We start from the raw sequence: 111,567 nt of genomic DNA on the forward strand, positions 1-111,567 counted from the left end.
GGCCGGCCCCCCCGTACCCGACAATCGCAACCCGCATAGTGCTCCTCCGAAGTTGTGCAGTACGTTCCGGTGGGTGACGATCAGCTACTCGATGACCGAGTGCGGCTCGTCACGCAGGCACACTGATTAGTGGCCGAGCAGGCGATAGCCCTATATGTGCAGGTATCGCAGTTGGACTGCGCAGGGCCTTCCCCCCGTCCGCCCCGGTTGAGGACGAGGGAGCGGCGACCCCCCCTAAGGCGCATGGTCACTCCGAAGTCAATCAAAATCTGTGGACCTGACCATGCACGTACGCACCGGCGCCTGTCGACCCTTTACGACATTGCTTTCTTTTTGGTCGTATTGATCGCGGCCTCATCCTGTTCGCATGAGGCCGATGGGAATCGGCATGCGGCCGTTCATCCCACAGATGGCGATCGCGCCATTCCATGCTCGCCGAAAACCATATTATAGCTGCCAATAAATAAATTCGGACAGGTCAACACTTCTTCGGAACGCCGCCAAGGAGACCCCGTCGGAGAGCGACCCGATCCGGACTGAGTCGACGCTCGGATCGGGAGGCGCGGGAGCCGGTGCCGTCGTCCAGAGGGTGAGCCGGTCGCGGATGTGGCGCAGCGCGAGTGGTCAGCGACCACTCGACTTCCCGGTGAACGTCGGAAGCGGAGACGGCACAGCGTCCGGACACTCTCGAAGCCCACATCGCGGGCCGGCCTGCCTCGGCGCTGGTAATGACATTTATGGCCAGAAAGGATTGAATGTCGTGATCACAGCGGGGGCGGAACCAACGGGGCTGGTGACCGGATGTGGAGCGGATGAGCACGGATGGGCACAAGGCTCACGGCCGGCTGGTTTCTCCGGTGCTTGTCGGGCGCGACGGAGAGCTGGAGCGGCTGGTCACCGCGGTGACCGTGCCGCCTTCGGTGATCGTGGTCGAGGGTGAGGCGTCTGGGTCGTCGTCAACCAGCGGACCATAGCCAACGGCCTGACATACGCCACCAGAGTGGAACCGGACGCGTGGGTCAGCCAGATCATCCCCATCCGTGAGGCCGGTGCGGCCGGATTGGCGATCTTCCCGTCGAAGGGCGGCTCCTGCGCCCTGCCGATCGGCGTCTACCAGGAGATCAACACCGGCGATCCCAAGCCCATCAGCATCCCGAACGTCTCCCTGTCGAACAAGGAGGGACTGCGGCTGCGCACCCGGCTCGCGAGCGAGGCGGTCAGCGTCCGGGTGACCGGCACACCGCAGACGCCCTACACCTACGTCCTCAAGCCGTACGCCGAGGGCAGCGTGCCGAAGTCCCTGCACTACACCTTCACCGGCAAGCAACTCGTCCAGGTCGACCTGGACGTCCACGCCTCCCAGCCGACCAGCTTCAACAGCTACCACACGGTCTACAAGCAGGACGACGCCACGACCACGACGACGGCCACCTCGCTCTGGGCGCATACCGCCTTCGTCGGACCGACCAGCCGGACCGAATGGGTCGGCCCCGTCGATCCCACGGTCATCCGCTCGCACGGCATGTCCTCCGCCAACCTCGACCTGACGGCCTACTACGACACCCGGTGGCGCATCGAGGTGTTCGACCGGCCCGGCCGTACCCGGCAGCAGTGGTTCACCGCCGGCCTGACGCCGGGCGCCATGACGGCGGCGGAGAAGGTCTACGCGCTCGCCGACAAGAACGCGCCGCCCCTCACCACACGGGGCGTGGACCTGACGTGCACGATCTGCGTGCAGGGTGACACCCTCTGGGCGGAGTTCGCCCCGGCGGGCACGCCCGACAAGCATCCGTTCAGCAGCGGATTCTGGAAGAACAACGCTCTTCTCACCCCGGACTACGACCTGCGTCTCTACCGAGACGGAACGGAGATCCCCCGCATCGCGCGGCCCTACCTGGACAACCTCCCCGCGTTCACCCTGCCCGAGGGCTCCGGCACCTACCGGCTGACCGCGAAGAACACCCAGCACGACACCGAGTGGACGTTCCGCGCTCCGCCGGCCAAGGAACACGTGCTGCCGGGATCGTTCTGCAAGTACTGGATCATCGAGGGAGTCACCGAGCAGTGCCGGCCCACGCCCGTCGTCTTCGCCGGCTACGACCTGGGCGACGGCCTGGCGATGGACAACACCGTCCGCTCCGGCCGATCCCACAGGTTCACCGTCGAGGCCTACCACTCGCCGTCCGCGGCGAAGATGCCGAAGATCGCCGGGCTCAGGCTGTGGATGAGCACCGACGACGGCGCCAGGTGGACGCCCGTCTCGGTCAAGCGCGACCGTGACGGCGCCTACACCGCCGACACCCGCTACCCGTCCCTGCGCGACACCTTGGGCGCGGTCAGCCTGAAGGTCGAGGCCTGGGACGCCGACGGCAACCGCCTCAAGCAGACCAGCACCCGCCTGTTCAACCTGCGCTGAGCGGAGGGGACCACCCACTGAGAGACCGCTGCCGCGTCGCGACACTCATGTCACCGACGCGGCAGCGGTCTCTCGACGAGATCTTGGATCTCCTCGGATGTCGGATCCACTCCGCCGTAACCAGATGATCCTGATCTTGCATGACGCGTCCAGGCGATCAACCGGACGTATGTTTCCGAGGTTGCGAGCCGCGGCGACTCCCACGGTCAGGGTGACCGGCGGGACGGCCGTGTCTCGGCGACCCCGGCGGGCCTCCTCGACGCTGAGAACCGAAGGCATCCGGCCGCCAGGCCTTTCCGCCCCGCCGGGAAAGGGCCGCGGGGCGAGGACCGACCGGCATGATGCGCCTTCACGTCACGGACGCCGACCGCGGTCACCCAGCGGGAGACCGCGGGCCTCGTTCCCCACGCGCCGCCGTTTCAGGTTGATTCGAGAATGTCCTCGGGGCGTACGAGTCCATGCGTGACGTAGGCCGTGGTGATCTCGGCGGCGACGGTGTGCGGGGTGGGGATGCCCACCTCCTCCTCGACCGTGCCGATCGTCGCGGGGTCCAGTTCCAGGCCCAGTGCGTCGTAGCAGGCCAGTGCCACTTCGCGGAGGGCGGGACCGCCGTGGACCTGCACGACGGAGCTGACCAGCCAGGAGCGCCCCCGGATCCGTTGGGCGATACCGGCGATCTTGACTCGGCCCCGGGCGTTGACGCTGTGGTCACCCGGGCAGTACTCCCGGGGCACGGGACCGACGCGGGCATCCAGGCCGAGGGAGGCCAGGGCGGCGCGCAGCGCCTCCGCGACCGCGGTGAAGCGGTGGTGCGGGGACACGACGCCGTCCGGGTCGACGCCGTAGTGATCGAGGACCAGGCTGCCCTGGTGCAGGGGGGCGGCCGATCCGCCGACCGGGCGGACGTGGGCGGCGAAGCCGTGCGCCATGGCCGCCGCGGCGGCGAGTTCGAACCGGGGGTTCCTCGTGTCACGACGGCTGAAGGCGACGACCGGCCGTAACCGACGGATATGGAGGATGGGGAATGTCCGCTCTTCTCGCGAGAACTCCCGCAGGAGACCTGCGACGTGCTGAAACGGGTCTCCTGCCGAGGGATCGGGGGGCACGGGGATCAAGGTGTCTCGATCAGGGCGCGTAGTTCCGTGAGGAAGGCGGCGCCCGTCGCGCCGTCGACCGCTCGGTGATCACAGGTGAGCGTGAAGTCGGCCTGAAGGACCCACCCCGCCACGCCGTCACGGCGGACGTACCGTTCCGTGGTCGCACCGATCGCGAGAATCGCCACCTGCGGCACGTTGAGTATCGCGGTGAACCGGTCGATGCCCTGCATACCGAGGTTGGAGATCGTGAAGGTGCCCCCGGTCACATCGGCCCTGCCGAGCCGGCCCGCCCGCGCCCGGGAGACGAGATCACGGCGGGCGGCCCTGATCTCCGGCAGCGCGAGTCGGTCGGCGCCCTGGACGACGGGAACCATGAGGCCCGCGTCGGTCGCGACCGCCACCCCGATATTGACCTGGTCGACCTGCGTGACGGCCAGGTCGTCGTACCACGCGTTGAGCTGCGGGTGTGCCACCAGTGCTCTCGCGCAGCACTCGATCAGCCTGTCGGTCACGGTCGCTTCCGCGTCGCGCCGCTTCACCGTGAGCGCGGCCGACATGTCCACGGTGATCGTCAGAGTGAAGGCCGGCGCCTCCCACGCCTTGATCATCTTACGCGCCCCGGCCCGCCTGATACCGGTCAGCGGCACCGCGTCGCGTACGGCGGGGCTGCTCCCGTCCACGGTCATCGTCCTAGTCCGTCTCGATGACGGCGATGACCGAGCGGACGTCCACGGTCTCTCCCTCAGCCACAAGGATCTCGGTGAGGACACCGGTCGCTGGAGACTCCACGGTCTCCTCGACCTTCTCGGCCTCCACGTCGGCGAGTGGTTCGTCTTCGACGACCCGCTCGCCGACCTTCTTGAGCCAGCAGGAGATCGTGCCCTCGCTCATACCCATTCCCCATTGCGGGAGTAGGACTTCAACCCTCATTTTCCTGTTTCCTTCCTTGTGTAGTCGATTGTCGTCACGCCGGTTTGAGACCGGTCACCCGCCGGAGCGCGGCGGTGATGCCATCGCGTGTGGGGTACATCTGCTGCTCAAGGCTCGGGCTGAACGGGATCTGCATGTCCGGCGCGGTGAGCCGCACGATGGGTGCCTTGAGCGCGTCGAACACCTCCTCCGCGACGAGGGCCGATATCTCGGCCGCGGCCCCGCACGTACGGTGTGCCGGTTCGACCACGACGAGCCGCCCGGTCTTCGCGACCGAGGTGAGGATCGCGGTCGTGTCCAGGGGAACGAGCGTGCGCGGGTCGATGACCTCGACCGACACGCCTTCCTCCGCGAGGCGGTCGGCGGCTGCGCACGCGTCGGGCACGGAACCGGAGATCGCGACGAGGGTGACGTCGGTCCCCTTCCTGGCCGTCCGCGCGACTCCCAGGGGGATCCGGAAGGCCTCGTCGCTGACCTCGCCCTTCAGCCCCCACAGCTTCACGGCCTCGAATGCCAGCACCGGGTCATCGGAATCGATGGCGGCGCGGAGCAGCCCCTTGGCGTCCTCGGGTGACGCGGGGGCGATGATCTTCAGCCCGGGTACGTTCATGAACATCGGGTACGGCCGGTCCGAGTGATGCGCGCCCGTGTTGAGGCCGTAGAACATCGCCGAGCGGAAGACGACGGGCATGGACGCCTGGCCGCCGAACATGTAGCGGTTCTTCGCGACCTGGTTGACGAACTGGTCCATCGCCATGTAAAGGAAGCTCGAATAGGAGAGGTCGACGATGGGACGGAGCCCTGTCATCGCGGCACCGGCCGCGATGCCCACGATCCCCTCCTCGGAGATCGGGGTGTTCCTGATGCGGTTACGGCCGAACAACTGCAGGAAGTCGCCTTCGCTGCTTCGCGACTTTCCGCCGCCCGTCGTGCCGTAGACGTTGGCCTCGACGTCCTCCCCCATGATGACGACGCGCTCATCGGCCTCCATCGCCTCGCGCTGCGCGGCGCCGATGGCTCCGAGGTAGCTCATGACGCTCATACGGCGGTCACCTCATCGGTGTACAGGTCCTCGAATGCGACGGACGGCTCGGGGTAGGGACTTTCGTTCGCGAACTCGACCGCACGATCGACCTCGTCCATGACTTCCGCGTCGAGCGCCTTGAGGTGTTCGTCGGTGACTCCACGATCGCGGAGCCTCGCGGCGAGGTAATCCAGCGGATCACGGCGGAGCCACTCACCGACCTGCTCCTTGTCGCGGTAGTTGTCGATGCGCAGGCCCTCGGAGTGCTCGTTGAAGCGGTAGGTCATGACCTCCACCAGGCTCGGGCCCTCGCCCGACCTGGCGCGGTCGGCCGCGGTCTTCACGGCGTCGTACACCGCGAGCACGTCCTGACCGTCGTCGACACGGACGCCGGGGATGCCGAACCCGGCCGCGCGCTCGAAGATGTCGCCGGAGGTCACGGTGTGCGCCGGCGTGCTGAGCGCGTACTGGTTGTTCTCACACAGGAAGATGACCGGCAGTTTCCAGACGCCCGCCATGTTCATGGCCTCGTAGAGGACTCCCTGGTTGGCGGCGCCGTCGCCGAAGAACGCGAGTGAGACCCGCGGGCGGCCAAGGATCTTCGACGCGAACGCGGAGCCGGCCGCGATCGGAATGGAGGATCCCACGATGCCGGACTCGCCCAGGCTGCCGACCGAGAAATCGGCCAGGTGCAGCGACCCACCCTTGCCCCGGCACACTCCGGTGGCCTTGCCCACGAGCTCGGCCATCAGCGGGCCGAGAGAGGAGCCCTTGCCAATGGGATGGCCGTGGCTGCGATGGTTCCCCGTCATGTAGTCGTCGTCATCGAGCGCCATGCAGGCGCCGACGACCTGAGCCTCCTGGCCGATGCTGGTGTGCACGGCTCCAGGAATCAGGCCGCGTTTGACCATCTTCGCCGCGCGCTCCTCGAAGCGCCGGATGCGCGTCATCCGCCGCTGCATCTCCAGCAGCGTGGACGTTGATATGTCGGTGCGCACAGAACCTCCCTTGCATAAATATTCAATACCGAATTACTATTCTAAATAATACCGTCACAGGGCCAGGTGGCTCCTTTCGGGTTCTGCGCCGGTTCTTCCGGTCAGCTGTCGGCGACGAGCGCCTGCGCGGTCTCCAGGTCGGTGACGATGACGTCGACCCATCCCCCGCGAAGGGCTCCGCGGATGGCCTCGAACTTGCGCGCGCCACCGGCGATGCCCACGCGTCGCGGTGTCTTCAACAGCGCCTCGACGCCGATGCCCACGACCAGGTCGTTGAACTCGGTGTCGATCGGCCGGCCGTCGGCGTCGAAGAAACGCATCGCCACGTCGCCCACCGCGCCGAGTTCGCGCAACGTCCGCATCTGCGCCTCGGACACGGCGTTGCCGGAGACCTGGAGCAGTGGCGACGGCGTGACACTGCCGATGCCGACGAGAACATCGGTGAGACGTTCCCAGCTCTGCGCCGTCTCGACGACGTTCGGGTCCTGGAAAAGGGCCTCGCGCGCGGACGGCGTCGCGACGATGCCGGGCGTGGGCAGGAACATGGGGGTACCGCCCACGATGCGGGCCAGCCGGAACGTGAGCTCCGTCGCCTTGAGCTGCGCCTCCGGCTGTCCCACCCCGCCCATGATCTGCACGATGGATTCAGCACGGCGCTGCTTGAGGGGCACCATCGAGTCGACGGTCGCCAGCAGGGTCTCCGACCATGAGGAGAACCCGACGCGCGCGCCGTTCGCGAGCGTCGTCTCAAGGTAGGTCGCCGCCGCCGCTCCCAGTGCCCACATGGTGGAGCGTTCGTCGCCACTGCTCTCGACGACGAGTGCCTGTCGCAGCCCGTACCTCCGTACGAGCTGCTCCTCCAGTTCCGGGTGGACGCCCTCGGGCGGCAACACGACCGTGCGGACGATCCCCATCTCCACCGCCTGCTTGAGCCATCGCGACACACGCGACTGGGAGATGTGCAACTGCTCGGCGATCGCCGGCTGGGTCATGTTCTGCTCGTGATACATCCGCGCGACCTGCACGATCATGGCTACCGAGTCGCGACTCTCATTGCCCGTTCTCCCGATCACGCGGCTTCTCCTTTCTGAACCATCGATGTCACCGATCGCTCCGGTCTGCGGTGGCACATGTTCACTGGGTGGCGTACGCCATGACGCGGTCGGCGGTCGCCTCCGCCGCCTCCATGATCCCCTTATTCCGTCCTTGGGCAAGAACCATGATCCGGTGCGCGAGACCGAGCACCTCTTCCAGGTCCGAGGAGACCACGATGATCGCCTTGCCCTGCTGTGCGAGTTCGGAGATGACCTCGTAGATCGACGCGCGTGCGCCGACATCGATGCCCCGGGTCGGCTCGTCGAGAATGATGACCTTCGGATCCGACGAGAGCCACTTGGAAAGAACGACTTTCTGCTGGTTACCGCCGGACAGGGTCGCCACCGGGTCACCGATGTCGCCCTTGATGCCGAATCGCGCAGCGGCCTTCCTGGCGAATCTGGTGACGCCTGATGGGGTGACGAAGCCGTACCGCGTTATGGCGGCGAGATTCGGCAGCGCGATGTTGTCCTCGATGGTGTCGGAGAGGATGACGCCCTGTCGTTTGCGGTCTTCTGGAATGAGGACGACCCCCACCGCCTTGGCCGCGATCGGATCGTTCGGAGGGAGCGGCACACCGTCGACCTTGATCTCGCCGCAGCGGAGTGGTTCCAGGGAGGCGATGGACCGCACCAGTTCGGTGCGTCCGGCGCCGACGATGCCCGCGATGCCGAGGACCTCTCCGGCGCGCACGGTGAGTGAGATGTCATCGAAGCGGCCTGCCCGGTCGGAGATGCCCTCGACCGACAGCACGACCTCATCGCGCGGAGCGTCGAACTCCGGAAAGAGCCGGTCGACGCTGCGCCCGACCATCTCCCGCACCAGCGTGTCAGGGGAGATCCCCCCGCTGTCGTGCTCCGCGACCTTCTCCCCGTCGCGGAGCACGACGACGCGGTCCGCTATCTGCGCGATCTCCGCGAGACGGTGACTGACGTAGATGAACGAGACACCCTGCGTCCTGAGCGAGCGAACGCACTCCAGCAGCGCGGTCGTCTCCGTCTCGCCGAGGGCGGCGGTCGGCTCGTCGAGGATGAGCAGCGAGGCGTCGAGCATGAGCGCCTTGGCGATCTCCACCTGCTGCTGGCCCGCGACGCTCAACTCCCGGACGGGCTGATTCACCCGGCCGGTGAACCCGACCTTGCGCAGCTGCTCCTGCGCCTGCCGGAGCATCGTCTTCCCGCTGAGGAAACCGGCGCGGGTGGGCCATCGGCCGACCGCGACGTTCTCGGCCACGGTCAGGTCGGGGAGCAGCCGCATCTCCTGATGAATCATGCCGATGCCCCGCGTGATCGAGTCACGTGGCGTCGCGGGTGAGTACGGTCGGCCTTGCCATGTCATGGTGCCCGTGGAGGGCTGGATCGCACCGGCGATGATACCGGACAGGGTGGATTTTCCGGCGCCGTTCTCACCAAGAAGGGCGATCACCTCACCCGGCCGCACCTCAAGATCGATTCCGCGCAGTGCGACGGTGCCCGGATACGACTTCGAGATTCCGCGAACCGTCAGTATCGGGCTCGGAGCGGGCTCGTTCATCACGGATGGTTCGCAATGTACTGGTCGACGTTCTCCCCGGTCGTCAAGATGCCCTTCTGCAGCTGCTCGGCGGGCACCTGCTCCTTCTTGATCAGCTTCAGCGTCGACTGGACGGCGAGCTTGCCCATGAGCGTCGTCTGCTGGGTGACGGTCGCGGCGAGCAGGCCGCTCTTCACCGCCTCAAGGCCCGAGGGATCTCCGTCGAATCCGACGACGAGCATGTCCTTGGACCCCGCGTTGCGCGCGGCCTGGGCCGCGCCGAGCGCGAGCCCATCGGCCCGCCCGAAGATGATGTCGATGTTCGGGTGTGCCTGGAGGAGGTCAGTGGTGATCTGGTAGCCCTCGTCCTGAAGCCATGCCTTGGAAGCCTGGCGTGCGACTTCCTTGATCTCGCTGCCCTCGATGCCCTTCTTGAACCCCTGGTCACGCGCCTCCTCGGGGGTGGTGCCGAGCTGGCCCTGGATGATCGCGAGGTTGCCCTTGTCGCCGGCGTTCTTCACGACCCACTCGCCGAGTTCCTGCGCGGCGGCGACGCTGTCGGTGGCGATGAACGTGTCGCCGGGGGCGTCCTTGGGGTTGCGGTCGACCGTGACGACCGGGATCTCGGCCGACTTCGCGGCGCGTACCGGAACCGTCGCCGCGGCGGCGCCCGCCGGGATGTAGATGAGCCCGTCGACCCCCCGGGTGATGAAGTCCTGGACCTGGCTGACCTGGTCGTCGGCGTCGTTCTTGGCGTCCGCGACCAGGACCTTCACGTTCTCGCGCTTGGCCTCGTCCTCGACCCACTTGCGGATCGCCACGTAGAAGGGGGACTGCTGGTTGGGCATCGCGAGACCGATCGTGATCTCGCCCTCGTCGGCACCGGTGCTCGACGCGCACGCGCCGAGCGTCGTGGACAGTACGGCCGCGGTCAGCAGTCCGACGAACATCTTTGCCGGCCGGCGTGTTTTGTACATTCGGGGGGTTCCTTTCCCGGTGATTCCTATGGGAACGTTCCAGATCTCTTGCCGTCCGGCGGTCATGCGCTTCTCTCCTTGCGGCGCCGGAGAACGTCGGTGAACACGGCGGCGGCGATCACGACGCCGATGATGACCTGCTGGAGAAACGGCGACACGCCAAGGAGGTTGAGTCCGTTGTGCATGACGCCGACGATGAGCACGCCGACGAGCGTGCCGGTGATCCGGCCGACCCCGCCCGCGAGACTGGCGCCTCCGATGACGACCGCGGCGATGACGTCGAGTTCGAGCCCTTCTCCCGCACTGGGCTGGGAGGAGTCGAGACGGCTGGCGAGCACGATGGCCGCGAGTCCGGCCGCGAGTCCGGCCACGACGTACACCCAGGTCGTCACGGCCTGGACCTTGATGCCGGCCAGGCGGGCGACTTCCGGGCTGCCGCCGACCGCGTAGACCGCACGACCGCTTGACCGATATTTAAGGACGGCCCACCCGATGACGTAGAGCACGATCAGCGCCATCAACGTGATCGAGAGGAAGCCGCCGTACCTGGTCGATGCCAGTGAGTAGAACCACTCGGGGTAGCCGGTGATCTGACGTCCGTCCGTGGTCATGTTGGCCAGACCTCGGGCGACCGACATCATGGCGAGCGTCGCGATGAACGGCGGCAGCTTCGTCACTGTGACCGCGAGGCCGTTTACCAGCCCGGCGAGGCCGCCGACCGCCACACAGGCGATCATCGCGATCCACAGTGGCATCCCGCCGTCGTGGGAGAGCCAGCCGAGGACCATCACCGACAGGGCGAACACCGAACCGACCGACAGGTCGATGCCGCCCGTGATGATGACGGCGGTGGCGCCCAGCGCGAGGATCCCGAGTACGGTCACCTGGTCGAGGATGTTGATCAGGTTGATGGGCTTGGCGAAGTTGGGCGCGAAGATCGCCATAATGACGACGAGCACCACCAGGCCCAGGAACGGGCCGCCCACTCCGTCGAGGATCCACGCTACGCCTTTGACCGCGCCGCGCCGTGACCGCCGGCCTTCATCGGCGCGGGGGCCGGCGCTCGCGGGATTCTGGGTCATGGCCACTTCTGGCTCCAATGGGGCTTACGGATGTTCGGATGGTCCATGTCAGTCCATCGACATTCCGCCGTCGACGTTGATCGTCTGGCCGGTTATGTAGGCCGCGGCGTCGGAGGCGAGGAAGAGCAGGAGGTTGGCCACATCGGCCTCGGTGGCGGGTCGCTGCAGCGGTATGTCGCGGATCCACTCCGCCACGAGCTCGCCGGGCCGGTAGTCCCCGAGCTTGGACCCCCAGGCACCATCCAGGTAGCCCCACATATCGGTCATCACGATGCCGGGGCAGTACGCGTTCACCCGGATGTTGTCCTTGGCGAGTTCCTTGGCGAGGGACTGCGTCATGCCGACGACCCCGAACTTGCTGGCCGCGTAGTGCGGGGTGAAGACGAACCCCTCCCTCGCCTGAGCGCTCGCGGCGTTGAGGATCACACCGCCGCCACTCTCGCGCAGCAGCGACACGGCCTCTCGCGCCACGATGAAATGGCCGACCGTGTTGACGTCGAGGACGCGCTTGAACTCCTCCGTCGTCAGGTCGGTGAGCCGTTCGACGCTGATCACGCCCGCGTTGTTGATGAGGACGTCGATGCGCCCCCACTCCTCGGCCGCCACCGCGACGGCCGCCTTGACGGCCGCGTCGTCGGTGACGTCGGCCGTACAGGCGCGCGTGTCGAGCCCGTCGGCACGGAGCCGCTTCGCCGTCTCGTGTACCTCGTCATCGCGGTCGACCAGCAGTACCGCGGCTCCCGCCGCCGCGAAGGAACGGGAGATCGTGCATCCCATGCCCCGGGCGGCGCCTGTCACCAGCACCTTCTTGCCGGCGAAGTGCCCGGCGAAGATGTTCGATGCCTGTTCGTTCATTTATCGCTCTGCTTTCTGGGGGTACCGGGCTGGAATCGGGAGCGTTCGATCGCCGATCGCCACGTCTGATGGCGGGCGTCGGCGTCGGGCCTCTCGATCAGGGGGTCGAACGGCGAGCGGTCCCGGGGGAGGCGAAGGCACTCGTCCGGCGTCCACAGCCCGCAGCCGACGCCGGCCAGATGGGCGGCACCGGTGGCGGAGAGCTCGGCGATGTTGCTGCGTACCACGCGCCGCTGGCTCAGATCGGCCTGCACCTGCATGAGCCAGTCGTTCTGACTGGGTCCGCCGTCGGCGAGCACCGTGTCGATCGGTGAGCCGAGACGTTCCTCGACCGCGGAGAACAGGTCCTCGGTCTGCAACGCCACCGACTCGAACGCCGCGCGGGCCAGATGGCCTGGGCCGGTGCCCAGCCCGAAGCCGCTGACCAGTCCCACCGCCGATTCGTCCCACCAGGGCGCGCCCAGACCGGCGAAGGCCGGTACGAGGTCGACGCCCTGGGTATCGGGAACGGACTGCGCGAGCGCACTGAGCTGCGCCGGGTCGACTCCGAGGATCTTCGCGAGCCACAGCAGCGTGGCGCCGGTCGACAGGATCGTCCCCTCGAAGGCGAAGGCCGGAGCGGGGTCGGCCCACGCGATGGTGGTGACCAGACCGTCCAGGACGCGGGCGCCGGACAGGCCACCGCTGACATCGGCGAGGCCCATGATCGAGCTGCCACTGCCGTATGTCGCCTTCACCTGGCCGGGAGCGCGCACCCCGTGGGCGTACAGGGCGGCGTGCGAGTCACCGAGGATTCCATGGATGCTCGTGCCCCGGGGAACGCCGGGGATGTCGATGAGCGCGGCCGTCGCCTCGGCCGACGCGGAGATGCGCGGCAGGCAGACGGGCGGGATGCGGAACACTTCGAGCAGCTCGCCGTCCCAGGTCAGCGTCTCCAGGTTGAGCAGCTGGGTACGGCTGGCGTTGCCGATCTCGATGCGGTGCTCGCCGGTCAGTGTCCAGGTCAGCCAGGAGTCGATCGTGCCGAGCGCGATCTCGCCCCGGCGGGCCGCCTCGCGGTCGGGATCGACCTGGTCCAGCAGCCATTCGTACTTGAGCGCGGAGAACATGGGGTCGAGCGGAAGGCCCGTCTTCGCGCGGATCTTGGCCGCCCAGCCGGACTCCTCCAGTGGTCGTACCCGATCCGCGGTGCGCCGGTCCTGCCATCCGAGGACCGGGCCGAGGGGCTCGCCCGTCCTACGGCTCCAGATGACGGCGGACTCGCGCTGGTTCGACAGACCGATACCGACGAGTTCGACATCCACCGAGTCCAGGACGGTCACCAGCGCCGCGACAACGCTCTCGCGAATCTCGTTCGCGTCCTGCTCCACCCAGCCCGGAGCGGGGTCGGCCCGGCCGATTCCGACCGAGGACCTGCCGAGGACTCTGCCGTCGGCGCCCACCACGACCGCCTTGCTGGAACTCGTCCCCTGATCGATGGCGGCGACCGCGGGGACACCCCTGGGCATGCTGGCGTCAGCCACGATGATCTCTCCTGCCGAATGTCACACGAACTGCGCGAAAGCAGCGAACGATCGTGTCGTCGCCGCACCACACAGGCTATTTGCATAAATATTCGATAATGAATGGCTGGTCAGTAGATGGTGGCAGCGGGCGGATGAGTGTGTCAACAGTCACGCGTTCAAAGAATTCACTCGCGGAATACGGTGCGGTGAGGGGAATCGACCGGTCAGCGCACGCCCTTGACCTGCTGGCTTCGCCGACAGCCGGACGACACGAGGATCGCGGTCCGCGAGGGCACCGGCAGGCTCGACGACCGCGGACAGGACGGATCGATGCGATGTCTTCCATACACCTCGATCACCTTCCGGCTCTAAGGTGATCAGAACCGGCGGTGCCTGGAGACAAGGGAGAAAACGCCATGACGTGGCTCGTCACGGGGGCGACAGGCATGCTCGGGTGCGAGGTGGTCGCGCTGGCGCGCGGGCGAGGGCACGATGTCGCCGCGCGAATCCGCCGGGACCTGGACGTCTCCCATCGGGACCAGGTCGAGTCGGCCTTCCAGACACTCGCCCCGCGGGTCGTGGTCAACTGTGCCGCCTGGACGGCGGTGGACGACGCCGAGGAACGGGAGCGAGAGGCCTACCGGGTCAACGGCGACGGCCCCCGGCTGCTCGCCGAGGCCTGCGCGCGGCACGGCGCCCGGCTGGTCCATGTCTCCACCGACTACGTCTTCTCCGGTGGCGCGGGCGCCCCTTACCGCGAGGACGACCCGGCCGAGCCGCGGACCGCGTACGGGCGGACCAAGCTGGCCGGGGAGAAGGCGGTTCTCGACGCACTGCCTTCCGCCGCCGTCGTCCGGACGGCATGGCTGTACGGCGCCCACGGATCGAACTTCGTGAGCACCATGCTCCGTCTCATGGCGGAACGGGAGACCGTCGAGGTGGTCGACGACCAGTTCGGGCAGCCGACCTGGGCCGCGGACCTCGCGGACCGGCTGGTCACGCTCGGCGAGCTCGGCTCCGCCGCGGGCGTGTTCCACGCCACCAACTCCGGGAAGGCCAGCTGGTTCGAGCTCGCCCAGGAGATCTTCCGGCTGTCCGGCACCGATCCCGGGCGGGTGCGCCGGACGACCTCCGAGGCCTTCGTCCGGCCGGCGAAGCGACCGGCTTTCAGTGTGCTGGGCCACGCGCGGTGGCGGGAGCTTGGCCTGGAGCCGCTCCGCCCCTGGCGGGACGCGCTGCGCACGGCCCATCCCGAGATGGCGAAGCCCTTCCGCTGAGAAGGTGCGCGCCCGCTCACCGGTGGCGGGCCGCGACAGGCCGACGGGTTCCTACCCGCGGGTCTGCGAGGCGTAGAAGGCCAGGCACTCCTCATAGGAGGGCAGCAGACCGCCCGCGCGCGCCTCGGCGAGGGTGGGCGCCGCGGCGTCCTTGGGCGACAGGAGCGGCTCGATGTCCCCCGGCCAGGTGATGCCCAGTTCGGGATCGAGTGGATGGATGCCACGCTCCCTGGTCGGGTTGTAGCCCTCCGAACACAGGTAGATCACGGTCGCGTCGTCCGTCAGCGCGAGCAGGCCGTGCCCCAGTCCTTCGGACAGGAACACCCCCCGGTGGTGCTCGTCGTCCAGGCGCACCATCTCCCACTGGCCGAACCCCGGTGAGCCGACGCGGATGTCCACGATCACGTCCAGCATCGCCCCTCGCACGCACTTGACGTACTTCGCCTGGCCCGGTGGCACGTCGGCGACGTGAATCCCGCGCAGGGTGCCCCGGCGCGAAACGGAGCAGTTGGCCTGGGAGAGCCGCAGCCGCCGTCCGGTGACCGCGTGGAACTCCTCCTCGCGGAACCATTCGTGGAGACCTCCCCGATCGTCGACGTGGATTTTCGGGTCGTCAATCCATGCGCCTTCGATTTTCAGTGGCTGCATTTCGGCTGCTCCTGATCCCGGCCGTTTACCGGACCGCGTAGAACGTGCTGTGGCTTTTCCCAGCACGATCCGATGCCATCGGCAGACGGCCTAATTCGAGTGTCCGCCGGCGGTCGTGATACCAAAGTCGACGCGGCTCATACTTTAGCCGGAGAACAGGCTCCGTATCGGCGACTTCGGTTGACACGAGAAATGCCGGCGACCGATTCCGGCCACCGCGATCGGCCTTAATCTCGAATCGTGCGTAAATCCTTACAGCTCATCGGGTTCATCATGATCCTCGAAGGCCTCAGCGGGACCATCGACCAGATCGCCGTCCAGCCTGTCCTCGGCGTGGTGCTCAACTTCTTCAACCGCGTCGTCGTCAACAACGTGGCCTTCCTCGAAGGCTACGAGATCTACGCGAACCTGATCCTGGCGGTCCTCGGGATTGTCGTGACCGTCGCTGCGGAAAGGGCTCCGGCATCGTAACCGGCCACACTCCGCACCTTCCCTGTTCCCTGCCCGGATATCAGCAGAGGCCGTGCCTGAACTGTCATGACCATTACCCACCTGTCCGAGGAGCCGGAAATGAAGAACCGGTACCGGACAATGGGGATCGCCGACGAGCAGGTGTCCGTCCTGGTCGCCGACCCGGCCCGCTCGCGCGGAGCGCGGCCGGATCACGGACCGGTCCATCAGGACCCTGCGAATGAGCGGTCTCTTCGCCGCCGACGAGGCGGGTGTCACCGTCGAGGTGTGACAGACCGGCATCTGTCGGGGGGCCTCCCGGATCTCCTAGGGTGACGACATGGCCGAGATCTCCGTTTCGGACGGATCATGGATGTTCGACAGTGAAATCCTCAGGATCGTGCCAGGTGGGGACAGCGACGTCCACGAGCTGCGCAAGACGCTCGGTGAGCTGAGGATCCCCCTCGCGGCGATCTCCGGAGCGTCGTTCGAGCCGTCGCGCAAGGGCGGCAACCTGCAGCTCCGCCTGCGACCCGGAGCCGATCCACTGACCGATGTGGTCGCCGGGCGGCTGTCGGGATCCGTCGACCCGTACCGGCTGGCCGTTCCCAAGGGGCGCACCGGGGCCGCCGAGTACTTCGCCGACGAGGTGCGCACCCAGCTGATGCTGGAGCAGGTGCCGAGCGGTCCCTGCGAGTCGTTCCTGCTGCCCGGCCCCGCCGTACCGGTGTCGGCCTCGGCGGGCGACGGCACGGTGAGCTTCGACGGTGAGCGGATTCGCCTGGAGTGGAGCGTGTTCGCCAAGTCGGTCAAGGAGGAGGCGGGGCCGCAGACGTTCCCGCTGCGGGATGTGGAGGGTGTGGAGTGGGCCCCGCAGACCGGCGTCGGCTACGGCCGCCTCCGCTTCCGTCTCAGGGGCGCCGCCCCCGCCGTGGCACCGGAGAAGGATCTGCACTGCCTGTCCTGGGGCGTGCAGCGGTACGGCGGCTCGACCGTCCTGGTCGCCGCCGCCGTGCTGGCCCGGCTGTCACCCCGTGCCGAGGAGCCGCCCACGCTGCCGCCGACCCCGCCGGACGATCGGCGGCAGCGCCTGGAGGCGTTGGAGGATCACGACCTTCTGGTACGCCGCCTGACCGAACTCGGCGATCTGCACCGCTCCGGTGTGCTCACCGACGAGGAGTTCAGCTCGGCCAAGCGGTCGCTGCTGCGCCGGATGGAGCTCTAACCGGGGATGGATGAATTCGCCGTGCCGCCCGCCTCCCGGCGCAGCGTGCGCGACTGGCTCGTGGACATCGGCCTGTTCCTCTTCGCGGCGGCCTTCGGAATCATGACGGCCGCCGAGCGCATCCAGATGCCCACCCAGGACGTGTCGCCCTGGGTGTTCCAGCTCGACCAGGTGATCGGCGTGCTGGGCTGTGCCGCGCTGTGGCTGCGACGCCGCCATCCGGTCGAGCTGGCCCTGGCCCTCGTCGTCCTGTCGGCCTTCTCCGAGCTGGTCGGGGGCGCCATGCTGGTGGCGCTGTTCACGGTGGCGGTGCACCGGGCGGCACGGACCACGTTCGCCGTCTTCACATTGAGCCTGCTCGCCGCGCTGGTCTACGCCGTGCTCAGGCAGGAGGTCGGCACGTCGCGCGAGCTGCTGTTCCTGCTGGGGGTCACGACCCAGGGCTCCGCCATCGGCTGGGGCCTTTTCGTGCACCACCGGCGCCGGCTCCTGCTGTCGCTGCGGGAGAGCGCCGCCAGAACCGAGGCCGAGGCCCAGCAGCGCGCCCGCGAGGCGATCGCCAGGGAGATCCACGACGTCCTCGGGCACCGGTTGTCCCTGCTGAGCGTGCACGCGGGCGCGCTGGAGTTCCGGCCGGACGCCCCCCCGGAGGACATCGCCCGCGCGGCCAAGGTGATCAGGCAGAGCGCCCATCAGGCGCTGCAGGACCTGCGGGAGGCCATCGGCGTGTTGCGGGCCCCGGTCGGCGAGCTGTCGCAGCCGTCCCTGGCCGACATCGAGGAACTCGCCGCCGAGTCCCGGCGGGCCGGGATGCGGGTGCACCTCACTCAGGAGGTGCCCGGGAGCGTTCCCAGCCGGAGCGCCGGCACCGCCTACCGGGTCGTCCAGGAGGCCCTCACCAACGCCCGCAAGCACGCCCCCGGGGCACAGGTGTGGGTGCGCGCGACGGGGACGCCCGGCCAGTGGCTCTCGATCGAGGTGCGCAACTCCGCACCCGCCGCCTCTCCCCCGGCGCCCGGCGAGGGCTCCGGGCAGGGGCTGGTCGGGCTGGCCGAACGGGTCGCCCTGATCGGCGGGCGGCTGGAGCACGGGCCCGGCGACGAGGGTGGCTGGTGCCTGTCGGCCTGGCTACCCTGGCCGGTATGACCTCCCAGCAGCCGCGGCAGGTCGGCGTGCTCATCGTCGACGACGACCCCCTGGTACGCGCCGGGCTGGTGATGATGCTGGGCGGCGCGCCCGATCTCAGCATCGTCGCGGAGGCGGGCGACGGGAGCGAGGCGCTCTCGATGGCCGCCCGGCATCGCCCCGACGTCGTCCTGATGGACATCCGGATGCCCGTCATGGACGGGCTGACCGCGACCAGGGAGCTCCGCTCCCGCCCCGGCGCCCCGGAGGTCATCGTGATGACCACCTTCGACGCCGACGACCACGTCCTGCGCGCGCTGCGCGCGGGAGCGGCCGGCTACCTGCTCAAGGACACCCCGCCCGCGGAGATCGTGGCCGCGGTGCGCCAGGTCACCCTGGGCAACCCGGTGCTCTCCCCCGTCGTGACGCGGCGCCTCATCGCCCGGGTCGCCGACGACGGCGAGAACGAGCGCCGCACCCGGGCGCGGGAGCGGCTGGCCCGGCTGGCCGACCGGGAGCGCGAGGTGGCCATCGCGGTCGGGCAGGGCAGGTCCAACGCCGAGATCGGCGCCATGCTCCACCTCAGCCTGGCCACGGTGAAGACGCACGTGTCCAGCGTCCTCACCAAGTTCGACCTCAACAACCGGGTCCAGATCGCGCTGCTCGTCCACGACGCGGGCCTGCTCGACGACCCGCGGTGACTCAGCCGGCGGCGCGCTTGGACTTCCACCAGGAGGGGTTGTCGGCGTACCAGCGGACGGTCTCCGCCAGGCCGTCCTCGAACGCGGTCAGCGGCCGGTAGCCGAGAGCGCGCAGCTTCGCGTCGTCGAGCGAGTAGCGGCGGTCGTGCCCCTTGCGGTCGGTCACCCGCTCGACCATGGTCCAGTCGGCCTCCAGCGCGTCCAGCAGCCGCTGGGTGAGTTCCAGGTTGGTCAGCTCGGCGGTGCCGGCGATGTGGTAGACCTCGCCGGGTTCGCCCTGTTCGGCGACCAGGCGGATGCCCCGGCAGTGGTCGTCGACGTGGATCCAGTCGCGGATGTTGCCGCCGTCGCCGTACAGCGGAACCCTCCTGCCCTCCAGCAGGTTGGTGACGAAGAGCGGGATGACCTTCTCCGGGAACTGGTACGGCCCGTAGTTGTTGCCGCACCGGGTGATCGATACCGGCAGCCCGTGCGTGATCGCGTAGGCACGGGCGATCATGTCGCCGCCCGCCTTGGCCGCCGCGTACGGCGAGCGCGGGCGGAGGGGGGCGTCCTCGTCCCAGGAGCCCGTCTCGATCGACCCGTACACCTCGTCCGTCGAGACCTGGACGACCCTCGGCGTACCCGCGTCCAGGCAGGCCTGCATCAGCGTCTGGGTGCCGAGCACGTTGGTGCGGACGAACTCGCCGGCCCCCTCGATCGACCGGTCGACGTGTGACTCGGCCGCGAAGTTGATCACGACGTCATGGCCGGGGACCACCCGGCTGAGCAGTTCGGCGTCGCAGATGTCGCCCTGGACGAGGTCGTGCGGCGCCCCCTCCAGGTTGGCCAGGTCCGCGGCGTACGTGAGCCGGTCGAGCACGGTGATCCGGGCGTCCCGGGTGGTGCGCACGAAATGGGACCCGATGAACCCGGCACCGCCGGTGACGAGGATTCTCATGGGCGAGACACACCTTTCTGTCTGGGTAGGGCGCAGGCGGTACGCGCTACCGGGCCAGACACCATTCCAGCACTGCCATGGCGCTGTGGAGCTTGTTACACGCCTGTTCGAAGGCGGTTCTCCCGCAGCCGCCGCCAGCACCGGCTCGGACCCGTGCTCCCCGAGGTGTGAAAATCGACGGTCGGCGGCAGGGTGCCGAGCACCAGTTCCGCTGGATCGCGGTCGGCGAGGTCCCAGCGCACCTGCCAGGCCCTGTCGGTCATCGTCGGCGCGGTGAATTCAAGGGAAAGCAATTCAGCCGGGCTCAGCTCGGCATAATCCATGGCCACTCCTTTGCCCCGGGCACGCGGAAAGAGAGACGAAAGAATCGGATTTGCTGTCCCGCTGGCGGGACAGCACCGCTCAGCCGAGCGACTGGGCGATTTCCATGAGGTACTGGCCGTATTCCGAATTCTTCATCCCGGCGCCGAGCCGGTGACAGGCGTCCGCGTCGATGTATCCCATGCGCACCGCGATCTCCTCCAGGCAGGCCACCCGTACGCCCTGACGTTTCTCGATGACCTGCACGTACTGGCTCGCGGCCAGAATCGAGTCGTGCGTGCCGGCGTCGAGCCAGGTGAAACCCCGCCCGAGCCGGACCAGGTGGGCCCGCCCCTGCTTCAGGTACGTCTGGTTGACGTCCGTGATCTCCAACTCACCGCGCGGCGAGGGCGCCGGATCCCGGGCGATCTCCACGACGTCGTTGTCGTAGAAGTAGAGCCCGGTGATCGCGTCGTTCGAGCGCGGACGGAGCGGCTTCTCCTCGATCGACACCAGCGCACCGCTGCCGTCGACCTCTCCGATGCCGTACCGCTCCGGGTCCGACACCGGGTATCCGAACATCGTGCAACCGTTCAACCTGGTACGACAGGCCCGCAGGATCCGCGGGAAGCCCGCGCCGTGGAAGACGTTGTCGCCCAGGATGAGCGCCGTCTGGTCGTTGCCGATGTAGTCCGCGCCGATGATGAACGCCTCGGCGATTCCTCGCGGTTCCGCCTGCTCGGCGTAGGAGATGTCGAGCCCCAGATGCGACCCGTCGCCCAGCAGGTTGCGCAGCGCGGGAAGGCTCTCCGGCGTTGAGATCACCAGAATGTCCCGCATGCCGGCCAGCATGAGCACGGAAAGCGGGTAATAAACCATTGGCTTGTCATAGATGGCCAGCAGCTGCTTGGACGTAGCCAATGTCAGGGGGTACATACGCGTACCGCTACCGCCGGCTAGAACGATTCCCTTCATCACCCGTCCTCTCCTCGATTTCGGGATGAATGCAGCGCAAGAGTAATCAGAGTTTCGCCCGCCGGCCAAGCACCCGGCCCAGTCGTATCCCTTCCCAGAAAATAGCGATGCCTTTTATCGTGTTGACGGGTTCACTGTCAACCACATCGTTCCGGAAATCCGCGGACCGGCGGCGACAGCCGCATCCGATTCACACAAGGGATTTCCCGCAAGAGATGAGAAGACGTCACGAACCCGCTCCGCGCGCTCGTCCGACTCGGACCCGATGTGCTCATACACCACCTCCGTGGACGCAACCGCCGGAGGAGTCAAGCGGTCAGGCAGAAAACAAGAGTGCGACAAGGCCAGCGGGTCTATGCGGGCGCCGGGGTCGGATGGGGGCATGGCCAGGTTTCTGGCAGGTCTCCAGCGCCGGGATATCCACAAGCTAATTTCAAGCTAATAGCAAGATCGACGGAGCAGGGTGGTGGCGCACGTCGGCCTGCTGGAGCTGTATAAAACCGCACCCGACGTCTCATCCGTCCGCGCACTCGAAGGGGAGCACATCACTTCCTCTGACCGACCTGGTCGAAGCCGTCACATCCACTCCGGAAAAGAGCATCTGAGCCCTATCCGCCCATCGGTTGATCCGGTTGCCGACCGACTCGGGAAGGCACCGCGTCGCCCCGGATGTCGCAGCCCGGGGCGACCCGACCGGGCCCGGCCCCCTACAGAAGACGTCGCGCGGGACCACGCGGGCCGGTGCCCTGTGCTGCTCGCGATGATGAACCGAACATGAAGGAAGACGTATGCCTGTCCTCAGCCCCGTATGTATGTCCCGCGATCGGGGAGTTCTCTCCGCGGGGAGGGGCGCCGCCCACCCCCCGGACCCGGCGGTGCGGACCGCCCGCCGCGCCAACGGTACGGCAGCCGCGGCGGTGGCGATGCTCGCCGTCTGCCTGCTCTCGGCGTGCGCGTCCGGCGGCTCCGCGGCACCGTCTTCCCCTCTGGGTGGGCACTGGCTGGTGAAACCGCTGCCGCAGCGGACGGCGGGCCTTCGCCTCGACGCCATGTGGCCGTCCGCCACGCGGGAGGAACTGCTGTCCAACCGACCCTCCATCGGCGGTGCTCCCGTCTACGACGCGGTGGATGCCCGCTACGAGGAGACCGAGAAGGCCAAGGGCCGCAAATGGACCAGGCTCCTCACATTCACCGGATATGACGCAAGGGTCGTCACCGACCAGTGGCGACCGGCCGTGGACGACATCCTCAGCACCTTTCAGGCGGTCGGCACACCGGGCGAAGACTTCGAGATCCCCACGGGTCCGTTCGGCGGCTACGCCCGCTGTACCGAAACCCTGCTCCTGGACTCCGCATCGGGCATGTGTGTCTGGGCCGACGACGGCACGGTCGGAATCGTGTACGGCCCGAACTTCAACGCCGCCGAACTCAGGGATCTCCTCCCCGCCTTCCGCGCCGACGTCGAACGCTGAGCGTCGGTGAGGACAGGCTCGCCGACCGGCGGAGTCGCGTGGTGGCCTGTGGATGTAGGACACCGGACGGCGGTGCCCCGCCGAGCACCTCGGCGGGGCACCATTTTTTGCCACTCGCCGAGCAGGCCATACCAGTTCAGCCGCCGGCGGTCCTCAGCCTGCGATCGGTCGGCAGCCCTGGCGTCGAGCACATCCCGCTGACGATGCCCGAGATCCGTCGTTTGCCGGCCGCGCTCGTTCTTGCCCGGCCCCGCGAGATCGAGCACGTCCTGGCCTGGTCCAGATTCCGGCAAGCCCACCAAACCCGCACTCTGATCATCACTACCGCCAACGAGGTGACCCGCTACCACGCGATCTACCAAGAAGTATCGGTTCCCCGCGGCTACGGTGTTGACCACGCCCTGCCCGGCGACCTTGAGGTCGTAGTCCCACAGGGCGCCGCTTTGGTTGTGGACCCGGTAGTGGCCGCTCAACGTGACCTTGCCTGCCGGACAGCTGACCTCAATTGGTGAAGGCGACGCTGATCGCGTGGCTGTCCTCGTGCATGTGGTAGCCGCTGATCCTGGCATCGGTGACGGTGAAGTGCAGGGCGAAGTCGTTGGTGAACGCCTTGCCGGTGGACAGCACGCCGAAGCGGCTGCGTCCGGTCACCACGGCGTGGTCACCGTCGAGGATGGTGGCGTTGACGGTGAACTCGTCGGCCGGGGTGAGCTCCGTGCCGAGCAGGGTGAAGAACTCGGCGATCTCGTCCCTGGTGGAGCGGGTCCCGGTCCAGGGAACGTTCGGCGCGCCGGGGACGGAGAAGTCCACGCGGTCGGCGAACAGGTCGAGGAGGCCGGGCAGGTCCCCGCTGCCGAAGCGGGCGAAGAAGGCGTCGACGATCTCGCGGGTGGTCTCGGGCGTCACGGTCATGTCTCTGTGCCGATCTCTCGTGTCTCTGGGGGTGGAAGGCAGGTCGGCCGGAGGCTCAGAGGTCTCCGGTCCATGTGTGATCAGCCGGATTCCGGTGGTGCGAATCCCGGCGGGCCCGGGTTTCACGCCGATGCCAGGGCCGGAATGGAGCACATCTCCAACTGAACAGTTGGAGTTTGGCATGTGCGCCGCCAAATGTCCAACTCTCTGGTTGGAATCTTGTAGGCTGCCTCCATGGCCTGGGACACCGCCAAGACCAAGCAGCTCCTCCTCGACGCCGCCGTCCAGGAGTTCGCCGAGCACGGCCCCCAAGGCGCGCGGGTCGACCGCGTCGCCGCACGGGCCGGGGCGAACAAGGAGCGCATCTACCAGTACTTCGGCAACAAGGAACGGTTGTTCGCCGCGGTGCTCGAGGCCGAGTTGGCCAAGGTGGCCGCCGCCGTGCCGCTCAGCGCCGATCAGGGTGCCGACCTCGGCGAGTACGCGGGACGGGTCTTCGACTACCACTGCGCCCACCCGCACTTCCTGCGCCTGCTGGCCTGGGAAGGGCTGCAGGACGGCCAGGTCCCGGTGGCGGCCGAGGACGAACGCACCACCCACTACGCCGACAAGGTCGCAGCCTTGGCCAGGGCCCAGGCGTCCGGGGCGATCGGCGACGACCTCGATCCCGCGTACCTGTCCTACGCCGTGTTCGCACTGACCACCTGGTGGTTCTCGGCTCCCCAGATCGTGCGCATGCTCATGGCCGGGGTCGCCGATGACAGCACCCGGTCGAGGCGCGAGGCGCTGGTCCACATGGTCCGCCGCCTGGCCGGCTGACCGCCGAGTCGAGGACGGTGTGGCCTTTGACCCGGCCTCACTCAGGACGGTGCCAGTACGCCAAGACGACGAGCGTCACGGGCTCCGGCTCTCCATGGCCTCGAACCTGAAACAGCCGCTGCCGCTGGTCTTCCAGCCGGGCTGATCCAAACGCTGGTCGGGGGCCCGGACCTGGTTCACAACCTCATCGAGTCGCCCGGACTCGGCCACGTCTCGTTCACCGGCACTGCCCAGGCAGGTGCCGAGGTCGCCGCGGCGGCGGGCAAGCGGCTCCTTTCAATCGCGGCCGAGGTCGGAGGTGGGGTCGTCGGCGTCGTTCACCGGTCGGCGGATCTCAGCCGCGCCACCCTGTTAACCGCCTTTTCCGCCATGGCGGCGGCTGGGCAATCCTGCAGCGCCACTTACGCGGTCTTTGTGGAAGAGGTAGTGCTCGAGGAGTTCGTACAGCACCTGAGAACGGCCGTGCGTCAGATGAAAGTCGGGACTCCCCAACGAGCATCGACGCTCGTCGGCCCGCTAATCAATGTGAACGCCCTCGAAAGAGCGGAATCTGCGATTCGAGCAGCGGTCGCCCGTGGCGCGAAACTCTTGGAAGGCGGATTCCTGCCCGCGTCCAGAAGGACCGGCCATCACCTCAGTCCGACCCTTTTACTGTGGTCAGACACCATCACGCCGCCGTCCCAGCCGTACGCGCCCGTTCTCCGTGTAATACCGATACGCCAGGTCGGCTCGATCCCATGGCCGGACGGCCTTCTTGGGGTCTCCTGGTGGGCGGCGGAGCATGTATCCTTCGGCACCGACGCAAGATCCGTCTGGTTGAACGACGCCCCCGCCTTCGACCCCCGCCTCCCCTTCGGCAACCCGCGCACTCCGGGGGAAGAACTTGGCCGGGAGGCGTTTCTCCGGGCGTCGTCCACCCAGGCCGTCTGGTCGGAACAAACCTCGGTGCCCAGTACCGACGAAGAGAATCCGCCTTCATGAAGACGACCGCGAAGAAGGCAACTCTTACCTCGTGAAAGGCGATCGTGAAGAATAGGCTCGCAGTTCTCCGGGTGCCGAACTTCCGCCGGTTCTTCGCCGCGCAGGGCGCCTCGATCGTGGGGGACGAGATCATCATCACCGCGCTCGCCTTCGCGGTGCTCGCCCTGTCGGATTCCCCTGCCGCCCTTGGCCTGGTGCTGGCCGCCCGAACCGTCCCGATGATCGTATTCATGCTGGTCGGCGGGGTGCTGGGCGACCGACTGCCCCGCAACGTCGTCATGATGACCTCGGACCTTGTGCGTTTCGCGAGCCAGGCCGTCATGGCGATCCTGCTCGTCTGGGGAGTCGCTGAGATCTGGCATCTCGTCCTCCTCCAGGTCGTCCACGGCCTGGCCTCAGCGGCGTTCGCCCCTGCCATCGCGGGAATGGTCCGCGACACGGTTGAGCCGGAACGGCTTCAGGAGGCGAACGCCCTGCTGAGCCTGCTGAAATCCACCGCCAAAATCGCCGGACCGGCGCTCGGCGGCCTGTTGGTCCTGATCTTCAGCCCGGGATGGGCCATCGCCCTGGACTCCGTGACGTTCCTCGTGAGCGCCTTGTTTCTGTGGCGGATCCGGCTTCCGGTGATGAGATCCCGCTTCCGAGCCGGGAACATCTGGAGCGACGTCGTCGCAGGTTGGCAGAGCTTCTGGGCCGTTTCGTGGATCTGGTCGATCGTCTGCGTGGTCTCCGTCATCAATATGCTGCAGGCGGCGTTCAATGTCCTCGGGCCCGTCATTTCCCAGAATGTTCTCGGCGGCTCCGTCGCCTGGGGAATCATTCTGAGCGCCTTCGGCGGCGGCTCGGTGATCGGCGGCTTCGTCTCGATGATGTGGCGTCCGCAATTCCCGTTGCGTACGGCGCTTCTGTGCCTGGCCCTGTTCCCGCTGCCCGTTCTCGCGCTCGGCGCCTTCCCGTCCACAGCGGCCATCGCCGCTGCCGCCGCAGTTGCAGGTATCGGCCTCATGGTCTTCAACACTCTGTGGGACACCACCATCCAGACCCGTGTCGACGCCACCATGTTGTCGCGGATCAGCTCCTACGAATGGACGGGCTCCATGGGGTTCCGCTCCCTAGGCCTGGGCCTGGTGGGCTGGCTCGCTGCATCCCAGGGCACCGAGGTCGTCGCGCTGGCCTCAGGCCTGGGTCAACTCCTGCTTATCGGTACGCTTTTCCTCTCCGCACAGATCAGAACCATGCCGAGAACGCAGCCCGTACTCACGGAGTAACGAGCCTCCCCTAGCAGGGGGTTTGCCACCTGACTGACCCACGACGGGCCGTACTCGTCGCGCCGGTTCAGGGGGCGGTACGGGTGCGGCGGGCGAGTTCCCTCTGGTCGGCCAGTGCGACGCCGAGCCGTTCGGGGCAGCCGCGTTGGAGGAAGTGCTTGGCGCCGGCCTTGGTCTCCTGGGTGGTGAGGGGGCGGTAGCGCCTCGCTATCCAGCGGCCGAGGACGGTGTCGTGGTCGATGTACCAGCCGGGGAAGGTCTGACGCAGTACGGCGAGCGGGTCCTGTTTCGGGGGGTTCATCGCGGGGACTCCTGTCTGGATGACGCGGGCGGGCCGGGTGGGCGGCCCGCCCGCGTCACGCACCGCGTCTCACCCTCACGCGGTACGTCTTCGACGGCACGGCAGCCCTGGATCGGGACCGCCGTGCCCGTTCAGAAGTGGCCGATAGTGGCCGAGCCGGAGGTGAGTGCCCAGCGGTGCAGCAGCGCGGTCGTCTCGGCCTCGCGCATCTGGGCCTTCAGTCCCTCGACAGTCCGGTCGCACAGGAGCACCGGCTCGGGGGTGGGCCAAGTGGCGAAGGCGTGGAACAGACGGCTGCCGGTGCCGTACAACACGGACCAGCCTGGCCAGGTGATCTCCAGCATCGCGGCCTCGGCACGGGCCTCGTGGTCCCAGGTGTACTGCGGGACCTGGGCGACGGCCTGGCCGTCGCGGTGACGCCCCCGGGCGGCGGCCAGGCAGCGGCGGATCATGAGACCACCCGCCCGGCCTGCTCCCGCTCCGGCGTCTCCTGCTCCCGCTCCTCCGAGGCAGGAGCCTCCCGCGGCTCCTGTTCGCGGGCTGCCTGCTCCTCCGCCTCGCGGGCGAAGGTCTCCTGCCGGTCGGTCTCGGCGCGCAATGCCTCCAGGGTGTCGCCGTCGACGGTTCGTTCGGCCCCGGCGTGGGTGGCCACCTTGGAGAAGGGCCGCTCCCGGCTGGCCCACAGCCGCCCGGCATCGCTGAGGATCAACCGCCAGCCGGGAATCGTCGTCTTGGGAATCGTCGTCTTGGGAATCGTCGTCTTGGGGCTGGTGGGCTCCAGGTGGGTGGAACTACCATCTCTCACTGGTTGGACCTCGATCCGATCAAGGGCCCGTCCGGTCGTTTCCAGCGGTGGGCGGGCCTGCTTCATGAAGCGGGGAAGGATCTGGAGGGGTTCGCCGTACCGGCCTGGTGGCCGGTACGAAGACGGGGTGACCGCCGAGCGGTTCGGTGCGCAGGTGGTTCTTCGCCCGAGGCGGGGCGTGGGGTGGCGCCCACATCCGAGCCGGGACACTCTGGTGGGAGCGGACCCCGACGCCGGACGCGGACGACAGGGCACCCGCCGAGACGACGACGCCGGTACGGACGGCTCGACGGCCGGGCTCCGCTCGGGTATCGCTGGAATCCCCTCGGCCGGGGCCGACCCGGAACGCCGCTGAACGGACACCGGCGCGACCATCTCGGCGGCTCGCTGAGCGGGGATCATCCCGGCCGGGGCCGCTGGGGCGGGCGGCTCGAAGCACGGCAGGGAACGGTCTCCGGTACGACAGACCCGCAGCCGGACGTCCAGCAGGTCGCCGGAGGGCTGGACGTACTCGTGATCGGCGGGCCGATCGGGGCAGCCGTGCGCGTAGGGGGCGTGCCCGCAGGTGGCACAGCCCATCGGCATCGGCGGCACCTCAGCGAAGCAGCCGCAGCCGCCGACGAACGGGGGGTGGTCTGCACCGTCCCGCAGATCGGATCGTTCGTCAGCCCGGCGAGGACACCCACTGAGAAGAAGGACTGAGTCCGTCACGACTTTCTTGGACAGGTGGAACCGTTGCACAGAAGGGTCCGCAAGTGTCATGTCATCCTCACCCTGAGTTAACAAACCGGGCCGCAGGCAACCAGCGATGGCGGCGGTGTCACACGAGCACCCCCGCCCGACCATCACTCTTAGTAGTTAAATGACTCCTTGCAGTGTGGCGTGCAAGTTACATGATCACAAGCGCCTTGTATAAATTTGCTCGGCGTACGACCACACTGATCAGGCATGCTTGTCGGCATGGCTTCTGCGAGTCCCACCGTTCGACACCGTCGCCTCGGCCGTGAGCTGCGAAGACTCCGCGAGAAGGCGAACCTCACTCTGGAAGAGGTGGCCACTCCGCTTCACTGGTCCACGGCCAAGCTAAGCCGCATCGAGAACGCCCGGACCATGCCCAGCGGCACGGACGTTGCCGACCTCTGCGATCTATACGCCGTGGACCCGCCAACGAAGGCCGGGCTGATCCAACTCGGTCAGGAGGCCTGTCAACGTGGCTGGTGGACCGCCTACAGTGATGTGTTCGCCGGAGCCTACGTCGGCCTGGAATCCGAGGCGACCACCATCCACACCTGGGAGCCACTCTTGGTGCCGGGCATCCTCCAGAACGAGGAGTACGCCCGTGAGATCATCCACGCTGTACACCCAGAACTCGCCAGCACTGAGCTGGACCGGCGCGTGGATGCCCGGATGGCTAGGAAGATCAACCTTCTCGGCGCACGCGCGCCAAGGCTGCACGCTCTCATCGACGTCTGTGCCTTGCGCCGCCCCGTAGGGTCACCTGGTGTTATGGCCCGCCAACTCGATGACATTCTTCAACTCGCAGACCGGCCCAATATTGCGATTCAGGTCCTACCACTCCAGGTCGGGGCACACCCGGGCCTTGAGGGTGCTTTCTCTCTGCTGTCATTCGACGATGAAGATCTGGACGCAGGCTACATCGGGTGTCTGGGAGGAGAGATCTATGTGGAGGCGCCGGACCAAGTGCGAAATCTTAAACTGTCGTTTGAACGTCTTGCCCGCGTTTGCCTGCCCCCCGAGGAGTCCGCAGCGGTCATCGCTGCGGTGAGGAGTGACCATGATCTCCCCTGATCTATCTGCTGCCGAGTTCCACAAGTCCAGCCGTAGCGGTGGTGGCGACAACTGCGTGGAGGTAGCCATGAACCTTCCGGGCCTCGTCGCCGTCCGCGACAGCAAGGACCCATCCGGCCCCGCGCTCACCTTCTCCCCCACAGCCTGGAACAACTTCCTGACCGGCATCCGCAGCGAAGAAGTCTGACCCGGCCAGGAGTGCCGCACGACCGGAACCGTCCGGAAGGCCGTCTGGCCGTGCGGCCACACAAGCCCTCCTCGTGATCGTGTGCCAGGAAACAACGCAGCAGCCAGGACCTTCGTCCCCGCAACTCATGGGTGCCCTGAACTCGAAACCAAGACGAATTCAAACCGAACCCAAGAGAGATTCAAACGGCCGAGACGACGATCATGCGTATGAACCTTGGGAAAAGCCTGTTGCGGATCGCCATGGGGATGGCCCTCACGCTACCGCTCGTCGCCTCAACTCCCGCCTCTGCCGCCTCCACGGAGGCCGCCCCCTACACCCGGATCACCATAAACAAGATCATCGCATGGCGAACGCTGTCGAACAACGGCGACGTGATCTTCGTCAAGATCTCCGGCCCCGGGATAATGCCGCTTCTCGACATGACCTACCGTGTCTGGCCGGCGGCAGGTGGTAGCCGGTTCACGGCTTCGGGTAGGTGCGACAGTTTCGACGGGACTCCGTGCCCACCGGGTACCCGCGACGAGTCGGGCACGTTGACCTCCACTCCGTACAAGCCGGTGTTCACCGCCAAAGGCGGCGTGGCCACCATCAACATCCGCCGCGACAACGAATACGCCTCCGATGACGACCTCTTCATCCAATCCTTCCATCTCAATCCGCTGACCCAGGAGAGCCGCTACACCCTGCGGCCGAACGCCGGCAGGACCGACACCTCCGACTACCAGGTCGACATGACGCTGACACCTAGCTCGTCGCCGTTCTGACCCACCCGAAAACCTCAGCCTCCGCACGAGGGAATCCCACCGTTCGAAGGAGCGACGGCAACAACACGAAGAGCGCACGCCGCCCCTCATCCATCACCATCTGCCGGGCGCTGATCCCCCGCTGCCGATATCGAGGCGCCGCCCGGCGCCCGGTGCCCCGGTACGGCCCCCTCGACATGTATCCAGGTAAGGCAGCTCAGGGATATGGACATCCCACTCAAGGCGGGACAGTGCCCCATCTTCGGCGCAGATCGCCGCAGCAGCGGCGTTCGGGGCGACGGTGATCTCCAGCAGCCTTCCATCCTGATGGGAGATGAGCAGCGCCGTTCGGTTGAATGCCACGGTGGCGACGAGGTCGGAGGTGAGTTCGATCCTGGAGCCGATCTGCCGGTGCCCGTGCCACTCCCACAGCGTGATGTCCTTGTCGGAGATGGAGGCGAACATGCCGCCCTGCGGGTAGGGCACGAGGGCGGAGACGGCCATCGTGTGCGCGACCTGCGGCGGGGCGAGTTGCTCGCGCAGTTCCCCGGTCCAGAACGTCACACGACCGGACGCGTCACCGGTTGCGGCCACGTTCCGCGACAGGATCACCTCTCCCTGAGCGCGGGCGTCGGCCCGGTACGGCGACACCTTCCCGGTGACGAGGTCCAGCAGTGCTCCCTCGGTTCCAGGCAACCGGCGCATATCGGTGAGGAAGGATCCCTCGCGGGCCAGCAATCGCCGTCCGTCGGGTAGGAAGGTCACGCCCGCGGCGTCCATCCCGATGCTCCTGAGCCACGTCCGGCTCCCGACGTCCCACAGTTCGAGTTCGTCGACGTCGTCCTGGCTGCCGGAGAAGGAGCTCACCGCCACGGTCCTTCCGTCGGGGGAGAAGACCAGATCGCGTACTCCATCCGCCGACCGACGCCTCACTGTGAAGCCGCCTGTGCGGGCTCTCGTCGCAACATCCCAAAACGTCACCGCGGCCGATTGGGCGTGGATGAGCGCCAGCGTGCGTCCGTCGGGGCTGAACACCGGCGAGTACGGCCCCGCCTCGGGAAGAGCTGGATCTTTGGGTTCCGCCCCCGGAAGAGGCAGGTCATCCGGCTGGATCGCGGCGCCGAGGGGTTTCCGGGTGGCGACGTCCCAGATCTTGACCTCCCAGCCCTCCTGCTTGCCGGTCGCCACGGCCAGGAAGCGGCCGTCGGGGCTGAAGCGCCGCTCGTCGCTTCCCGGGGCGAACGTGCCGAGCGTGGTGGTGTGCGCTGAGAGATCGTACGTCTGCACCGTCCCGAACGGGTCCGCCACTCGGAGGAGGCGCCCGTCGTGGGAGATCCGATGAAGCGGAACCAGTATCCCCGGGGGGAGCGAGAGGCTCGCCAACAGCATGCCGTCGGACATGCCCTTGCGTATGCTCCACAGGTTCACCCGATCCTCGCTGTCCGTCCCGGTGAGGAAACGGCCGTCGCCGCTGAACTCCAGCCGTTCGGCGGGCGCGTACATGGGTGCCTCTGTCGCCTCCTTGCCGGTCGAGGTGTCGAACAGCAGGACACCGTCCTCTCGGGCGGAGACGGCGAGCAGCCGGCCATCCGGGCTGAACGCGCCGGTGGTGGCATTGGGCGGCAACCAGGGTGCGTCGACGCGTTCGCCACGTACAAGGTCCCACAGCTCAAGGCGACGGGCAGACCACGAACCACCGGTGGCCGCGGCGTCCGAGCCGGATGTCTCCTCCGCGATCAGGTCCCGAGCCCGGGGAGGGATCACCAGCGCGAGCCGGTCGTCCGGACTGATGTGAACGACCTCTTCGGACAGTACCCGGGTGTGCCTCTCGACGTCCCACGTCTCCGTGGCGCCCAGTCGCGAGATGGTCAGGAAACGGCCACTGGGGCTGAACCATATGTCGGGCTGGTCCGGATCCTGCCAGGAGATGAGGGGGGAGCCGCCCGGCGCCGGGCCGTGGACCGGCCACAGCCACACCCCGGAGAGGTCCGCCACCGCCACGGTGCGCGTTCCGGGTCTGAACGCGAGAGCCAGGACCTCCCGCTCCCAGCGCACGCCGGCGACCTGCTTCTTCCGGGCGAGGTCGTGGACGCGAAGGGTGCCCGGCTCGCCCGTCCGGCCGGGAGTGTAGGACGCCAGTTCGGCTCCGTCGGAGCTGAGCGTGTACAGCGACCCTGCGGTGCCGTGTGGGTCGGTGAAGGCGTCGACCATCGGGCTCGCCATCGAGTCGACCAGCTCTCCCCTGGCCTCGGAGACAGGGGAGATCCGCCACGCCGCGGCGCTCAGCCGGCGGGCCAGCCCCGGATCGGTCAGGCGCAGGGTTGCGGCGCGTTGCGCCACCAGCCGGGCCGTCGTCTCCTCCAGCCGTTCCCGGGCGAGGTCGGCCTGCCGTACGGCGTCCACCGACGCGGCCACGGAAATGATCAGCAGCACGGCCAGGGCGGCCACGATGCCGGACCGCAGGCGCGAGGCACGCCGGGCACGGGCCGCGCTCACCCGGAGGAAGTCGTTCTCCAGGGGCGTGAGATCGTCGCGGTGTTCCGACTCGGCGAGCAGTTTCTCGGCGACGGTCAGGCGCACGCCCCGATACAGGGCGCCGACGTCGTGGCCGTGCTCGGCCCAGGACGCGGCCGCCTGGGACAGCTGCCGGTGCGCGCGCAGACGATCGCGACCCTCGTCGACCCAGCCCCGCAGCCGTGGCCACGCCCCGATGAGGGCCTCGTGGGCCACCTCCACGGTGTCCTGATGAAGCGTCAACAGCCGGGCGCCGACCAGTAGCTCGATGACGAGTCCCGTGTCGACGTCTCCCAGAGGATCCAGTTCCGCGCGGGAGACCGGACGGCGGGTGTCCTCGGCCTGCTCTCCAGGGTTGATCAGCCGGAGCAAAACGCGCCTGGCGATTCTGGCCTGGGCCGGGGAGAGGCGCCCGTACAGCTCCTCGGCGGTGTGACTGGTCGCCCCCTGCACCCTGCCCACGCTCTCGTAGGCATCGAGCGTCAGCATCTTGCCCCGACGACGCCGCCAGGTCTCACGCAGCGCGTGCGACATCAGCGGCAGCGCGCCGGGCTCGTCGGCGACGTCAGCGATGATCGCCGCAGTCAGCGCGCGTTCGACCGTGAGGCCGTCGGCCATGGCCGGCCGCACGATCGCCTCCCGCAACTCGTCCCTGGTCATGGCCCCGACCAGCAGGCTGGCGTCGCGCAGGGATTCGGCGAGCTCGCGGTGCTCGCTGCAGCGCCCGTAGAAATCGGCCCGGACGGCTATGATCACCCGCACTGTGCTCGCCGGACGTCGTGCACCGACGAGCATGTCCACGAACTCCGCACGCTCGCGCCGGTCGCGGCAGAGCGCGAACACCTCCTCGAACTGGTCCACCACCACTACCGGTGATCCGTCGGCGGACTCGTCGACGCGCAGCCGGTCGGCGTGACGCATCGGATGGTCGCCCGGGGTGATGACCACTACCTCCGGCGGTGAGAACGACGACGCCCGCAGGGCCGGCACGACCCCGGCCCGCAGCAAGGAGGACTTGCCGCTGCCGGACGGCCCGAAAACCGCCACGAAGCGGCGCAGTTCCAGCAGGTCCACTACTTCCCGAACCAACCGTTCGCGCCCGAAGAAACGGGCCGCGTCCTCGGCATCGTAGGAGGCCAGGCCCAGGTAGGACGGCACAGCCCCATCGTCGTCTCGCATTTCACGCGCCAGTTCCGCGGTCACGTCGCGCCAGCGGGTTTCCCATTCCGCCAGGTCGCCACCGCACGCCTCCACGTAGGCGAGGACGATCTGCAGCGAGGGCAGGCGTTCGCCGGCGGCCGCTTGGGACAGGGTGGTGACCGAATAACCCACGCGCCGCGCCATGTCCCGGTAGGTGATGCCACCGGCCTCCTGGCGAAGTTTCCGTAGTGCGTAGGCGAAACCCGGGACAGGTCCCTCCGCGGGATCCAGCGGTCTTTCGCGACGACCCACTGTTCAGGCGCTCCACCCACTGGACGACAAAGGTCGCTAGAGAAATTGAAACTACATAATCGTCCGCACCGGCGCGACTTTCTCGACCGATTTCCCGCAGGGGTGACATCTGGCCGGCCTGCCCGGGACGCGACGTCCGAGGGGCAAGCCGACGGGCACACGCACGGGTACGCGGGCACCGCGTCTTGACGTAGACGGTACCCACCGGGTCCACCTGCCGCTGGTCGGCGAGGTCGTCGATCGCACCCTCGATCTGTTTGTTTGGGGCTCTGAACAGGGCTGCCGAACAAACAGGCGCCGCATAACTTCGGGCTTCGAAGGCCGTCGGACGACAGCGAGTGCGATACAGGCCCGCGTTTCGCCCGATGGCGCATCGGCCGGCAGCAGAGTGCCGCCGGCGAGACCAGAGGAAGGACGGCAAGCATGAACATGCGTCAAAAAGCAGGACTGGCCCTGGCCGCGAGTACCGCGGTCATGACCTTGGCCACTACGGCGCCGGCCCATGCGGCCCCCGTGACGCGCTCCGCGCACGTCATGGTCGTGCAGACGGCATCGGAGAACCTCGCTCCCACGCTGGGAGCGGTCACTCCGGCGACCGTGGCAGCGGCGAAGAAGTTCTCATGCAGCCGGGTGAAGGGCTGGAAGCAGCGGCTGGCCTGCCACGCCGTGATGAAGGCAGGCGGCGCGTGGGTGTGGGCGAAGCTGGAGAAGGAGGCGAAGAAGGGATGGGCCAGCTACTCCGCGGCGTTCAACTCGCTCCCCAGGATCTTCAGGTCCTTGCTGTGGAACCACAAGAGGTACTTCTACTGCCTCCTCTCGCCCTGGTGCTGACAAGGTTCCCCAGGCTCAACGGCCCCCGGATCCGCACAGCAAGCCGTTTCCCCGTGCCGTCCGCCGAGACGGCACGGGCCCCGGTGACCGCGCCCGCGGATCGCTGTCCCACGTTTCGAACACCGTTCTCGTAGAGAGCCGACACCAGGAGACAGTCCCCATGCTCGGCACACTGAAAATCTCCACTGCCGTCGTCGTCGCCTCGGCGGCCCTCGCCCTGGCGCCTGCGGGCGCGGCCAACGCGGCACCGGCGACGACCGCCGGTACGGGGCCGGCGTCCGCGTCGGCCGGCACCGCTCCGTCCTGCGTCAAGCGCCAGTTGGTCATTCGTCAGGGAGTCAGGCTGACGAACAAGTGCGGCAGGACGATGAGGGTGAAGGTGCTCGTCAAGCGAGGCAAGGACAGCTGGTGCTTCACCATGAAGAACAATCAGCGGAGATTCTGGGCGTTCGTCCCGCAAGCCGCGTTCGCGAAGTACGAAAGAACCGTCACCTGCTGAAAGCGGCTCCCGCCGGGCGCGTGCCCGGCGGGAGCGCTACCCGTCGGTAGACGAGCGGCTCCGGCCCATCACCTGCCCCAACCCTCGAACTCCCGGTCGAACCTATTCCCAATGTATCGAACGCGTGATCCAAAACTTCTGGACCAGGGCTCCGATCGAGGTTACGATCTTGCTGTTCGCCGGCCGTGTCGATCGGCCGGCTCTTCACGCTGACGGGGCGCGAAGGCGCCCCATGACTGGACGGGAGATCGCCCTTGAGGCATGCACTGATCGCGTTGGGTATCGGCTTGAGCGTGTTGGGTTCCACCGTCGTCGCCGGGCCGGCACAGGCAGCGAGTGTGCTGGTGGTCCCGCTGGCTCCCACGGTGCCGACGGCTCAGCAGGTCGCGAGCTTCTGGCTCGCCGACGGGGCCGCCAACCTGAAGAACGCCACGCCGTACGCCGTGCAGGCCGTGGTCACCGGAGAACGCCTGTCCACGGACATCGTCCCGGACGGCCTCCCGTTTTCCATCCCGCCAGTGGAGGGGGCGGTCTCGCCGGAGGCGACCTCGGGCAAGGTGTTCTTCATCGGCAGCGACCTCCAGCCGCACTGGTGCACCGGCACATCCGTGCAGTCGAAATACCGGAACCTCGTCGCGACGGCAGGTCACTGCCTGTTGGACGTCGAGGCCCCGGCCGGCGCGCTCGCCAAGTGGGTCTTCGTCCCCGACTACTCCGAGGGCGCGACCCCGTTCGGCCTGTACGTCGGGAAGCAGGGCCTCGTTCACTATGACTTCGACGACATCCGGGACTACGACCGCGACCTCGCCTTCGTCACCGTGTACAACGGCGTCTTCCTCTCCTCTCCGGACGTACTGACCGATACCGGGAAACTGGCCGAGAACGTCGGCGGCCAGGGGGTCACGTTCAACCAGCCGCTCGCGCCCACGGTCGACGTCTTCGGCTACCCCGCCGGCCCCAACCCCGACAGCAGTCAGCCCTACACGGGCGAGAGCCTCGAACGGTCGACCGGATCGACGTTCACGATGAAGGTCACGGGCCTCCCCGCGGACCGGCCCATCGGGGTGGACTCCCCGTTCACCGGTGAAGGCTCACTCGGCTCCTCGTGGCTGACCCAGTACACGGACGACACCCGCACCGGCTATCTCAACGGCATCACGATCAGCGTTTCCGACACCGATGGCGACAACCGGTACGACACCGGCGTCTCGCCGTACTTCGACCGTGAGTTGCTCACGGTCTACCAGAAGGCCGCCAACCTCTGGACCGGCACCATCCGCTCCGTCGTTTAGCCGGCTCCCGTTCCCACCGCGTCCGCCCAGAGGGGCGGGCGCGGTGTCACGGTCCAACGGGGTGCACAAGGACGTTCTGTGATCTTTGGTGGCCGATCCCGAGATCGCAGGAGATTCGCTACGGGGGGTCGTAGCTTCTTCCCGGCCGGATGCGCGGGTGGACGACGCCGCTCCCGCCGTACGCGCCCGGAATCAGATGGGTTCCAGTACGAACATGAGGTGCTCGTGCTCGCCGTGCCGGACCGTCTCGACGCGCCGGAAGCCGCACCTCTCCAGCAGTCGCACCGAGCCGGTGTTCCCGCTGAAGGGGTCGGCGTAGAGCGGGCGGATCGGCTCCTCCTGTCGTAGGTAGAGCGTCAGCGCCCGGGTGCCGACGCCCCGGCCCCAGAACCGCCGGCCGAACACGTATCCGATGAAGCGCTTCTCCTCCTCCCACCAGGACACGATGTTGCCGGCCACCTCGCCGTCCACGGTGACCGTCCGCACCATGGCCGTGGAATCCCCGAGGACTCTCGTGGCCCAGTGGGTCATGAAGCGTTCCCGCTCCCGAGGGACGAACTTCGACCGCCGGACCGTCTCGGGATCGTGCTCATGCTCGAAGAACAGCTCCAGATCGGCCTCTTCGACATCCCTCAACCGCACATCGTCGCTCATGCCGAGCGACTGTGGCACAGCGGTACGACAATTCCGGCGCACAGCCCCGCACCGCCGAAAGTCAGGGGCCCGGGACGTCGTCGTCCCGGGCCCCCTGACCCGGTGACGGCGGTCAGTCGTGCGCCACCACGGGGGTCGCGACCTCGGGCGTCGCGGACCGTGCCGTCTCCCGTCCGGGTTTGATGACCATGCCGATCACGAAGGTGATCAGGCAGCAGACCCCCATCAGGGCGAACACCTTGAAGTAGGCCGCCTCGGTTCCGAACGTCGTCCCGGGCACGGTGGAGGAGGCGAGCAGCACGGCCCCGACCGAGGTGGCGACGCCCTGGAACGCGGTGCGGGTGACGACGTTGACGCCGGTCGCCTCGCTGGTGTTCTCGGCGGGGACCGCCTCGACCACCAGGTTGGGCAGCGCGGTGTAGACGAATGCCGTCGAGATGCCGAGGACGAGAGTGCTCGCGACCAGGCCGACGACGCTCTTGTGCAGCACCGCGAGCATCACGACGCCCGCCACACCAACGGCCGCGCCGATCATCAGTGAGAGCCGGGCCCCCGCGGCCGCCGAGACGCGCCCACTGACCGGGGTGAGCACGAAGCCGATGATGGAGGTACAGAAGGCCAGCATCCCCGCGACGCTCGGGCTCAGCCCGAGACCCACCGGTGCCGCCTCCGGCGTCTGCATCATCAGCGGGAAGAGGAATCCGCTGATACCGAGCGGGCCGAGCGCGAGGACCGCGGTGGCGAGCATCGTCAGCGCCAGCTTGTGCTGGAAGAACAGCCGGATATTGATCATGGGGTCCTCGACCCGCAGCTCCCACCACGCCCAGACCACCAGGATCACCAGCCCGACGAGGATGAACCCAATCGTCCTGGCGTCTCCCCAGCTCCAGCTACGGGACTGGGTGACCCCGAACAGCACCAGCGCGATGGCGGGGGCGAAGAGGACACCACCCACATAGTCGATCTTCTGTACTCGCGCGATGACGGTCGAGGGTCGCAGGATCAGACAGGCCGCGGCGGCGACGAGCGCCAGGGCTGCGGCGAAGACGAAGATGAGGTGCCAGTCCGCCAGGTCGAGCAGCAGGCCGGAGACGAGGTTGCCCGACGCTCCGGCGATGAGCGCCGCACCCGCGATGACCGCGACCGCGACCGGTACCCGCTTGGCCGGCAGCATCTCGCGGGCGAGGCCGAAGCAGAGCGGCAGAATCGCCCCGGCGGCTCCCTGGATCGCCCGGCCGACGATCACCCCGCTCAGCGTGCCGGTGGAGAGGCTGATCAGCGAGCCCACCGCCGAGAGCAGCAGCACGATGACCAGGAGCTTCCGCCGTCCGTAGACGTCACCGAGACGGCCGCACAGCGCGGCGGACGCGGCCGCGACGAGGAGGAACGCCGTCACGCTCCAGCTGACGTCCGCGGCGTTGCTCTGGAACGCCGTGATGAACCGGGGCAGGGCGTTGTAGACCATGGTCGTCTCGAAGGCGCTGACGATCTCGGCGATGAGCAGCACCGCGATGACGACCGGAATCGACCGGGGCGGTGGGCTGACGGCTGACAGGCCGGAGGGTGATGACATTCTTATCTCTCCTCGCATCCGGGAGCACTGCGGTGGGGGGTGGGGAGTACGGGAATGACGACGGCCGGAAACGTTGACCTGCGAGCCGCCGTTCTGGCCGCAGGTGGGTGGCGACGGCCGTGGGAAGGGGGCCTGAGACGGTCGTCCGTACCGTCGCGGAGAGCGGTGGTCGGATCTGCGGGCCCGCGGTGAGTCCGGCGGGTATGGCGGTTCCGGCCCTGGCCGGCTCTAGCCGGCGCTCGGCCGGAAGTAGGGCAGGTGCAGTCCGGGGCTCACCTCGTGGAAGTCGACCTCGACCGGCATCCCGGCAGTGATCTCCTCGGGTGCGATTCCGATCAGGTCCGTGACCATCTGGTAGCCCTCGTCCAGGTCGACGATGGCGGGCGCGTAGGGCGGGGTGAAGGCGGCGGTGACTGGCCGGTGCACGACCGTCCAACTGTAGAGGGTGCCGCGACCCGAGCTCTCCTCCCAGCCGAGGTCGGTGTCCAGGCACTCGCGGCAGACCTCGACCGGCGGGAAGTTGATCGACCGGCAGGCCGCGCAGCGCTGGAAGGTCAGCGTTCCCTCCGCACAGCGGTTCCAGAACGGGGCGCTCAGCTCGGTGGGCTCGGCGTGCGGCAACTCGCCGTGCTGGGGAGCCAGGGGTGTGCTCATGACGACGCCTCCGTGCCGAGCAGAACGACCGAGTTGAACAGGGCTCCGGCGCCGGCGCCGCTGCACAGCGCCACCTCGGCGCCGGGTACCTGCAGCGGTCCCGCCTCGCCGCGGAGCTGCTGGACGCCGCGGATGACGCGCTGGAACATCTGCGGTGACCCGCCCGCGTGGCTGAACGACATCGTTCCTCCGTCCGTGGTGACCGGGTGGCTGCCGGTGACGGCGATGTGCCCGTCCTCGACGAACGGACCGCCCTCGCCCGGCTCGCAGAAGCCGAACGCCTCCAGCTGGCGGATGATCTCAAACGAGAACGGGTCGTACAGTTCGAGGACGTCGACGTCGGAACGTTCCAGGCCGGCGTGCCGGAACGCCCGGTCCGCCGCCCGCCCGCCGATCCGGCCGTTGACCGGACCGCCACGGCGGCCGGCCAGGTCCCAGCTGGGCGGGAACTGGTAGGCGGGGCCGTAGTAGTCCGCGCCGCCGCCCAGCACGTGGACGGGCTTGGCCGGGAGGTCGGCCATCCGGTCGGCGGCGACCAGGACCAGCGCGCACCCGCCCTCGGAGGTCATCGAGCAGTCCAGCAGGTGGAACGGGTCGGCGATCATCCGGGAGGCGAGGATGTCCTCGGGCTTGAACGGGCCACGTCCGAAGTACACCGCCTCGGGGTTCTGGTGCCCGTTGTTGCGGATGGTCGCGGCGACCGTGGCCAGCTGCTCGGGGGTCGTCCCGTAGGTCGTCATGTGCCGCCGGGCGATCAGGGCGAACTCCGCAGCGGTGAAGAGCCCCCAGGGCGCCACGAACTCGTTCTCCGGCCGGGTCCACGGCGCGGTCGCGTCCCGGTCGACGTACACCCCGGCCGCGGCCGCGACGATGAGGACGACGTCGGCCTGACCTCCCTTGATCGCGTTGGCCGCCTCGACGACGGCGTCGAGGCCGAATCCCCGCCCCTGCCAGGCGGGGCCGAGTCGCAGGTCGTAGATGAGCGCGGAGGAGTCTCCCTCCGTGATCACCCCGTCGACGTCGGCGAGCGTGAGCCCGGCGTCGCGCAGGGCGCCCAGGGCGGCCGACGCGATCAGCTTCCGGGTCGTCCAGTTCTCCAGGCGTCGCGCCTGCGGGGTGTTGTACACCCCGGCGATCACCGCGCGACCGGCGCTCACCGGCTCGCCCTCTGCGGCAGGGTTCCGACTCGCTGTCTCACACGCATGTACAACCACCTCAGGAAGTGATCCGCACCACAAGACTCTGGGTCTATTAGATTCACCGTTTCTCACTACGTCAATAGGTGGGGCTGTGAGAACTTCACACGATCTCGCACCGATAGTCCGATACCTCCCCCTAGAAAACCTGACAGAACAGGCATATCGCAAGTAAGATCAACTTAGGTAAGCCTAATTTATTTCGCGACGAGCGGTTCCAAAGTGCAGGGTTGACAGGACTAAAGGTCCGAGTTGTACTGGTCGCAATTCGCCACGGACCACGGAGGCCCTGTGAGCATCTCCATGCTTCTCTCCATGGCGGCGTCCGCGTTCGCGGACCGCGTCGCCCTTGGGCGCAGAGCGGACGGCATCACCTTCTCCGGCCTTGAGCGGGACGCGAACGCCGGGGCCACCCTGCTTCGGGAGGACGCCGCGGGTTCGGTCGCCTTCATCGGCCAGAACTCACCGCTGCTGCCTACCCTGCTGTTCGCCAGTGCCGCCGCCGGACTCCCGCTGGCCCCGCTGAACTATCGGCTGCCTCGCGACGTGCTGCGCGGCCTGCTCGACCGGCTGGACGCACCGGTGGTCGTCGCGGACTCCCGGTACGCCGAGATCGCCAGGAGCACCGGCCACCGCGTCATCGCCGCCGAGGAGTGGCTGTCCGCCGCCAGGCGGACCGAGCCGGTGCCCGGTCCCGAGGCCGATCCCGGCTCCGCCGCGGTCCTGCTCTTCACCAGCGGCACCACCGCCGATCCCAAGTGCGTCGTGCTGCGCCACTCCCACCTGCTCTCCTATGTCCTGGGCACCGTGGAGTTCGCGTCGACCCAGGAGCGCGATTGCGCCCTGGTCAGCGTCCCGCCGTACCACGTGGCCGGGATCGGCTCGGCCCTGACCAACGTCTACGCGGGCCGCAGGATGGTCTACCTGCCGGACTTCGACCCCGCCCGCTGGCTGGAGCTCGTGCGCTCGGAGGGGGTGACCGGCGCGATGGTCGTGCCCACCATGCTGGCGCGCGTCGTCGAGCACCTCGGCGGAGCGGACGCGGACTGCCCGGCGCTCGCCTCGCTCGCCTACGGGGGCGCGCGCATGCCGCTACCGGTGCTCGAACAGGCCCTGCGCGCCTTCCCGGAGACCGGATTCGCCAACGCCTACGGTCTGACCGAGACCAGTTCCACCATCGCCGTACTCGGACCCGAGGATCACCGCAAGGCGATCGAGTCCGACGACCCGGTCGTCCGGGACAGGCTCGGCTCGGCCGGCCAGGTCGTGCCCGGCATCGAGACCCAGATCCGGGCGGACGACGGATCGGTCCTGGTCCCGGGGGTGACCGGTGAGCTGTGGGTCCGCGGCGAGCAGGTGTCCGGGGAGTACCGGGGAGCGGGCTCGGTGCTGGACGCCGACGGCTGGTTCCCCACCCGCGACCTCGCCCGCCTCGACGAGGACGGTTACCTGTTCCTGAGCGGCCGCAACGACGACACCGTCATCCGGGGCGGGGAGAACATCGCGCCCGCGGAGGTGGAGGACGCGCTGCTGACCCACCCGGCGGTGGCGGAGGCCGCGGTCGTCGGGGTACCCGACGACGAGTGGGGTCAGCGGCTCGTCGCGGTCGTCGTCCGGCGCGAGGACGCCAAAGCCGATGCCGCGGAGCTGCGCGCGCACGTCCGCGGTCTGCTGCGTGGTTCCCGGACACCCGACGAGGTCGTCTTCCGCGACGAGCTTCCCTACACACCGACGGGAAAGATCATTCGCCGCCATCTCGTCGCCTGGCTCAGCCCTCCCGTGGAGGGCTGAGCCGGTGCCCGTACGACGAGGTCGATCCCCGAACCCGCGGACACCCATTCAACGAAGGAGTCGATCATGAGTACCGAGGCCGTCGGCCTCCGCGCCGGACTGCGCCTGAAGAGCCAGGTGTGTGCCACCGAGGTCATCGTCGTCCGGCCGGGAACGCGCCCGCTGTCGCTCTGCTGCGGCGGAGTCCCGATGCTCGGACGTGACGCGTCCGGCGCGGCGGAGACGACACCGGTCGCCGAGCGAATGCGCGGGTCACTGCTCGGCAAGCGCTACACCCACCCCGGCGACGACGCCGTCGAGGTGCTGGTGACCGTAGGCGGTGCGGGCTCGCTGTCGGACGGCGAGACCGACCTCGTCCTCAAAGAGGCCAAGCCGCTCCCGGCCAGCGACTGATGGGGGCTACGGACGGCGCCATCCTCCTCATCCGTGTCGCGGTCGGAGTGATCTTCATCGTGCACGGTCTCAACCATGCCTTCGGCGGCGGGAAGCTCGCCGGAACGGCCCGCTGGTTCGCCGGCCTGGGCATGCGCCATCCCAAGCTGCAGGCCGTCATGTCGGTCGCGGTGGAGGTCGCGGCGGGCGCGGCGCTCGCGCTCGGACTGCTGACGCCGGTGGCGGCGGGCGCGCTGGTCGGTGTCGCGGTCGTCGCCGGGCTCACCGCCCACGCCCGCAACGGCTTCTTCGTGTTCAAGGACGGCTACGAGTACGTACTGCTGCTCGCGGTGACCTGCCTCGCGGTCGCCCTCGCCGGTCCGGGCGGAGCCTCGCTCGACGCGGTGCTGGGAATCGACGCCCTCGCCGGCGGATGGGTCGGGCTGGCGGTCGCCCTTCTCGTCGGCGTGGGTGGCGCGGCCGTCCTGCTCCTCGCGACGTGGCGGCCGGTACGGGAACGGGCCTGAGCCCTCGACCGCCCCGCCCGCGCCTCTCGATCGATCCCGGCTCGTTCCCGAAAGCTCGTACCCGGAAAAAGGGTCCGGGCCGTGTCCCCTCATCCGTCCTGCCAGGCAGGACCAGCCAACGGAGGTTGAAATGAACAAGGACGATCTGATCCTGATCAGTGTCGACGACCACATCGCCGAGCCCGCGGACATGTTCCACGCCCATGTCCCCCAGCGGTACAAGGACCAGGCCCCCAAGGTGATCCTTGAGGACGACGGGGTCCAGCAGTGGTACTACGGCGACCTGCGCGGCCGGAACATGGGCCTCAACGCGGTGGCCGGCAAGCCGCGCGAGATGTACAACATCGACGCCAGCAGCTACGACGAGATGCGGCCGGGCTGCTTCAACGTCGACGAGCGGGTCCGGGACATGAACGCGGGCGGCCAGCTCGCGGGCCTGAACTTCCCGAACTGGACCGGGTTCTCCGGGCAGGTGCTCAACCAGGGCCCGGACCGCGACCTCAACCTGATCATGATCAAGGCGTACAACGACTGGCACGTCGACGAGTGGTGCGGCGCCCACCCCGGCCGGTTCATCCCGTGCGGCATCCTGCCGCTGTTCGACGTGGAGGAGGCGGCCAAGGAGATCAGGCGGTTGGCCGACAAGGGCTGCCACGCCGTCACGTTCTCGGAGAACCCCGAGGCGCTGAACATGCCCAGCATCCACACCGACTACTGGTACCCGCTGTTCAAGGCGGCCTCGGACAACAACACGGTGCTCTGCTGCCACGTCGGTTCGTCCTCGCGGATGCCGATGATCTCCTCCGACGCGCCGCCGAGCGTGGCGATGTCCATCTCGTCGATGATGAGCACGTACACCCTGCTTGAGCTGATCTGGGCAGAGTTCTGGGGCAAGTTCCCCAACCTGAAGTTCTCCCTCACCGAGGGTGACATCGGCTGGATCCCCTACTTCCTCTGGCGCTCCGAGCACGTGCTCAACCGCCACTCCGGCTGGACCAACGCCACCTTCCCCGAGGGCTACACCGGCCCGACCGACGTGTTCAAGAAGCACCTCTACACCTGCTTCATCACCGACAAGGTCGGCCCCCAGCTGATCGACCACTTCAACGAGAACCACGTGTTCTGGGAGTCGGACTACCCGCACTCGGACAGCAACTGGCCCTTCGCGCCCGAGGACGTCATCGAGACGATGGGCCACCTGCCCGACTCGGTGATCAACAAGATCACCCATGAGAACGCGATGAAGGCCTACTCCTTCGACCCCTTCAAGCACATCCCCCGTGAGCAGGCGACCGCCGGATACCTCCGGTCGCAGGCCACCGATGTCGACGTGGTCACCCATGTCGGCCGCGAGGCCAGCCAGCGCGACCGCGACGCCTGGGCCCGGATGACCCGGTTCGGCCAGGCCCGCACCCGCCAGGACGCCTGACCTCCACTGATCGGCCGCCCGCCCGCCTCCTCCCGCGGGCGGGCGCCGTATCCCCCCGACTTCACCACGCGAGGTAGAGATGACGCAGCGCACCCCCTACGCCGGACTCAGGATCCTGGAGATCTCGGCGGGCATCGCCGCCTCCTACTGCGGAAAGATGTTCGCCGACGCCGGCGCCGAGGTGGTCAAGATCGAGCCACCGGAAGGTGATCCGATGCGCCGGTGGAGCGTTTCGGGCTTCCAGCCCGCCGCCGACGGTGAGAGCGGCGCGCTGTTCGGCTTCCTCAACGCGGGCAAGAAGTCCGTGGTGTCCGGTGCCGCGGAACTGTTCTCCGACGTCGATCTCGTCGTCACCGACGGGGCGGCGGGCTGGGACGTCGACGCGTTACGCGGGCTGCTGCCCCCCGGCTCCGCGACGGTGGTCGTCTCGATCACCCCCTTCGGCCTCGACGGGCCCTACGCCGAGGCCGGTCTGCCGGTCAACGAGTTCGTACTGCAGGCGATGTGCGGGTCCATCGGCGGCCGAGGCTGGCCCGGCGAGATGCCGCTGCAGGCCGGCGGGCGGATCGGTGAGTGGGTGGCCGGCTCCTACGGAGCCGTCGCCGCCGCCGCCGCGCTGCGCCGAAGCAGGCGGACCGGACAGGGCGACGTCGTCGACGTGTCGACGTTCGAGGCCATGGTCATCACGATGGGCGGCCTGTCCGCGGTCGCGGCCGGCCTTCCCGAGGGAGGCCAGGGCCTGCCGCCGAGGAACCTCGAACTGCCCTCGATCGTCCCCACCGCCGACGGCCTGGTCGGGTTCTGCACCATCACCGCCCAGCAGTTCGCCGACTTCCTGGTGCTGATCGACCGGGCCGACCTGGTCGAGGACGCCGACCTGGCCTCCTTCGCCGGCCGCCTGCGGCGGCGGGAGGAGTTCGCCGAGATGGTGGCGAACTGGGCGGCCACCCGCACCACGGCCGAGATCGTGGAGTTCGCCTCCGCGCTGCGCATCCCCGTCGCGCCCATCGGCACCCCGACCACGATCACCGAGATCGACCACTTCCGCGAGCGCGGCGTCTTCGTCAAGAACGCGAGCGGCAGCCTGCAGCCACGGGTTCCCTACCGCAGCGGCGCGTTCGACACCGTCGGCCCCGGCGAGGTGCCGGCCCCCGGCGCGCACGACGGCCGGCTGAGCTGGTCGGCCCGGGACCGCGTCCCGGCGGCCGAGGGCACGGCCGACGCGTCGGCCCGTCCGCTCGCGGGACTGCGGATCGTGGACTTCACCGCCTTCTGGGCCGGTCCTTCGGCCACCCAGACCCTCGCCGCGCTGGGTGCCGAGGTCATCAAGGTCGAGGGGCTGCGCCGCCCCGACGGGATGCGTTTCTCCGGCGGCCGTCCCCCGACCGTCGACCAGTGGTGGGAGTGGGGCCTGTTCTTCCTCTGCAACAACAGCGACAAGCTCGACCTCACCCTGGAGCTGAGCCTGCCCCAGGCCCGTGAGGTGGCGTTGCGCCTGATCTCCACCGCCGACATGGTCATCGAGAACTTCTCCCCCCGGGTGATGGGCAACCTCGGGCTGGAGTGGGACGCGGTCAAAGCGGCCAACCCGCGCGCCACGATGATCCGGATGCCCGCCTTCGGCCTCGACGGGCCGTGGCGCGACCGGGTGGGCTTCGCCCAGACGATGGAGCAGGCCAGCGGCATGGCGTGGATGACCGGCGCGGCCGACGGTCCGCCGCTGATCCCCCGCGGCGTGTGCGACCCGCTCGCCGGCCTGCACGCCGCGTTCGCCTCGATCGCCGCGTTCGAGGTCCGCGACGCCACCGGGGCGGGCATGCAGGTCGAGTCGACGATGGTCGAGGCGGCGCTCAACGTCGCGGCCGAGGCACTGCTGGAGGCGAGCGCCAACGGCCGGGAGCTGCGACGCGACGGCAACCGCGGCCCGGGGGCCGGCCCGCAGGGGGTCTACCGCTGCGCCGGGGACGACGAGTGGGTGGCCCTGGCCGTACTCGGCGACGACGCGTGGCCCGCGCTCGCCCGGCTCCTCGGCCGGGAGGACCTGGCCGACCGCGCCGACCTCGCCCACGAGCCGGGCCGCCAGGCGGCGGGCGACGAGCTGGACGAGGCGATCGGCTCGTGGAGCGCGCGCGTCGACGTGGGCGACGCGGTGGACCGGCTCCGGGCGGCCGGGGTCGCCGCCGCGCGGGTGAGTCCCGCCGCCGACCTGCTGACCGACGCGCAGCTCACCGCCCGCGGGTTCTGGGAGCCGTCGGCACATCCGACGACCGGGGAGTTCCTGACCGCCGGGCTGCCGTTCCGCCTCGCCAGTGTCACCGAGCCGTGGTTCCACACCCCGGCGCCCCTGCTGGGCCAGCACAACGAGGAGATCCTCACCGGCATCCTCGGGATGAGCGAGGACGAGATCCGGGTCCTGACCGAGGAGAAGGTGATCGGTACCCGGCCGGCGGGCCTGTGAGCGGGACGACCGACACGACGTCCGTCCCGCACGGGCGGCGGCCCTCGGTGCGCACGCTGCGGATGCACTCCTTCACCAGCGAGTTCAACCGGCTCACCGCGCTCGCCTCGGCCGCCGGGATCGACCCCGCCGATGTGGTGCTCCCCGCCGAGGGCATCGTACGGGCCGATGACGGGGTGCGGTTGCACTACCTGGAGTGGCCCGGCCCGGCCACCGAACCGTTGCTGCTGTTCCTGCACGGCGGCGGGTTGCACGCGCACTCCTTCGACGCTGTCGGGCTGCTGCTGCGGCGGCTCGGGCGCTGCGTCGCGCTCGACCTGCGCGGGCACGGGGAGAGTGACTGGGCGGGGCCGGGCGGTTACGGCACCGACGCCATCGCCGCGGACCTCGACACGGTGACCGCGAGCTTCGGTGCCCGGCGGGTCGTCCTGGTCGGGCACTCGATGGGCGGCATGGCGGCTCTGGTCTGGGCCGCCCGGCGCCCGGCGGTGCTGGCCGGGCTGGTCGTGGTCGACGTCGGCCCCGACATCGACGCCGCGGCGGGCCGATCCGTCAACGAGCTGATCTCCCGGCGCCCGTTCTTCGCCGACCTCGACGAGGCCGATGCCTTCCTCTCCGGCGTACTGCCGCGTACCCGGGAGGCCGCCACGTCCGGGGTGGCGCAGAACCTGACCTGGACCGATGACGGCCTGCTCACCTGGAAGCACGACACGACGCAGTTCCAGCCGCGGATGGGGCGAATCGCCTCTCCGGACGAGTTACGACAGGCCGCCGCGCGGATCAGCTGCCCCACCCTGGTGCTGCGCGGCGAGCGCAGCCGGGTGTTCGGCGACGAAGGGGCGGCGGAACTCGCCGCGCTCATCCCCGGAGCCCGCTGGGAACGGGTTCCCGACGCCGGGCACACCATCCAGACCAGCAACCCCCGCGGCCTCGCCGACGCGGTGACCCGTTTCCTACGCGATCAAGATGATGAAGGAGCCGAGTGATGGCGATCAGTCTGTGCATTCCGCCGCGGCAGGGGGAGCTGTGCGCGCCCGTCCGGTTCGACCTGACCGGCGAGCACACCTTCCTCGAACTGACCTCGCGGCACCGCGTGACGAAGGTCGAGCAGGACGAGGTGAAGGGCACCGTCGCGGTCTGGGTCGACATCACCGATCCCGAGACCTCCCGGCCCGTCCACGTCCGGTTCAGCGTGCTCCCGCTGGGCGACGAGATCTCCCCGCGCAGCCGGCTGCTCGGAGAGATCGAGCGTGACGGCGAACGGCTCGGTGTCTACGGGACGTACCTGGGGGTGGTCTCGGAGGAGAACTGACCGTCCGCCGCACCGGGCCACCGGCCGTCTCGACGAGGCCGGTGGCCGTGGCATGCCGATGGACCCGCCGTCATGTCCGCCGCGTCACTGGTCGGGCAGGTCCTCCGGTGGCGCGTCCTGCTGGCGCAGGCGGCGCCGGAGCAGGCCCTTCGGGCGGGTGACCCTCAGCTCCGGATGGTCGGGGTCGTAGTCGGCGATGCGGTCGCGCAGCTGGCGCACGTTGCCGTACTCGAAGTGGGCGGCGCGCAGCAGGTAGTCGCCGATCGCGGTCCCGTACTGGACACGCTCCTCCTCGTCGAGGCCGAGCTCGTGGCTGCGCCTCTTGCCCCAGACGAGGTCCTTGATCTGCTCCTCCAGCTGCTCCAGCCGGTCATCGAGGATCTTGACGAGCTCGTAGGGCTCGGTGAACCTGCCGAGGTAGACCCGGAGCAGCGCGGGGTTCTTCAGCATCACCGGCTCGTCGACCGGCGGGCTGGAGACCCACTGCCGGAGCACCTCCTCACCGCGCTCCGTGGTCTGGTACAGGGTGCTCCGCCTGACCCTGCCGATCGTCACCTCGCGCTCGGTCACCAGCCCCAGGTCCCCCAGTCTCCGCAGCTCCCGGCGGATGTGGCTGATGGCGGGGGACCAGTAGAACCAGCGCAGCGTGTAGTCGCACCGGACCTTGATCTCGGCGGCGGACAGCTCCTCGTCGAGGACCGACAGAACGCCCAGAACCATGTAGGCGGTGGCGGGGAGCGGTGCACCGACCTCTACCTCGGGCTCGTCGTCCACAGGCTCAAGTCTAGTGGCGGGCGCGGCCCCGACGGCACGTCCGGCCCCGTCCTCCGGACTCTGCGGGGCGCGGTTCCCGGGAGGCGTTCACCTCAGCCACTCGCCCCGTCGACGATTTCACGGCCGGCGGGACCGGGTGGGAACGTGACCGGGCCCCGTCGGTCCTGAGCACGTCGGGCCGAGCCGCTCGCGTACGGTGGCAAGGTGCACGGGCTCCCGGGCGCGCACCCGCCGATCGACGTCCCCCAGCCCTGACTTTCGGCAGGTCGTCAGGGGCGAAACGCGTTTCCGAGCCCGCCGCGAAGTACGATCGATCAATGACCGAAATGACCGAAACCACGCCCGGCTGGCTCTCTCCCGAAGAGCTGGAGTCGACCCGCGCACGAATGCCGATCCTCTACGTCGACGCCGTGCCGGTGCGAGTCGACGAGGCCGGAGTGGTCACGCATGTCGGCCTGCTGCTGCGCATCGGCGCGGACGGGACGGTCAGCCGCGCCCTCGTCTCCGGCCGGGTGCTGCACCACGAGCGGGTCCGCGACGCGCTCATCCGCCATCTGGAGAAGGACCTCGGCCCGACCGCGCTGCCCAACATCCCCGCCTCTCCGCAGCCGTTCACCATCGCCGAGTACTTCCCGACGCAGGGCGTCACGCCCTATCACGACCCCCGGCAGCACGCGGTCTCCCTCGCCTACGTCGTCCCGGTCGCGGGTGACTGCCGCCCCCGGCAGGACGCCCTCGACCTTGTCTGGTTCACTCCCGAGGAGGCCTCGTCACCGCTGGTGCAACAGGAGATGCTCGGCGGTCAGGGCACCCTGCTGAAGCAGGCCCTCGCCTATGTCGGCTGCCTCTCCTGACCTTCCGACGGCGGAGATCCCCGTCAGCGCGAGGAGAGCGGGCTGCTGTGCACCTCCCTGTATTCGGAGAGGCTCAGCGGGTTCGGCTGGCCAGGAAGCGGCGCCATTCCGGACGGGTTCGCGCGAGTGCTCGCAGCGAGGCCGGAACCCGGGGCCTGGGGTCGTTGCGGTCCAGGCGCAGTTCGGTGAGCGCGGTCAGCTCACCCAGCCACTCCGGCAGCTCGGCCAGCCGGTTTCTTCGCAGTTCGAGGTTGGTCAGGGAGATGAGGGCCCGCATCGTCTCGGGAAGGGCGGTCAGCTTGTTCAGACCCAGGTTGAGGGACCTGAGGGCGGTGAGCCTGCCGATCGACTCCGGCAGCTCGGTCAGCCCGGTGTTCCACAGGCTGAGAGAGGTGAGGGCGGTGAGGTTCCCGATCGACTCCGGCAGGCCGGTCAGTGGAACGGATTGCATATCGAGACGCTCCAGAGCGGTCAGCTCGCCCAGCCACGGAGAGAGGTCGGCGGGCCGGCTGTATGCCAGGTCCAACCATGTGAGGGCGGTGAGGCGGGCCATCGACGCCGGGAAACAGGCCGGCCCGGCGTACCACATGTGGAGCCTGGCGAGCCGGGTGAGGTCGCCGATCCACTCGGGCACCTCCTCCAGGTCATGGAGGTTGCTCAGGCGGAGTTCCGTGAGGCCGGTGAGCTCCCGCATCGAGTCGGGGAGGCGTTGCAGTTGAGTCACCGAGACATCGAGGCGGCTCAGTCCGGTCAGCTCGCCGATCCACTCGGGCAGGGCGGTCAGCTCACGGTTGCCCGCGAGGTCGAGATCGGTCAGCACGGGCAGGTCGGTCAGGAACCGGGGAAGCTCGGTCAACCAGTTGGATCTCAGGCGCAGCACCCGCAGACCGGGAAGCTCGGCCACCTTCTCGGGCACCTGGGCCAACCCGAGACCCGACAGGTCCAACGTGTCAGATCCCTCGCGCAGGTACGTGTTCATCCGCCGCCGAGCGGTCCGAAGCACGGAATCCACCGCTGCCACCCTGATTCTCTCCTTGCCGTCAACAAGATGTGATCGGCGATCACGGTAACGACGAGGACTTGCGACCCGGTTGTGGATCATTGAACTTGTTTCGTCCTCGGGGTGCGGGGCCGCTGGTCACAGCATGATCGCGAGTTGGGGTTCGTCCTCGGAAGGAAGAGCCCCATCAGTGAGGGGGCGACCGTACTCGACCTGTCCTGGCAGCACATCGACGTGATACCCGAGTCGGTGAACGACGACCTGACCCGTATCTCAGCGGGGCGCCACGGTGGGGCATGAGCACCACGCCCTGGGACCCTTTCAAGATCATTCAACCGTGCCGCCGACGTCCGTGGTCGGTACACCTGGGGACCTTAGATACTCGCCCTGCTGACGACCTCCTCCGTCGTCAGAGGAGCCCTGGGGTGGTGGGTCAGGCAGAGCGGCACCCGGGTCTTGGTGAAAGCGGCCCCCTCGGCGGCCAGGTAGAACTGACCGGCCGTCAACCGGGAGACGTCGTCGATCCGGCCGCCCTTGGCGCGGGCCACCTCCTTGGCCGCCTCGATCTGGGCGGGGGCGTTGAGCAGGCCGAAGAACTGAGTCGCCGCGTTTCCCGGGATCATGTTGTGCAGCCCCTTGGGAGCCTGGGTGGCGAACACCAGGCCGAGGCCGTACTTGCGCGCCTGGGCGGCCAGCATCAGCGTGCTCTGCGTGCAGGCGGTCATCGCACCGGACGGCGCGAAGGTCTGCGCCTCGTCCATCACGAACAGGCCGCCCAACGGGCGGTCACCGGCGGGATGCCTCCTGATCCAGGCGAACAGCGCCATCTGCAACTGGTTGACGAAGCTCTGGCGCTGCTCGTCCGAGGGCAGGCCGACAAAGCTGATCACCGAGATCCGGGCCCGTTTTCCCGGCGGTGGGGTGAGCAGGACACCGGGGTCCGCGGGAGTTCCGGTACCGGCGAACAGCGGATCGTTGACCATCGCCGCCTTCAGGGTCTGCGCCAGGTCGGCGGCGATCTGCTCGGCCTTGTCGAGCCCGCTCACCCCGTCCGGCAGGTCGGCCAGCAGCCCGATGAGACCCGGCAGCCCCTGTCCACCCGCGCGCCCGTAGTGCGCGACGGCCTCCCTGAGCACGGCCTGCCCGCGCTGGGCCTTGACCAGCTTGGAGTCGAGTTTGGCTCGCGGCACGAGCGAGGCGACGGCGGCGTCCACCGCCGAGCCGAACTCGTCGGGGTCCGCGGCGAGGCCCGTGAAGTCGGGCAGCGGCTGGAAGCTGAGCGGCCGTCCGGCTACCCGGCGGGGCGTCCAGATGACGACATCGGTGGCGGCCAGGTAGTCGGCGGCCTTCTCCCCATCGCCAGGTCCCCACCCCGACGGCGGCTCCGGCCAGCCGTCCCCGAGCCGGGCCAGGTCGTTGTTCGGGTCGAGCACGATCGCCGAGACTCCCTGGAGCGCGCACTCCTCGACCAGGCGGCGAATGAGGACCGTCTTCCCCGACCCGGTTCCAGCGAAGATCACGGCGTGCTTCCGCAGCGCCTCCAGTTCGATCCCGACAGGTCGCCCACCGGGAACGGTGTCGCCAAGGGCGATGTACGGCGTGATCGCTTTGGTGTCCACGGGGTCGGCGGCCGGCGGCTCGGCAGGTTCGGTGCCGATGTCACCAAGGGCCTCGCGCAACAGCGCGACCTCGCCCGCCGGTCGCCGCGCGGCGAGCCAGGCCCGCAGGTTCGGCGGGTTCTCCGCGTACAGCTCCCGCAGCGCGGCCAGGACGCTGAGATCCTCCTCGCTCACCGCGAGCACCCTGCCACCCGCACGCTCGAACGCGGTGACGGCCTCGACCGTTCGGGGTCCCTTCGCCCAGGGGGCCGTACGCAGGACGAACAGCTTCCGCCTGGGGACCTCGGTGTTCAGTCCGGCCGCCACCGAGGCGGTCCGCAGGCGACTCAACGCGGCGATCGCATTCGTGGCGGCGATGGCGCGGAACGCCCAGTGCGCCTCGTCCTCGGTCTCCTCGTCCAGGGTGTGCCGCAGCCGGGCGTGCAGTGGAGGCTTCCTACCGGGTGGCGGGTCGACGCTGAACTCACGTCCCGCCTCGCCGAGCCCGTCGATCCAGGCCGACAACCCCGCCGCCAGCAGGGCGGGCATCACGGCGTCCTCGACGGTGGCGTCCAGGGCGTCGGTCACGTGCGCCTTCTGCCGGAGTTCGGTGAAGCGGGAGTCGATGGCGCTGAGGCGGTCGTCGGGGGCGGATGCCCGACGCGAATCGGCAGTCTGGCCGAGGCGCTCCAGTTCTCGTACCTCTCCATCGACCAGGCATGCCTCGATGTGCGCGTCGATCCTCATCAGGAGCTGTCGCGGGGTGAACTCATCGGCATCGCCGAACACGGTCTCCCGTACCGGCCAGGTCGAGTAGGGCGGCTCGAAGCCGAGTTCGGCGAACCGGGTGGCGAACCGCTTCTCGACCAGGGCGCGAGCGGCCTCGGCGTCGGGGAGCGGTTGCAGGCCGGGCATCGGCCGGAACCGGTCGCGCGCGGTGTCGGTGGCGAACTTCTCGATGAGGGTCCAGGTGTGCTGCAGGCAGGAGACGACCGTCAGGGTCCTGCGGGTGACCTCGCGCAGCGCCATCAGGCCACCGGCCACCTGGTCGACCACGATCAGGTCACGCCAGTCGTGCACAGCCGTACCCTCATCGGGGACCGGAGACTGCGCCACGAGCACATCGATCTGGTCGACGGCGACGACGGACGGCCCGGTCAGCGCCAGGAGTCGGGAGAGATCCTTGACGATCTCCTGTGGCGTCTTCGGGAACTGCCGGATTCCCCAGGCCGCGCGCTCGCCCGGCTCCTCCTCGGGCAGCGCGGAGAGAAACCCGTCGCCGATATCCTGCATGCCGTGGTCGGCACTGGCGTAGAGCACGAGCGCGCGCAGGCTGTCCTTGGCCCCCTTACCGACCTGGGCATCGAACGTGCGTAAACCGGCCGCGAAGGCGTCGAGCCCCTCGCGCGTCACCAGCCGATTCCCGATCACCTCGCGCTGCGCCCAGCGCGGCACGTCGGCCAGTTCCGCCAGCCGCCGGAGCAGGATCTTGGCCTGGCTCTCCCCCTCGCTGCCGTCCCGCAGCAGGCCGTCGAGCATCGAGATCAGCGTGCTCTCCCAGAAGGTCCGCGCGTCCAGCAGGCTGACCAGGAAGAAGTAGCCGTTCTCCCGCTGGATCCTTTCCCTGGTCCAGCCGAGCAGGTGGGTCTTGCCCGAGCCTCGCTGACCGCGCAGGACCAGACCGATCGGGCTGGTGGCGCCCCCGGCGGCCACGTCGGCGAGCCCGCTGAGAATGCCGCGTTCCACGTTCGGGTTCAGGCCCTCCACGTGGAAGGGTGAGGGGCTCCACACGTCTTCCGGGCCCTCGGCCCAGTTGAACCTGAGTGCCTGAAGGACTTTCAGTTCGCGGCTGTTCATCGTGCCTCGATCGAGATCAGATGCTTGTCCTGGTCGCCGATGGTCACCGCCGCCGCCCTGGCCTCGGGGGTGAGGGTCTTCTGGTTGTTCGCGGGCATGATGCTCACGCCCGGCAGGTGGATCATCCCCTTGAGCGCACCGTCCACCTCGGCTCTGGTGAACTCGCCGAGCAGCGGTCGCAGCCGCGCCAGGCTGACCGGGACGCCGGGCTCGGCGGCCAGCTCGGTGTAGGCGGCGCGGATGCGCGCGGTGACATCCCCGGCCCCGACCGGATCGCCTTTGATGGGAAAGATGTCGGCCGGGCTCTGGCCGGTCCGCGCCAGGAAACCACGCAGCCAGAACAGCAGGGCACGGTTCATCGCACCGGCCGCGCCACTGGGCACGGGAATGCCGGACTGGATCTCCTCGGCCATCCTGGCCCAGCCCTGGTCGGTCAGAAGATGGACGAACGCCCGGCCTGCCTTCCGGCTCTCAACGAGCTTGAGCTCGTTCAGTTTCAGGCGTGATTTCCCGTCAAGGGTCAGGCCGTAACGTTTCTTGAGGTCGGGGTTGGAGATCTCATTCACCTCGACCATCAACACCACCAGCGCCGCTGTCTCGGAGAGCGTGAGTTCTGTTCCCGGCATATCCCTGTCCTTCGCGTGTGCGGTGGGTTTGCAGAAATCGCTTCAGCTCGCGAAGCACGGCCGGCATGTCGGCCATGACGCGCTCATTGGTGAAGCGCAGGACCGCGTAACCGTCTTCGCCAAGCCGCGCGTCCCGCGCCAGGTCGTCGGCGAGCCTGTCCGGGCGGCGATGTTCCGGACCGTCGAGCTCGACGACACAGCGCTCGTCCGGCCAGAGCAGGTCCACCCGGATGGGGTTGACCAGCGGGTGCGGCTGGTAGGTCTGGTTCCAGGCCCGCCCCGCGGCCCACCCGTGAGAGCCGAGTGCCCGCTCCAGCGCGGACTCCACTGGGCTGAACGGATGCGGAAGCCCCGCCGTGGCCGAGGAACCGGAGACGTGTCGCAGTGGCGCGGGCCCTACGGTCACCGTCTGGATCCGGTCGACGGTGACCAGCGCGGCGCCGGTGAGCCAGACGCCGAGCCCACCGCGCTGGACAAGCCACTCACCGGCCGCCACCAGCGTCTCCTCCTCGGCGGCGGAGAGCCCCTCCGGCACCTGGACCAGGATCGACGTACGGGGACGACCGAGACTCGCGGCGAACGCCAGGGCCAGCCCGGCGGCGCGCACCTCGGCCGTACCCGGACGGCCACCGGATGCCGCACCCGTCAGGGACCGCGCGGCGAGATCCGCCAGGAAAGGGGCAAGGTGCCGGTGACCAGACGCTGCCCGCCTCGCGAGTTCACGTACGGCGGGCACGGCCGCGCCCCCCGGGCCGTCGATCCCCTCGGCACCGGGAAGCCAGGCCGGGAAAAGATCGACGACGTTTCTTTCCAGCTCATGAAGTACGTCGGCGACCGTTTCCACGACGGTCCGCCTCCCGTTTGCGAGGTAACCGAATATCGCGGGGAAATCCTCGGGCAACGCGCCGGTCCGCGACATGAGCACTGCGCAACTCATCCCGCGCGCCCACACGACACGGCACATCGGCAACTCGGCCCACGACTGTGCCATGCCGTTTTCCTTTGGGGGGCGGATGGTACGACCTAGCAGAGGCTAGGGGAGCACACGAGGCGGCGTATGCGTTTTCGGCAAATCCTCAACTGCCCCTGAAGTCATACAAACCACGACAGGCGTGGATTCCAGCCGAGCGAAATCCGAGCCGTTCAGAGCACGGCTCGGGACCGAGCCCCTTTTCGCCACCGGATTCGGCGGGCAGCCGGCCGACACCTCCGCGTCCACTGCGACCTGACTTGTCCCATCTCAGAGCTCAGCCTCGACCCGCACCTGTCGCCCGCCCGCGATGGGCAGGCCCGTGAACCATGCGGGTCGTGCGACCATGGCAGTGAAGGTGACGGCGGAACGAGGAAGGCGCTCGCCATGCCGTGCGACTCATGTGCCGGCGCTCCGCCCGGACTGCTGCCCACTGCCCCGGCCGCGGTCTTCGGAGCGATCGTCGACCTCCGCACTATCGGTGGCTACTTCGAGATCGAGACAGCCGAGGCCGAGGCCGGATGGCGACCGTTCAGCGATCTGTGGACGGATCCGGGCATCCTGGAGGCGAGAATCCACGACATGGCCGGACGGCTGGGCACCGCCGAGCACCGGGTGGCCGCCTCGATCCTGTTCCAGGGCCTGGCCGCCCGCCTGTGGTCACCGTCCATCGGTGCCGTGGTCGCGCACGACCTGCTCATCGACCTGGCCCCCGGGCACCTGTACTGGCGACCGGCCCCCGGTCCGCTGCCGCTGCGAGCCACCCGGCTGTCCGGCTGGGACATCCGCGATCCCGCGCGGATCGCCGGACCGGTCTACCGCGGCATCATGACCGAGATGCTGGAACCACTCGCGGAGGCGGTCCGGCGGATCGTGAAGATCGCACCGGGGCTGTTGTGGGGCAATGCGGCCTCCGCACTGGTCGGAACCATCGGCGCCTTCACCTGCCGACGGCCCGATCTCACCGCGAAGGCCGTGCGGCTGGGCCGCGAACTGCTGGACCGGGATCTCCTGCGCGGCACGGGCGAACTGACCGAACCCGTACCCGGCCGTCCCTCCTTCGTCCGTCGCAGCTGCTGCCTGTACTACCGCCTGCCCGGCGGCGGCATGTGCGGTGACTGCGCCCTGCCACCGGCCCGCCGATCACAAACCCGCCGCCCTGTCTGACGCTCTTCACTTCACACTTTTCCAGTCCAGTTCGCCTTTTTGGACGGAGGGGCGCCAGCCTCGGATGGGACGGCCGGTTTCCAGGGATTTCGCCGTTGCCCTGAGCAGTGCCAGGTAGGAGGGCCAGACGACGTCGCCCTCGGTGGTCAGCCCCTCCTCGTTGAAGTATTCGCCGGTCTTGCCGGTCCGGGGGTCGATGAAGAGGTTGCCCCCGTCGTGCGCGGCGGCGAACGGGATCAGGTGGCCGTCCCACCAGACGAAGGCCAGTTCCGCCGGGCTGTCGAGGACGATGCCGCACAACATCTTCCAGTCCGAGTGGATGTACTTGGCGGACATGAGCTCGTAGAACGGCGCGGGGCCGAACCCCCAGGACCCTCCACCGTTGTGCCGGAGCAGTGAGGCGCGCAGGTCGTCGGGGAAGCGGGCGCCCATGGCCGCCTCCACCTTCGCGATGTCCCTCAGTCGGGCCGGGGGCTGGAGGCGCTTGTAGGTGGCGGGGGCTCGGCGGGCCAGCCAGCGTTCGATGCGCCCCCAGACGGCGTTGACCTGGGCGGTGACCTTCGGGCCCGGCACGCGCACGGTCGGGGAGCGACGGGCGGGGACGCAACCGGTGTCGCGGGCCTGCTGGGGGGTGAGCCGCTCCGGCGTCGGCTGGACGGTGGGCGTCGGGGTCGGCGACGGACGGGGGACGCCGGCGCAACCGGTGGGCGGTGAGGTCTGCTGCTCCTCAGACCAGCGCAACTCGCAGCCGGAGGTGACGACCGGGTACCAGTCGCGCAGCGACGCGCGGCCCTCCAGCGAGGTGGCCAGTGCCTCCAGCAGGGCGAGATGGGACGGCCAGCCCATGGGTCCGTCGTAGCGGAGGTTCTCGTCCCATGCCGACTCACCGACGCGGCCGGTCCTGGGTTCGACGAACAGCTCCTCGCCACGGCTCGTGTCGCCGATCGTCAGTAGGCTGCCGTGCCATTTCCCGTGCTCGGGATCGGCTGCTTCGAGATCCCCCTCCATCACGAGGTCGCGGCACTTTCCCCAGGTGGCGGAGTCCATCTCGGACAGCCCGAGGAGACCGTAGGACGGGGGGAGTTGGAAGCCGTCACCGAGGTTGCCCTCGGCGCCGTCGTGACGAAGGTACGAGACGTACAGATCATCGGGTAGTGCGCGCCGCTGAGAGTCCTCCCAGCGGGCCAGATCCTGCGGCGCCACGGGGAACTTGAGCTTGCGCAGAGTGGCCGAGGCGTGCGCGCCCAGCCAGCGTTCGATCCGGTCCCATGCCTGGTTGACCCGGGCCGCGATCACCGGATCCGGCGCTCTCGGGGAGTAGGTGGGAGTCGGCTCATCGGTGGAGATCATCTCGGGCTCGGCCATCTCGTCGCCGCCGGACCCGTCGCTCAACTCGATGGGCGGGCAGTCGATGGCGCGGGCCTGGTCCGGGGTGAGTACCCGGGCCCGAAGCCGCGCTTCGAACTCGGGGTCGCCGCAGGACAGCGAGACCGAATTACCCAACCAGGAGGAGGTGCATATGACCGTCTTCCCAACCTCGGGTGCGCTCGCCGTCACCCCGCCCAGAAAAAGCATGACAACAAGAGCCAGCCTTATACCGCGGGACACCCGAAATTTGATCACCTTCCGAACCTTATCGATCATCATATGTCGCTTACCGATATCCCGATATTCATCGGCGGATATACCCGGTGCGAGAACCGCCAGCCGGGTGGAGTCGGCGGCACAGTGTCCGCGAACCAACCGTTCCGATCGCGCGTCTCATTGGATGAACGAGGGGGGCACATGCGCGTCAGATTCATTGTCGCCACATTCGCGGTCGTGATGGTCGCCGTCGCCGGAACGCAGCCGGCACGCGCACGAACGCCGGGGATACCGGGGATGAGCACGACCGGCTCCATTGGGCCGGGGCCATGGGTCAAACTCGCCGGCACGTCGGGCAAACTCCACGACATCGCGAAGGCGCCGGTCCGGCTGGCCTCCTACTCACTCACCTTCGATGCCGGCCAGGGGCACCACGGCTACCTTCGCGAGGGTGACAGGTTCGTCAAGACGCCCTATCGCGAGGCGCTGGTGTCTCCCGGGGAGAGATGGGTGGCCGGAATCCCGGACTACCGGCTGTGGATCGCGACAGAACGGATCGACCTGATCGACCGCAGGTCCGGCCGCAGGCACACGATCTCCATGCCCGCGCCCGTGACCTCGCCCGAGTGGTCTTCGGACGGTCGCACACTCCTGCTCACCGCCTACAGGACGCACCCCGACGACAGCCTCACGATAATCGGCTTCATCACGATGAACGTGGCCGACCGCATTCCCCACCTGGTGAGAACGGGTCCTCGGCACCGCGTGGCCGACTGGGACATCGGCCGTAAGTTCCGCTTCTATTTCGCCGGCGACGCGAGCCGGGTGCTGGCCGTGCGTGACGATCTGGACGTCGCACCGAGCAGGCGCCGTATCGTCGTCTACGGCCTGGACGGGAGACAGCGCAGGGTCTACACCGGAATTGGAATTCTCGACGAGTGGCACGCCGTGACCCCCTTCTCCCCCTCGGGACGGCTGTTCGCCACCTTCGAGAAGAGGACCGGAAACAGCGGGCAGGTCAGTATCGTCGAGGCGTCCAGCGGGAAAATCGTTCACCGGATCGGCCACCGGCCAAGCGTTTTCGCCGGCTGGTACGACGACAGGCACGTGATCCTGATGCGGAAGCGCGGCAAAACCCAGACCTACCAGCGGGTCGACCTCTCCGGCGCCGTCGAGGTCGATCTGATAGAGGAGAAACTGATTCCCGGCCCCGCCGAGTACAAGCCGTATCTCAGCCGGGTCGATTTCGTCCGCCGCCGCTGAGGGAACATCCTCATCGCCTCCGGCCCGAGATCCCGGGGGACCTGGCCGGAGCCGATGGAGGCGGTCAGCTACGTCCGACAACGCCGAGGATACCGGGCTTGCCGAAGTCGACGGTGATCTTCTCTCCGTACTCGTTGTACTCGGAACGCCACGCCTCGACCGGGACGATCCCCGGCTCCAGCAGATCCATTCCGTTCAGCAGTTCGGCCAGCTGTTTCGGACCGCGCGAGGTGAGAGCCCCCGCGCTGGTCGAGCGGTAGACCTGCTGCCCGGCCTCGTGCACCTCGGCGCTGACCTCGGCCTCGAAGGCGTGCGTGATGATCAGATAGCTACCCGGGGCGAGCCGTTCCCGGATCGCGGTGATGATGTGGGTGACCAGCGCGTCGTCGGGAATGAAGTGCAGCATCGAGATCAGCAGCACGGCGACGGGCTGGGTGAAGTCGATGGCGTTCTCGATCTGCGGGTTCGTCAGGAGCTTCTCGGGCTCCCGCATGTCGCCTTCGACAACGGAGGTGAGGTGGTTGTCCTCCAGCAGCGCACGGCCGTGCGCCAGGACGATGGGGTCGTTGTCGACGTAGACGACCCGGGTGTCGGGTGCGACGCGATGGGCGACCTGATGCACGTTGTCCTGCGTCGGCAGCCCCGACCCGATGTCGAGGAACTGCCGCACGCCCTGACGCACGAGCAACTCGACGACCCGCGAAAGGAAGGCCCGGTTCGCCCGAGTTATCTCTCGGATGTCGGGCACCACCCGCATGAACTGTTCCGCGGCCGCCCGGTCGGAGGCGAAGTTGTCCTTGCCTCCGAGGTAGTAGTCGTACATTCGAGCGACGCTCGGGGTGTTCGGGTCGATGCCCGTCGGAACAGCCTCTTGCTCGGTCATGCCCTCACCCTTCCTTGTCTCCGGAAAGGATATGGGAAATCCATAAGATCGTGGATCTTTGCCGACAAACCATGTGCGACCACTTACCGGGGCGAGCGCGGCCCCCGTGCCCCGGAGTCCGGGGGCCTACCTGTTCCGATGCAGCGAATTGGAGCTGTTCTCGGTGCTCCGGTAGCTCTGGTGACCGGGCACCCAGGTCCAGGTCTCCGTGCGGTCACCGTTCCTGACCGTCAGCGTGCCCGAGGGCTCGTAGTCCTCCGACAGAGGGGACCAGGGCGGTAGGGGGTCAGGGTCGGCGTACGCGACCGGCGCGGCGAGCGCCACCGTCGAGACGGCGAGAACGGCGGTGATGAGATAACGGAAAATGGACATCTGCTCCCCCGAAAGGTGTAAACGGTACGTTGGTGATGTTGCCTGATAAAAGGCAAAGAGAACCACGCCGATGATCAAGACTCTGGCCGATTCGCATTCGGCGGGATCGCCCCGGCCCTCGACAGGGGGAGCCGTACGTCAGCCGGCCGTCGCCTCGGGGGAGCCGATCGAGCGGATGACGGCGTCGGGGATGATGAGGTCGGCGCGGGAGCGGGTGGTGGCGACGAGGTCGGCGTTGCGCTGGTCGGTGCCCAGCACCCAGGCGACGGCGTCGTCACGGTCCTTGCCGAAGTGCTCATGGCGGGAGACGAGGCGGCGCACCCGCTCCTCGGGGCCGAGGTCGCAGTACCAGACCTCGTGGAGACACGGTCGCACGCGCGACCAGTCGCCCTCCTCGAGCAGCAGGTAGTTTCCCTCGGTGACAACGAGCCTGGCGGCGCGCGGGACCGGAATGCTGCCGGCGACCGGCTGCTCCAGGTCGCGCTCGAAGGCGGGCGCGTAGACCACCTCGTCCTCGTCCTCGCGCAGGCGGCGGAGGAGTGCCGCGTAGCCGGCGGCGTCGAAGGTGTCGGGCGCCCCCTTGCGGTCGCGGCGTCCGAGCCTGTCGAGTTCGACGTCGGCGAGGTGGAAGCCGTCCATCGGCACGTACGCCACCCACTCCCGCGCCGGCTGTCCCTCGGGAGGCGTCGGGCGCAGCGTCGCGACCAGGTGCTCGGCGAGGGTGGTCTTGCCGGCCCCCGGACCGCCGGCGATGCCCAGCAGCGCGCGGTGCCCCTCCCGTACCAGGGAGCGGGCCCGAGCGGCGAGGTCGTCGAGGGAGGTCACCTCCCCGAACCTAGCCGAGCCGCCCCCCGTCCTCCAGCGAAGGACCGCCGGCTTTTCCATGAACCTTCGGGCCAGGCGACCGACCGCGCCCGGCGAGCGTCGAGGCGCGGCGTCCGTCCGCTCAGCCGGCCCCGGTGTAGCTCAGTTCCTGGCTCTGGTACTCCTTGTCGTCGGTGCTGGTGGCGAGCACCCGCTTCACCTTGCCTTTGAAGTCGACCACCAACGCCTCGTAGCCCGAGCTCTGTTTCCGCCAGGCCACGATGTGCCGGTCGTCGTACCAGCCGAGGACCCGATCGGTCGCGAACGGGATCCGAACCTCCAGCTTCGCGTCGGCGGCGGTGGACTGGAGGCAGATCTCCGCGGTCCCCCCGCAGTACGTGATCATCAGCGTGCCGGACGGGCTGACATGGTCCCCCTCGACCTGGACCGCATCACTCACGTCCGGAAGGTTCTGCAGTACGGTGCCCCGCAGGTCGTAGAAGCGGATGTGATCGCTGCCCTCGGTGGCCGCCCAGGTGCCGACCGCCCTGCTGTCACTCCGCCAGAAGTAGCCCCAGACCCCGGCGTCCTTATCCTTCACCCGGACGATCGAGGCCTTCTTCGTGGCGATGTCGATGATCGCGTAACCGTAGACGCGCGAAGTGCTCTCGCCCTTGACCGGCCCGTACAGGGTGACCAGTCCCTTGGTGCCGTCCGGCGACCAATGCGGGTAGAGCGCGATGCTCGGACTCTTGGCGGTCTTTGTCTCGCTCTTCGCCCCGGTCTTGCGGTCGATGATCGAGACGACCTCGTAGTCGTCCGAGCTGTAGTACTGGTTCACGGCGAGGGTGTGGGTGCCCGAGGGGTTCAGCCTGTGGTAGGCGTGCGCTTCGTCCCTGGCGAACTCGTCGGTACCGGCCTTGCGGGTGTAGTCGTAGCGCTTGTCTCCCTTCCACACGTTGTAGGAGGTGAGCTTGACCGGGTCCTTGTCGCTCTCGTGGATCGTGATGGAGCTGCCCGGCAGCTTGATTTTCCGGTCCGCGGGCGGGATCGAGGAGACGGTCTGGGGGAGAGTGGCTTGGGGAGCGGTGGTGGGAGTGGTGGCCGCCCGCGAGCCGGTGCCCGTTCCGGTGCCGGTTCCGTTCCGGACCACCACTGTGATCGTTACCGCGACGAGCGTGAGCGCGAGTCCGGCGCCGAACACGAGCCAGACCCGGCGCACCCGCCTTTTCCGGCCGGGGGGCGGCTGCGCTCCCGGCCCTGCCGGGAAGTTCGCTCCCTGAGGCACGGCCCCGTACGGCGGTGGGTATCCGCCCGGCCCGGCCTGGTGAGCCGGATACCCACTCGGTCCGGTTTGATGTGATGAATACCTTACTGACCCATTTTGCTGCGGCGGATATCCGCCCGGACTGGTCCAATGCGCCGCGTACCCGTCCGGCCCGGCCCGGTGGGGTGCGGGGCTTTCCGGACCGGTCCGGTACGGCGCCCCGGTCTGTGGTCCACCCGGGTAGGGGTGGTACTCGGGACCGGACTGCTGGACCGCGGCGGCCACGCCCTCGGCGAGCACGCCCGGAGCCGAGGCGAGAGACGACGCGCCCGGACCGGCGTGGCCCAGCAGGCGCATCAGCGCCTCACCCGCCGTCGGACGCAGGCTCTCGTCCTTGGCCAGACACCGCCCCACCAGGTCACGCAGCGCCGGATCGGCGATCCCCGACAGATCCGGCTCGGCGTTGAGAATCCGATTGAAGATCGCGGGCAGGCTGTCGGTGCCGAACGGCGGCTGCCCGGTGGCCGCGAAGACCATCGTGCACCCCCAGGCGAACATGTCGGCGGACGGACCCGCCGCCCGCCCCGCGAGCTGCTCGGGAGTCATGTAGGCCGGCGTGCCCACCGCCGTCGCGGTCAGCGACGAGGTGCCGTCCAGCGCCTTGGCGATGCCGAAGTCGATCACCCGGGGGCCGTCGGCGGCCAGCAGCACGTTGGCCGGCTTGAAGTCACGATGCACGATCTCGGCCTGATGGATCGCCACCAGCGCGGTCACCGTACCGATCGCCAGCCGGTGCAGGGACGCGCCCTCACGGGGGCCCTCGGCGCCGACGACATGGTTGAGCGTCGGCCCCTCGATGTACTCACTGACGATGTAGGGCCGCTGCTCGTCCACCCCGGTCTCGATCACCGCGGCGGTGCAGAACGGCGCCACCCGCCGGGCCGCGTCGACCTCACGCACGAAACGCTCCAGCACCTCCCTGTTCTGGGCCAGGTCACCACGGAGCAGCTTGACCGCGACCTGAGCCCCGGTGGGGGCGACACCCAGATACACCGTCCCCTGACCCCCCTCGCCCAGGCGCTTGGTGAGCCGGTACTCCCGCACCTTTTCGGGGTCCCCGGGCCGCAGGGGCGCAAGGTCCGGCATGACGACATCCTCCTTCACGTCACGAGCACCCACGTGAGACCTCATGCGGGCTCGGCGCCAAAGAATCAGGATCACAGGGCACACTTGTGCCTCACTTGGAAGCCGGCAAAACACCTGGTCACCGGGGGATGCCGGTCGGCAGGGCACAGACCGTAGGGCTACCGGACCGCCTCCTGGGCGGACACCGTTGGGCGGACACCGTTGGGCGGACGCCCTCCCTTCTCAGGCACACCCTGAATTGGTACCTGAGATTCATGTTTGTTACGGTTCTAGCGTGCGATTGACGAAGTTCACGGATCTGGCACTCCGGGTGACCATGCGACTGGCGGTCGCCGAACCCGGCGCGGTCCTCACCACCAGACAGGTGGCCGACGCCATGGCCATCCCCTACACCCACACGGCCAAGGCCATCGCGCGCCTGCAACATCTGGGCGTGGTGGACGCCCGCCGGGGGCGCGGCGGCGGGCTGGAGTTGACCGGCTTCGGCCGTAAGGCCTCGCTGGGATGGCTGGTCCGCGAGCTGGAGGGCGAGGAGGAGGTGGTCGCCTGCGAGGGCGACACGCCGTGTCCGCTGCGGGCGGCCTGCCGCCTGCGCGGCGCACTGCGCGAGGCCCAGCGGGCCTTCCACGCGGCGCTCGACCCGCTCACCGTGGACGATCTGGTCGGCTCGCCGACCGGACCCGTGCTGATCGCTCTCTCCTGACCACCTCCTCCCCGACCCCTTTCGTCAATACGCACTTTAATACGAAGATCATTTACCAATTTGGAGAAGACATGCTCTCTGTCGAATCGGCGACGACGGTCCGGGCCACCCTGCCCGCCGTCCATCAGGCCCTGGAGGAGATCACCGGGCGGTTCTACACGATGATGTTCGCCGACAACCCGGACCTGCTGAAGAACCTCTTCAACCGGGGCAACCAGGCCAGCGGGACGCAGCGCCAGGCCCTGGCCGGGTCGATCGCCGCCTTCGCCACCCTGCTGCTCGACCGGCCGGACGAGCGGCCCGACGCGATGCTCGCCCGCATCGCGCACAAGCACGCCTCGGTCGGGATCACCCCCGACCAGTACCAGATCGTGCACAAGTACCTCCTCGCCGCCATCGTCGACGTGCTCGGCGACGCCGTCACCCCCGAGGTCGCGGCGGCCTGGGACGAGGTCTACTGGTTGATGGCCAACGCGCTGATCGCGCTGGAGGCGCGGCTGCTGCCCGAGCCCGGCGATCCCTGGCTGCGCGCCACGGTTCTGGAGCGGCGGCGCCAGACGCCGGACACCGTCTCCTTCACCCTCGCCCCGTCGATCCCGCTCGCCTTCACCCCAGGGCAGTACGTCAGCGTCGGGGTCACCCTGCCCGACGGGGCACGGCAGATCCGGCAGTACAGCCTGTCGTGCGCCCCCGAGCGCGGTGACTGGCGGATCACCGTCAGGTGGGCCCGCGGGTCAGGACCCGACGGCGAGGTCTCCGGATGGCTGCACGCCAACGTCCAGGCCGGGGACGAGCTCACCGTCTCGGCGCCGTACGGCGACCTGACCCTGGCCCCGGGTGACGCCCCGCTGTTGCTCGCCTCCGCCGGGATCGGGATCACCCCCATGCTGTCGATGCTCGACCACCTCGCGGCCACCGGCTCCACCCGCCAGGTGATCGTCGTCCACGCCGACCGGAGCCCCGCCGACCACGCCCACCGCGAGGAGCTCGTCCGGCTGGTCGCCGAGTTGCCCGGCGCGACCCTGCACCGCTGGTACGAGGAGGCGGGCGCGTGCTCCTGCGACCCCGCGCCCCGTATCGGGTACGCCGACCTCAACGTGATCGACCTGCCCGACGGTCTCGTCGCCTACCTGTGCGGCCCGCTGCCGTTCATGCGCGACGTGCGCGCGGACCTGCTCCGCCGCCGGGTGCCCGCCCGCGACGTCCACTACGAGGTCTTCGGCCCCGACCTCTGGCTCGGTCAGAACTGAGCACGCTCCCGGCCGACGGGGACGCTCGGCGCCGGCGGTCGACAGGGCACGCCGGCGCGGCGGCCACCGGGACACGGCGGATCGAATTCGCGGCCTTTTCTACCGCTGCCTTTCCAGGCGCCGTCGTCTCATATATCGACAACAGAATCGGGGCTCAAAGTTGGCATCGACTTAAAAATGTCTTGGCATCCTCCGGTCCAGCCAGAAGGGTAAGGAATCGGCGTCAGCGACCCCGTTCGGCATAGGCCATATTCGGCGTCCAGGGATTGACACAAAGGCAGCGCCGGGTGAGATGATGCGTCTCGCCGCTCCGGCCGGAGCAGCGGATATTCCCTCCGGCAGCCCTGACGAACAAAACTCCCCGCACGATCCGAAGCCGACCGGCCGGAGTCCGCCCAGGACACCGCCGACGGTTTCCGGCTAATCGGCACGGCTTCATATCGAGTGTTCGTCGCGAAAAATCCCGTACCGCACGACCGTAGAGAAAAGGCCCGGCAGGATGACCACGCCCCCTGTTTTCACACCGGACTTCTTCCAGGATCCCTATCCCACCTACAGCTGGCTCAGAGAGAACCATCCCGTTTTCCGGACGACCGTTCCGTTCACCGATGTCGGCGTGTGGCTGGTCAGCAGATACGAGGATGTCCGGGCGGGTTTCGCGGACGCCCGCCTCAGCAGCGACTACCGAAACGCGTCCCCCGCCTTCACCGAAGCCTCGCTGGCCTTCGGCTCGGGGACGGTCGCGGAACGCTCCATGGTCAATCTGGACCCACCGGATCACACGAGGCTGCGGAAGCCGGCGACCGCGGCCTTCACCGGCCGGAGAGTCGCCCAGTGGGAAACGGCCATCGAGAAGATGACGGACGCCCTTCTGGACGCCGTGCCGACGGGCGAGCCCGTGGACGTCATGAACCACCTCGCCACTCCGCTCTCGGTCGGGCTGATCTGCGACGTCGTGGGTGCCCCGCCCGGCGACCGCGCGCGGCTGCGGGAATGGGGAGACCTGATGTTCACGGCCGACCCGGCCGAGCGTCACCTGGCGCACGGCGCCATCGAGTCCATGCTCACGTATACCGGCGACCTCATTCTGCAGAAGAAAGACGACCTGGGCACCGACCTGCTGTCCGATCTGATACGAGCGAGCCAGGCCCCCGGGGCGCTCGACGAGGACGAGCTTCTCACCACAGTGTTCGGAATCATCGTGGCCGGATACGAAACGTCCATACGCCTGGTCGGAAGCACCTTCCTGGCCCTGCTGGACCACCCGGAACAGCATTCACTGCTACGTCGGGATCCCGCGCTCATCGATTCCGCGATCGAGGAGGTGCTCAGGTACGACGGTCCCACCGCGTCGCCCATGTGGCGTTTTCCCACCACCGACGTGGAGATCGCGGGGGTCACGATACCGGCGCGTGAGCCGATCCTGCTGCTGGTCGGATCGGCGCACCGGGACCCTGCCCACTATCCGGCTCCCGACAGTTTCGACATATCGCGGGAGGACAAGCGCCACCTGGCGTTCGGGCACGGAATTCATCGCTGCGTGGGAGCCCAGCTGGCACGCCTGGAGGCGAAAATCATCATCGGCAGGACACTGGACCGGTTTTCCAGGATGTCGCTGGCCGTCCCCCGGGACGATGTCGTGTTCGCGCCGTCTTTGATCATGCGTGGCCCGGCACACCTGCCGCTGGTCTTTGGGAACTGATCACCCACGCGAGAAGGCGGACGTGCGCGACCTGGCCCCGGACCCCCGCCTGGAGAAGGTGGAGGTGCTCACCTGCTTCATGATGGGCCACGACTTCTGGCCGCGAGAGCGGTGCGTGGCCTCGCTGCGCCGGCTGCGCGAGGCGTTCCCCAACGCCCGCAGGTTCCTGCTCGGCGACACGGCGCGGACCACCGGCATCCCCGACCGGGACAAGCCCGTGTTCACCCTGGCCTTCGAGACGGCCCACGACCTGATGGGCGTCTACCTGCCCACGCTCGCCGAGTGGGAGGGCGTGTTCGAAGAGAGCGGCTGGAAGTTCCTGAACGCCCGCGTCGTGCGGGTCCCCGCCGACTCCGTCGTCTACGAACTGGCCTGACCGGGCCGAGATCCGGCCTTTCCAACGAATGTTGAGGAGCTTTAATGATCCGATCCGTGGTTATCGTAGGCGGTGGTACGGCCGGATGGATGACGGCCAGCTACCTGATGGCGGCGTTCGGCGACCGGATCGACGTGACCCTGGTGGAATCACCCCAGGTGAAGCGGATCGGCGTCGGCGAGGCCACCTTCAGCACCGTGCGGCACTTCTTCGACTACCTCGGGCTTGACGAAGCCGACTGGCTGCCGAAATGCGCCGGAGGCTACAAGCTCGGCATCCGCTTCGAGAACTGGAGCGGAGCGGGCGAGTACTTCTACCACCCGTTCGAGCGGCTGCGCGTGGTGGACGGATTCTCCATCGCCGACTGGTGGCTCGAACTGGGCGACCGCAGCAGGCCGTTCGACCGCTCCTGCTTCATCACCTCGGCGCTCTGCGAGGCCAAGCGCTCACCACGAATGCGGGACGGGTCGCTCTTCGCCTCCGAGCTGGACGGCCCGCTGGGCCGCTCCACCCTGGCCGAGCAGCGGGCCCAGTTCCCCTACGCCTATCACTTCGACGCCGACGAGGTCGCCAGATACCTGGCCGACTTCTCCGTCAAGCGCGGTGTCCGCCACATCCTGGACAACGTGCAGCACGTCGCCCAGGACGAGCGCGGCTGGATCAGCCACGTGCACACCGCGGCCCACGGTGAGATCGCCGGTGACCTCTTCATCGACTGCACCGGTTTCCGCGGCATGCTGATCAACCAGACGCTCGGCGCCGAGTTCCAGTCGTTCGAGGACGTGCTGCCCAACAACCGCGCGGTCGCGCTCCGGGTGCCGCGCGAAGAGGCCACCGACATGAGCCCGTACACCACGGCGACCGCGATGAGCGCGGGCTGGATGTGGACCATCCCGCTGTTTCGCCGCAACGGCACCGGCTACGTCTACTCCGACCAGTTCATCAGCCCGGAGGAGGCCGAGCGGGAGCTGCGCCAGGCCGCCGCGCCCGGCCAGGAGGACCTCCAGGCCAACCACATCCGGATGCGCATCGGCCGCAACCGGGACTCATGGGTCAAGAACTGCGTGGCGATCGGGCTCTCCAGCGCGTTCGTCGAGCCGCTGGAGTCCACCGGCATCTTCTTCATCCAGCACGGCATCGAGCAACTCGTCAAGCACTTCCCCGACGAGCGGTGGGACAGCGACCAGATCACGGCGTACAACACCCGGGTCGCGAACGCCGTGGACGGGGTGAAGGAGTTCCTGGTCCTGCACTACAAGTCCGCGCAGCGCGACGACACGCCGTACTGGAAGGAGGCGAAGACCCGCGCGATGCCGGCCGGGCTGCGGGAGAAACTCGATCTCGCCCGGTCACGCCTGCTGGACGAGGAGACCATCTACCCCTACTTCCACGGATTCGAGAGCTACTCCTGGAACGCGATGAACCTCGGCCTGGGCCACCTGCCCCGCACGGCGCCGCCGGCCCTGAAACACCTCGACCCGAGCAACGCCCTGGCCGAGTTCGCCCGGATCAGGTCCGAGGCCGAGGAGATGGTCGCCGCGCTGCCCAGCTGTTACGAGTACCTGGCCGGTATCAATGGCTGACCGGCGGCACCTCGCGGCGCCGGACGCCTTCCGCGGCTTCATGAGCTCCTACTTCACCGGTGTCACGATCATCACGTCCATCGACGGCGATGAGCGGCCGCACGGGCTGACCTGCAACTCGCTCACCAGCGTGACGCTCGACCCGCCGACGCTACTGGTCTGCCTGGACATCCGGAGCGGGACGCTGGCCGCGGTCAGCAGCCGGGGAGAGTTCACGGTGAACCTGCTCGACGACGGCGCCCAGAGCACGGCGGAACTCTTCGCCTCGCCGAAATCCGACCGCTTCGACCAGGTCGCCTGGCGGCGGACGGCGCTCACCGGGCTGCCCTGGCTGGTCGAGGACGCCTTCGCGGTGGCGGAGTGCCAGGTGGCCGAGACGTTGGTCGTGGGCGACCACGCGGTGCTCTTCGGCCGGGTCGTGAACGTGCAGGCCGGTCCTGGAAATCCGCTGCTGTACGGCATGGGGGCGTTCTCGGGCGGGAGGTCGCGGCCGGTGCCGGCCTCCTGACCCGACCGATGGGCACGACCCCGAAGGGAGTTCGGTCTCGTCGTCTTCATGTTCCTGCTCGGCTGTGAACTGCGGACCGACGGGATCGAGCGCCCGCGTATTCATCCCGGCGGGCAGGTTCAGGGCGGCGTGAAGGTGGCGCGCAGGCCGGCGAGGGTGAACTCGGTGGCCTGGCGTCCGGCTTCCAGCATCTCCTCGGGGGAGGCTCCGTGCCGCATGCTGACGAAGGCGGCGAGCTTGGCCCCGCCGATCACCGCCCCCACGGCCGCCGACGCCTCGGTCAGGTTCAGCTCGTCGGGGCACGCCCGGTGCAGGGCCTCGGCGAGCTCCTGCTGACTGTCGAAGAGGAGCAGCAGGCCGCGCGCCCTGAGCGAGGGGACGTTCAGGATGAGGTGGTTGATGGGCGCTATCTCACGGGCGAGCTGGTCGTCGACGGCGAGCGCGGCGAACCCCGAGGTGATGGCGCGGCTCAGCAGGTCGACCGCCCGGTCTCCGGGACCGTGCTCGTCGATCACCCGCAGGGCGCGGTCGACGCCGTCTCGCGAGTTGTGGAAGACCACGTCCTCCTTGCTGGCGAAGTAGCTGAAGAAGGTGCGGGTCGAGACGTCGGCCGCTGCGGCGATCTCCGAGACGGTCGTCTGCTCGTAGCCCTTCTCGACGAAGAGCTCGATCGCCGCGGCGATGAGAGCGTGCCGGGTGCGCAGCTTCTTACGCTCACGCAGTCCCAGAACCTCACTCATGTGGAAATCTTACTGCATAGCACAATACTCTGCACCTATTGTAACTTTGCATTTGATGTAGTTTTCTGGGTGGAGACCAGCTGCATCTCTGCATAGGAGCGACGATGACAGAGTCCCACGCGGAGGCGATCACCTTTCCCTTCGGACGCCCCGACCCCTTCACCCCACCCGAGCGTCTGGCCGCACTGCGCGAGGAGCGGCCCGTCACCCGGATGACCTACCCCGACGGCCGGGTGGGCTGGCTGGCGACCTCCTACCCCGCGGTGCGGGCGATCCTGGCCGACCCCCGGTTCAGCTCCCGGCGTGAGCTGCTGAACGTCCCGGTGCCCTTCCCGCTGATGCAGGAGATGCGCCGCCCGGCCGACCCCGGCATGTTCATCCGGATGGACCCGCCCGACCACACCCGCTACCGGAGGCTGCTCACCGCGCAGTTCACCGTGCGGCGGATGAAGCAGCTGGAGCCCAGGATCCACGAGATCGCCGAGGAGCGGCTGGACGCGATGGAGAAGGCCGGGCCTGTTCAGGACCTGGTCAGGGAGTTCGCGCTGCCCATTCCCTCACTGGTGATCTGCGAGCTGCTCGGTGTCCCGTACTCCGACCGTGCGGAGTTCCAGCAGGCCACCGCGGTGCTGCTGAACCTGGAGTCCACCGTCGAGGACATTCGCGCGGCGTTCGCCCGCGTCGCCGCGTTCTTCGCCCGGCTCATCGAGCTCAAGCGGGCCGAGCCGGCCGACGACCTGCTCAGCGGGCTCATCACCGGCGGTGAGCTGACCGACGAGGAGCTGGGCAACATCGGCTTCCTGCTGCTCGCCGCCGGGCACGAGACGACCGCCAACATGCTCGGGCTCGGCACGTTCGCCCTGCTACAGCACCCCGACCAGCTCGCCGCGCTGCGCGCCGACCCCTCGCTGATCGACAACGCGGTCGAGGAGTTGCTGCGCTATCTCAGCATCATCCACATCGGCCCGATCCGCGCCGCCCTGGAGGACGTCGAGGTGGACGGGGAGCTCATCAGGGCTGGTGAGGTGGTGACCCTCTCGGTCCAGGCCGCCAACCGCGATCCCGCGCGCTTCACCGACCCCGACCGTCTGGACATCACCAACCCCGCGAGTGGGCATCTGACATTCGGGCACGGGTTGCACCAGTGCCTCGGCCAGCAGCTCGCCCGCGTGGAGATGCGCACCGCGTTTCCCATGCTGTTCGATCGGTTCCCCGATCTACGACTCGCCATACCGGCGCAGGAGGTCCGCATGCGCGACACCATGTCCATCTACGGCGTACGGGAACTGCCGGTCAGATGGTAGAGAACGCACTGAAGGTGACCACGGACACGGCGCGGTGCATCGGAGCGGGCATGTGCGTGCTCACCGCGCCGAAGGTGTTCGACCAGAGCGAGGATGACGGCACCGTCGTGCTCCTCGACGAGTCACCGCCGCCCGAGTCGCACGCCGACGTCCGCCGGGCCGAGCGGCTCTGCCCTTCGGGCGCCATCTCGGTGCGGGAGGATCCCGGCACCGCCTGACATACGGGGGTGCCGGGGTCCCGTACGGCAGGGAACGCGGGATTCCGGCACTTCCCGAGGTATCGCGGTCACCGGCGCGAGCGGGCGACGGCCAGCACGGCGGTGAGGATGGCCTGCGCGTTGGCGGGTACCGGGACGTTCTGGACGAGGACCGTCGGCGTGGCGCTCACCCCGCGCTCGATGGCCGTCTCCGTCACGTGGGCGGCCCAGTCGAGGTAGACGCCCTCGCGCACGCATCCGCCGAACCCCGGATCGGTGATCCCCGCGAGACGGCCGGCCTCGACCAGCTCGTCGTCGGTGAGCCCCGGGCCTCCCTCCGGGGGCTGGTCGGCGAAGAGCGCGTGGGCGTACTCGACGAACCTCCCCCGGTCCGAGGCACACCCCGACGAGGCGGACGCCCGGGAGGAGTAGCGGTCGGTGGACAGCTCGTCCAGGAAGCCCATGGGGTGGTAGACGAGGCTGACCGCTCCGTCCGCCACCAGCCTCACCAGCACCGGTCCCGCCGCCTCCTCGAACGCTTTGCAGAACGGGCAGAGGAAGTCGATGTAGGCGTCCACGATGACCGGACCCGCGCCCACGGCGATACCGTCTCCCGCCGTGGAGGCGGCGGCGGGCACTCGGGCCGGCCGTGTGGGCCGATGCGGTCGAGCTGTCATGTGTTCCTCCCCGCGACGCGGAAGAGGGTCGCGGACCCCGCGGGTCCAACCCCTTTCGTGGCCTACCCCGTGACAGACCGTCGGAGCCTATGAACCACCAAAATTCGGACAAATCCCCCTCTCTTAGGCTCGTGGGCCCGGAGCGCGGCGGAAGGAGAAGGGCTGGCTCTCGCGGCCGGGGATCACGAACCAGCACTCGCCGGTGCCCTCGCTGTCGAGCAGCTGGACGAACGTCTCGACGACCGCCGAGACCTCCAGGATCGGGAAGCCGAGTTGCTGGAGCGTCTCCCTGCCCTCGCCGAGGATCGCGGTGTCGGCGAACGAGGGGCAGAGCCCCTGCACCCTGATCCCCCGGGGCTGGAGATCCTGGCCGAGCGAGCGGACCAGCCCGACGACGGCGTGCTTGTTGGCGGCGTAGATGGGATCCGAGGGGATGCCGACGATGCCCGCCATGCTGGCGGTCGCCACGATCGTGCCGCCGCCCGCCGCCAGCAGCGCCGGGATCGCGGCGTGCGCCCCGAAGACGACGCCGTCGAGGTTGACCCCCATCGCCAGGCGGTAGCGCCGGATGTCGAAGTCCTCGCCCAGCCCGCAGCCCGAGGTGATGCCCGCGTTGAGGAAGGCGAGGTCGAGCCTGCCGTACCGCTCGACCGCGGTCGCCACCGCCGCCTCGTTGTCCTCCAGCCGGGACACGTCGCAGTGGACGTAGGCCGCGTCCAGCTCGTCGGCGAGCTTCTGGCCCGCGGCGTCGTCGATGTCGGCGAGGACGAGGCGGGCCCCGCCCTCGGCCAGCCGCCGGGCCACGCCCGCGCCGATGCCGTTGCCGCCGCCGGTGACCAGGGCGACCCTGCCCTCCAGCCGGTCACTGCGGACCACGTTGAACGCCTCCGCCGGGCTCTCGGCCTCCAGCCCGCCGAACAGCCCGCCACCGCCTCCGGCGAACCAGCCGCCCGTACCCGTCTGCTCCGTGGTCAAAGTGGCAGCCCTCCGGTCGCGGCGTTGGTCGAACCCGTGCTCTGGTACGCCGCGATCGTACGCTCGGCGATGCGCATCTGGTGGATCTCGTCGGCGCCGTCCGCGAAGCGGGCCCAGCGGGCGTGCTGGAGCATGTTGGCCAGCGGGGTGTCGGTCGAATAGCCGAGCGCGCCGTGCACCTGGATCGCCCGGTCGACGATCCGGTTGAGGCTGTTGGCCACGAAGTGCTTCGCCATCGAGACCTCGGTGCGGAAGTCCTCACCCTTGTCGATCTTCGAGGCGGCGTGCAGGACCATCAGCTTGCACTGGTAGAGCTCCATCGCCGAGTCGGCGATCAGCCACTGGATGCCCTGCTTCTCGGCCAGCAGCGATCCGTGGCTGTAGCGGTTGAGCGCGCGGTCGACCATCATGTCCAGCGCCGTCTCGGCCTGGGAGATCCAGCGCATGCAGTGCGCCAGCCGCGCCGGGCCCAGGCGGTACTGGCCGAGCCGGTGGCCGTTGCCGCGCCCGCCGAGGATCTGGCTGTCGTGCACCCGCAGGTCGGTGATGACGATCTCGCTGTGCCCGGTGGAGCCGTGCATCGTCTCCACCTCGCGGACGTCGTTCCACCCCTCCTGCGGAAGGTCGACGAGGAAGGCCGTGTTGCCGCCGCGCGAGCCCTCGGGCACGTCGAGCTCGGTCTTGGCGATGAGGATGGCGAAGCTCGACCGGCGGGCGTTGGAGATGAACCACTTGTGGCCGTTGATGACCCACTCGTCGCCGTCCTTGACGGCGTGGGTGCGGATGAGCGTGGGGTCGGAGCCGGCCACCTCCGGCTCGGTCATCGCGAAGCATGACATCTGGTGGCCCTTGAGCAGTGGTTTGAGGTACTTCTCCTTCTGCTCGTCGGTCGCCCAGTGCAGCAGCGTGTGCATGTTGCCCTCGTCGGGCGCCGCGCAGTTGAGGACCCAGGGCCCGAGCCGGGTCTTGGCGGCCTCGGACTGCACCATGGCGAGTTCGACGTGGCCGAGGCCCATGCCGCCCCACTCCCTGGGCATGTGCGGCAACCACAGTCCCTCGGCCCGTGCCTTCTCGCGCAGCTCGAAGATGACCCGGATGTACTCGTCGCGGGTGGTCGCCTTCTCCTCGTCGTCGAAGCCGCTGACGGCCGGGATGACGGTCTCCTGGACGAAGGCCCGTACCCGGCGACGGATCTCCTCGTGCTCGGGGGCGAGGGTGAAATCAATGGCCATGGGGTCCTCCCCTTACCTTCTGGCCGACAGGTCAGAAGGGAATGCCTTCTATCCTTGCCGTGTGCCGCCATCTTTGAGGCGACTGCTTGATGATTTCAGACAGATGCATTATTACCTTAACGATCGACAGATCCACCGGCAAGACAGGAGCGCGCATGCCCCCGAACCCGGAAGCGACCGGCAGGCGCCTGGTGGCGGCGGCCGAGCGGCTGTTCGCCGAGCGGGGGATCGACGGCGTGTCACTCCGCGAGATCAACAATGCCGCCGGGCAGCGCAACTCGACGGCCCTCCAGTACCACTTCGGGGATCGGGCGGGACTGCTGAACGCGGTGCTCGCCAAACACCACCCCGAGATCGAGGCCCGCCGTCACCAGCTGCTCGACGAGTACGAGTCCAGGGGGAGCCTTCCGGAGGCCGAGGCCCGCCGTACCCTCGCCGCCGCGCTGGTGCGGCCGATGGCCGCCAAGCTGGCCGACCCCGACGGCGGCCGGTCCTATCTGCAGATCATGGAGCAGCTCGTCCACCGCGGCGACCTGCGGAGTGTGCGGGCCGATCCGCATCAGAGCATCAACCGGTGGCGCGAGCTGGTCGCCCCGCTGCTCTCCGAGGTCGCGCTGCGCCGGCTGCACCAGCGTTTCATGGCCATCCGGGTGACCTACGTGGAGCTCGCCCGCCGCGCCGCGGGACCCGAGGGCAAGGACGACCGGCTCTTCACCAGCCACCTGATCGACGTCGTGTCGGCCGTGCTGGCCACCGAGGTCTCCGCGGAGACCGCCCGCCTGCTGGGAGAGCGCGACAGGCTGCGGGACGAGGCACCGTGAAGGCGAACGGTGACCGTCAGGCGCCCGCCTGAGCCGCCTGGAAGGCGCCGCCCGCCGAGTAGGTGACCAGCGTGGTCAGCACCTCCTTGACCGACTCGCGCCTGCGCACGTCACAGAGGATGATCGGGGCCACCCCGTCCAGCCCCAGCGCCCTCCGTATCTTGATCGGGTCATGCCGCCGCGCGCCGTCGAAGCAGTTGACCGCCACCACGAACGGGAGCCCGCGCTGCTCGAAGTAGTCCACCGCGGGGAAGCAGTCCTGCAGCCGGCGGGTGTCGGCGAGCACGACCGCGCCGAGCGCGCCGACGGAGAGCTCGTCCCACATGAACCAGAACCTGTCCTGGCCCGGGGTGCCGAACAGGTAGAGCCAGAGCCCGTCGCGAATGGTGATCCGGCCGAAGTCCAGCGCCACCGTCGTGGTGATCTTCGATTCCACGCCCGCGAGGTCGTCCACGCCGACACCGCGCTCGCTCAGCAGCTCCTCGGTGTGCAGGGGCCTGATCTCGCTGACCGTACCGACCATGGTCGTCTTGCCGACCCCGAAACCGCCGGCAACAAGGATCTTGATGGCCATCGCCGGGCTGTCGGCCGGGCTCATGCCCGGCTCAGAGGCCGCGTATTCCATGCAGCACTTCCCTGTAGATGCGTTCGTCGATCGTCTTCCCCATCGGCCGGGGCTTGTCGATGGTGACCAGGCCCTCGCGGCGCAGTTCGCTGAGGAGTACGCGAGTGATGTTGAGCGGCAGCTTGAGGTGCGCCGCCACGTCCGCCACGGGGGTCGGCCGGCGGCAGACCGACAGTACGTCGAGATGCTCGGGCATCAACCCGAGCGGCTCGAAGGGCATGTCGACGGTCGTGACGATGGCCACCAGGTCGAAGCTCTCCCCGATCGGGCGCGCCCGACCGCCGGTCACCCCGAAGAGCCTGACCAAGGGCCCGGGATCCTCTCCCGTCACGATCTCGCACCGTTCCAGGCGGGCGCCGGGGCAGCTCCCCTCGGCTGGGAGGACAGGTGTTCGCCGACGCGCTTGACCAGCAGCGCCATCTCGTAGGTCACCATGCCGAGTTCGGCGTCGCCCGCGGCCAGCACGGCCAGCCGGGCTCCCTGCCCCGCCGCGGTGACGAACAGGAAGCCTCCCTCCATCTCGATGATGGTCTGCCGCACCCCCCCGAGGCCGAAGTGCCGCCCGGTGCCCAGCGCGAGGCTGTGACTCCCGGCGGAGATGGCGGACAGGTGCTCGGCGTCCTCCCGGGTCAGCTCCCGGGAGCCGCCCATCGCCAGGCCGTCGGCGGACAGCACGATCGCGTGCCGGATACCGGGGACCCGCTGGGTCAGGTCGTCGAGAAGCCAGCTCAGTTCAGATCTGGGGTCAGGCATCGGAGTGGCCATCCTTTCGCTTCCACACGTCCTGGTCCTGCCCGGCCTGGCTGCGACCCTGCTGCCAGCCCTGTTGCATGGACGACATGAGGTTTGAGAGCTCCTCGGGAGTACGCGCGGGAACGTCGCGCCGCTCTGGTGAGCGTGTCTGGCGGAGCTGGGGGGCCAGGTTGGCCTGCCGCACCCGTACCGGCAACCCGTCCAGGTCGTCGTCGATGTCCGGTACGGACACCGCCCGCCGCACGGGCATCGAGGGGGCCGGGGTCTCCCGCCGCTGCTGTGGCGCGGGGAACCATCCCGGCGAGGGCTCGGGAGTGCGCGCCACCGGCAGGTCCTGCGAACTGTAGAACGCCCCGGGCAGCACCTCCGGTGCCGAGGTCAGCGCCCGCACCGGCCCGCCCGGGTGGGCGTCCACCCGGCGTACCTGGGGGGCGGCCTCGGTGGTCAGTGCCTCGCAGGTGGCGAGAAGGCTCTGCGGCAGCAGCACGATCGCGGTGGTGCCGTCGTACGGCGAGGGCCGCAGCACGACCTTGATCCCGTGCCGGGCCGCGAGCCTGGCCACGACGAACAGGCCGAGCCTGTCGCTGTCGGCCAGGTCGAACTCCGGCGGGTCGGCGAGCTTGGCGTTGAGCTCGTCGAGGGTGGCCTGGTTCAGCCCCAGTCCCCGGTCCTCGACCTCCAGCGCGAAGCCGTTGGCCGCCACCATGCTCCGTACGTGGACCACCGTGTTCGGCGGTGAGAAGACCGTGGCGTTCTCCACCAGCTCGGCGATCAGGTGGATCACGTCGGTGACCGCGGCGCCCACCAGCAGCGGCGCCTGCGGCATGGGCAGGACCGTGACGCGGGTGTAGTCCTCGACCTCGAGCACGGCGCTGCGCACCACGTCGAAGATCGGCACCGGGTCGCGCCATCTGCGGGCGGGGGTCGCCTCGGACAGGATGATCAGGTTCTCCGCGTGCCGTCGCATGCGGGTGGTCAGGTGGTCGAGCCTGAAGAGATCCTCCAGGGTCTCCGGCTCCTCGACGCGGCGCTCCATCGTGTCCAGGAGCGTGAGCTGGCGGTGGAGCAGCGCCTGGTTGCGCCAGGCGAGGTTCAGGAAGACCTGGCTGACGCCCTTGCGGAGTGTGGCCTGGCCGACCGCGGCCTCCACCGCGGTGCGCTGCACCGCGGAGAACGCGTGCACGACCCGGTCGACCTCGGCGGTGTTGGCGCGATCCAATTCGGGGGCCTCGGTCGCCGGGTCCACGTCCTCGCCCTTGCGCAGCCGCTCGACCAGCTGCGGCAACCGCTCTTCCGCCAGTTCCACGGCCGAGGCCTGGAGTCGCTTCAGCTCATCGATCAGGGAGCGGCCGAACCGGTAGGAGAACACGATCGAGACGACGATCGCGAGCAGGCCCAGGCCCAGGACCAGCCCGATGCGCAGGAAGGCCGAACCCTTGAGCTCGCTGCCCTTGATCGTGGCGCGGGTCAGTTCCTCCTGGGTGTGCTGGTTGACCGTGCTCAGCACCGTCCCGGAGTCCCGCTTCCACTCGGCGGCGTCCAGCGGCGGCTTCCCCTTGAGGTCCCATGCGAAGATCTTGTTCTCGGCGGCCAGCAGCCGCTGGTGGGCGGCGTCCCCGGCGACCTGCTGGTAGCGCGCCCGCAGTTCGGGACCCATGTCCCGCTCCGCGTTGGTCAGGAAGTTCTTTCGGCTGGTCATCGCCGCGACGAAGGCCACCTGCTCGGCGTGCGTCATACTGCCGCGCTTCAGCACGGGTGCGAGTACGGCCTGCTCCCTGCCCAGGTACTCGGCGGTGGTGCTGTAGGCGCTCATGCCGCGGATGATCCGGAAGGACGACACGTCGGCGAGCTCCGTCGAGTCACCGAACTGCTTGTTGGCGGCACTGATGAAGGCGTTGTAGGCGTCGGTCACCTGGATCGCGCTCATCGAGCCGTTGTCGGCGGAGGCGCGCACCAGAACGAGCCCGTCCATGGCCGACTTCAGGGCCCGCATGTCGGTCGGGGCGTTCTCCGGTTCGTAGCCCTCGGCGGACGAGATCGCCTGGCGTACCAGATCCACTGTGCGGTTGGTGGCTCGCCGCTGTTCGGAGAGCGGCTTGTGCTGTGCGGTGGCCCCGGCCGCGTCGGCGGAGAGCTGGCGTTCACGCTGGATCTCGACGATCATCTCCCGGATCGGCGCTCCGGTCACCTGCCAGCGGTTCTGCGTCTGGGAGATGCCGGCGATCTGTGAGACCGCCGTGTAGGCGATGACCGACCAAAGGGCGATCAGCGAGAGCACAGGAATGACGAGGATCCTAAGGATCTTCGAGCGGATCGGAGGGGGGGAACTCATTCGTCTTGTCCAATCCGCGGTTCCTGCGCATGGCCGACAGCCGCCGGGTTCGGAGAGCCCCGCGGTCGCACGCCGCGACTGGTGCGTGTGTGATTCGAAACACTATGCCCATGGGACATATGTGGCTTCAAGCTGCAGAGCGAAGATTGAATCTCAATGTTCGCGACAGGTCACGAGACTTCGCACCTGCGCGGACCCGGGCTCCAGACGATCACGCAGCTCAGCACGGGTGTGGTCGCGCGAAACCGGCGTCTCCGCCGCCATTGATCGAGAGCATTCCGTTACCGCCCGCCGACGCCCGAGCAGCCGGTGGCAGGGCATCGCCCCTGACGCCCGGTCACCGAGCACGACGTCGGTGGAAACCCGAAAATCAGACGGCCGGATCCCGCGTACCGAGGTGCCCGACGCCCTGCGTGCCGTCGTGGGGGGTGGCCGGCGGAACGCCCTCACGCGCCGCCTCGGAGCGGGCTCGGCGGGCGGCCAGGTCGACCACGATGCCCGTGGTGCCGGTGGCGGTGAGCGCCGCCGCGAAGAGGATCAGCTGGTTAAGGATCTTGAGGAAGACCAGCATCCCGACGGCTCCGGCGACCACCTGGTAGGCGGGGTTGCCCACCGTCATCTCCAGATAGAACTGCCCCAGGGACTTGAGAGCCTCCAGGCCGGCGACGATGAGCAGCGCGGGCCCGAGGACCCGGCGCGGCGGCAGTCTCAGCCGAGGCGGGCCGCAGAGCAGGGCGACCGCCAGCAGGGTGTTGACGGCCAGGCCGAGCACGAACGCGGCGGCCGACAGCAGCCACCGCGACAGTGTGTCGTCGACGCCCACCGTGTGCGCGAACATCCAGTTCAGCACCGTCTCCGCGACGAAGGCCACCGCGAGCGAGGCCGACAGCAGCAACCCGAGACCCGCCATCACTCCCAGGTCGATGATCTGGCGCAGTACGAGACGGCCCGGATACTCCTCAATCCGCCAGGTGGCCCTGATCGCCGAACGCAGGGCGTCCATCCAGAACAGGCCGGTGATGGGCAGGCCGACGAAGGCGATCGCGCCGGCCGTGCCCCTGGCGTCCTGCAGCGCCTGCACGTCCAGCCGGGGGAAGTTCTCCGAGAGGTAGCCCTGCACCGTGCGCACCACCTCCGGGTCGTCGAGGACCTGGCCGATGATGGCGAACCCGAGCAGCCCCAGCGCGAACACGGCGAAGAACGAGTAGTAGGTGAGCGCCGCCGACAGCCGTCCGGCGTCCACCTCGTCGTAACGCACCCCGGCACGCACCAGATGGTCCAGCCAGCCGTGACGGTGGCGGGCACGCGTCCACGTCTCGGAGATCCGCGCGGTGAAGCCCGTGACCGTCATGCCACGGCCTCTACCCCCGGCCCGCCCGTCTAGCCCCCTTTCGATCATGTCATCTCCGGGCTCACCTCCCGGATCCTCCTTCCGGAGAGCCGGTCCCGAGAGCGATTCTCCGCTCAGCCGTCGCAGGCCCTGCGGGCGAGGATCGAGTGGATCTCGAAGGAGGGCGCGCTGAACCCCGGAGCGGACATGACCTCGCGGACCTCCCGGAGTTGCCGTGCGGTCATTCCCGCCTCCACCAGGCGCTCCTCCAGGTGGTGACTGTTGCTGATCAGCAGGCCGAGCCCGGCGGAGCCGCGTTCCCACACCTCGGTCCAGCGCACCGGGTCGACATCGACCAGGCCCGCCTCGGCCATCTCCCGAGCGGCGGAACCGCCCCAGGTCGGATCGCTGCCCGCGGCGCCCAGCACCCGGGTCATCGCGGCGATGTAGGTCCCGTACAGCTCTCCCTCCCGCCCGCCGGGGGTGGGCGGCGCCACCCAGCGGGTGATGTCGATCTCGTCGATCTGCAGCCAGCCGCCGGGCCGCAGCGCGGCGCGCAGGCGCCGCAAGACCTGGCTGCGCCGGGGCAGGTGGCTGAGCACGAGCCGGGCGTGGATCAGGTCGAACGCGTCCACCGGCAGCGGGTCGGCGACGACGTCGTGGCGGGCGACGGTCAGCCCCGGTCTGGACGGGATCAGGCCGGGTTTGATGTCGGTCGCCAGCACCCGCCCGCCGGGCGCCACCCGCTCGGCCAGCCAGAGCGCCACGCTGCCCCCGCCGGCCCCGACCTCCAGGCAGTTCCAGCCGGCTCCGACGCCGGTCAGCGCGAGGCGCTCGAAGGTCAGCGGGTCAAGGAGCTGGGCGAGGTAGCGGTGCTGGTCGGACGAGTGATCCCCGTCGTTGTCGAACACGTAGTCAGACGCGGCCGCGGAATTCTGCCCGGTCATGTGAAACCTTCCAGGGAGGGGAGCTCGACCGCATCGTAAGCGGCGCACCACGGAAAGTGACAGGCTTTCGGCCAGACCTGGCCATCATCACAGGGAAATGTATCTCCGACGTTCCACCGCGCCCGGACAAAGAACTTGTGTTCGGTGGGTGAACATGGTGCACCACGAGATCGAGGGCCCAGCCGCCGCGCGGCCCGTCGGGCTGCCCGACGCGGCGCACCTGGCGAACGTCGAGCGACCGAAGGCGGTCTCGGAACACCTTCTGGAGCACCTCCTCGGGGAGTGACCCGGCGAAATACGGTGAGGTACACCGGTGACGCCATACACGAGGGGGCACCATGGCGACCGTCGCCGAGCAGTTCATCGAGGTTCTCCGCCAGGCCGGGGTGGAACGAATCTACGGGGTGGTGGGCGACAGCCTGAACCCCGTGGTCGACGCGGTCAGGAAGTCCGGCCGCATCGAGTGGGTCCACGTACGCAACGAGGAGGCCGGGGCGTTCGCCGCCGCGGCCGAGGCACAGGTCACCGGGCGCCTGGCGGCCTGCGCGGGGAGCTGCGGCCCCGGCAACACCCACCTGATCCAGGGGCTCTACGACGCCCACCGCAGCGGTGCCCCGGTGCTCGCGCTGGCCTCGCACATCCCCTCCACCCAGATCGGCACCGGCTTCTTCCAGGAGACCCACCCGGGGCGCCTCTTCGTGGAGTGCAGCCACTTCTGCGAGATGATCAGCACACCGGAGCAGATGCCCCGGGTGCTGCGTACCGCCGTCCAGCAGGCGATCGGCCTCGGCGGTGTCTCGGTGCTGGTGCTCCCCGGTGACGTGGCGAGCATGTCCACCGCCCGCGCCACCGGTGAGCACGACTTCCTGACCCGGACCGGCACGGTCGTGCCACCCGCCGACCAGGTAACCGAGCTGGCCGAGGCGCTGAACCACGCCGAGAAGGTGATGCTGTTCTGCGGCGCCGGGACGCGCCACGCCCGTGAGGAGGTCATGGGGCTGGCCGGGCGCACCCTGGCACCGGTCGGGCACGCGCTGCGCGGCAAGGAGTGGATCCAGTACGACAACCCCTACGACGTGGGGATGAGCGGGCTGCTCGGCTACGGCGCCTGCTACGACGCGATGCGCGAGGCGGACCTGGTGGTACTGGCGGGGACCGACTTCCCCTACGACGACTTCCTGCCGGGGGCGCGCACGGTCCAGATCGACCACGACCCGGCGCGGCTGGGCCGCAGGACCCCGCTGGAGCTGGCCGTGCACGGCGATGTCGGCGCGACGATCCGCGCGGTGCTGCCGCACGTCACGCAGAAGACGGACCGCCGCCAGCTCGACAGGATGCTGGCCAGGCATCTGAAGGCACTGGAGAACGTCGTGGAGGCCTATACGCACGACATCGAGCACCACCGCCCGATCCATCCCGAGTACGTCGCGAACCTGGTCGACGAACTCGCCGCCGACGACGCGGTGTTCACGGTGGACACCGGGATGTGCAACGTCTGGGCCGCCCGCTATCTCAGTCCGAACGGCCGTCGCCGCATCATCGGCTCGTTCGTGCACGGGAGCATGGCCAACGCGCTCCCGCACGCCATCGGCGCCCAGTTCACCGATCGCGGGCGGCAGGTCGTCTCGCTGTCAGGGGACGGCGGGCTCGGCATGCTCCTCGGGGAGCTGCTCACGGTCCGGCTGCACGACCTGCCGGTGAAGACCGTGGTGTTCAACAACTCCTCGCTCGGCATGGTGAAGCTGGAGATGCTGGTGGACGGGCTTCTCGACTTCGGCACCGACCACGCTCCCGTCGACTACGCGGCGATCGCCGCCGCGGCCGGCATCGGGTCGTTGCGGGTGGAGGACCCCGCGGACGTACGGGAGGCCCTGGCAAGCGCCTTCGCGACCCCCGGGCCCTTCCTGCTGGACGTGGTCACCGACCCCGATGTGCTGGCCATGCCGCCGCGCATCACCACGGGGCAGGTGAAGGGATTCGCCCTGGCCGCGGGCAAGATCGTGCTCACCGGCGGGGTCGGGCGCATGGTCGACATGGCGAAGGCGAATCTGCGGAGCATCCCGCGCCCCTGAGCCGGACGGCGCCTACCCTGTGGACCGAGCGGCACCCGAGCCGGCCCGTGTCGACTCCGCTCAGGGGGCGTCCCCCGGCCGGGCGGCGAGGACCCGGCCCAGGAGGTCCGTGAGGTTCCCGCGCTCGTCGGCCCCCAGGCAGGAGAACCACTCCTGCTCCCTGCGCGTCTGCTCGGCGAAGATCTCACGGACCGCCGCCTCGCCCGCCGGGGTGAGGCCGACCACCACGGCCCGCCTGTCCTCGGGCAGCGGGCGGCGCTCGACCAGGCCGTCCCGCTCAAGGGTGTTGACGGCGTTGGTCACCGCGGAACGGGAGGTGGCCGAGATCTCCGCGAGCCTGGCGGGCTGGGTGGGGCCGAGCAGCCAGAGTTTGAACATCAGGCGGAAGCCGGGAAGGGTCCAGCCGCGCGGGCGGTGGATCCGCGTCTCCAGGTCCGTGACGAGCAGGGAGGCCAGCTGGAGCAGGTTGTAGGCCAGCGCGAAGGCCTCGGCGTCGGCCGGGGGCGACATGGCCGCCAGGCGCTCACGCGCGTAGGCGGCGTACCTGAGGTCTGCTCTGTCCATCGGCCAAGTCTTGCGTAACGAGAGGTCCGTCGTGAATATTGTTATGGCCGTAACAATTTGCGGGAGGCAGCTGTGCGGGTGGTCATCGCCGGAGGTGGCATCGGCGGGCTGACGACGGCGCTCAGCCTGCACGCCGCCGGCTTCGAGGACGTGGTCGTGTGCGAGGCAGCCGGGGAGATCCGCCCGCTGGGCGTGGGTATCAACCTGCTGCCGCACGCCGTGCGCGAGCTCACCGAGCTCGGCCTCGCGGAGCGGCTGGCCGAGATCGGGGTGGCCACCGGGGAGCTGGCCTACTTCAACCGGTACGGCACGCCGATCTGGTCGGAGCCCAGGGGCCTGGACGCGGGATACGGCTGGCCGCAGTACTCGATCCACCGCGGACGCCTGCAGCTGCTCCTGCTGGAGGCCGTGACCGAGCGCCTCGGCGCGCAGGCCGTGCGGACCGGCAGCCGCGTCGTCCCCACCGGCCCGCGCCCCGGCGCGGACGGCCTGCGGATCGAGGCGGACGACCTGCTGGTCGGAGCGGACGGCATCCATTCGGCGGTCCGGGCGCACCTGTTCCCCGGCGAGGGACCGCCGCCCTGGAACGGGCTGGTCCTGTGGCGCGGCACGACGTACGGCGAGCCGTTCCTGACCGGGCGATCCATGATCATGGCCGGGGACGGCACGCGGAAGTTCGTGGCCTACCCGATCGAGACGGGTGAGCGGACACTGATCAACTGGATCGCCGAACGCCCGCTGGACGGCGAGGCCCCGGCCCGGGGCGACTGGAACCGCCCGGCGGACCCGCAAAGGATCGTCGAGCACTTCGCGGACTGGCGGTTCGACTGGCTGGACGTGCCCGGGATCATCTCCGGTGCCGAGGCGGCGTACGAGTACCCGATGGTCGACCGCGACCCGCTGCCGTACTGGACGTCGGGCAACGTGACCCTGCTGGGCGACGCCGCCCACGCCATGTACCCGATCGGCTCCAACGGCGCCTCCCAGGCGATCATCGATGCCCGGGTGCTCGCCCACTCCCTCGCGCACGGCGACCTCGCCGCCTACGAGGCGGCCCGCCGCCCGGTGACCACCGCGCTGCAGCTGTCCAACCGGCAGATGGGCCCCGAGGTGGTGATGAAGCTCGCCCACGAGCGTGCCCCGGACGGCTTCGACGACATCGAGCGGGTCGTCCCCCTCGCCGAGCGGACCGAGATCGCCGCGTCGTACAAGCGCACGGCGGGTTTCGACCCGGTGTCGCTGAACGAGCGCCCGTCCTGGAGTGTGACGCGGTGAACCTCGAACCGCTCGCTGTGTTTCACGTGGAACTCGACCCGATCCTCGACCTCGGCGACTCCCAGTGGGGCAGGCGCCGAGTGATCAACATCGTGGGCGGGTCGTTCGAGGGGCCGCGCCTCTCCGGGACCGTGCTGCCCGGCGGCGCCGACTGGCAGGTCCTGCACGCCGACGGCATGGCCAGCATCGACACCCGCTACACGCTGCGCACCCACGACGGCGCGCACCTGTTCATCTCCACCAGCGGGGTGCGGCACGGCCCTGCCTCCGTCCTGGAACGCCTGTCTTCGGGCGAGCCCGTCGACCCTGGCGAGTACTACTTCCGGCTGTTCTGCCGCTTCGAGACCGGCGACGAACGTTACCTGTGGCTCAACCGCACCCTGGCCGTGGCATCGGCGGCCCGCACCGCCGATGCCGTCCGCTACGACGCCTACACCCTGACCTGAGGAGCCCCCCGATGGCGAAACTCAACCGCGTACCGCTGCCCCTCACCGCCGAGCACGACACCCCCGTCCCCATGCGCGACGGCACGATCCTGCGCGGCGACGTCTACCGCCCCGCCTCGGGCGGACCGTTCCCGACCCTGCTCATGCGTTCACCGTACGGCGAAAGCTCGTTCCGTACCGCGCCGAGGATCCCCGCGCTGGAGGCCGGGTTCGCGGTGGTGCTCCAGCACTGCCGGGGGTGCGGCAGCAGCGACGGCACGTTCCGGCCCTGGCTGGACGAGGGAACCGACGGCTACGACACCATCGAGTGGATCTGTGCCCAGCCGTGGTCGAACGGCGAGGTCATGGCGTCCGGCGGGTCGTACCTCGCCGGCTGCGCCCTCCAGGCCGCGGCGACCCGCCCGCCGGGGCTGAAGGCCGTGGTCGCGTCCATGACTCCGCACGACTTCTACGACGGGCTGAAGTACCACGGCGGGGCGTTCGCACTGGGCTCGGCGCTGTACTGGGGGTCGCTGCAGTCGATGCTCCATCTGATGCACCAGATGGCGGCGGGCGAGGACGTGGGGGCCGCGTTCGGTGCGCTGTTCTCCATCCTCGGTGACCCCGCGCGGGCCGTCCGGACGCTCCCGCTCCGTGACATCCCGGCCGTCCCCTGGTGGGAGGAGTGGACCTCGCACCCGGCCAGGGACGCCTACTGGGAGGGCCTGGCCGAGACCCTGCGGCACGACCGGATCGAGGTGCCGGTCATGCACATGGCCGGCTGGTTCGACCTCTTCCTCGCCGGAACCCTGGAGAACCACCGCCGCCTGGGTGGTCCGCTGATCGTCGGCCCCTGGACGCACGGTCTCGGCGCGTCGGCCGCGGGCGCGCTCGACTTCGGCTTCGCCGCCTCTGCACAGGTGATCCAGCTGGAGGCGCGGCAGCTCGCGTTCCTGCGGGGCGCGGACAACGGCCCGGCCGTGAAGATCTTCGTGATGGGTGACAACGTGTGGCGGGACGAGGAGGCCTGGCCGCTGGCCCGCGCCGTCGACACCCGCTACCACCTGCACTCCGACGGCAGCCTGTCGACCGACGCCCCCGCGAGGACCGCCCCCTCCACGTTCGTGTTCGACCCCCGCGACCCGGTTCCCACCGTGGGAGGCCCGCTACTGCTCCCCGACGCCACCAATCTCGGCCCGCAGGACCAGCGCGAGGTGGAACTCCGGCACGACGTGCTCTGCTTCACCACCGACGTCCTCGAATCGGACATCGAGGTGACCGGTCCGCTCCAGGTCACCCTGCGGGCGGCGACCTCGGCGGTCAGCACGGACTGGACGGCCAAGCTGGTCGACGTCCACCCCGACGGCCGCGCGATGAGCGTGATCGACGGCATCCTCAGGGCCCGCACCGAGCCGGACAGCCCTGCCGAGTTCGTGATCAGCCTGGTGGCCACCAGCCAGGTCTTCAAGGCCGGGCACCGCATCCGCGTGGAGATCTCCAGCTCCAACTTCCCACGGTTCGACCTCAACCCCGGCAACGGCCGCACCTCCGCGGAATCGGCGCTGGACGAGTTCGTCGTCCAGCGCCAGGCCGTCTTCCCCGACTCCTACATCACCCTGCCGATCGTTCCCCGCTGAGGCCCGTCACGAAGGCGCCGGAAAACGGGGCGGGCGGCATGGACGCCTCTTCACCCGCTCTTTCCCTGTTCGGTGGGGTGGAGGTCGGCGTGGCACCACGTGACGGTGAATCCCGGCTGTAAGCATCGTCACTGTTCCGCTGAACGGTTCCGGATAACGGCAGCGGCCACATTCCAGCCAGCGGATCGGTCATGAAAAGGGGTGATACCTCCATGTCCACCCCCGACCTCAAACAGACCCGATGGTTCCACGCAACCAACACAGGGGACGTCGGCCGATGAGAGGGACGGCCGTACTGTCCCTGGCCGGATCCCTCTCCGTGGCCCTCGCCGTCACCGTTTCCACCCCCGCGGCCGCGTCCGCGCCCAACGTCCCGCCCCCCGCCCCGACCTCGCCCGCCGCCCCGCCCGCCACCTCGACCAGCACCTCGACCAGCACCTCGACCAGCACCTCGACCAGCACCTCGACCAGCACCTCGACCGGCACCTCGACCGCGCTCGTCGAGCCGCCGCCCGATCCGACCTCACCCATCGCCTCGGTCAGCACCGAACCCCCCTCCACCACCGATTCCGGCGGCTCCCGTCCTTCGCTCGCGGAACAGGCACGCAGGAAGTGCAGGCCGAGGTCCTTCTTCAGATTCCATTCCTTCAGGCCGAAGAACTTCTTCATTCCCCGTACTCGGTTCATCGACGGACCCGGCGGCACGATGGCGGCGTCGGTCACCCGGCAACACCGCGTGTACGCCGAGATGGAAATCGAAAGAGAGAAGGTCAGCGAGGTAGAGACGGGAAAACTGATCCGCCAGCTGCGAAACGACGTGAACCCGCTGCTCGCGGACGAGCACATCGTCGAGACCGGACACGAGTACACGCGGGAGATCAGCGACGGCATGTACGGAAACCTGTGGTACCGCGTCTTCGGATACCGGGTGAGTTTCACGGCGTGGCGCCAGGTCTACAACTGCCGGGTACGCAAGGTCACCGCCGGCATCGCCAACATCCCCGCGCGGGTGGAGGGCTGGAGGTACTGGGAGACCAGGCACCCGATGTTCGGGGGACGCAGGCTGAGCGACCGCTGAGCGTCCCCCGGCGGGGATGCTCAGGTGACGGCGAGGCGCCGGTCGTAGCGGTCGTCGCGCCAGCTCTCCTTCTCCAGCACCTCGGCCAGGGTCACGGCCGCGTCGTGGACGTCCGTGAAACGGATGTAGAGCGGCGCGAAGCCGAACCTGAGGACATCGGGCGCGCGGAAGTCGCCGTGGACGCCACGGTCGATCAGGGCGCGCATGACCGGATAGCCGTCCGGGTGGCTGAAGCTGACCTGGCTGCCTCGCCGCTCCGGATCCCTGGGCGAGAGCAGCCCCAGTCCGTACGGCGCGCAGAACTCCTCGACGAGCTCGATGAAGAGGGAGGTCAGTGCCACGCTCTTGGCCCGTACCGTGGCCAGGTCGACGCGCTCCCAGATGTCGAGCGAGGCGTTGAGCGGGGCGTAGGACACCACGTGCGGGGTGCTCACCGTGAAGCGCCGGATGCCGTCGGCGGGACGGAAGTCCGGCTCGAACGCGAACGGCTCCGCGTGACCGTGCCAGCCGGTCAGCAGGTGCCGCCCCGCCGCCTGGTGGTCCGGGTGGACGTAGATGAAGGCCGGGGACCCCGGGCCGCCGTTCAGGTACTTGTAGGTGCAGCCGACCGCGAGGTCGGCCGCCGAGACGTCCACCTGGTACGCGCCGGCGCTGTGGCACAGATCCCAGATCATCAGCGCGCCCGCCGCCTGGACCAGCGCGGTGACCGCCGCCGTGTCGTGCCGGGCGCCGGTCCGGTAGTCCACCTCCGACAGCAGCACGCACGCGACGTCCTCGGAGAGAGCACCGGAGAGGTCGTCGACACCGGTGACGTCGCGGATCTCGTAGCCGCCCAGCGCCTCCGCCAGTCCCTGGACCATGTAGCGGTCGGTGGGGAAGTTGGCCAGGTCCGAGACGACGACCCGGCGCTCCGGCCGCAGACCCAGGGCGGCGGACACCGCCTTGACGACGGCGATCGAGGTGCTCTCCCCCACCGCCACCTGGCCGGGGCCCACGCCGATCAGCGGGGCGATCCTGTCGCCGGTGGTCAGCGGCAGGTCGTACCAGCCGGAGGCGTTCCAGGCGCCGACCAGCCGGCCGCCCCACTCCTGCTCCACGGTCCTCCTGACCGCGGCCGAGGCGGCCTTCGGCGGGGCGCCGAGCGAGTTGCCGACCAGGTAGATCGTCCCGTCGGGCAGAACGAACTCGTCCCTGATCTGCTTGAGGGGATCGGCGGCGTCGAGCGCGACGCACTCCGCACGGCTGATGGCCATGAGTCATCTCCGGGGTAGGTGCTGGCAACCTTTCCATCATGCCGTCACCGGCGGATCAGGTGGCACCCCGGGTGCGGCGGTACCCGGACAGGGCCGCCGCACCCGGACTTTCCGGCTCGCCGCCGGGTCAGCGACCCAGGAACCGGGTGGCGTTGCCGCCGAGCAGCTTGACGCGGGCGTCCTCGGAGAGGAACCCCGCCCCCCGGATCAGTGAGCCCACCGGCGACTCGCCCAGCGGATAGGGGAAGTCGGAGCCGAGCATGACCCGGTCCTCTCCCATGGTGTCGACCAGCAGTCGCAGCGCCCGCTCGTCGAAGACCACCGAGTCCACGCTGAACCGGTCGAGATAGTGCGACGGCGGGAACTCGGAGACCCCGACGAGGTCACCCCGGCGGTGCCAGGCGTTCTCGAACCGGCCGAGCCAGAAGGCGAACGAGCCGCCGCCGTGCGCGAAGCAGAGGCGCAGCGTGTCCGGCACCCGATCGAGGACCCCGCCCAGGATCAGGGCGAGCACCGACAGGTGCGTCTCCGCGGGCATGCCGACCAGCCACTGCGCCATCCAGCGCTCCAGCCGGGGCCCACCCGCCATGTCCCAGGGGTGCACGAAGACGGGCGCGCCCACGGCGGCGCAGTGCTGGAGGAACTGGACGACTCCCTCGTCGTCGAGGTCACGGTCGCCGACGTGGTTGCCGATCTCGACGCCCGCGTGCCCGGCGGCCATGCACCGGTCCAGCTCGGCACAGGCCAGGTCGGGGTCCTGGAGCGGCACCTGGCAGAACGGCACCAGCCGTTCGGAGGCGCAGATCTCCAGCGCCAGGTCGTTGAAGATCTTCGCGACCCGTACCGCCTCCGCCGCCGGGCGCTCGTAGCAGAAGAAGACCGGCGTCGGCGAGACGACCTGGACGTCCACCCCGTCGGCGTCCATCCGCTCCAGGCGGACCGAGGGGTTCCAGCAGTCGTCGGCGATCCGGCGGAACTCCCGGTCCCCGAGCAGGATCACGGCCTCCCGCTCGGAGTCGACCCGGAGCCGTGGCGCCCCCGGCCAGCCGAGGTCCGGCCAGCCCTTGGGGACGTGGTGCGTGTGCACATCGATGATCAACGGCTATCCCCTGCCGGGGTGGACGGCGCCGCAGTTCCCGCAGGTGCGCGCCTTCTCGTCGTCGTAGAACGCCTGGAAGATCGGCGGCAGGTCGGTCACGATGTCGCGGACCTGAAGCTCCACCTCGTGGACCACGGCGCTGCACTCCGGGCAGTACCAGAGGAACCTCTCCAGCACGCCCTCCGGCCTGATCCGCTCCACCACCAGGCCGACGGACCCCTCCTCGGGGCGCTGCGGCGAGTGCGGCGTGTTCGGCGGGAGCAGCCACATCTGCCCCTCGCGCACGTGCACGGTCTGCGGTCCTTCGGGGGTCATGACGTTGACGTGCATGTTGCCGCGGATCTGGTAGAAGAGCTCCTCGTACGGGTCGATGTGGAAGTCGGTCCGCGCGTTCGGCCCGCCGACGACCATGACGATGAAGTCACTGGCGCCCTCGAAGACCATCTTGTTGCCCACCGGCGGCTTGAGCAGGTGGGCGTGCTCGTCGATCCACGTGGTGAGGTCGATGGGTGGGATCACGGGCGCCCCTTCGGTCGGTAGGCCACGGCCTGAATTTCGATGAGCAGATGCGGGTGCGGCAGCTGGTGAACGGCCACTGTGGTGCGGGTCGGACCGGCCTCGTCGAAGTACTCCGCGTAGACCGCGTTGTACCCGCCGAAGTCGTTGATGTTCACCAGGTAGGTGGTGACCTGCACGAGATCGTGCAGATCGGCTCCGGCCGCCCGGAGGATGTCTCCGATGTTCTCTATCACCGCCCGGGTCTGTTCGGCGATGTCGAGCGTGACCGTGCCGAACTCGTCGGCCTCGGCGCCGGCGATCGTGTTGTCCGGCCTGCGCGAGGAGGTCCCGGACACGTACAGGAAGTCACCCGCCCGCTTGACGTGCGGAAACCTCCCCCGGGGGGTGGCCTTCCCGGTGACGACGAGCCCGTCGCTCATGTTCTCTCCGCTTCTGCGGTCGCCGGCGTTCAGGACTTCTCTCCGGGCGCGGACGCGGTGAACGACACCGACCCCAGATGCTGGATCTCGGCCCGCACCCGCGCGCCGGGCGCGAGCGGCTCGGCGGGCGTGGCGGCGCCGGCGAGCAGGATCCACCCCGGCTCCAGGACCATCCCGATCCGTCCTGCCAGGCGTGCGGCCTCCGCGAGGGCCCGGCGCGGGTCGCCCAGGATGGCGCCGGTCGACCCGACCTGGACCACGCGCCCGTCGATCTCCAGCACGACGCCCAGGTTCCACCGGGACGGGTCGTAGGGCTGCCACTGGCCGACGGCGTACCCGGCGGCCGAGGTGTTGTCGGCGATCACGTCGGGCAGCGAGAACCTGAAGTCCTCGTAGCGCGAGTCGATGACCTCGATACCGGGGGCGACGGCCGCGATGGCGTCCGGTGCGAACGCGTCGGCCGGCGACGCGATGCGCCGCCCAATGAGGTAGACGACCTCCGGCTCCGCCCTCGGGTGGATGTAGCCGGACACGTCAGCGTACGAGCCGTCACCGATGACCGACGACTCCGGCACCCGGCCGAAGATGATGTCGTGCACGCCCATCTGGCGGCGCTTGCCCTCGCTGGTGAAGCCCAGCTTCACCCCGGCCAGCCGGTCTCCCCGCTCAAGACGGAGCCGGATCAGTTCCTCCTGCACCCGGTAAGCGTCGGCCACGCCGTAGTCCTGCTCGGGCCTGGGCACCGCGCGACCGGTGCGGATGGCCTCGTCCAGGACCGCGGCGAGCTGGTGGATGTCGGTCATGACTGCTCTCCCGAACGTGCGAGGTCCAGCGCGATGTCCACGATCATGTCCTCCTGACCGCCCACCATCCGGCGGCGTCCCACCTCGGTCAGGATGGTCCGGGTGTCGACCCCGTACCGCGCCGAGGCCGCCTCGGCGTGCCGCAGGAAGCTGGAGTAGACACCGGCGTAGCCGAGCGTCAGCGTCTCCCGATCCACCCGGACCGGCCGGTCCTGCAGCGGCCTGACCAGGTTGTCCGCCGCGTCCATCAGGGCGTTCAGGTCACAGCCGTGCTCCCAGCCCATCAGGTCGGCCACCGCGACGAACACCTCGATCGGGCAGTTGCCCGCTCCGGCGCCCATCCCGGCCAGGGAGGCGTCCACCCGGTAGGTGCCGTTCTCCACCGCGACCACCGAGTTGGCCACGCCCAGGCCCAGGTTGTGGTGGGCGTGGATGCCGATCTCGGTGCCCTCGTCGAGCACCGAGCGGTAGGCCCGGATCCGCTCCCTGACCCCGTCCATGGTCAACCGGCCACCGGAGTCGGTCACGTAGACGCACTGCGCGCCGTACGACTCCATGAGCTTGGCCTGCCTGGCCAGCTCCTCGGCCTCCGCCATATGCGACATCATCAAAAATCCGGACACGTCCATACCGAGCTCGCGCGCGGTGGCGATGTGCTGGGCGGAGATGTCGGCCTCGGTGCAGTGGGTGGCCACCCTGACCGAGGTGACGCCGAGCGCGTGGGCGCGCTTGAGGTCGTCGATGGTGCCGATGCCGGGCAGCAGCAGGGTGGTCAGCCTCGCCCGGCGCACGGCCACGGCGACCGCCTCGATCCACTCGTCGTCGGTGTGCGCGCCCACGCCGTAGTTGAAGCTGCCCCCGGAGAGGCCGTCGCCGTGCGCGATCTCGATCGCCGCCACCCCGGCGGCGTCGAGGGCCGCGGCGATCTCGGCGGCCTGGGCGACGGTGTAGCGGTGCCGGATGGCGTGCATGCCGTCCCGCAGCGTCACGTCCTGAACGTACAGTTTCACGCGTTCACCTCGGTATGGTCCAGCTCGGCCAGGCGCTCGGCGGTGCGCAGCGCGGCGGAGGTCATGATGTCGAGGTTGCCCGCGTAGGCGGGCAGGTAGTGGGCGGCGCCCTCCACCTCCAGGAAGACGGTCACCTTGACGCCGCCGTCGCGGGTGCCGTCGGGGAGCGGCTCCCCGGCCGGGACCTTCTCGAACTGCACGTCCTGCTTGAGCCGGTAGCCGGGCACGTAGTCGCGGACCCGCTCCACCATGGCCCGCACGGCCGCCACCACCGCCGGCTCGTCACACTCGTCCACCAGGCAGTAGACCGTGTCACGCATGATCAGCGGCGGCTCCGCCGGGTTGAGGACGATGATCGCCTTGCCCTTGGCCGCCCCGCCGACCTGCTCGATCGCCCGGGAGGTCGTCTCGGTGAACTCGTCGATGTTGGCCCGGGTGCCGGGTCCCGCCGACCGGGAGGCGATCGAGGCGACGATCTCCGCGTACCGGACGGGCACCTGCGAGGCGACCGCCGCGACGATCGGGATCGTGGCCTGCCCGCCGCAGGTGACCATGTTGAGGTTCGGCTCGGTGAGGTGGGCCTCCAGGTTGACCGGGGGCACCACGTAGGGGCCGAGGGCGGCGGGGGTCAGGTCGATGACCCGCTTGCCGTGCGCCCGCAGCACCTTGTCGTTGTGCCGGTGCGCGCCGGCCGAGGTCGCGTCGAGGACGACCTCCACCTCGGCGAACCCGGGCAGCGCGACCAGGCCCTCGACGCCCTCGTGGGTGGTGGCGATCCCGCGACGGCGGGCGCGGGCCAGACCGTCGGAGTCGGGGTCGATGCCCGCCATCGCGAAGACCTCGACCTTCTTCGACAGCAGCGCCTTGAACATCAGGTCGGTGCCGATGTTCCCCGAACCGATGATCGCTATCTTCACGAGAACACCGCCCTGACCGAGCCGAGGCCCTCGATGTGCGCTTCGAAGACGTCGCCGGGCTCGACGCCGACCATCGGGCCGAGCGCGCCGGTGAGCACGACGTCCCCCGCCCGCAGCGGGAAGTCCGTGCGGCCCAGCGCGTCGGCCAGCCAGACCGCGGCGTTCAGCGGGTGCCCGAGGCAGGCCGCGCCCGCGCCGGTGGAGACCTCCAGGCCGTTCTTGCTCATGGTCATCCCGGCCAGGCGCAGGTCCAGGCCACGCAGCTCGACCGGGGTGTTGCCGAGCACGAACGCGCCGCTGGAGGCGTTGTCGGCGATCGTGTCGACGAGCGTGATGTCCCACTCCGCGACGCGGCTGTCCACGATCTCGATCGCGGGCAGCACGAAGTCGACCGCCCGGATCACGTCGGCGACCGTGAAGGGGCCGCCCTCCAGGTCGGCGCCGAGGACCAGTGCCACCTCCGCCTCGGCCCTGGGCTGCAGGAAGCGGTCGGCCGGGACGGGCAGGCCGTCGAGGTAGGCCATGTCGGCGAAGAGCATCCCGAAGTCCGGCCGGTCCACACCGAGCTGGCGCTGGACCGCAGGGGAGGTCAGCCCGATCTTCCTGCCGACCAGCCGCCGCCCCTCCGCCAGCGCCCGCCTGGTGTTGATCTCCTGTACGGCGTAGCCGATCTCGGCGCTCCGGCCGGGCAACGTCTCACGCACCGGGGGGCACGGCTTGCCGCTCCGCGCCGCCTCCAGCAACCGGTCGGCCGCCTCCGTCCGCGCGTCGACGGCCTCGCTCCACTCAGTCATTTCCCGGCTCCAGCTTGATGGTGATCGTGGTGGGTTCGGAGTAGAAGTCCAGCGAGCGCGTGCCGCCCTCGCGTCCGATGCCGGACAGCTTCACTCCTCCGAAGGGGGTCCGCAGGTCGCGCAGGTACCAGGTGTTGACCCAGACCAGTCCGGCCGCCAACGACTGCGCCACCCGGTGGGCCCTGCTCAGGTTGGTGGTCCAGACCGTCGCCGCCAGGCCGTACTCGCTGTCGTTGGCCAGTCCGACCGCCTCGGTCTCGGTGTCGAACGGGGCGATGTGGCAGACCGGGCCGAAGATCTCCTCCCGGTTCACCCTGGAGTCGTGCGGCAGTCCGGTCAGCACCGTCGGCTCGACGTAGTAGCCGCCGTCGCGGTCGTCGCCGAAACGCGGCACACCACCGCCGGCGCGGATCTCGGCGCCTTCACTTCTGGCCAGCTCGTAGTAGGAGAGCACCTTGTCCCGGTGCTCGGCGGAGATCATCGGCATCATCGTGGTGTCCTGGTCGGCGGGGCGGCCGAACCGCAGCTCCCCCGCGCGCCTGGCCAGCCGCGCGGTGAACTCCTCGAAGACGGGCCGTTCCACGTACAGCCGCTCGGTGCACAGGCAGACCTGGCCGCCGTTGGTGAAGACCGACCGCACGCTCCCCTCGACCGCCGCGTCGAGGTCCGCGTCGGCGAAGACCAGCCCCGCGTTCTTGCCGCCCAGCTCGAACGAGACGGGCTTGACCCGGTCCGCCACCGCTTTCATGATCGTCGAACCGGTGCGGCTCTCGCCGGTGAAGGTGACCGCGTCCACGCCCGGGTGCTCCACCAGGAACTGGCCGGTGGAGCCGCCGCCGAAGCCGTGCACGACGTTGAGGACGCCGGGGGGAAGGCCGATCGAGGCGGCGATCTCCGCGAGCACCGCGACCGAGCCCGGGGTGTGCTCCGAGGGCTTGACCACCACCGTGTTGCCCGCGACGAGCGCGGGGCCGAGCTTCCAGGTCGCCAGCAGGAAGGGCAGGTTCCACGGCACGATCACCGCGACCACCCCGAGGGGCTTGCGCACCGTGTAGCTCAGCACGTCCGTCAGGTGGAACGCGTTCTCCGGGTGCTGGGCCGCGATCTCGGCGAACGACCTGAAGTTGGCAGCGCCGCGCGGGATGTCCAGGGTCCGGGTCTGGGTGACCGACTTGCCGGTGTCGGCGATCTCCGCGGCCACCAGATCCTCGAACCGCTCCTCGATCGCGTCGGCGAGGCGGCGCATCCAGGCGGCCCGCTCGGCCACCGGCAGCGCCGCCCACGCGGGCAGGGCCGAGCGGGCGGCGGCCACCGCTCTGTCGACGACGGCCCGGTCCGCCTCGCGGACCTCACGCACCGCGAGCCCGGTCACCGGGTCGTACGTGGCGAACGTCGCGCCCTCGGCGACCGGCACCCCACCGATGAAGTGGTTCACCTGGTCAGACAAGACTTCTCCTCGGGGATGTACTTCGCTGGATCACTCCATACGGGTATAGGGCCCAGGTGATTCATAAGCAAGAATGAGTTCCGTGAAACGGAACCCCGACCGGTTGTCCGTGCTGGAGAAATCCTGGCTCGTGCTTGACGCGTTCCGCCCCACGGGCGGGCCGTTGCGCCTGGCCGACGTCGCCGAGCGCTGCCATCTGCCCAAGACCACGGCCTTCCGGCTGCTCACCGAGCTGACCTCGATCGGCGCGGTCGTCCGCCACCCCGACGGCTACTACCTCGGCCGCCGCCTCTTCGAGCTCGGCAGCATCGTGCCCGGAGAGCGCGACCTGAGACACGCGGCGCTGCCCTTCATGCACGACCTCTACGAGGCCACCCACGAGACCGTCCACCTGGGCGTGCGCGACGGCCTCGACGTCGTCTACGTCGAGAAGATCCGTGGCCAGACGGCCTTCGCGCTGCCTTCGCACGTCGGCGGGCGCCTCCCGCTGACCTGCACCGGGATCGGCAAGGCCCTGCTCGCCTACTCAGGACCCGACCTGATCGACGAGGTCCTCGGCCGACCGCTCCGTCGGCTGACCTCGCACTCGATCGTCGACCCCCGGCACCTGGAGGAGGTGCTCGGCCAGATCCAGGCCGCGGGGCTGGCCTACGAGCGGGAGGAGGCCCAGCTGGGCGGCGCCTGCATCGCGGCCCCGGTGTTCGGCGACGGGGTGGCCGTGGCCGCGCTGTCCATCTCGGTCCCGCTGGCCCGCTTCCAGCCCACCCGGCTGGCCCCCGCCGTCAAGGCCGCCGCCCTGGGCATCTCCCGCGCCCTGACCAGAACCATCTGATCCCGGGCCGGCCGCGACCGCCCGCCTCGGCGCCGGCCACCGTTCAGCCCGAGGTTCCGGCTCCCGCGCCGTACCGATCCGTTCGGGCCCGACGCCCCCCGAACGCCCCTTGCCTGAAGGCCACCTTCTCGTAACCTCACAGCACCGCGGCCGGGCTTCGCGCACCGACATCATTGCCTCATGCATCAGGCATGGCAGCTGTGGGGAAATATCGTTATAGCGACTTTCGTCGCGGTCCCGGTGGCCGTGGTCGCCATCCACGTACTGGCCCGCCACCGCGCCCGTAAGGGTCATCCCTTCCCCGTTCGCACCGCCCTGGCCGACGTGGTCGCGGTGACCGGGACCGCCCCCTGGATCTGGATGATCCTCACTCCTCGGGCGGGCGCCTCGGATGTCAGTCCGCTCCCCCTCGTGGACCTGTGGGCGACCGTCCACGGGCCGGCGCAGGCGGCGTTCGTGCAGGTCGTCGGGAACCTTCTGGTCTTCGCCGCGCTCGGCGGCATGCTCCCGGTGCGCTCGGCGCGCCTCGCCTCGCTCGCCCGGATCGCGGCCGTGGCGGCGGGCGCCTCACTCACCGTGGAGATCCTCCAGTACGTCCTGCACCTGGGGCGGGTGAGCTCCGTCGACGACGTGATCGTCAACACAGTGGGTGCCGTACTGGCCGCGACCGCAACGCGTCGGTGGTGGGCCGGCCGAATAGCGGCTGGGATCGTTCCACGGTAACGGGCCGGAAAAACTCCTTAAGCTCGCCACACGGGCACGATACCTCCCAAAAGAAACAGGTTACCAACCCCTGTATCTGTGCGATCGTGGACAAGACGGGGCAAGTTCTCTGGAGACGCCAAACCCGGTTGGTGACAGAGGGTGATCGAACGTGCAGCAGTCCCCGGTACCTCCCGAGCCCCCGATCTATCGGCGCATCGCCGACGGGCTTCGCGAAGCGATCCTGTCCGGTGATCTCCGAGACGGGGATCGGCTTCCGGGCGAGAACGCCCTGATGGCACGGCACGGCATAGCCCGTGCCACTGCCAGACAGGCCCTTTCCGTGTTAATCAACGAAGGACTGGCCATCCCCAAACGCGGCTCAGGAGTGTATGTCAGGCAGTTCCGCCCGATCAGGCGACACGGCTCCCGGCGGCTCTCCCGTGACAGGTGGGGGCGCGGCGCGGCCATCTGGGACTCCGACACCGAGGGCCGCCCCTACACCGTGGACGAGGTGGACATCGACCGGGAGCGGGCCGAGGGCCCCGTGGCACGGGTGCTGGACAGCCCCGAGGTGTGGGTCCGCAGACGGCGCTACTCGGTGAACGGGCGGCCGGTGCAACTGTCGGTCTCCCACTTCCCCGCCGAACTGGTGGAGGGGACCGCGATCACAAGAGAGGACACCGGACCGGGGGGCGTCTACGCGCGCCTCGGCGAGCTCGGCCACGCCCCGGCGCACTTCACCGAGGAGATCCGCGCCCGCATGCCCCATCCCCACGAGACCGTCCAGCTCGACCTGCCCGCCGGTACCCCGGTCATCGTGATCGCCCGGGTCGCCCGCACCGCCGACGGCGTCGCCGTCGAGGTCAACGAGATGATCCTGGACGCTGCCTCTTACGTACTTCAGTACGACTTCGACTCATAGTTCAAGGCCATCCGTCAACCGATAGGTTGACCTGTCCTTCACGATCATTGATTTCTCTAGAGAAGTGCCTCACCGTCAGAGGTGGAACGTCGCAAAGACGGGCCTGGGCGCGGGGAAGGTGCACGGATGTCTTTCGACCGACATCTAGCGGAAATCGCCCGGGAGTTTCCCGACTGGACGATCTGGCGGAGCGACGCGGGCAGGTGGTGGGCAACCCGCCACCACCCGCTGACCTCCGCCCAGCGTGATGTCGGCTGCGCGATGACCATCGACGCGGACGGCCCGGAGGAGCTGCGTGAGCACCTACGCGTTCAGCGGGAACGTTCCGGCGAGGCGGAGCCGGAAACCGACACCTGAAGACCGCCCGGTGCCGGGGTGAGCGGATCCGATGCGGTCCCGGCGCCGGGCCCCCAATCGCGGAAGCCCCCGACCCTATCGGGGGCGGGGGCTTCCGCTTGACCTTCGGACGGCTCCGGCGACGCGGTGGCACCGCTGAGATCCACGGTCACCAACACCGATCCCGGCTCACGCTCCTCACCGGGAGATCTCACTTGCGGGGAGCGGCGTACCTCCCGCCGTTCTTTCCCGTGGCCGGGGTGAGGTCGACGTCGGTGTCGTCGTACACCTCAAGCTCCTCGGCAGAACGGTCACCGGCGTCCTTGCGGGGGGCGTCGTCTTCCACGATCACCCGTACGGACTCCAGGTCGGGTGCGGCGTCAACGGGCTCGGCACCTCGCACACCCTCGGATCCGGTGTGCTCCGCGTACCCCGCCGACGCCTCGGAGCCGTCGGACGCGGCGCCCGGTGTCTCGTCGAGGCCCTCGGGGGCCCCGGAGACCTCGTCGACGGCCTCGGCCGGGGCGGGAGCCGTCAGCGCGGGCTGGACGCGGGCCGGGGGCAGCACCGCGTCCTCGTCGACCAGGGGACCCGCACTGCTCTCCCGATGGAGCAGGTCGCCCAGGACGGCACCCATCTCGTGCAGGCGGCGCATGACCTCGTGGTGGGTGTCGGTGAGGTAGACGACCCGGCGGCCGGTGGTCTCGTCCAGGGCGTTGGCCCGCTGCTGGGCCGCCGACAGCGTGGAGTGCGCCTCGGTGTTGGCGGCGATGACCGTCGCCCGCGCCTCCGCGTGGGCCGTGCTCAGCGTGGAGTCGGCCTCCGCACGGGCGTTCTCGACGGTCTGCTCCGCCTCCCTCCTCGCCGAGGTGACCATCCGGTCGGCCTCGGCACGGGCGCTGCGCAGGGTCTCCTCGGACTCGGCGCGGGCCGCGTTGACCGTCTCCTCCGCCTCCTTGCCGGCTTGGGCGAGCCGCTGCTCGGCGATGGCGGTGGCCTCGGCCACCCGGCGCTCGGCCTCCTGCTGCGCGGCGTTCAGGAGGGCCTCGGCCCGATCCTGCGCGGAGGTGATCAGCCGCTCGGACTCGGCGGCCGCGTCGTCGCGGAGCTTGACCGCCTCCGCCTCCGCGACCTGCCTCTTGGATGCGGCCTCCTCCTCGCCCAGCTTCAGTATCTGGCTGAGCCGCTCGCCGAGCTCGTCGTAGTCCTGCGGGGCGTCCGAGAGCCTTTTGCGTGCCTCGGACAGCTCGATCCGGCCCTGCTCGGCCTGGCCGATCGCGCGCGCGAGCCGCTCCTCCAGGTCGCGGATCTGGTGGCGGTGGCGGTCCATGTAGTCGTGAACCTGTCGGCGGCTGTAACCGCGCATGACGACCTCGAACGAGTCCTCATGCATCAGGTCGGGAAAGCTCTCGTGCTGGTTTGTCATGGCACTGCCCGTGGAGGTTGTGTGGCGGGAAAGGTGACGTCAGGAGACGACTTTCCTGCTTACTGCCCGACTCTGCAACCTGAACACGCCACCTGCTTGCCGAAATACCGGACAGAACGCCCCCCTCTAACATCGTCTCCATGAACGCCATGCCCTACATCGCCGCCCTCGACGGCGACGCGATTCCGCGGATTCATCCGGACGCCTACATCGCCCCGGGAGCGGTGGTCGTCGGGAGAGTCCGGCTGGGCCGCGCCGCGAACGTCTGGTACGGCTCGGTCCTCCGCGGGGACGACGAGGACATCGAGGTCGCCGAGGAGTGCAACATCCAGGACCTGTGCTGCCTACACTCGGACCCGGGCGAACCGGCCGTGCTGGAGCCCCGGGTGAGCCTCGGGCACAAGGCCATGGTGCACGGCGCCCATGTGGAGACCGGCGCGCTCATCGGCATCGGCGCGATCGTGCTGGGCGGCGCCAGGATCGGCGTGGGGTCGCTGATCGCGGCCGGCGCCCTGGTGGCACCGGGGAAGCGGATCCCGGCGGGGGTACTCGTCGCGGGCGTCCCCGGGAAGATCATCCGAGAGCTCACGGACGACGACCGCGACTCCTTCGCCCGTACGTCGGCCGGCTACGTCGCCAGGGCCGCCCGCCATCGGGCCGCGACCGTTCTGCCGCCGGCCTGAACGGCACGCCCGCCGGCCTGGACGCCCGCCTGCCGGAGCGGCCGGGAGGGCCTTACGATCGTGCGAGGCCCGCTTGGCGATCGCGGTGCCGGACACCACCTTGACCGAAGGGAGGCAGGGGCATCCCGCCCGTGGCTGAGGCCAGGGCCCTCGCCCCGGAATGCCGATGACCGGCATGTGGCAGTGGGATGGGTTCGACGCCATCGAGCGCGACGTGCGGATCATGGTCGCCGACCACCGGTGGACGGGGCTCCCGCCGCTCGCGCGGGCCCAGGCCATCGCCCAGCGCACGCTGGCCACCCCGGACGGCGGGCGCTGGCTGTTCGGTGCCCACGCCCGGTGGTACCGCCAGGATCCCGCCGACGGCCGCTGGCACCTGACCGCGCCTCCCGCCGACCGGGGTTTCCGCGCCGCGGCGCAGGTCGTCCAGGTCACCTCGATGGTGCTGCCGCATCTGATCCCGACCGGCCCCGACTTCGCCGTCGACCGCGGGTCGGTCCAGGGGTTCGTCGGCCCCGACGTGCCCTACGAGATCACCGAGCGGGTCCGCGAGCTGGTCATCGCCCAGCGGGGCAGGCGCAGGGAGGACTTCCCGCTCACCGGGCCGTTCACCCGGCTCTTCGCCGGGGAGGTGGCCAGCCCGGTCACCGCGATCTGGGGCACGCTCATGTGGTGCGCCTACGCCCCCGCCTTCGACGGCAACGAGGTGCTGCTGTCGATGTTCGGGGAGTTCCTCGCCCGCCCACTGCCCGGCGACGAGTGGGTTCGCTGGCTGCCGCCCACCTCGCTGGGCGAGCTGGTCGCGCTGTACGGCGAGCGGGTCAGGGCCGGGCACCCCGAGGCGGGCCTGCGGTTGGTCGCGTTGATGGCCGACACCGCCGCCGCGGTACGCGGCGACCCCAGATTCGGGCCGCGCGCCGACGCCCTGCTGACCATGGTCGAACCACTGCTCCGCCGGGCCTGCCAGGATCCCGTCATCGCCCACCAGGGCGACGAGGTGGTGCGCCACGCGTGGCTCTCGCGCTGCCCGGCCCACCTGACGCTGCCCGACGCCTCACCCGGCGACCACTTCCAGCACATGGTCTACGACCTGGTCCAGGCACTGGGCTTCCTCGCCCCGATGGGTGCCGACCCACGGGCGGTGGCCGCCTCGCTGCTCGCCGCCGACCTGGCGGCCTTCGCGCCGAGGGTGGCCGACGGGCTCTACCCATGGCTGGATCCCGAGCTGCGGCACATCCTGCACGTGGTGCTCACCGACTCCGCGCACCCGCTGCGGGGCTGCTGGCCGCGCTCGGGCGAGCTGCCTTCCGCGCTCCACCCACCGGACCGGGCCTCGGCCGCGGCCCTGCTCGGCGCCGCCTACGCCACCGGGCTCGCGTGGTGCCGTCTCACCGGGACCGAGGTACCCGAGCGCGGTTTCGCGACGGCCTCGGCTGTCGTGCACCGGCTGACACACGAGCGGGACGACCCCGTCCCAGGAGTGTCGGGAACCTATCCACGTCACTTCTGACATACGCCGGTATGCTTAAACCACAAATAGAGTTATTTCATCCTTACTCTCCCTATATCCTTCTAGGCCCCTACGCATCAGACAATTAGCTGAATTGTGATCTCGTAATCGGGAAATGACCCTCCTTGAGGACGTGCCGGGCGGGACGAGGAATGGTCCCGATGGGCCATGGGCACCGATGACCGCCCGCCGTAACCTCGAAGTGGGTGTGGGCTGCGGAAGGAAGGACGACGCGGTGGGGCACGACGACCTGGACTCTAGAGTCCACGACCGTGTCGCGTTGGACGAGATCGCGCTCTATGCCGAGGTGCTGTCCGCCGTCGCGATCAGCGAACGGCCCCTCACCTTGGTGGAGCTCGACAACGCGCTCGGGTTGAGTGCTTCGGCTGTCTGCTGAAGCCACCGGAAGAACCGTTTTCAAGACCCGGTCCCGGACCCTGTAACGGGGTCCGGGACGTGGTCGGAAAAAATAGTCATGTGACTAGTCACGAACGGACGAGACGGGCGATCGCGGCCGACGCCTCCTTAACCTTCTCCTGCGCCTCCGGGCCCCCGATGTTGATGGCGTCGGCGACGCAGTGACCGATGTGATCCTCAAGCAGGCCGAGTGCCACCGCCTGGAGTGCCCGCGTGGCGGCGGACACCTGGGTCAGCACGTCGATGCAGTAGGCATCCTCTTCGACCATCCGCTGCAGACCTCTGATCTGCCCCTCGATCCGCCGTAACCGGGTCAGATAAGCCTGCTTGTCACCGCTGTACCCATGCATGTCCCAACGGTACCCGCGTCAGGCACAGCGGGATGTAGCCGCGATCAGTTTCTCCCAGTGGCCCGCCACCGCGCCCGCGCCGTAAACCGACGCGGCCTCCAGCGCCCCCGCCGCGAGCTCCCGTCGCCGCCGCTCGTCGTCGATGAGCGCGAGCAGCGCGGACGCGTACGCCTCGATCTCGCCCTCCCCCTCGGCGACCAGGACCCCGCTCCGCCCGTCGGCCACGAACTCGCCCGCTCCCCGCGGGCTGTCGAACGCGATCACCGGCACCCCGCTGGCCATCGCCTCGATCACGGTCATCCCGAGCACCTCCGTCCTGGAGGTGGTCGCCACGATCGAGGCCTTGGCGAACTCGCCGGTCAGGTCGGAGGTGGTGCCCATGAAGTAGACGTGGTTGTGCAGGTCGAGGGCGCCGACGAGGGCCCGCAGGCGCTTCTCCTCGGGACCCCCGCCGTACAGGCGCAACCGCCAGTCGGGACGCTTGCCCGCGACGGCGGCGAACGCGCGGATCAACCGGTCGTGGGCCTTCACCGTGACCAGGCGCCCACCCGCGGCGACGATGCGGTTGTCCATCCGCGAGCGTGGCCACGGCCCGGCGGGCAGCGCGTCCGGGATCACGCCGACCGTGACGTTCCCGCCCAGCAGGCGGTCCCACTCCTGCCTGCTCGACTCGGTGGCGACGGCGACCGCGTCCAGGCGCGGGTAGAACTTCCTGATCGGCCCCGGCACCGGCGGGCGGCCCCACTCGCGGGCGACCCGCACCACGTCACGCGGCGCGTGCCTGGCCACCTGGACGCTCAGGCCGGGGCGGGTACTGATGAGCACATCGGCCTTCAGGCCGCGCAACCGCCGCCAGAGCGCGACCTCGGTGCGCATCTGGCCGCGCGGGAGCAGGTGCCGTACCCCCGGCTGGGCGTCGACCACCCAGGACAGCTTCACACCGGGCGCCACGGGGAAGAACGGCTTCTCCCGCTGGCGGCGGACGCTGATGATCTCGACATCGTGACGTTCTGCCAGCTCTCCCGCGAGGTTGACCACCGAGCGGGTATCACCGCGCATGCCGTAGACGGATGGGACGAGCAGGCAGATCCTCACCCGCCGACCTCGATCCTGAGCTCGTCGTCCGCCGTGTAGCAGGGACGGATCGGCACCCCGTCGATCTGGGCGGCGGGATAGTGCAGGCGGCGGCGCTTGCCGTCGACGTCGTCCAGCCGGGAGCCCAGCCGGAGCGGTGTGTCCACGCCGCGCACCCGCAGCGAGGGTTCCCAGGTGCCGGTCTGGTCGGGAGCCGCGGCGAGCACGTCGCAGAGCGAGAGCGCGGCGTGGAAGCGCACGCCCTGGACCGTTGCAACAGAGGTCAGCTCGGCATCGGGCCGGCTGCGGCGCAGGGCGAGCCGCGCCTCGTGCCGGGCCTCGTCGTCGTCGAGGCCGGTGAAGGCCAGCAGCCCGGTGACCTCGAAGCGCCCCTCCCTGAACCAGACGGAACGGACCTCGGCCGCCGGCCGGGCGTCGTCGATCTTCAGGGCCAGGAAGCCGTTGCGGGTCCGGTAGGCGCGGTAGGCCAGCGTGCGGCGGCTCAGCGCGTACGCGTCCAGGTGGTCGAGGGAGAACCCGGGGTCGACGCTGCGCAGCCGGGTGCGCGACGAGCCCTGCTGCAGGTAGGTGTCCCAGCGGCCGGGCCCCAGCTCCAGCGGCGCGAGCGAGACCGCCAGCGCCGCCTCGCGCAGCTGGACACCCGGCGCCCCCAGCGGCACCCTGCTCTCGACCGCGGTGGCCCGGTTGCGCAGGACCAGTTCGGTGCCGTCGGCCAGCGGCTCGTCGACGGCCAGCCGAAGTGAGAGAACATCGGCCAGGGTAACCTCGGCATCGCTGACGACGACAGGCATCGTCAAGCCCCCTCCCCGTTGAATGAGCTACGCGACGTTGAGGTTACCGTGATTTGACCGTTATGTGAAAGGAAGGTTTTCGGACCTTACGTCCTTTTCATGGGAACTTGACCGCAGGTCAGGTGCGACATGAGAAAAAATGCCGCACCTGACGTTCACTCATCGGGTGTCAAGATGCCTCGACGGGCTGGCCTTTGATCGATTTGATCAGCAACTGGGAGACATCGACGACTTCCAGCGTCTCCCTGGCCTCGCCCGCGTTCTTCTTCTCGTTGATCGAGTCACCGAGCATGACCAGGCAGAACGGGCAGGCCGTGGAGATGGTGTCCGGGTCCGTGGTCAGCGCCTCGTCCACCCGCTCGGTGTTGATGCGCTTTCCGAGCCGCTCCTCCATCCACATCCGCGCGCCGCCCGCGCCGCAGCAGAAGCCGCGGTCCTTGTGGCGGTGCATCTCCTGGGTCTGCACACCGGGCACCTTGGCCATGATGTCGCGGGGCTGGGAGTAGACCTTGTTGTGGCGCCCGAGGAAGCACGGGTCGTGGTAGGTGATCTTCTCCTCGATCGGCGTGACCGGGATCAGCTTGCCCTCGTCCACCAGTTTGGCCAGCAACTGGGTGTGGTGCACCACCTCGTAGGTGCCGCCCAGCTGCGGGTATTCGTTGGCGAGGGTGTTGAAACAGTGCGGGCAGGTCGCGACGATCTTCTTGACCCCGGCCTCGTTCAGGGTCTCGATGTTCTGCTTGGCCAGCATGTCGAAGAGGAACTCCATGCCCAGGCGGCGGGCCGGGTCACCGGTGCACGCCTCCATCGGGCCGAGCACCGCGAACTTGACCCCCGCGACGTGCAGCAGCTCCGCGACCGCCTTGGTGGTCTTCTTGGCCCGGTCCTCCAGCGCCCCGGCGCAGCCGACCCAGAAAAGGTACTCGGTGTCCTCCGGCATCTTCTCGTCGATGAGCTGGACCTCGATCGGGTCGACCTCGCGGCCGGCGAGCTCCTCGATCCAGTCGGCCCGCTTCATCTCGGACATCCCCCACGGGTTGCCCTTGTTCTCCAGGTTCTTGACCATGACGCCGGCCTCGGAGGGGAAGTTGGACTCCACCATCACCTGGTAGCGGCGCATGTCGAGGATGTGGTCGATGTGCTCGATGTCCACCGGGCACTGCTCGACGCAGGCACCGCAGTTGGTGCAGGACCACAGCACGTCGGGGTGGATGACGCCGTCCTCGCCGACCAGCGGCTTCTCCAGCAGGGCCAGCACGTCCTCGTGCAGGTCGGCGCGCTGCTCCTCGGTGGCCATCAGGTACGGCGCCACCTTGAAGGCGTGGTCGCGCTGGTCCAGGATCAGCATCTTCGGCGACAGCGGCTTGTCGGTGTTCCAGGCCGGGCACTGCGACTGGCAGCGGCCGCACTCGGTGCAGGTGTAGAAGTCGAGGAAGCCCTTCCAGGTGGTGTCCTCGATCTTGCCCCGGCCGAGCCGGTCGCCGTCGAGGTCCTCGTCCTCGAAGTCGACGATCTTGCCGTCGATCCGCATCGGCTGGGCCGCGCCGTTGCCGTCCGGACGACGGGAGAAGGCCACGTTCATCGGCGCGGTGAAGATGTGCAGGTGCTTGGAGTTCACCACGATCACCAGGAACACCAGCATGACGCCGATGTGCAGGAGCAGGCCGACGTGTTCGAGCGCCCCGTTGGCCGTCTCGCCCAGCGGCCGCAGCAGGGCGGCCGTCGCGTCGGAGGCGAACGCCCCCGAGGCGTAGGGCAGGTTGCCGGTGTTGGCCGCGGCGCCACGGAAGAGGAACATCGTCCAGATCACATTGAAGATCATGAAGAGGACGAGCCAGGCACCGCCGAGGTGCGACCCGGAGAAGCGGGACTTGCGGCCCAGCTTCTTCGGCGCGTTCTTGATCCTGATGGTCGCGAAGGCGATGAGTCCCAGCAGGGCCGCGACCGCGATGAAGTCCTGCAGGAAGCCCAGGATCGGCCACGTCCCGATGAGCGGGATGTGGAAGTCGGGGGTTCCGGTGACGGCCCCCTGGATCAGGGTGCCGTACGCCTCAAGGTAGACGGTCGCCAGGATGAAGAACGCCCACATGACAAAGAAGTGCGCGACACCGGACGCCGTCCACTTCAGCAGCTTCCGCTGCCCGAAAACCTCGACCAGCTGGGCCTTGAGCTCCTCACCGAGGTTGTTCTTCGCATACTCGACGCGCTCGGGCGCGCCCGGCCCGATGGTGGCGAGCTTGTACAGGAACAACACGCGGCGCGCGGCAAGCGCGAGCGCCACGATTGTCATGACCAGCCCAATAATCGCTACCCAGAGCACGGGTCCTCCCACAGACGACGTTGGCTGACAGCGTACGACTGCCTGTCATCCACGCTGACGACGGGTCACCATAAATACTACTGATCGGTAACTTAACTTCAAGCCGAGACCGACGGCGGCCGTGGCCACCTTACGGTCAACATCGTTCCCAGAACAATGCTCTACATGCCGCCGGGGCTAGGAAGGCGCGTCGAGATAGCGCTGGATCGTGGGAGCGAGCAGCTCGACCAGCTCCTCGATGTCCACCGAGGCCAGCGGCTCCAGCTTGAGCACGTAACGCACCAGGACCACGCCGAACAGCTGTGCGAAGGCCGCCTCCATCCGGATTCGCGGGACTCCCAGTACCTCCGCGACCCGGGCCAGGAGCGCCTGCGTCATGAACTCGCGGATCATGACGACCATCTGTTCGTTGGTCATCGCGGTGCGGACCAGCGCCAGCAGCGGCTGACGGGCCCCGGCATCCGAGGTGACGGTCAGGATGAACCGGGCCAGCCGCTCTCCGACCTCCTCGCGCGGTCCCGCCAGGATGGCCGAGACGACGCCCTCGGGAGTGATCGGCAGCTCCATGGCCTCGACGAACATCCCCTCCTTGCCGGCGAAGTAGTGGTGGACCAGCGCCGGATCCACCCCCGCCTGCCGGGCGATGCCCCGGATGGTCGCCCTGTCGAACCCCTTCTCCGCGAAGGTCTCGCGCGCCGCCGCGAGAATCTGCCCGCGGGTGTCGGCCGACCCCGGCCTGCGCCCCGGGCGCCTTCTGGCCGCTCCGGCCCCGTCCTGGGAGGAGCCGTTCGCGGACGGCGTGCTCACGACGGGCTCGCTCATACGTTGGTGGACGCGGCGAGGTGCAGCCGGGCGAAGGCCAGCGCCTCGGCGAGATCGTCGATCCGCTCGGTACGGCTGGCGGCCTTGCGCGTGTTGATCTCCAGCACGACCAGCCCCGAGTAGCCGTTGCCCGCCATCCGCTCCAGGATCGGCGCGCACGGCTGGCCGCCCCGCCCGGGAACCAGGTGCTCGTCCTTGTTCGGCACCCCCACGCCATCGGCCAGGTGCAGGTGGGCCAGCCTGTCGCCGAGCTTGGTGAACATCTCCATGGCGTCGGACCCGGACACCGCCGTGTGCGACAGATCCAACGTGACCTGCGGGAAGTCGTAGTCGACCGGATTCCAGTCGGGCGAGTAGGGGACCACCTCGTTGCCTCTGGCCCGCAGCGGGAACATGTTCTCCACCGCGAAGACCACGTCGGTCTCCTCACGCATCCTGGCGAGGCCGATCTCGAAGTCGCGCGCGTAGTCGCGCTGCCAGCGGAACGGCGGGTGCACCACGACGGTCCTGGCACCGACCCGCTCTGCGGCGCGCTGCGCGCGCTGGAGCTTGGCCCACGGGTCCTTGCCCCACACCCGCTGCGTCACCAGCAGACACGGCGCGTGAATGGCCAGGATCGGCAGTTGGTAGTGGTCCGACAGGCGCTCCAGGACGTCGATGTCCTGGCTCACGGGGTCGGCGCCCACCATGATCTCCACACCGTCGTATCCCAGACGCGCGGCCAGCTCGAAGGCGTCGGGGGTGCGTTCGGGATACACCGACGCGGTGGACAGCGCGATCTTCGCGCTGGATACACGGACGCTCATACCGCTTCCTCGTCTCCGGCTCGGAGCACATCCT

General features: G+C 69.0%; 114 protein-coding genes (1 of these 114 running past the window's edge). 51 read left to right on the forward strand and 63 right to left on the reverse strand.

Going from position 1 to position 111,567, the window contains the following annotated elements; all coding sequences use genetic code 11:
* Nucleotides 1-37, reverse strand: the 5' end (the start) of a protein-coding gene (locus IG98_RS0103455; protein ID WP_030905252.1) for a Gfo/Idh/MocA family protein. It extends 848 nt beyond the left edge of the window; the window shows 37 of its 885 coding nt (coding positions 1-37); it begins with the start codon at nt 35-37; the stop codon falls past the left edge of the window.
* Nucleotides 38-1,000: 963 nt separating this feature from the next.
* Between IG98_RS0103455 and IG98_RS0103460 the strand changes: the two genes are divergently transcribed.
* A complete protein-coding gene (locus IG98_RS0103460) occupies nt 1,001-2,416 on the forward strand; it encodes a hypothetical protein (RefSeq protein WP_030905255.1) in 1,416 nt (471 codons plus the stop codon).
* A 419-nt stretch (nt 2,417-2,835) separates the two neighbouring features.
* Here IG98_RS0103460 and IG98_RS44435 read toward each other — a convergent pair whose 3' ends face one another.
* The 11 genes from IG98_RS44435 to IG98_RS0103515 all read right to left on the reverse strand — a co-directional run bounded on the left by IG98_RS44435 (nt 2,836) and on the right by IG98_RS0103515 (nt 13,509).
* Nucleotides 2,836-3,522 carry a lipoyl protein ligase domain-containing protein gene (locus IG98_RS44435; RefSeq protein ID WP_157594129.1) on the reverse strand — a complete coding sequence of 229 codons (687 nt, stop codon included), beginning with the start codon at nt 3,520-3,522 and terminating at the stop codon, nt 2,836-2,838.
* A gap of 5 nt (nt 3,523-3,527) precedes the next feature.
* Nucleotides 3,528-4,199 (reverse strand): dihydrolipoamide acetyltransferase family protein, encoded by a 672-nt coding sequence (locus IG98_RS0103470; protein WP_030905261.1) that lies wholly within the window; start codon nt 4,197-4,199, stop codon nt 3,528-3,530.
* A 4-nt stretch (nt 4,200-4,203) separates the two neighbouring features.
* A complete protein-coding gene (locus IG98_RS0103475; RefSeq protein WP_030905264.1) occupies nt 4,204-4,443 on the reverse strand; it encodes a biotin/lipoyl-containing protein in 240 nt (79 codons plus the stop codon).
* A gap of 34 nt (nt 4,444-4,477) precedes the next feature.
* Nucleotides 4,478-5,485: an alpha-ketoacid dehydrogenase subunit beta gene (locus tag IG98_RS0103480; protein WP_030905267.1), complete on the reverse strand. Its 1,008-nt coding sequence runs from the start codon at nt 5,483-5,485 to the stop codon at nt 4,478-4,480.
* Entirely contained in the window at nt 5,482-6,465 is a 984-nt protein-coding gene (locus IG98_RS0103485; RefSeq protein WP_030905269.1) for a thiamine pyrophosphate-dependent dehydrogenase E1 component subunit alpha, read from the reverse strand. The genes IG98_RS0103480 and IG98_RS0103485 overlap by 4 nt, the downstream gene beginning before the upstream one ends.
* A 101-nt stretch (nt 6,466-6,566) precedes the next feature.
* Nucleotides 6,567-7,538 (reverse strand): sugar-binding transcriptional regulator, encoded by a 972-nt coding sequence (locus IG98_RS0103490; protein WP_245651386.1) that lies wholly within the window; start codon nt 7,536-7,538, stop codon nt 6,567-6,569.
* Nucleotides 7,539-7,599: 61 nt separating this feature from the next.
* Nucleotides 7,600-9,093, reverse strand: coding sequence for a sugar ABC transporter ATP-binding protein (locus IG98_RS0103495; protein WP_030905275.1), 1,494 nt, complete (start codon nt 9,091-9,093; stop codon nt 7,600-7,602).
* Nucleotides 9,093-10,049, reverse strand: coding sequence for a substrate-binding domain-containing protein (locus IG98_RS0103500; RefSeq protein ID WP_030905279.1), 957 nt, complete (start codon nt 10,047-10,049; stop codon nt 9,093-9,095). Before IG98_RS0103500 ends, IG98_RS0103495 begins: the two co-directional genes overlap by 1 nt.
* Nucleotides 10,050-10,111: 62 nt before the next feature.
* Nucleotides 10,112-11,131 carry an ABC transporter permease gene (locus IG98_RS0103505; RefSeq protein WP_051751547.1) on the reverse strand — a complete coding sequence of 340 codons (1,020 nt, stop codon included), beginning with the start codon at nt 11,129-11,131 and terminating at the stop codon, nt 10,112-10,114.
* A 48-nt stretch (nt 11,132-11,179) separates the two neighbouring features.
* Nucleotides 11,180-11,986 (reverse strand): SDR family NAD(P)-dependent oxidoreductase, encoded by an 807-nt coding sequence (locus IG98_RS0103510; RefSeq protein WP_051751468.1) that lies wholly within the window; start codon nt 11,984-11,986, stop codon nt 11,180-11,182.
* Nucleotides 11,983-13,509, reverse strand: coding sequence for an FGGY family carbohydrate kinase (locus IG98_RS0103515; protein ID WP_051751470.1), 1,527 nt, complete (start codon nt 13,507-13,509; stop codon nt 11,983-11,985). Before IG98_RS0103515 ends, IG98_RS0103510 begins: the two co-directional genes overlap by 4 nt.
* A gap of 398 nt (nt 13,510-13,907) precedes the next feature.
* On the opposite strand from IG98_RS0103515, the gene rfbD reads away from it, so the two are divergent.
* A complete protein-coding gene (rfbD, locus tag IG98_RS0103525) occupies nt 13,908-14,768 on the forward strand; it encodes a dTDP-4-dehydrorhamnose reductase (RefSeq protein ID WP_030905289.1) in 861 nt (286 codons plus the stop codon).
* 51 nt (nt 14,769-14,819) lie between these two features.
* On the opposite strand, the gene IG98_RS0103530 is transcribed toward rfbD, so the two are convergent.
* Nucleotides 14,820-15,416, reverse strand: coding sequence for a dTDP-4-dehydrorhamnose 3,5-epimerase family protein (locus IG98_RS0103530; protein ID WP_030905292.1), 597 nt, complete (start codon nt 15,414-15,416; stop codon nt 14,820-14,822).
* A gap of 240 nt (nt 15,417-15,656) precedes the next feature.
* Between IG98_RS0103530 and IG98_RS0103535 the strand changes: the two genes are divergently transcribed.
* From IG98_RS0103535 to IG98_RS0103550, 4 genes are all read left to right on the forward strand, one after another.
* Nucleotides 15,657-15,887, forward strand: a complete 231-nt coding sequence (locus tag IG98_RS0103535; protein ID WP_030905294.1) for a hypothetical protein — start codon at nt 15,657-15,659, stop codon at nt 15,885-15,887.
* 352 nt (nt 15,888-16,239) lie between these two features.
* Nucleotides 16,240-17,091 carry a DUF4429 domain-containing protein gene (locus tag IG98_RS0103540; RefSeq protein WP_245651387.1) on the forward strand — a complete coding sequence of 284 codons (852 nt, stop codon included), beginning with the start codon at nt 16,240-16,242 and terminating at the stop codon, nt 17,089-17,091.
* Nucleotides 17,092-17,097: 6 nt separating this feature from the next.
* On the forward strand, nt 17,098-18,237 hold the full coding sequence (locus tag IG98_RS0103545) for a sensor histidine kinase (protein ID WP_030905299.1): 1,140 nt from the start codon (nt 17,098-17,100) through the stop codon (nt 18,235-18,237).
* A complete protein-coding gene (locus tag IG98_RS0103550) occupies nt 18,234-18,917 on the forward strand; it encodes a response regulator (RefSeq protein WP_030905302.1) in 684 nt (227 codons plus the stop codon). The genes IG98_RS0103545 and IG98_RS0103550 overlap by 4 nt, the downstream gene beginning before the upstream one ends.
* A gap of 1 nt (nt 18,918) precedes the next feature.
* On the opposite strand, the gene rfbB is transcribed toward IG98_RS0103550, so the two are convergent.
* The 3 genes from rfbB to rfbA form a co-directional block, all read right to left on the reverse strand.
* Nucleotides 18,919-19,857 carry a dTDP-glucose 4,6-dehydratase gene (gene rfbB / locus IG98_RS0103555; RefSeq protein WP_030905305.1) on the reverse strand — a complete coding sequence of 313 codons (939 nt, stop codon included), beginning with the start codon at nt 19,855-19,857 and terminating at the stop codon, nt 18,919-18,921.
* A 95-nt stretch (nt 19,858-19,952) separates the two neighbouring features.
* Entirely contained in the window at nt 19,953-20,180 is a 228-nt protein-coding gene (locus IG98_RS0103560; protein ID WP_030905307.1) for a hypothetical protein, read from the reverse strand.
* 79 nt (nt 20,181-20,259) lie between these two features.
* Nucleotides 20,260-21,132, reverse strand: coding sequence for a glucose-1-phosphate thymidylyltransferase RfbA (gene rfbA, locus IG98_RS0103565; RefSeq protein ID WP_030905310.1), 873 nt, complete (start codon nt 21,130-21,132; stop codon nt 20,260-20,262).
* Between the two features lie 788 nt (nt 21,133-21,920).
* Between rfbA and IG98_RS0103570 the strand changes: the two genes are divergently transcribed.
* Nucleotides 21,921-22,604: a hypothetical protein gene (locus tag IG98_RS0103570; protein WP_157594131.1), complete on the forward strand. Its 684-nt coding sequence runs from the start codon at nt 21,921-21,923 to the stop codon at nt 22,602-22,604.
* A 203-nt stretch (nt 22,605-22,807) separates the two neighbouring features.
* Nucleotides 22,808-23,116: a hypothetical protein gene (locus IG98_RS0103575; protein ID WP_169750058.1), complete on the forward strand. Its 309-nt coding sequence runs from the start codon at nt 22,808-22,810 to the stop codon at nt 23,114-23,116.
* Here the strand turns inward: IG98_RS0103575 and IG98_RS0103580 are convergent.
* Nucleotides 23,106-23,516 (reverse strand): nuclear transport factor 2 family protein, encoded by a 411-nt coding sequence (locus tag IG98_RS0103580; RefSeq protein WP_030905318.1) that lies wholly within the window; start codon nt 23,514-23,516, stop codon nt 23,106-23,108. The genes IG98_RS0103575 and IG98_RS0103580 overlap by 11 nt on opposite strands.
* Nucleotides 23,517-23,750: 234 nt before the next feature.
* Between IG98_RS0103580 and IG98_RS0103585 the strand changes: the two genes are divergently transcribed.
* The 3 genes from IG98_RS0103585 to IG98_RS0103595 all read left to right on the forward strand — a co-directional run bounded on the left by IG98_RS0103585 (nt 23,751) and on the right by IG98_RS0103595 (nt 26,584).
* Nucleotides 23,751-24,335 (forward strand): TetR/AcrR family transcriptional regulator, encoded by a 585-nt coding sequence (locus tag IG98_RS0103585; RefSeq protein ID WP_030905321.1) that lies wholly within the window; start codon nt 23,751-23,753, stop codon nt 24,333-24,335.
* Between the two features lie 153 nt (nt 24,336-24,488).
* Complete coding sequence (locus tag IG98_RS54725) at nt 24,489-25,316, forward strand: aldehyde dehydrogenase family protein (RefSeq protein ID WP_425427983.1); 828 nt, start codon at nt 24,489-24,491, stop codon at nt 25,314-25,316.
* A gap of 44 nt (nt 25,317-25,360) precedes the next feature.
* Nucleotides 25,361-26,584: an MFS transporter gene (locus tag IG98_RS0103595; RefSeq protein ID WP_281178422.1), complete on the forward strand. Its 1,224-nt coding sequence runs from the start codon at nt 25,361-25,363 to the stop codon at nt 26,582-26,584.
* A gap of 67 nt (nt 26,585-26,651) precedes the next feature.
* On the opposite strand, the gene IG98_RS0103600 is transcribed toward IG98_RS0103595, so the two are convergent.
* From IG98_RS0103600 to IG98_RS0103610, 3 genes are all read right to left on the reverse strand, one after another.
* Nucleotides 26,652-26,885, reverse strand: coding sequence for a hypothetical protein (locus IG98_RS0103600; protein ID WP_030905327.1), 234 nt, complete (start codon nt 26,883-26,885; stop codon nt 26,652-26,654).
* 131 nt (nt 26,886-27,016) lie between these two features.
* The gene (locus IG98_RS0103605; RefSeq protein WP_030905330.1) at nt 27,017-27,337 is read right to left on the reverse strand and encodes a hypothetical protein; all 321 of its coding nucleotides are present in this window, start codon (nt 27,335-27,337) and stop codon (nt 27,017-27,019) included.
* Nucleotides 27,334-27,690, reverse strand: a complete 357-nt coding sequence (locus IG98_RS0103610; protein ID WP_030905334.1) for a hypothetical protein — start codon at nt 27,688-27,690, stop codon at nt 27,334-27,336. The genes IG98_RS0103605 and IG98_RS0103610 overlap by 4 nt, the downstream gene beginning before the upstream one ends.
* Nucleotides 27,691-27,904: 214 nt before the next feature.
* Between IG98_RS0103610 and IG98_RS50100 the strand changes: the two genes are divergently transcribed.
* From IG98_RS50100 to IG98_RS0103625, 4 genes are all read left to right on the forward strand, one after another.
* Nucleotides 27,905-28,045, forward strand: a complete 141-nt coding sequence (locus IG98_RS50100) for a hypothetical protein (RefSeq protein ID WP_157594132.1) — start codon at nt 27,905-27,907, stop codon at nt 28,043-28,045.
* A 593-nt stretch (nt 28,046-28,638) separates the two neighbouring features.
* Entirely contained in the window at nt 28,639-29,499 is an 861-nt protein-coding gene (locus IG98_RS0103615) for a helix-turn-helix domain-containing protein (protein ID WP_051751475.1), read from the forward strand.
* Complete coding sequence (locus IG98_RS0103620) at nt 29,486-29,686, forward strand: DUF397 domain-containing protein (protein ID WP_030905340.1); 201 nt, start codon at nt 29,486-29,488, stop codon at nt 29,684-29,686. Before IG98_RS0103615 ends, IG98_RS0103620 begins: the two co-directional genes overlap by 14 nt.
* 230 nt (nt 29,687-29,916) lie before the next feature.
* Complete coding sequence (locus tag IG98_RS0103625) at nt 29,917-30,453, forward strand: hypothetical protein (protein WP_030905342.1); 537 nt, start codon at nt 29,917-29,919, stop codon at nt 30,451-30,453.
* Nucleotides 30,454-30,546: 93 nt separating this feature from the next.
* On the opposite strand, the gene IG98_RS0103630 is transcribed toward IG98_RS0103625, so the two are convergent.
* Nucleotides 30,547-34,398: an nSTAND1 domain-containing NTPase gene (locus IG98_RS0103630; RefSeq protein WP_084195108.1), complete on the reverse strand. Its 3,852-nt coding sequence runs from the start codon at nt 34,396-34,398 to the stop codon at nt 30,547-30,549.
* A gap of 423 nt (nt 34,399-34,821) precedes the next feature.
* Between IG98_RS0103630 and IG98_RS0103635 the strand changes: the two genes are divergently transcribed.
* The 3 genes from IG98_RS0103635 (at nt 34,822) to IG98_RS0103645 (ending at nt 37,020) form a co-directional block, all read left to right on the forward strand.
* On the forward strand, nt 34,822-35,229 hold the full coding sequence (locus tag IG98_RS0103635) for a hypothetical protein (RefSeq protein ID WP_157594133.1): 408 nt from the start codon (nt 34,822-34,824) through the stop codon (nt 35,227-35,229).
* 160 nt (nt 35,230-35,389) lie between these two features.
* Nucleotides 35,390-35,728, forward strand: a complete 339-nt coding sequence (locus IG98_RS0103640; protein WP_030905351.1) for a hypothetical protein — start codon at nt 35,390-35,392, stop codon at nt 35,726-35,728.
* A 293-nt stretch (nt 35,729-36,021) separates the two neighbouring features.
* Nucleotides 36,022-37,020, forward strand: coding sequence for a trypsin-like serine peptidase (locus IG98_RS0103645; RefSeq protein ID WP_245651388.1), 999 nt, complete (start codon nt 36,022-36,024; stop codon nt 37,018-37,020).
* A gap of 192 nt (nt 37,021-37,212) precedes the next feature.
* On the opposite strand, the gene IG98_RS0103650 is transcribed toward IG98_RS0103645, so the two are convergent.
* From IG98_RS0103650 to IG98_RS0103665, 4 genes are all read right to left on the reverse strand, one after another.
* Complete coding sequence (locus IG98_RS0103650; protein ID WP_030905357.1) at nt 37,213-37,674, reverse strand: GNAT family N-acetyltransferase; 462 nt, start codon at nt 37,672-37,674, stop codon at nt 37,213-37,215.
* Between the two features lie 112 nt (nt 37,675-37,786).
* The gene (locus tag IG98_RS0103655) at nt 37,787-39,247 is read right to left on the reverse strand and encodes an MFS transporter (protein ID WP_030905360.1); all 1,461 of its coding nucleotides are present in this window, start codon (nt 39,245-39,247) and stop codon (nt 37,787-37,789) included.
* 228 nt (nt 39,248-39,475) lie between these two features.
* The gene (locus tag IG98_RS0103660) at nt 39,476-39,901 is read right to left on the reverse strand and encodes a Zn-ribbon domain-containing OB-fold protein (RefSeq protein WP_030905363.1); all 426 of its coding nucleotides are present in this window, start codon (nt 39,899-39,901) and stop codon (nt 39,476-39,478) included.
* On the reverse strand, nt 39,898-41,058 hold the full coding sequence (locus IG98_RS0103665) for a thiolase family protein (protein ID WP_030905366.1): 1,161 nt from the start codon (nt 41,056-41,058) through the stop codon (nt 39,898-39,900). Before IG98_RS0103665 ends, IG98_RS0103660 begins: the two co-directional genes overlap by 4 nt.
* Before the next feature lie 330 nt (nt 41,059-41,388).
* Between IG98_RS0103665 and IG98_RS0103670 the strand changes: the two genes are divergently transcribed.
* The 7 genes from IG98_RS0103670 to IG98_RS0103700 all read left to right on the forward strand — a co-directional run bounded on the left by IG98_RS0103670 (nt 41,389) and on the right by IG98_RS0103700 (nt 48,986).
* On the forward strand, nt 41,389-42,888 hold the full coding sequence (locus IG98_RS0103670) for a class I adenylate-forming enzyme family protein (protein WP_030905369.1): 1,500 nt from the start codon (nt 41,389-41,391) through the stop codon (nt 42,886-42,888).
* 66 nt (nt 42,889-42,954) lie between these two features.
* On the forward strand, nt 42,955-43,281 hold the full coding sequence (locus IG98_RS0103675; protein ID WP_030905372.1) for a hypothetical protein: 327 nt from the start codon (nt 42,955-42,957) through the stop codon (nt 43,279-43,281).
* The gene (locus IG98_RS0103680; protein ID WP_030905375.1) at nt 43,281-43,787 is read left to right on the forward strand and encodes a DoxX family protein; all 507 of its coding nucleotides are present in this window, start codon (nt 43,281-43,283) and stop codon (nt 43,785-43,787) included. The genes IG98_RS0103675 and IG98_RS0103680 overlap by 1 nt, the downstream gene beginning before the upstream one ends.
* Nucleotides 43,788-43,917: 130 nt before the next feature.
* The gene (locus tag IG98_RS0103685) at nt 43,918-45,216 is read left to right on the forward strand and encodes an amidohydrolase family protein (RefSeq protein ID WP_030905377.1); all 1,299 of its coding nucleotides are present in this window, start codon (nt 43,918-43,920) and stop codon (nt 45,214-45,216) included.
* Nucleotides 45,217-45,295: 79 nt separating this feature from the next.
* The gene (locus tag IG98_RS0103690) at nt 45,296-47,674 is read left to right on the forward strand and encodes a CaiB/BaiF CoA-transferase family protein (RefSeq protein WP_030905379.1); all 2,379 of its coding nucleotides are present in this window, start codon (nt 45,296-45,298) and stop codon (nt 47,672-47,674) included.
* Nucleotides 47,671-48,660, forward strand: coding sequence for an alpha/beta fold hydrolase (locus IG98_RS0103695; protein WP_051751480.1), 990 nt, complete (start codon nt 47,671-47,673; stop codon nt 48,658-48,660). Before IG98_RS0103690 ends, IG98_RS0103695 begins: the two co-directional genes overlap by 4 nt.
* Nucleotides 48,660-48,986: a hypothetical protein gene (locus tag IG98_RS0103700; protein ID WP_030905383.1), complete on the forward strand. Its 327-nt coding sequence runs from the start codon at nt 48,660-48,662 to the stop codon at nt 48,984-48,986. The genes IG98_RS0103695 and IG98_RS0103700 overlap by 1 nt, the downstream gene beginning before the upstream one ends.
* Before the next feature lie 84 nt (nt 48,987-49,070).
* Here IG98_RS0103700 and IG98_RS0103705 read toward each other — a convergent pair whose 3' ends face one another.
* Nucleotides 49,071-49,760 carry a PadR family transcriptional regulator gene (locus IG98_RS0103705; RefSeq protein WP_037969289.1) on the reverse strand — a complete coding sequence of 230 codons (690 nt, stop codon included), beginning with the start codon at nt 49,758-49,760 and terminating at the stop codon, nt 49,071-49,073.
* A gap of 317 nt (nt 49,761-50,077) precedes the next feature.
* On the opposite strand from IG98_RS0103705, the gene IG98_RS0103710 reads away from it, so the two are divergent.
* Nucleotides 50,078-50,614 (forward strand): NUDIX hydrolase family protein, encoded by a 537-nt coding sequence (locus tag IG98_RS0103710; protein WP_211263869.1) that lies wholly within the window; start codon nt 50,078-50,080, stop codon nt 50,612-50,614.
* Between the two features lie 73 nt (nt 50,615-50,687).
* Here the strand turns inward: IG98_RS0103710 and IG98_RS0103715 are convergent, their stop codons facing one another.
* Nucleotides 50,688-51,626, reverse strand: coding sequence for a leucine-rich repeat domain-containing protein (locus tag IG98_RS0103715; protein WP_169750059.1), 939 nt, complete (start codon nt 51,624-51,626; stop codon nt 50,688-50,690).
* Between the two features lie 144 nt (nt 51,627-51,770).
* Here IG98_RS0103715 and IG98_RS50105 point away from each other — a divergent pair, with 144 nt between their 5' ends.
* Complete coding sequence (locus tag IG98_RS50105) at nt 51,771-51,914, forward strand: hypothetical protein (protein WP_157594135.1); 144 nt, start codon at nt 51,771-51,773, stop codon at nt 51,912-51,914.
* 74 nt (nt 51,915-51,988) lie between these two features.
* Here the strand turns inward: IG98_RS50105 and IG98_RS0103725 are convergent, their stop codons facing one another.
* From IG98_RS0103725 to IG98_RS0103735, 3 genes are read right to left on the reverse strand one after another with little or no spacing between them, the layout of a single operon-like run.
* Nucleotides 51,989-55,069, reverse strand: coding sequence for an ATP-binding protein (locus tag IG98_RS0103725; protein ID WP_030905392.1), 3,081 nt, complete (start codon nt 55,067-55,069; stop codon nt 51,989-51,991).
* The gene (locus tag IG98_RS0103730) at nt 55,066-55,644 is read right to left on the reverse strand and encodes a hypothetical protein (RefSeq protein ID WP_169750060.1); all 579 of its coding nucleotides are present in this window, start codon (nt 55,642-55,644) and stop codon (nt 55,066-55,068) included. Before IG98_RS0103730 ends, IG98_RS0103725 begins: the two co-directional genes overlap by 4 nt.
* Nucleotides 55,628-56,686, reverse strand: a complete 1,059-nt coding sequence (locus IG98_RS0103735) for an endonuclease domain-containing protein (RefSeq protein WP_157594136.1) — start codon at nt 56,684-56,686, stop codon at nt 55,628-55,630. The genes IG98_RS0103730 and IG98_RS0103735 overlap by 17 nt, the downstream gene beginning before the upstream one ends.
* Nucleotides 56,687-57,052: 366 nt before the next feature.
* Between IG98_RS0103735 and IG98_RS0103740 the strand changes: the two genes are divergently transcribed.
* Nucleotides 57,053-57,832: a (2Fe-2S)-binding protein gene (locus tag IG98_RS0103740; protein ID WP_051751488.1), complete on the forward strand. Its 780-nt coding sequence runs from the start codon at nt 57,053-57,055 to the stop codon at nt 57,830-57,832.
* A 6-nt stretch (nt 57,833-57,838) separates the two neighbouring features.
* On the opposite strand, the gene IG98_RS46540 is transcribed toward IG98_RS0103740, so the two are convergent.
* Nucleotides 57,839-59,335 (reverse strand): SMI1/KNR4 family protein, encoded by a 1,497-nt coding sequence (locus IG98_RS46540; protein ID WP_051751490.1) that lies wholly within the window; start codon nt 59,333-59,335, stop codon nt 57,839-57,841.
* A gap of 282 nt (nt 59,336-59,617) precedes the next feature.
* On the opposite strand from IG98_RS46540, the gene IG98_RS0103750 reads away from it, so the two are divergent.
* Nucleotides 59,618-60,679: a TolB-like translocation protein gene (locus IG98_RS0103750; protein ID WP_030905402.1), complete on the forward strand. Its 1,062-nt coding sequence runs from the start codon at nt 59,618-59,620 to the stop codon at nt 60,677-60,679.
* A 64-nt stretch (nt 60,680-60,743) separates the two neighbouring features.
* Here the strand turns inward: IG98_RS0103750 and IG98_RS0103755 are convergent, their stop codons facing one another.
* The 4 genes from IG98_RS0103755 to IG98_RS46545 form a co-directional block, all read right to left on the reverse strand.
* Nucleotides 60,744-61,562 carry an SAM-dependent methyltransferase gene (locus IG98_RS0103755; protein ID WP_030905404.1) on the reverse strand — a complete coding sequence of 273 codons (819 nt, stop codon included), beginning with the start codon at nt 61,560-61,562 and terminating at the stop codon, nt 60,744-60,746.
* Between the two features lie 126 nt (nt 61,563-61,688).
* Nucleotides 61,689-61,934 carry a hypothetical protein gene (locus IG98_RS0103760; RefSeq protein ID WP_030905406.1) on the reverse strand — a complete coding sequence of 82 codons (246 nt, stop codon included), beginning with the start codon at nt 61,932-61,934 and terminating at the stop codon, nt 61,689-61,691.
* 138 nt (nt 61,935-62,072) lie between these two features.
* Nucleotides 62,073-62,759: a nucleoside/nucleotide kinase family protein gene (locus IG98_RS0103765; protein ID WP_030905409.1), complete on the reverse strand. Its 687-nt coding sequence runs from the start codon at nt 62,757-62,759 to the stop codon at nt 62,073-62,075.
* Nucleotides 62,760-62,880: 121 nt separating this feature from the next.
* The gene (locus IG98_RS46545) at nt 62,881-65,151 is read right to left on the reverse strand and encodes a serine/threonine protein kinase (RefSeq protein ID WP_169750061.1); all 2,271 of its coding nucleotides are present in this window, start codon (nt 65,149-65,151) and stop codon (nt 62,881-62,883) included.
* Nucleotides 65,152-65,425: 274 nt separating this feature from the next.
* On the opposite strand from IG98_RS46545, the gene IG98_RS0103775 reads away from it, so the two are divergent.
* The 6 genes from IG98_RS0103775 (at nt 65,426) to IG98_RS44445 (ending at nt 71,273) form a co-directional block, all read left to right on the forward strand.
* Nucleotides 65,426-65,854, forward strand: a complete 429-nt coding sequence (locus tag IG98_RS0103775) for an RrF2 family transcriptional regulator (protein WP_030905415.1) — start codon at nt 65,426-65,428, stop codon at nt 65,852-65,854.
* A 71-nt stretch (nt 65,855-65,925) separates the two neighbouring features.
* Entirely contained in the window at nt 65,926-67,104 is a 1,179-nt protein-coding gene (locus IG98_RS0103780; protein ID WP_030905418.1) for a globin domain-containing protein, read from the forward strand.
* 499 nt (nt 67,105-67,603) lie between these two features.
* Entirely contained in the window at nt 67,604-68,806 is a 1,203-nt protein-coding gene (locus tag IG98_RS0103785) for a cytochrome P450 family protein (protein WP_030905421.1), read from the forward strand.
* 22 nt (nt 68,807-68,828) lie between these two features.
* Nucleotides 68,829-69,182 (forward strand): hypothetical protein, encoded by a 354-nt coding sequence (locus IG98_RS0103790; protein WP_030905424.1) that lies wholly within the window; start codon nt 68,829-68,831, stop codon nt 69,180-69,182.
* 44 nt (nt 69,183-69,226) lie between these two features.
* On the forward strand, nt 69,227-70,765 hold the full coding sequence (locus IG98_RS0103795) for a tryptophan halogenase family protein (protein ID WP_030905426.1): 1,539 nt from the start codon (nt 69,227-69,229) through the stop codon (nt 70,763-70,765).
* On the forward strand, nt 70,758-71,273 hold the full coding sequence (locus IG98_RS44445) for a flavin reductase family protein (RefSeq protein ID WP_051751495.1): 516 nt from the start codon (nt 70,758-70,760) through the stop codon (nt 71,271-71,273). Before IG98_RS0103795 ends, IG98_RS44445 begins: the two co-directional genes overlap by 8 nt.
* 119 nt (nt 71,274-71,392) lie before the next feature.
* Here IG98_RS44445 and IG98_RS0103805 read toward each other — a convergent pair whose 3' ends face one another.
* The gene (locus IG98_RS0103805; RefSeq protein ID WP_030905447.1) at nt 71,393-72,013 is read right to left on the reverse strand and encodes a TetR/AcrR family transcriptional regulator; all 621 of its coding nucleotides are present in this window, start codon (nt 72,011-72,013) and stop codon (nt 71,393-71,395) included.
* A 104-nt stretch (nt 72,014-72,117) separates the two neighbouring features.
* On the opposite strand from IG98_RS0103805, the gene IG98_RS0103810 reads away from it, so the two are divergent.
* Together IG98_RS0103810 and IG98_RS0103815 are read left to right on the forward strand one after the other, a co-directional pair.
* Nucleotides 72,118-73,317 carry a cytochrome P450 gene (locus tag IG98_RS0103810; RefSeq protein WP_030905450.1) on the forward strand — a complete coding sequence of 400 codons (1,200 nt, stop codon included), beginning with the start codon at nt 72,118-72,120 and terminating at the stop codon, nt 73,315-73,317.
* Nucleotides 73,318-73,331: 14 nt separating this feature from the next.
* Nucleotides 73,332-73,535 carry a ferredoxin gene (locus tag IG98_RS0103815; protein WP_425427981.1) on the forward strand — a complete coding sequence of 68 codons (204 nt, stop codon included), beginning with the start codon at nt 73,332-73,334 and terminating at the stop codon, nt 73,533-73,535.
* Between the two features lie 68 nt (nt 73,536-73,603).
* Here IG98_RS0103815 and IG98_RS0103820 read toward each other — a convergent pair whose 3' ends face one another.
* From IG98_RS0103820 to IG98_RS0103830, 3 genes are all read right to left on the reverse strand, one after another.
* The gene (locus IG98_RS0103820; RefSeq protein WP_037969294.1) at nt 73,604-74,191 is read right to left on the reverse strand and encodes a DsbA family protein; all 588 of its coding nucleotides are present in this window, start codon (nt 74,189-74,191) and stop codon (nt 73,604-73,606) included.
* 123 nt (nt 74,192-74,314) lie between these two features.
* Nucleotides 74,315-75,166, reverse strand: a complete 852-nt coding sequence (locus IG98_RS0103825; RefSeq protein ID WP_245651389.1) for an SDR family NAD(P)-dependent oxidoreductase — start codon at nt 75,164-75,166, stop codon at nt 74,315-74,317.
* On the reverse strand, nt 75,163-76,398 hold the full coding sequence (locus IG98_RS0103830) for an acyl-CoA dehydrogenase family protein (RefSeq protein ID WP_030905462.1): 1,236 nt from the start codon (nt 76,396-76,398) through the stop codon (nt 75,163-75,165). Before IG98_RS0103830 ends, IG98_RS0103825 begins: the two co-directional genes overlap by 4 nt.
* A 155-nt stretch (nt 76,399-76,553) precedes the next feature.
* Here IG98_RS0103830 and IG98_RS0103835 point away from each other — a divergent pair, with 155 nt between their 5' ends.
* Nucleotides 76,554-77,219, forward strand: coding sequence for a TetR/AcrR family transcriptional regulator (locus tag IG98_RS0103835; RefSeq protein WP_030905465.1), 666 nt, complete (start codon nt 76,554-76,556; stop codon nt 77,217-77,219).
* A gap of 16 nt (nt 77,220-77,235) precedes the next feature.
* On the opposite strand, the gene IG98_RS0103840 is transcribed toward IG98_RS0103835, so the two are convergent.
* The 6 genes from IG98_RS0103840 to IG98_RS0103865 form a co-directional block, all read right to left on the reverse strand.
* The gene (locus tag IG98_RS0103840) at nt 77,236-77,844 is read right to left on the reverse strand and encodes a GTP-binding protein (protein ID WP_084195111.1); all 609 of its coding nucleotides are present in this window, start codon (nt 77,842-77,844) and stop codon (nt 77,236-77,238) included.
* Nucleotides 77,825-78,151, reverse strand: a complete 327-nt coding sequence (locus IG98_RS0103845) for a DUF742 domain-containing protein (RefSeq protein ID WP_051751498.1) — start codon at nt 78,149-78,151, stop codon at nt 77,825-77,827. Before IG98_RS0103845 ends, IG98_RS0103840 begins: the two co-directional genes overlap by 20 nt.
* Nucleotides 78,152-78,171: 20 nt before the next feature.
* On the reverse strand, nt 78,172-78,597 hold the full coding sequence (locus tag IG98_RS0103850) for a roadblock/LC7 domain-containing protein (RefSeq protein WP_030905472.1): 426 nt from the start codon (nt 78,595-78,597) through the stop codon (nt 78,172-78,174).
* Nucleotides 78,590-80,929: a sensor histidine kinase gene (locus tag IG98_RS0103855; protein ID WP_084195113.1), complete on the reverse strand. Its 2,340-nt coding sequence runs from the start codon at nt 80,927-80,929 to the stop codon at nt 78,590-78,592. Before IG98_RS0103855 ends, IG98_RS0103850 begins: the two co-directional genes overlap by 8 nt.
* A 370-nt stretch (nt 80,930-81,299) precedes the next feature.
* Entirely contained in the window at nt 81,300-82,280 is a 981-nt protein-coding gene (locus IG98_RS0103860; protein ID WP_084195114.1) for a YihY/virulence factor BrkB family protein, read from the reverse strand.
* Nucleotides 82,281-82,393: 113 nt separating this feature from the next.
* Complete coding sequence (locus tag IG98_RS0103865; protein ID WP_030905481.1) at nt 82,394-83,206, reverse strand: class I SAM-dependent methyltransferase; 813 nt, start codon at nt 83,204-83,206, stop codon at nt 82,394-82,396.
* 148 nt (nt 83,207-83,354) lie between these two features.
* Here IG98_RS0103865 and IG98_RS50110 point away from each other — a divergent pair, with 148 nt between their 5' ends.
* Together IG98_RS50110 and IG98_RS0103875 are read left to right on the forward strand one after the other, a co-directional pair.
* Nucleotides 83,355-83,492 (forward strand): hypothetical protein, encoded by a 138-nt coding sequence (locus IG98_RS50110; RefSeq protein WP_157594138.1) that lies wholly within the window; start codon nt 83,355-83,357, stop codon nt 83,490-83,492.
* A gap of 52 nt (nt 83,493-83,544) precedes the next feature.
* A complete protein-coding gene (locus tag IG98_RS0103875) occupies nt 83,545-85,278 on the forward strand; it encodes a pyruvate dehydrogenase (RefSeq protein ID WP_030905484.1) in 1,734 nt (577 codons plus the stop codon).
* Nucleotides 85,279-85,338: 60 nt separating this feature from the next.
* On the opposite strand, the gene IG98_RS44450 is transcribed toward IG98_RS0103875, so the two are convergent.
* Complete coding sequence (locus IG98_RS44450; protein ID WP_037969297.1) at nt 85,339-85,842, reverse strand: MarR family winged helix-turn-helix transcriptional regulator; 504 nt, start codon at nt 85,840-85,842, stop codon at nt 85,339-85,341.
* A gap of 72 nt (nt 85,843-85,914) precedes the next feature.
* Here IG98_RS44450 and IG98_RS0103885 point away from each other — a divergent pair, with 72 nt between their 5' ends.
* From IG98_RS0103885 to IG98_RS0103895, 3 genes are read left to right on the forward strand one after another with little or no spacing between them, the layout of a single operon-like run.
* Nucleotides 85,915-87,117 (forward strand): flavin-dependent oxidoreductase, encoded by a 1,203-nt coding sequence (locus tag IG98_RS0103885; protein WP_030905488.1) that lies wholly within the window; start codon nt 85,915-85,917, stop codon nt 87,115-87,117.
* Nucleotides 87,114-87,563, forward strand: a complete 450-nt coding sequence (locus tag IG98_RS0103890) for a DUF3237 domain-containing protein (protein WP_211263870.1) — start codon at nt 87,114-87,116, stop codon at nt 87,561-87,563. The genes IG98_RS0103885 and IG98_RS0103890 overlap by 4 nt, the downstream gene beginning before the upstream one ends.
* A gap of 11 nt (nt 87,564-87,574) precedes the next feature.
* Nucleotides 87,575-89,179 (forward strand): CocE/NonD family hydrolase, encoded by a 1,605-nt coding sequence (locus IG98_RS0103895; protein WP_051751501.1) that lies wholly within the window; start codon nt 87,575-87,577, stop codon nt 89,177-89,179.
* Nucleotides 89,180-89,407: 228 nt separating this feature from the next.
* On the opposite strand, the gene IG98_RS0103900 is transcribed toward IG98_RS0103895, so the two are convergent.
* Entirely contained in the window at nt 89,408-89,902 is a 495-nt protein-coding gene (locus IG98_RS0103900) for a hypothetical protein (protein ID WP_157594139.1), read from the reverse strand.
* Between the two features lie 25 nt (nt 89,903-89,927).
* Here IG98_RS0103900 and IG98_RS0103905 point away from each other — a divergent pair, with 25 nt between their 5' ends.
* Complete coding sequence (locus tag IG98_RS0103905) at nt 89,928-90,257, forward strand: hypothetical protein (protein WP_157594140.1); 330 nt, start codon at nt 89,928-89,930, stop codon at nt 90,255-90,257.
* 20 nt (nt 90,258-90,277) lie between these two features.
* On the opposite strand, the gene kynU is transcribed toward IG98_RS0103905, so the two are convergent.
* The 9 genes from kynU to IG98_RS0103950 form a co-directional block, all read right to left on the reverse strand.
* Complete coding sequence (gene kynU / locus IG98_RS0103910; protein ID WP_030905503.1) at nt 90,278-91,510, reverse strand: kynureninase; 1,233 nt, start codon at nt 91,508-91,510, stop codon at nt 90,278-90,280.
* 127 nt (nt 91,511-91,637) lie between these two features.
* The gene (locus IG98_RS0103915) at nt 91,638-92,609 is read right to left on the reverse strand and encodes an amidohydrolase family protein (protein ID WP_030905506.1); all 972 of its coding nucleotides are present in this window, start codon (nt 92,607-92,609) and stop codon (nt 91,638-91,640) included.
* A gap of 3 nt (nt 92,610-92,612) precedes the next feature.
* A complete protein-coding gene (locus IG98_RS0103920; RefSeq protein ID WP_030905509.1) occupies nt 92,613-93,128 on the reverse strand; it encodes a 3-hydroxyanthranilate 3,4-dioxygenase in 516 nt (171 codons plus the stop codon).
* Nucleotides 93,125-93,547, reverse strand: coding sequence for a RidA family protein (locus IG98_RS0103925; RefSeq protein WP_030905512.1), 423 nt, complete (start codon nt 93,545-93,547; stop codon nt 93,125-93,127). Before IG98_RS0103925 ends, IG98_RS0103920 begins: the two co-directional genes overlap by 4 nt.
* 29 nt (nt 93,548-93,576) lie before the next feature.
* Entirely contained in the window at nt 93,577-94,350 is a 774-nt protein-coding gene (locus IG98_RS0103930; protein WP_030905516.1) for a 2-keto-4-pentenoate hydratase, read from the reverse strand.
* Nucleotides 94,347-95,360 (reverse strand): 4-hydroxy-2-oxovalerate aldolase, encoded by a 1,014-nt coding sequence (dmpG, locus tag IG98_RS0103935; RefSeq protein ID WP_030905519.1) that lies wholly within the window; start codon nt 95,358-95,360, stop codon nt 94,347-94,349. Before dmpG ends, IG98_RS0103930 begins: the two co-directional genes overlap by 4 nt.
* Entirely contained in the window at nt 95,357-96,277 is a 921-nt protein-coding gene (locus IG98_RS0103940; protein WP_030905523.1) for an acetaldehyde dehydrogenase (acetylating), read from the reverse strand. Before IG98_RS0103940 ends, dmpG begins: the two co-directional genes overlap by 4 nt.
* Nucleotides 96,274-97,071 (reverse strand): 2-keto-4-pentenoate hydratase, encoded by a 798-nt coding sequence (locus tag IG98_RS0103945; RefSeq protein ID WP_030905525.1) that lies wholly within the window; start codon nt 97,069-97,071, stop codon nt 96,274-96,276. The genes IG98_RS0103940 and IG98_RS0103945 overlap by 4 nt, the downstream gene beginning before the upstream one ends.
* Nucleotides 97,064-98,518 carry a 2-hydroxymuconic semialdehyde dehydrogenase gene (locus tag IG98_RS0103950; RefSeq protein WP_030905528.1) on the reverse strand — a complete coding sequence of 485 codons (1,455 nt, stop codon included), beginning with the start codon at nt 98,516-98,518 and terminating at the stop codon, nt 97,064-97,066. Before IG98_RS0103950 ends, IG98_RS0103945 begins: the two co-directional genes overlap by 8 nt.
* 73 nt (nt 98,519-98,591) lie before the next feature.
* Between IG98_RS0103950 and IG98_RS0103955 the strand changes: the two genes are divergently transcribed.
* The 4 genes from IG98_RS0103955 (at nt 98,592) to IG98_RS0103970 (ending at nt 101,334) form a co-directional block, all read left to right on the forward strand.
* Nucleotides 98,592-99,350, forward strand: coding sequence for an IclR family transcriptional regulator (locus IG98_RS0103955; protein WP_211263871.1), 759 nt, complete (start codon nt 98,592-98,594; stop codon nt 99,348-99,350).
* A 180-nt stretch (nt 99,351-99,530) separates the two neighbouring features.
* Nucleotides 99,531-100,073, forward strand: a complete 543-nt coding sequence (locus tag IG98_RS0103960; protein ID WP_030905534.1) for a VanZ family protein — start codon at nt 99,531-99,533, stop codon at nt 100,071-100,073.
* A gap of 151 nt (nt 100,074-100,224) precedes the next feature.
* Nucleotides 100,225-100,977, forward strand: coding sequence for a GntR family transcriptional regulator (locus tag IG98_RS0103965; RefSeq protein ID WP_030905537.1), 753 nt, complete (start codon nt 100,225-100,227; stop codon nt 100,975-100,977).
* A 126-nt stretch (nt 100,978-101,103) separates the two neighbouring features.
* The gene (locus tag IG98_RS0103970) at nt 101,104-101,334 is read left to right on the forward strand and encodes a hypothetical protein (protein ID WP_030905540.1); all 231 of its coding nucleotides are present in this window, start codon (nt 101,104-101,106) and stop codon (nt 101,332-101,334) included.
* 190 nt (nt 101,335-101,524) lie between these two features.
* On the opposite strand, the gene IG98_RS0103975 is transcribed toward IG98_RS0103970, so the two are convergent.
* Nucleotides 101,525-102,739, reverse strand: a complete 1,215-nt coding sequence (locus IG98_RS0103975) for a coiled-coil domain-containing protein (RefSeq protein ID WP_051751503.1) — start codon at nt 102,737-102,739, stop codon at nt 101,525-101,527.
* Nucleotides 102,740-102,879: 140 nt separating this feature from the next.
* Here IG98_RS0103975 and IG98_RS0103980 point away from each other — a divergent pair, with 140 nt between their 5' ends.
* The 3 genes from IG98_RS0103980 (at nt 102,880) to IG98_RS44455 (ending at nt 105,329) form a co-directional block, all read left to right on the forward strand.
* Nucleotides 102,880-103,422, forward strand: a complete 543-nt coding sequence (locus IG98_RS0103980) for a gamma carbonic anhydrase family protein (protein ID WP_030905546.1) — start codon at nt 102,880-102,882, stop codon at nt 103,420-103,422.
* A gap of 166 nt (nt 103,423-103,588) precedes the next feature.
* A complete protein-coding gene (locus tag IG98_RS0103985) occupies nt 103,589-104,932 on the forward strand; it encodes a hypothetical protein (RefSeq protein WP_030905549.1) in 1,344 nt (447 codons plus the stop codon).
* A 115-nt stretch (nt 104,933-105,047) separates the two neighbouring features.
* Complete coding sequence (locus IG98_RS44455) at nt 105,048-105,329, forward strand: hypothetical protein (protein WP_157594141.1); 282 nt, start codon at nt 105,048-105,050, stop codon at nt 105,327-105,329.
* Between the two features lie 88 nt (nt 105,330-105,417).
* Here IG98_RS44455 and IG98_RS0103995 read toward each other — a convergent pair whose 3' ends face one another.
* The 6 genes from IG98_RS0103995 to IG98_RS0104020 all read right to left on the reverse strand — a co-directional run bounded on the left by IG98_RS0103995 (nt 105,418) and on the right by IG98_RS0104020 (nt 111,533).
* Nucleotides 105,418-105,699 carry a metal-sensitive transcriptional regulator gene (locus IG98_RS0103995; RefSeq protein ID WP_030905552.1) on the reverse strand — a complete coding sequence of 94 codons (282 nt, stop codon included), beginning with the start codon at nt 105,697-105,699 and terminating at the stop codon, nt 105,418-105,420.
* Nucleotides 105,700-105,717: 18 nt separating this feature from the next.
* Nucleotides 105,718-106,794, reverse strand: coding sequence for a glycosyltransferase (locus IG98_RS0104000; protein ID WP_030905555.1), 1,077 nt, complete (start codon nt 106,792-106,794; stop codon nt 105,718-105,720).
* The gene (locus tag IG98_RS0104005) at nt 106,791-107,585 is read right to left on the reverse strand and encodes a hypothetical protein (protein ID WP_030905558.1); all 795 of its coding nucleotides are present in this window, start codon (nt 107,583-107,585) and stop codon (nt 106,791-106,793) included. The genes IG98_RS0104000 and IG98_RS0104005 overlap by 4 nt, the downstream gene beginning before the upstream one ends.
* Nucleotides 107,586-107,754: 169 nt before the next feature.
* Nucleotides 107,755-109,875 carry a heterodisulfide reductase-related iron-sulfur binding cluster gene (locus IG98_RS0104010; protein ID WP_084195116.1) on the reverse strand — a complete coding sequence of 707 codons (2,121 nt, stop codon included), beginning with the start codon at nt 109,873-109,875 and terminating at the stop codon, nt 107,755-107,757.
* A gap of 207 nt (nt 109,876-110,082) precedes the next feature.
* Nucleotides 110,083-110,727 carry a TetR/AcrR family transcriptional regulator gene (locus IG98_RS0104015; RefSeq protein WP_030905564.1) on the reverse strand — a complete coding sequence of 215 codons (645 nt, stop codon included), beginning with the start codon at nt 110,725-110,727 and terminating at the stop codon, nt 110,083-110,085.
* Nucleotides 110,724-111,533, reverse strand: coding sequence for a sugar phosphate isomerase/epimerase family protein (locus tag IG98_RS0104020; RefSeq protein WP_030905568.1), 810 nt, complete (start codon nt 111,531-111,533; stop codon nt 110,724-110,726). The genes IG98_RS0104015 and IG98_RS0104020 overlap by 4 nt, the downstream gene beginning before the upstream one ends.
* Between the last annotated feature and the right edge of the window lie 34 nt (nt 111,534-111,567).

Origin of the sequence: Streptosporangium amethystogenes, assembly GCF_000721075.1 — a bacterium.
Lineage (GTDB): Bacteria > Actinomycetota > Actinomycetes > Streptosporangiales > Streptosporangiaceae > Streptosporangium > Streptosporangium amethystogenes.

Excerpts from the sequence above, each read along its gene's own strand:
- IG98_RS0103470 (WP_030905261.1), bottom strand. The coding sequence starts at position 4,199 with ATGACCGTGGACGGGAGCAGCCCCGCCGTACGCGACGCGGTGCCGCTG.
- IG98_RS0103475 (WP_030905264.1), bottom strand. The coding sequence starts at position 4,443 with ATGAGGGTTGAAGTCCTACTCCCGCAATGGGGAATGGGTATGAGCGAG.
- IG98_RS0103480 (WP_030905267.1), bottom strand. The coding sequence starts at position 5,485 with ATGAGCGTCATGAGCTACCTCGGAGCCATCGGCGCCGCGCAGCGCGAG.
- IG98_RS0103495 (WP_030905275.1), bottom strand. The coding sequence starts at position 9,093 with ATGAACGAGCCCGCTCCGAGCCCGATACTGACGGTTCGCGGAATCTCG.
- IG98_RS0103500 (WP_030905279.1), bottom strand. The coding sequence starts at position 10,049 with ATGTACAAAACACGCCGGCCGGCAAAGATGTTCGTCGGACTGCTGACC.
- IG98_RS0103505 (WP_051751547.1), bottom strand. The coding sequence starts at position 11,131 with ATGACCCAGAATCCCGCGAGCGCCGGCCCCCGCGCCGATGAAGGCCGG.
- IG98_RS0103510 (WP_051751468.1), bottom strand. The coding sequence starts at position 11,986 with ATGAACGAACAGGCATCGAACATCTTCGCCGGGCACTTCGCCGGCAAG.
- rfbD (WP_030905289.1), top strand. The coding sequence starts at position 13,908 with ATGACGTGGCTCGTCACGGGGGCGACAGGCATGCTCGGGTGCGAGGTG.
- IG98_RS0103530 (WP_030905292.1), bottom strand. The coding sequence starts at position 15,416 with ATGCAGCCACTGAAAATCGAAGGCGCATGGATTGACGACCCGAAAATC.
- IG98_RS0103540 (WP_245651387.1), top strand. The coding sequence starts at position 16,240 with ATGTTCGACAGTGAAATCCTCAGGATCGTGCCAGGTGGGGACAGCGAC.
- IG98_RS0103545 (WP_030905299.1), top strand. The coding sequence starts at position 17,098 with ATGGATGAATTCGCCGTGCCGCCCGCCTCCCGGCGCAGCGTGCGCGAC.
- IG98_RS0103550 (WP_030905302.1), top strand. The coding sequence starts at position 18,234 with ATGACCTCCCAGCAGCCGCGGCAGGTCGGCGTGCTCATCGTCGACGAC.
- rfbB (WP_030905305.1), bottom strand. The coding sequence starts at position 19,857 with ATGAGAATCCTCGTCACCGGCGGTGCCGGGTTCATCGGGTCCCATTTC.
- IG98_RS0103560 (WP_030905307.1), bottom strand. The coding sequence starts at position 20,180 with ATGGATTATGCCGAGCTGAGCCCGGCTGAATTGCTTTCCCTTGAATTC.
- rfbA (WP_030905310.1), bottom strand. The coding sequence starts at position 21,132 with ATGAAGGGAATCGTTCTAGCCGGCGGTAGCGGTACGCGTATGTACCCC.
- IG98_RS0103570 (WP_157594131.1), top strand. The coding sequence starts at position 21,921 with ATGCCTGTCCTCAGCCCCGTATGTATGTCCCGCGATCGGGGAGTTCTC.
- IG98_RS0103575 (WP_169750058.1), top strand. The coding sequence starts at position 22,808 with ATGCCCGAGATCCGTCGTTTGCCGGCCGCGCTCGTTCTTGCCCGGCCC.
- IG98_RS0103580 (WP_030905318.1), bottom strand. The coding sequence starts at position 23,516 with ATGACCGTGACGCCCGAGACCACCCGCGAGATCGTCGACGCCTTCTTC.
- IG98_RS0103585 (WP_030905321.1), top strand. The coding sequence starts at position 23,751 with ATGGCCTGGGACACCGCCAAGACCAAGCAGCTCCTCCTCGACGCCGCC.
- IG98_RS0103600 (WP_030905327.1), bottom strand. The coding sequence starts at position 26,885 with ATGAACCCCCCGAAACAGGACCCGCTCGCCGTACTGCGTCAGACCTTC.
- IG98_RS0103605 (WP_030905330.1), bottom strand. The coding sequence starts at position 27,337 with ATGATCCGCCGCTGCCTGGCCGCCGCCCGGGGGCGTCACCGCGACGGC.
- IG98_RS0103615 (WP_051751475.1), top strand. The coding sequence starts at position 28,639 with ATGCTTGTCGGCATGGCTTCTGCGAGTCCCACCGTTCGACACCGTCGC.
- IG98_RS0103620 (WP_030905340.1), top strand. The coding sequence starts at position 29,486 with ATGATCTCCCCTGATCTATCTGCTGCCGAGTTCCACAAGTCCAGCCGT.
- IG98_RS0103635 (WP_157594133.1), top strand. The coding sequence starts at position 34,822 with ATGAACATGCGTCAAAAAGCAGGACTGGCCCTGGCCGCGAGTACCGCG.
- IG98_RS0103640 (WP_030905351.1), top strand. The coding sequence starts at position 35,390 with ATGCTCGGCACACTGAAAATCTCCACTGCCGTCGTCGTCGCCTCGGCG.
- IG98_RS0103650 (WP_030905357.1), bottom strand. The coding sequence starts at position 37,674 with ATGAGCGACGATGTGCGGTTGAGGGATGTCGAAGAGGCCGATCTGGAG.
- IG98_RS0103655 (WP_030905360.1), bottom strand. The coding sequence starts at position 39,247 with ATGTCATCACCCTCCGGCCTGTCAGCCGTCAGCCCACCGCCCCGGTCG.
- IG98_RS0103660 (WP_030905363.1), bottom strand. The coding sequence starts at position 39,901 with ATGAGCACACCCCTGGCTCCCCAGCACGGCGAGTTGCCGCACGCCGAG.
- IG98_RS0103675 (WP_030905372.1), top strand. The coding sequence starts at position 42,955 with ATGAGTACCGAGGCCGTCGGCCTCCGCGCCGGACTGCGCCTGAAGAGC.
- IG98_RS0103680 (WP_030905375.1), top strand. The coding sequence starts at position 43,281 with ATGGGGGCTACGGACGGCGCCATCCTCCTCATCCGTGTCGCGGTCGGA.
- IG98_RS0103685 (WP_030905377.1), top strand. The coding sequence starts at position 43,918 with ATGAACAAGGACGATCTGATCCTGATCAGTGTCGACGACCACATCGCC.
- IG98_RS0103690 (WP_030905379.1), top strand. The coding sequence starts at position 45,296 with ATGACGCAGCGCACCCCCTACGCCGGACTCAGGATCCTGGAGATCTCG.
- IG98_RS0103700 (WP_030905383.1), top strand. The coding sequence starts at position 48,660 with ATGGCGATCAGTCTGTGCATTCCGCCGCGGCAGGGGGAGCTGTGCGCG.
- IG98_RS0103710 (WP_211263869.1), top strand. The coding sequence starts at position 50,078 with ATGACCGAAATGACCGAAACCACGCCCGGCTGGCTCTCTCCCGAAGAG.
- IG98_RS0103725 (WP_030905392.1), bottom strand. The coding sequence starts at position 55,069 with ATGAACAGCCGCGAACTGAAAGTCCTTCAGGCACTCAGGTTCAACTGG.
- IG98_RS0103730 (WP_169750060.1), bottom strand. The coding sequence starts at position 55,644 with ATGGTCGAGGTGAATGAGATCTCCAACCCCGACCTCAAGAAACGTTAC.
- IG98_RS0103735 (WP_157594136.1), bottom strand. The coding sequence starts at position 56,686 with ATGGCACAGTCGTGGGCCGAGTTGCCGATGTGCCGTGTCGTGTGGGCG.
- IG98_RS0103740 (WP_051751488.1), top strand. The coding sequence starts at position 57,053 with ATGCCGTGCGACTCATGTGCCGGCGCTCCGCCCGGACTGCTGCCCACT.
- IG98_RS0103750 (WP_030905402.1), top strand. The coding sequence starts at position 59,618 with ATGCGCGTCAGATTCATTGTCGCCACATTCGCGGTCGTGATGGTCGCC.
- IG98_RS0103755 (WP_030905404.1), bottom strand. The coding sequence starts at position 61,562 with ATGACCGAGCAAGAGGCTGTTCCGACGGGCATCGACCCGAACACCCCG.
- IG98_RS0103760 (WP_030905406.1), bottom strand. The coding sequence starts at position 61,934 with ATGTCCATTTTCCGTTATCTCATCACCGCCGTTCTCGCCGTCTCGACG.
- IG98_RS46545 (WP_169750061.1), bottom strand. The coding sequence starts at position 65,151 with ATGCCGGACCTTGCGCCCCTGCGGCCCGGGGACCCCGAAAAGGTGCGG.
- IG98_RS0103780 (WP_030905418.1), top strand. The coding sequence starts at position 65,926 with ATGCTCTCTGTCGAATCGGCGACGACGGTCCGGGCCACCCTGCCCGCC.
- IG98_RS0103785 (WP_030905421.1), top strand. The coding sequence starts at position 67,604 with ATGACCACGCCCCCTGTTTTCACACCGGACTTCTTCCAGGATCCCTAT.
- IG98_RS0103795 (WP_030905426.1), top strand. The coding sequence starts at position 69,227 with ATGATCCGATCCGTGGTTATCGTAGGCGGTGGTACGGCCGGATGGATG.
- IG98_RS44445 (WP_051751495.1), top strand. The coding sequence starts at position 70,758 with ATGGCTGACCGGCGGCACCTCGCGGCGCCGGACGCCTTCCGCGGCTTC.
- IG98_RS0103805 (WP_030905447.1), bottom strand. The coding sequence starts at position 72,013 with ATGAGTGAGGTTCTGGGACTGCGTGAGCGTAAGAAGCTGCGCACCCGG.
- IG98_RS0103810 (WP_030905450.1), top strand. The coding sequence starts at position 72,118 with ATGACAGAGTCCCACGCGGAGGCGATCACCTTTCCCTTCGGACGCCCC.
- IG98_RS0103820 (WP_037969294.1), bottom strand. The coding sequence starts at position 74,191 with ATGACAGCTCGACCGCATCGGCCCACACGGCCGGCCCGAGTGCCCGCC.
- IG98_RS0103830 (WP_030905462.1), bottom strand. The coding sequence starts at position 76,398 with ATGGCCATTGATTTCACCCTCGCCCCCGAGCACGAGGAGATCCGTCGC.
- IG98_RS0103835 (WP_030905465.1), top strand. The coding sequence starts at position 76,554 with ATGCCCCCGAACCCGGAAGCGACCGGCAGGCGCCTGGTGGCGGCGGCC.
- IG98_RS0103840 (WP_084195111.1), bottom strand. The coding sequence starts at position 77,844 with ATGGAATACGCGGCCTCTGAGCCGGGCATGAGCCCGGCCGACAGCCCG.
- IG98_RS0103850 (WP_030905472.1), bottom strand. The coding sequence starts at position 78,597 with ATGCCTGACCCCAGATCTGAACTGAGCTGGCTTCTCGACGACCTGACC.
- IG98_RS0103855 (WP_084195113.1), bottom strand. The coding sequence starts at position 80,929 with ATGAGTTCCCCCCCTCCGATCCGCTCGAAGATCCTTAGGATCCTCGTC.
- IG98_RS0103860 (WP_084195114.1), bottom strand. The coding sequence starts at position 82,280 with ATGACGGTCACGGGCTTCACCGCGCGGATCTCCGAGACGTGGACGCGT.
- IG98_RS0103865 (WP_030905481.1), bottom strand. The coding sequence starts at position 83,206 with ATGACCGGGCAGAATTCCGCGGCCGCGTCTGACTACGTGTTCGACAAC.
- IG98_RS0103875 (WP_030905484.1), top strand. The coding sequence starts at position 83,545 with ATGGCGACCGTCGCCGAGCAGTTCATCGAGGTTCTCCGCCAGGCCGGG.
- IG98_RS44450 (WP_037969297.1), bottom strand. The coding sequence starts at position 85,842 with ATGGACAGAGCAGACCTCAGGTACGCCGCCTACGCGCGTGAGCGCCTG.
- IG98_RS0103895 (WP_051751501.1), top strand. The coding sequence starts at position 87,575 with ATGGCGAAACTCAACCGCGTACCGCTGCCCCTCACCGCCGAGCACGAC.
- IG98_RS0103905 (WP_157594140.1), top strand. The coding sequence starts at position 89,928 with ATGGAAATCGAAAGAGAGAAGGTCAGCGAGGTAGAGACGGGAAAACTG.
- kynU (WP_030905503.1), bottom strand. The coding sequence starts at position 91,510 with ATGGCCATCAGCCGTGCGGAGTGCGTCGCGCTCGACGCCGCCGATCCC.
- IG98_RS0103925 (WP_030905512.1), bottom strand. The coding sequence starts at position 93,547 with ATGAGCGACGGGCTCGTCGTCACCGGGAAGGCCACCCCCCGGGGGAGG.
- IG98_RS0103930 (WP_030905516.1), bottom strand. The coding sequence starts at position 94,350 with ATGACCGACATCCACCAGCTCGCCGCGGTCCTGGACGAGGCCATCCGC.
- IG98_RS0103945 (WP_030905525.1), bottom strand. The coding sequence starts at position 97,071 with ATGACTGAGTGGAGCGAGGCCGTCGACGCGCGGACGGAGGCGGCCGAC.
- IG98_RS0103955 (WP_211263871.1), top strand. The coding sequence starts at position 98,592 with ATGAGTTCCGTGAAACGGAACCCCGACCGGTTGTCCGTGCTGGAGAAA.
- IG98_RS0103960 (WP_030905534.1), top strand. The coding sequence starts at position 99,531 with ATGCATCAGGCATGGCAGCTGTGGGGAAATATCGTTATAGCGACTTTC.
- IG98_RS0103970 (WP_030905540.1), top strand. The coding sequence starts at position 101,104 with ATGTCTTTCGACCGACATCTAGCGGAAATCGCCCGGGAGTTTCCCGAC.
- IG98_RS0103975 (WP_051751503.1), bottom strand. The coding sequence starts at position 102,739 with ATGACAAACCAGCACGAGAGCTTTCCCGACCTGATGCATGAGGACTCG.
- IG98_RS0103980 (WP_030905546.1), top strand. The coding sequence starts at position 102,880 with ATGAACGCCATGCCCTACATCGCCGCCCTCGACGGCGACGCGATTCCG.
- IG98_RS0103985 (WP_030905549.1), top strand. The coding sequence starts at position 103,589 with ATGACCGGCATGTGGCAGTGGGATGGGTTCGACGCCATCGAGCGCGAC.
- IG98_RS44455 (WP_157594141.1), top strand. The coding sequence starts at position 105,048 with ATGACCCTCCTTGAGGACGTGCCGGGCGGGACGAGGAATGGTCCCGAT.
- IG98_RS0103995 (WP_030905552.1), bottom strand. The coding sequence starts at position 105,699 with ATGCATGGGTACAGCGGTGACAAGCAGGCTTATCTGACCCGGTTACGG.
- IG98_RS0104005 (WP_030905558.1), bottom strand. The coding sequence starts at position 107,585 with ATGCCTGTCGTCGTCAGCGATGCCGAGGTTACCCTGGCCGATGTTCTC.
- IG98_RS0104010 (WP_084195116.1), bottom strand. The coding sequence starts at position 109,875 with ATGACAATCGTGGCGCTCGCGCTTGCCGCGCGCCGCGTGTTGTTCCTG.
- IG98_RS0104015 (WP_030905564.1), bottom strand. The coding sequence starts at position 110,727 with ATGAGCGAGCCCGTCGTGAGCACGCCGTCCGCGAACGGCTCCTCCCAG.
- IG98_RS0104020 (WP_030905568.1), bottom strand. The coding sequence starts at position 111,533 with ATGAGCGTCCGTGTATCCAGCGCGAAGATCGCGCTGTCCACCGCGTCG.